The 115,343-nt window shown below is 72.5% G+C and carries 90 protein-coding genes and 5 pseudogenes (1 of these 95 running past the window's edge); 41 read left to right on the forward strand and 54 right to left on the reverse strand.

The features are described 5' to 3' along the window. The 3 genes from ACIHCL_RS22400 to ACIHCL_RS22410 form a co-directional block, all read right to left on the reverse strand. Window positions 1–509 (reverse strand): alpha/beta fold hydrolase (locus ACIHCL_RS22400; RefSeq protein ID WP_399864222.1); only part of this gene is annotated, 509 nt, incomplete at its 3' end. 19 nt (window positions 510–528) lie between these two features. Further along, on the reverse strand, window positions 529–1,779 hold the full coding sequence (locus tag ACIHCL_RS22405; protein ID WP_399864223.1) for a beta-ketoacyl-[acyl-carrier-protein] synthase family protein: 1,251 nt from the start codon (window positions 1,777–1,779) through the stop codon (window positions 529–531). Continuing rightward, window positions 1,776–2,009: an acyl carrier protein gene (locus ACIHCL_RS22410; protein WP_399864225.1), complete on the reverse strand. Its 234-nt coding sequence runs from the start codon at window positions 2,007–2,009 to the stop codon at window positions 1,776–1,778. The genes ACIHCL_RS22405 and ACIHCL_RS22410 overlap by 4 nt, the downstream gene beginning before the upstream one ends. Before the next feature lie 390 nt (window positions 2,010–2,399). On the opposite strand from ACIHCL_RS22410, the gene ACIHCL_RS22415 reads away from it, so the two are divergent. Continuing rightward, window positions 2,400–3,068, forward strand: coding sequence for a nitroreductase family protein (locus ACIHCL_RS22415; protein ID WP_399864403.1), 669 nt, complete (start codon window positions 2,400–2,402; stop codon window positions 3,066–3,068). 738 nt (window positions 3,069–3,806) lie between these two features. Then, on the forward strand, window positions 3,807–5,354 hold the full coding sequence (locus ACIHCL_RS22420) for a peptidoglycan-binding protein (protein WP_399864227.1): 1,548 nt from the start codon (window positions 3,807–3,809) through the stop codon (window positions 5,352–5,354). Between the two features lie 226 nt (window positions 5,355–5,580). Here ACIHCL_RS22420 and ACIHCL_RS22425 read toward each other — a convergent pair whose 3' ends face one another. The 13 genes from ACIHCL_RS22425 to ACIHCL_RS22485 all read right to left on the reverse strand — a co-directional run bounded on the left by ACIHCL_RS22425 (window position 5,581) and on the right by ACIHCL_RS22485 (window position 20,929). Beyond that, complete coding sequence (locus tag ACIHCL_RS22425; protein WP_399864228.1) at window positions 5,581–5,997, reverse strand: nuclear transport factor 2 family protein; 417 nt, start codon at window positions 5,995–5,997, stop codon at window positions 5,581–5,583. Window positions 5,998–6,209: 212 nt separating this feature from the next. Then, complete coding sequence (locus tag ACIHCL_RS22430; RefSeq protein ID WP_399864229.1) at window positions 6,210–6,878, reverse strand: class I SAM-dependent methyltransferase; 669 nt, start codon at window positions 6,876–6,878, stop codon at window positions 6,210–6,212. A 196-nt stretch (window positions 6,879–7,074) separates the two neighbouring features. Next, window positions 7,075–7,821, reverse strand: a complete 747-nt coding sequence (locus ACIHCL_RS22435; RefSeq protein ID WP_399864230.1) for an urease accessory protein UreD — start codon at window positions 7,819–7,821, stop codon at window positions 7,075–7,077. Then, the gene (ureG, locus tag ACIHCL_RS22440; protein ID WP_399864231.1) at window positions 7,818–8,549 is read right to left on the reverse strand and encodes an urease accessory protein UreG; all 732 of its coding nucleotides are present in this window, start codon (window positions 8,547–8,549) and stop codon (window positions 7,818–7,820) included. Before ureG ends, ACIHCL_RS22435 begins: the two co-directional genes overlap by 4 nt. Next, window positions 8,542–9,207, reverse strand: a complete 666-nt coding sequence (locus ACIHCL_RS22445; protein ID WP_399864232.1) for an urease accessory protein UreF — start codon at window positions 9,205–9,207, stop codon at window positions 8,542–8,544. Before ACIHCL_RS22445 ends, ureG begins: the two co-directional genes overlap by 8 nt. Then, entirely contained in the window at window positions 9,207–10,910 is a 1,704-nt protein-coding gene (locus tag ACIHCL_RS22450) for an urease subunit alpha (protein ID WP_399864234.1), read from the reverse strand. Before ACIHCL_RS22450 ends, ACIHCL_RS22445 begins: the two co-directional genes overlap by 1 nt. 1 nt (window position 10,911) lies before the next feature. Further along, window positions 10,912–11,232 carry an urease subunit beta gene (locus ACIHCL_RS22455; RefSeq protein ID WP_399864236.1) on the reverse strand — a complete coding sequence of 107 codons (321 nt, stop codon included), beginning with the start codon at window positions 11,230–11,232 and terminating at the stop codon, window positions 10,912–10,914. After that, window positions 11,229–11,531 carry an urease subunit gamma gene (locus ACIHCL_RS22460; RefSeq protein WP_399864238.1) on the reverse strand — a complete coding sequence of 101 codons (303 nt, stop codon included), beginning with the start codon at window positions 11,529–11,531 and terminating at the stop codon, window positions 11,229–11,231. Before ACIHCL_RS22460 ends, ACIHCL_RS22455 begins: the two co-directional genes overlap by 4 nt. Before the next feature lie 254 nt (window positions 11,532–11,785). Next, complete coding sequence (locus tag ACIHCL_RS22465) at window positions 11,786–15,562, reverse strand: S8 family serine peptidase (protein WP_399864240.1); 3,777 nt, start codon at window positions 15,560–15,562, stop codon at window positions 11,786–11,788. A 139-nt stretch (window positions 15,563–15,701) separates the two neighbouring features. Next, on the reverse strand, window positions 15,702–16,853 hold the full coding sequence (locus ACIHCL_RS22470) for an XdhC family protein (protein ID WP_399864241.1): 1,152 nt from the start codon (window positions 16,851–16,853) through the stop codon (window positions 15,702–15,704). A 223-nt stretch (window positions 16,854–17,076) separates the two neighbouring features. After that, window positions 17,077–19,461, reverse strand: a complete 2,385-nt coding sequence (locus tag ACIHCL_RS22475) for a xanthine dehydrogenase family protein molybdopterin-binding subunit (protein ID WP_399864242.1) — start codon at window positions 19,459–19,461, stop codon at window positions 17,077–17,079. A gap of 2 nt (window positions 19,462–19,463) precedes the next feature. Then, window positions 19,464–20,036: a (2Fe-2S)-binding protein gene (locus ACIHCL_RS22480; protein ID WP_399864243.1), complete on the reverse strand. Its 573-nt coding sequence runs from the start codon at window positions 20,034–20,036 to the stop codon at window positions 19,464–19,466. A 2-nt stretch (window positions 20,037–20,038) separates the two neighbouring features. Next, complete coding sequence (locus ACIHCL_RS22485; RefSeq protein ID WP_399864244.1) at window positions 20,039–20,929, reverse strand: FAD binding domain-containing protein; 891 nt, start codon at window positions 20,927–20,929, stop codon at window positions 20,039–20,041. Window positions 20,930–21,234: 305 nt separating this feature from the next. Here ACIHCL_RS22485 and ACIHCL_RS22490 point away from each other — a divergent pair, with 305 nt between their 5' ends. Next, window positions 21,235–22,938 (forward strand): PucR family transcriptional regulator, encoded by a 1,704-nt coding sequence (locus tag ACIHCL_RS22490; RefSeq protein ID WP_399864245.1) that lies wholly within the window; start codon window positions 21,235–21,237, stop codon window positions 22,936–22,938. A 161-nt stretch (window positions 22,939–23,099) separates the two neighbouring features. Then, complete coding sequence (locus tag ACIHCL_RS22495) at window positions 23,100–23,885, forward strand: hypothetical protein (RefSeq protein ID WP_399864246.1); 786 nt, start codon at window positions 23,100–23,102, stop codon at window positions 23,883–23,885. Window positions 23,886–24,072: 187 nt separating this feature from the next. Here ACIHCL_RS22495 and ACIHCL_RS22500 read toward each other — a convergent pair whose 3' ends face one another. Continuing rightward, the gene (locus tag ACIHCL_RS22500; RefSeq protein ID WP_399864247.1) at window positions 24,073–24,879 is read right to left on the reverse strand and encodes a GntR family transcriptional regulator; all 807 of its coding nucleotides are present in this window, start codon (window positions 24,877–24,879) and stop codon (window positions 24,073–24,075) included. Window positions 24,880–25,026: 147 nt separating this feature from the next. On the opposite strand from ACIHCL_RS22500, the gene ACIHCL_RS22505 reads away from it, so the two are divergent. Further along, window positions 25,027–25,875, forward strand: coding sequence for a (2Fe-2S)-binding protein (locus ACIHCL_RS22505; RefSeq protein WP_399864249.1), 849 nt, complete (start codon window positions 25,027–25,029; stop codon window positions 25,873–25,875). A gap of 191 nt (window positions 25,876–26,066) precedes the next feature. Further along, the gene (locus ACIHCL_RS22510; protein WP_399864250.1) at window positions 26,067–27,125 is read left to right on the forward strand and encodes a DUF2637 domain-containing protein; all 1,059 of its coding nucleotides are present in this window, start codon (window positions 26,067–26,069) and stop codon (window positions 27,123–27,125) included. A 42-nt stretch (window positions 27,126–27,167) separates the two neighbouring features. On the opposite strand, the gene ACIHCL_RS22515 is transcribed toward ACIHCL_RS22510, so the two are convergent. Continuing rightward, window positions 27,168–27,530, reverse strand: a complete 363-nt coding sequence (locus ACIHCL_RS22515) for an ATP-binding protein (protein WP_399864251.1) — start codon at window positions 27,528–27,530, stop codon at window positions 27,168–27,170. A gap of 350 nt (window positions 27,531–27,880) precedes the next feature. Here ACIHCL_RS22515 and ACIHCL_RS22520 point away from each other — a divergent pair, with 350 nt between their 5' ends. Both ACIHCL_RS22520 and ACIHCL_RS22525 read left to right on the forward strand, forming a co-directional pair. Continuing rightward, entirely contained in the window at window positions 27,881–28,273 is a 393-nt protein-coding gene (locus ACIHCL_RS22520) for a ribonuclease domain-containing protein (protein WP_399864253.1), read from the forward strand. A 108-nt stretch (window positions 28,274–28,381) separates the two neighbouring features. Then, window positions 28,382–28,771, forward strand: coding sequence for a barstar family protein (locus ACIHCL_RS22525; RefSeq protein WP_399864255.1), 390 nt, complete (start codon window positions 28,382–28,384; stop codon window positions 28,769–28,771). A 95-nt stretch (window positions 28,772–28,866) separates the two neighbouring features. On the opposite strand, the gene ACIHCL_RS22530 is transcribed toward ACIHCL_RS22525, so the two are convergent. The 5 genes and pseudogenes from ACIHCL_RS22530 to ACIHCL_RS22550 form a co-directional block, all read right to left on the reverse strand. Beyond that, the gene (locus ACIHCL_RS22530; RefSeq protein WP_399864404.1) at window positions 28,867–29,169 is read right to left on the reverse strand and encodes a PPC domain-containing protein; all 303 of its coding nucleotides are present in this window, start codon (window positions 29,167–29,169) and stop codon (window positions 28,867–28,869) included. Between the two features lie 60 nt (window positions 29,170–29,229). Next, window positions 29,230–31,584: pseudogene (locus ACIHCL_RS22535) on the reverse strand (M9 family metallopeptidase); the annotation flags it as partial. Between the two features lie 993 nt (window positions 31,585–32,577). After that, complete coding sequence (locus ACIHCL_RS22540; RefSeq protein WP_399864256.1) at window positions 32,578–34,320, reverse strand: pyruvate dehydrogenase; 1,743 nt, start codon at window positions 34,318–34,320, stop codon at window positions 32,578–32,580. A 66-nt stretch (window positions 34,321–34,386) separates the two neighbouring features. Further along, the gene (locus tag ACIHCL_RS22545; protein ID WP_399864257.1) at window positions 34,387–36,081 is read right to left on the reverse strand and encodes a protein phosphatase 2C domain-containing protein; all 1,695 of its coding nucleotides are present in this window, start codon (window positions 36,079–36,081) and stop codon (window positions 34,387–34,389) included. A gap of 142 nt (window positions 36,082–36,223) precedes the next feature. After that, a complete protein-coding gene (locus tag ACIHCL_RS22550) occupies window positions 36,224–39,982 on the reverse strand; it encodes a S8 family serine peptidase (RefSeq protein ID WP_399864259.1) in 3,759 nt (1,252 codons plus the stop codon). A 211-nt stretch (window positions 39,983–40,193) separates the two neighbouring features. Between ACIHCL_RS22550 and ACIHCL_RS22555 the strand changes: the two genes are divergently transcribed. Both ACIHCL_RS22555 and ACIHCL_RS22560 read left to right on the forward strand, forming a co-directional pair. Then, window positions 40,194–41,183 (forward strand): helix-turn-helix domain-containing protein, encoded by a 990-nt coding sequence (locus tag ACIHCL_RS22555; RefSeq protein WP_399864260.1) that lies wholly within the window; start codon window positions 40,194–40,196, stop codon window positions 41,181–41,183. A 131-nt stretch (window positions 41,184–41,314) separates the two neighbouring features. Then, window positions 41,315–41,795: pseudogene (locus ACIHCL_RS22560) on the forward strand (DUF456 domain-containing protein). A gap of 78 nt (window positions 41,796–41,873) precedes the next feature. Here ACIHCL_RS22560 and ACIHCL_RS22565 read toward each other — a convergent pair. Together ACIHCL_RS22565 and rsgA are read right to left on the reverse strand one after the other, a co-directional pair. After that, the gene (locus ACIHCL_RS22565) at window positions 41,874–43,232 is read right to left on the reverse strand and encodes a DNA-3-methyladenine glycosylase 2 family protein (protein ID WP_399864261.1); all 1,359 of its coding nucleotides are present in this window, start codon (window positions 43,230–43,232) and stop codon (window positions 41,874–41,876) included. 71 nt (window positions 43,233–43,303) lie between these two features. Next, window positions 43,304–44,485, reverse strand: coding sequence for a ribosome small subunit-dependent GTPase A (rsgA, locus tag ACIHCL_RS22570; protein ID WP_399864263.1), 1,182 nt, complete (start codon window positions 44,483–44,485; stop codon window positions 43,304–43,306). A 372-nt stretch (window positions 44,486–44,857) separates the two neighbouring features. Between rsgA and ACIHCL_RS22575 the strand changes: the two genes are divergently transcribed. Continuing rightward, a complete protein-coding gene (locus ACIHCL_RS22575) occupies window positions 44,858–45,358 on the forward strand; it encodes a DUF5949 family protein (protein WP_399864264.1) in 501 nt (166 codons plus the stop codon). Between the two features lie 162 nt (window positions 45,359–45,520). Here the strand turns inward: ACIHCL_RS22575 and ACIHCL_RS22580 are convergent, their stop codons facing one another. From ACIHCL_RS22580 to ACIHCL_RS22600, 5 genes are all read right to left on the reverse strand, one after another. After that, a complete protein-coding gene (locus ACIHCL_RS22580; protein ID WP_399864266.1) occupies window positions 45,521–45,928 on the reverse strand; it encodes a rodlin in 408 nt (135 codons plus the stop codon). Between the two features lie 897 nt (window positions 45,929–46,825). After that, window positions 46,826–47,236 (reverse strand): rodlin, encoded by a 411-nt coding sequence (locus tag ACIHCL_RS22585; RefSeq protein ID WP_399864267.1) that lies wholly within the window; start codon window positions 47,234–47,236, stop codon window positions 46,826–46,828. A gap of 184 nt (window positions 47,237–47,420) precedes the next feature. Continuing rightward, window positions 47,421–47,711, reverse strand: a complete 291-nt coding sequence (locus ACIHCL_RS22590) for a hypothetical protein (protein ID WP_399864268.1) — start codon at window positions 47,709–47,711, stop codon at window positions 47,421–47,423. Between the two features lie 246 nt (window positions 47,712–47,957). Then, the gene (locus ACIHCL_RS22595; RefSeq protein WP_399864269.1) at window positions 47,958–48,191 is read right to left on the reverse strand and encodes a chaplin; all 234 of its coding nucleotides are present in this window, start codon (window positions 48,189–48,191) and stop codon (window positions 47,958–47,960) included. A gap of 328 nt (window positions 48,192–48,519) precedes the next feature. After that, window positions 48,520–48,921: a rodlin gene (locus ACIHCL_RS22600; protein ID WP_399864271.1), complete on the reverse strand. Its 402-nt coding sequence runs from the start codon at window positions 48,919–48,921 to the stop codon at window positions 48,520–48,522. 556 nt (window positions 48,922–49,477) lie between these two features. On the opposite strand from ACIHCL_RS22600, the gene ACIHCL_RS22605 reads away from it, so the two are divergent. Further along, entirely contained in the window at window positions 49,478–50,404 is a 927-nt protein-coding gene (locus ACIHCL_RS22605) for a chaplin family protein (RefSeq protein ID WP_399864272.1), read from the forward strand. Between the two features lie 158 nt (window positions 50,405–50,562). Here ACIHCL_RS22605 and ACIHCL_RS22610 read toward each other — a convergent pair whose 3' ends face one another. Continuing rightward, window positions 50,563–51,792: an acetyl-CoA C-acetyltransferase gene (locus ACIHCL_RS22610; RefSeq protein WP_399864273.1), complete on the reverse strand. Its 1,230-nt coding sequence runs from the start codon at window positions 51,790–51,792 to the stop codon at window positions 50,563–50,565. Window positions 51,793–52,052: 260 nt separating this feature from the next. Here ACIHCL_RS22610 and ACIHCL_RS22615 point away from each other — a divergent pair, with 260 nt between their 5' ends. Both ACIHCL_RS22615 and ACIHCL_RS22620 read left to right on the forward strand, forming a co-directional pair. Beyond that, window positions 52,053–53,621 (forward strand): 3-hydroxyacyl-CoA dehydrogenase, encoded by a 1,569-nt coding sequence (locus ACIHCL_RS22615; RefSeq protein WP_399864274.1) that lies wholly within the window; start codon window positions 52,053–52,055, stop codon window positions 53,619–53,621. Window positions 53,622–53,758: 137 nt separating this feature from the next. After that, window positions 53,759–54,151 (forward strand): VOC family protein, encoded by a 393-nt coding sequence (locus ACIHCL_RS22620; RefSeq protein WP_399864275.1) that lies wholly within the window; start codon window positions 53,759–53,761, stop codon window positions 54,149–54,151. Window positions 54,152–54,177: 26 nt separating this feature from the next. Here ACIHCL_RS22620 and ACIHCL_RS22625 read toward each other — a convergent pair whose 3' ends face one another. After that, a complete protein-coding gene (locus tag ACIHCL_RS22625) occupies window positions 54,178–54,930 on the reverse strand; it encodes a DUF6597 domain-containing transcriptional factor (RefSeq protein WP_399864276.1) in 753 nt (250 codons plus the stop codon). A gap of 122 nt (window positions 54,931–55,052) precedes the next feature. Then, complete coding sequence (locus ACIHCL_RS22630) at window positions 55,053–56,195, reverse strand: YihY/virulence factor BrkB family protein (RefSeq protein WP_399864277.1); 1,143 nt, start codon at window positions 56,193–56,195, stop codon at window positions 55,053–55,055. A gap of 17 nt (window positions 56,196–56,212) precedes the next feature. Between ACIHCL_RS22630 and ACIHCL_RS22635 the strand changes: the two genes are divergently transcribed. The 15 genes and pseudogenes from ACIHCL_RS22635 to ACIHCL_RS22705 form a co-directional block, all read left to right on the forward strand. Continuing rightward, window positions 56,213–57,850: an acyl-CoA dehydrogenase family protein gene (locus ACIHCL_RS22635; protein WP_399864278.1), complete on the forward strand. Its 1,638-nt coding sequence runs from the start codon at window positions 56,213–56,215 to the stop codon at window positions 57,848–57,850. Window positions 57,851–58,161: 311 nt separating this feature from the next. Continuing rightward, window positions 58,162–59,445 carry a GAF domain-containing protein gene (locus tag ACIHCL_RS22640; protein WP_399864279.1) on the forward strand — a complete coding sequence of 428 codons (1,284 nt, stop codon included), beginning with the start codon at window positions 58,162–58,164 and terminating at the stop codon, window positions 59,443–59,445. Window positions 59,446–59,637: 192 nt separating this feature from the next. Next, window positions 59,638–60,246 carry a GNAT family N-acetyltransferase gene (locus ACIHCL_RS22645; RefSeq protein ID WP_399864280.1) on the forward strand — a complete coding sequence of 203 codons (609 nt, stop codon included), beginning with the start codon at window positions 59,638–59,640 and terminating at the stop codon, window positions 60,244–60,246. A gap of 240 nt (window positions 60,247–60,486) precedes the next feature. Further along, window positions 60,487–60,570: a putative leader peptide gene (locus ACIHCL_RS22650; protein ID WP_310739661.1), complete on the forward strand. Its 84-nt coding sequence runs from the start codon at window positions 60,487–60,489 to the stop codon at window positions 60,568–60,570. A 127-nt stretch (window positions 60,571–60,697) separates the two neighbouring features. Then, window positions 60,698–62,395: a nitrite/sulfite reductase gene (locus ACIHCL_RS22655; protein ID WP_399864283.1), complete on the forward strand. Its 1,698-nt coding sequence runs from the start codon at window positions 60,698–60,700 to the stop codon at window positions 62,393–62,395. Further along, the gene (locus tag ACIHCL_RS22660; RefSeq protein WP_399864285.1) at window positions 62,392–62,571 is read left to right on the forward strand and encodes a hypothetical protein; all 180 of its coding nucleotides are present in this window, start codon (window positions 62,392–62,394) and stop codon (window positions 62,569–62,571) included. Before ACIHCL_RS22655 ends, ACIHCL_RS22660 begins: the two co-directional genes overlap by 4 nt. Next, window positions 62,568–63,332 (forward strand): phosphoadenylyl-sulfate reductase, encoded by a 765-nt coding sequence (locus tag ACIHCL_RS22665; protein ID WP_399864286.1) that lies wholly within the window; start codon window positions 62,568–62,570, stop codon window positions 63,330–63,332. The genes ACIHCL_RS22660 and ACIHCL_RS22665 overlap by 4 nt, the downstream gene beginning before the upstream one ends. Continuing rightward, a complete protein-coding gene (gene cysC, locus ACIHCL_RS22670; RefSeq protein WP_399864288.1) occupies window positions 63,332–63,937 on the forward strand; it encodes an adenylyl-sulfate kinase in 606 nt (201 codons plus the stop codon). Before ACIHCL_RS22665 ends, cysC begins: the two co-directional genes overlap by 1 nt. After that, window positions 63,934–64,869 (forward strand): sulfate adenylyltransferase subunit CysD, encoded by a 936-nt coding sequence (gene cysD / locus ACIHCL_RS22675; protein WP_399864289.1) that lies wholly within the window; start codon window positions 63,934–63,936, stop codon window positions 64,867–64,869. The genes cysC and cysD overlap by 4 nt, the downstream gene beginning before the upstream one ends. Before the next feature lies 1 nt (window position 64,870). After that, window positions 64,871–66,217: a sulfate adenylyltransferase subunit 1 gene (locus tag ACIHCL_RS22680; RefSeq protein ID WP_399864290.1), complete on the forward strand. Its 1,347-nt coding sequence runs from the start codon at window positions 64,871–64,873 to the stop codon at window positions 66,215–66,217. Then, window positions 66,217–66,387 carry a hypothetical protein gene (locus tag ACIHCL_RS22685; RefSeq protein WP_399864291.1) on the forward strand — a complete coding sequence of 57 codons (171 nt, stop codon included), beginning with the start codon at window positions 66,217–66,219 and terminating at the stop codon, window positions 66,385–66,387. The genes ACIHCL_RS22680 and ACIHCL_RS22685 overlap by 1 nt, the downstream gene beginning before the upstream one ends. 160 nt (window positions 66,388–66,547) lie before the next feature. Continuing rightward, the gene (locus tag ACIHCL_RS22690) at window positions 66,548–67,663 is read left to right on the forward strand and encodes an aliphatic sulfonate ABC transporter substrate-binding protein (protein WP_399864292.1); all 1,116 of its coding nucleotides are present in this window, start codon (window positions 66,548–66,550) and stop codon (window positions 67,661–67,663) included. Window positions 67,664–67,712: 49 nt separating this feature from the next. Further along, complete coding sequence (locus ACIHCL_RS22695) at window positions 67,713–68,501, forward strand: ABC transporter ATP-binding protein (protein ID WP_399864293.1); 789 nt, start codon at window positions 67,713–67,715, stop codon at window positions 68,499–68,501. After that, entirely contained in the window at window positions 68,488–69,366 is an 879-nt protein-coding gene (locus ACIHCL_RS22700; RefSeq protein WP_399864294.1) for an ABC transporter permease, read from the forward strand. Before ACIHCL_RS22695 ends, ACIHCL_RS22700 begins: the two co-directional genes overlap by 14 nt. 8 nt (window positions 69,367–69,374) lie before the next feature. Next, window positions 69,375–70,118: pseudogene (locus ACIHCL_RS22705) on the forward strand (sirohydrochlorin chelatase); the annotation flags it as partial. A gap of 181 nt (window positions 70,119–70,299) precedes the next feature. On the opposite strand, the pseudogene ACIHCL_RS22710 reads toward ACIHCL_RS22705, so the two are convergent. Continuing rightward, window positions 70,300–70,548: pseudogene (locus ACIHCL_RS22710) on the reverse strand (disulfide bond formation protein DsbA); the annotation flags it as partial. Window positions 70,549–71,710: 1,162 nt separating this feature from the next. Between ACIHCL_RS22710 and ACIHCL_RS22715 the strand changes: the two are divergent. Together ACIHCL_RS22715 and ACIHCL_RS22720 are read left to right on the forward strand one after the other, a co-directional pair. Then, window positions 71,711–72,628, forward strand: coding sequence for an aldo/keto reductase (locus tag ACIHCL_RS22715; RefSeq protein ID WP_399864295.1), 918 nt, complete (start codon window positions 71,711–71,713; stop codon window positions 72,626–72,628). Between the two features lie 136 nt (window positions 72,629–72,764). Continuing rightward, window positions 72,765–73,550 (forward strand): ABC transporter ATP-binding protein, encoded by a 786-nt coding sequence (locus tag ACIHCL_RS22720; protein ID WP_399864406.1) that lies wholly within the window; start codon window positions 72,765–72,767, stop codon window positions 73,548–73,550. A 131-nt stretch (window positions 73,551–73,681) separates the two neighbouring features. Here the strand turns inward: ACIHCL_RS22720 and ACIHCL_RS22725 are convergent, their stop codons facing one another. The 3 genes from ACIHCL_RS22725 to ACIHCL_RS22735 form a co-directional block, all read right to left on the reverse strand. Next, on the reverse strand, window positions 73,682–74,080 hold the full coding sequence (locus tag ACIHCL_RS22725) for a DUF4440 domain-containing protein (protein WP_399864296.1): 399 nt from the start codon (window positions 74,078–74,080) through the stop codon (window positions 73,682–73,684). After that, entirely contained in the window at window positions 74,077–74,652 is a 576-nt protein-coding gene (locus tag ACIHCL_RS22730) for a DUF1697 domain-containing protein (protein WP_399864297.1), read from the reverse strand. Before ACIHCL_RS22730 ends, ACIHCL_RS22725 begins: the two co-directional genes overlap by 4 nt. A 121-nt stretch (window positions 74,653–74,773) precedes the next feature. After that, window positions 74,774–75,976, reverse strand: a complete 1,203-nt coding sequence (locus tag ACIHCL_RS22735) for a S8 family serine peptidase (protein ID WP_399864299.1) — start codon at window positions 75,974–75,976, stop codon at window positions 74,774–74,776. A 526-nt stretch (window positions 75,977–76,502) separates the two neighbouring features. Here ACIHCL_RS22735 and ACIHCL_RS22740 point away from each other — a divergent pair. Beyond that, on the forward strand, window positions 76,503–77,369 hold the full coding sequence (locus ACIHCL_RS22740) for a phosphotransferase (protein WP_399864301.1): 867 nt from the start codon (window positions 76,503–76,505) through the stop codon (window positions 77,367–77,369). A gap of 198 nt (window positions 77,370–77,567) precedes the next feature. Here ACIHCL_RS22740 and ACIHCL_RS22745 read toward each other — a convergent pair whose 3' ends face one another. Next, window positions 77,568–78,290 carry a 3'-5' exonuclease gene (locus ACIHCL_RS22745; protein WP_399864302.1) on the reverse strand — a complete coding sequence of 241 codons (723 nt, stop codon included), beginning with the start codon at window positions 78,288–78,290 and terminating at the stop codon, window positions 77,568–77,570. A 77-nt stretch (window positions 78,291–78,367) separates the two neighbouring features. Beyond that, window positions 78,368–79,600 carry an SAV2148 family HEPN domain-containing protein gene (locus ACIHCL_RS22750; protein WP_399864304.1) on the reverse strand — a complete coding sequence of 411 codons (1,233 nt, stop codon included), beginning with the start codon at window positions 79,598–79,600 and terminating at the stop codon, window positions 78,368–78,370. Between the two features lie 390 nt (window positions 79,601–79,990). Between ACIHCL_RS22750 and glgX the strand changes: the two genes are divergently transcribed. Both glgX and treY read left to right on the forward strand, forming a co-directional pair. Further along, on the forward strand, window positions 79,991–82,189 hold the full coding sequence (gene glgX, locus ACIHCL_RS22755; protein WP_399864305.1) for a glycogen debranching protein GlgX: 2,199 nt from the start codon (window positions 79,991–79,993) through the stop codon (window positions 82,187–82,189). A 282-nt stretch (window positions 82,190–82,471) separates the two neighbouring features. Then, window positions 82,472–84,958: a malto-oligosyltrehalose synthase gene (gene treY / locus ACIHCL_RS22760; protein WP_399864307.1), complete on the forward strand. Its 2,487-nt coding sequence runs from the start codon at window positions 82,472–82,474 to the stop codon at window positions 84,956–84,958. A gap of 266 nt (window positions 84,959–85,224) precedes the next feature. On the opposite strand, the gene ACIHCL_RS22765 is transcribed toward treY, so the two are convergent. Continuing rightward, window positions 85,225–85,794 carry a DUF1707 and FHA domain-containing protein gene (locus ACIHCL_RS22765; protein ID WP_399864308.1) on the reverse strand — a complete coding sequence of 190 codons (570 nt, stop codon included), beginning with the start codon at window positions 85,792–85,794 and terminating at the stop codon, window positions 85,225–85,227. 191 nt (window positions 85,795–85,985) lie between these two features. Between ACIHCL_RS22765 and ACIHCL_RS22770 the strand changes: the two genes are divergently transcribed. After that, window positions 85,986–86,939, forward strand: a complete 954-nt coding sequence (locus tag ACIHCL_RS22770; RefSeq protein ID WP_399864310.1) for a GNAT family N-acetyltransferase — start codon at window positions 85,986–85,988, stop codon at window positions 86,937–86,939. Window positions 86,940–86,990: 51 nt separating this feature from the next. On the opposite strand, the pseudogene ACIHCL_RS22775 reads toward ACIHCL_RS22770, so the two are convergent. Continuing rightward, window positions 86,991–87,261 (reverse strand): annotated as a pseudogene (locus ACIHCL_RS22775) (alpha-L-fucosidase); the annotation flags it as partial. A gap of 139 nt (window positions 87,262–87,400) precedes the next feature. Beyond that, window positions 87,401–88,984 (reverse strand): GH1 family beta-glucosidase, encoded by a 1,584-nt coding sequence (locus tag ACIHCL_RS22780; RefSeq protein WP_399864312.1) that lies wholly within the window; start codon window positions 88,982–88,984, stop codon window positions 87,401–87,403. A gap of 181 nt (window positions 88,985–89,165) precedes the next feature. Between ACIHCL_RS22780 and treZ the strand changes: the two genes are divergently transcribed. After that, window positions 89,166–90,983, forward strand: coding sequence for a malto-oligosyltrehalose trehalohydrolase (gene treZ, locus ACIHCL_RS22785; RefSeq protein WP_399864313.1), 1,818 nt, complete (start codon window positions 89,166–89,168; stop codon window positions 90,981–90,983). Window positions 90,984–91,220: 237 nt separating this feature from the next. Here the strand turns inward: treZ and ACIHCL_RS22790 are convergent, their stop codons facing one another. Further along, a complete protein-coding gene (locus tag ACIHCL_RS22790; RefSeq protein WP_399864314.1) occupies window positions 91,221–92,348 on the reverse strand; it encodes a M24 family metallopeptidase in 1,128 nt (375 codons plus the stop codon). A gap of 267 nt (window positions 92,349–92,615) precedes the next feature. Here ACIHCL_RS22790 and ACIHCL_RS22795 point away from each other — a divergent pair, with 267 nt between their 5' ends. After that, window positions 92,616–93,503 (forward strand): ABC transporter ATP-binding protein, encoded by an 888-nt coding sequence (locus tag ACIHCL_RS22795; protein ID WP_399864315.1) that lies wholly within the window; start codon window positions 92,616–92,618, stop codon window positions 93,501–93,503. Window positions 93,504–93,764: 261 nt separating this feature from the next. On the opposite strand, the gene ACIHCL_RS22800 is transcribed toward ACIHCL_RS22795, so the two are convergent. Together ACIHCL_RS22800 and ACIHCL_RS22805 are read right to left on the reverse strand one after the other, a co-directional pair. Beyond that, window positions 93,765–94,424, reverse strand: coding sequence for a LuxR C-terminal-related transcriptional regulator (locus tag ACIHCL_RS22800; protein ID WP_399864316.1), 660 nt, complete (start codon window positions 94,422–94,424; stop codon window positions 93,765–93,767). Continuing rightward, window positions 94,412–95,641, reverse strand: a complete 1,230-nt coding sequence (locus tag ACIHCL_RS22805) for a sensor histidine kinase (protein WP_399864318.1) — start codon at window positions 95,639–95,641, stop codon at window positions 94,412–94,414. Before ACIHCL_RS22805 ends, ACIHCL_RS22800 begins: the two co-directional genes overlap by 13 nt. 143 nt (window positions 95,642–95,784) lie before the next feature. On the opposite strand from ACIHCL_RS22805, the gene ACIHCL_RS22810 reads away from it, so the two are divergent. Together ACIHCL_RS22810 and ACIHCL_RS22815 are read left to right on the forward strand one after the other, a co-directional pair. Continuing rightward, window positions 95,785–96,522 (forward strand): ABC transporter ATP-binding protein, encoded by a 738-nt coding sequence (locus tag ACIHCL_RS22810; protein ID WP_399864319.1) that lies wholly within the window; start codon window positions 95,785–95,787, stop codon window positions 96,520–96,522. Between the two features lie 140 nt (window positions 96,523–96,662). After that, window positions 96,663–99,296 (forward strand): FtsX-like permease family protein, encoded by a 2,634-nt coding sequence (locus ACIHCL_RS22815; protein WP_399864321.1) that lies wholly within the window; start codon window positions 96,663–96,665, stop codon window positions 99,294–99,296. A gap of 129 nt (window positions 99,297–99,425) precedes the next feature. Here ACIHCL_RS22815 and ACIHCL_RS22820 read toward each other — a convergent pair whose 3' ends face one another. From ACIHCL_RS22820 to ACIHCL_RS22845, 6 genes are all read right to left on the reverse strand, one after another. Continuing rightward, on the reverse strand, window positions 99,426–100,358 hold the full coding sequence (locus tag ACIHCL_RS22820; protein ID WP_399864322.1) for a LysR family transcriptional regulator: 933 nt from the start codon (window positions 100,356–100,358) through the stop codon (window positions 99,426–99,428). 52 nt (window positions 100,359–100,410) lie between these two features. Beyond that, window positions 100,411–101,604 carry a glycine C-acetyltransferase gene (locus ACIHCL_RS22825; RefSeq protein WP_399864324.1) on the reverse strand — a complete coding sequence of 398 codons (1,194 nt, stop codon included), beginning with the start codon at window positions 101,602–101,604 and terminating at the stop codon, window positions 100,411–100,413. Window positions 101,605–101,696: 92 nt separating this feature from the next. Next, entirely contained in the window at window positions 101,697–102,725 is a 1,029-nt protein-coding gene (gene tdh / locus ACIHCL_RS22830) for an L-threonine 3-dehydrogenase (RefSeq protein ID WP_399864325.1), read from the reverse strand. Window positions 102,726–103,055: 330 nt separating this feature from the next. Further along, complete coding sequence (locus ACIHCL_RS22835) at window positions 103,056–105,239, reverse strand: bifunctional serine/threonine-protein kinase/ABC transporter substrate-binding protein (RefSeq protein ID WP_399864326.1); 2,184 nt, start codon at window positions 105,237–105,239, stop codon at window positions 103,056–103,058. A gap of 6 nt (window positions 105,240–105,245) precedes the next feature. Then, a complete protein-coding gene (locus tag ACIHCL_RS22840; protein WP_399864327.1) occupies window positions 105,246–107,435 on the reverse strand; it encodes a bifunctional serine/threonine-protein kinase/ABC transporter substrate-binding protein in 2,190 nt (729 codons plus the stop codon). A gap of 16 nt (window positions 107,436–107,451) precedes the next feature. Next, window positions 107,452–108,249: a hypothetical protein gene (locus tag ACIHCL_RS22845; protein ID WP_399864328.1), complete on the reverse strand. Its 798-nt coding sequence runs from the start codon at window positions 108,247–108,249 to the stop codon at window positions 107,452–107,454. Between the two features lie 448 nt (window positions 108,250–108,697). Here ACIHCL_RS22845 and ACIHCL_RS22850 point away from each other — a divergent pair, with 448 nt between their 5' ends. Further along, window positions 108,698–110,401: a glycosyltransferase family 2 protein gene (locus tag ACIHCL_RS22850; protein WP_399864329.1), complete on the forward strand. Its 1,704-nt coding sequence runs from the start codon at window positions 108,698–108,700 to the stop codon at window positions 110,399–110,401. Between the two features lie 16 nt (window positions 110,402–110,417). Further along, window positions 110,418–113,480, forward strand: coding sequence for an SGNH hydrolase domain-containing protein (locus ACIHCL_RS22855; RefSeq protein ID WP_399864330.1), 3,063 nt, complete (start codon window positions 110,418–110,420; stop codon window positions 113,478–113,480). A 94-nt stretch (window positions 113,481–113,574) separates the two neighbouring features. Here ACIHCL_RS22855 and ACIHCL_RS22860 read toward each other — a convergent pair whose 3' ends face one another. The 3 genes from ACIHCL_RS22860 to ACIHCL_RS22870 form a co-directional block, all read right to left on the reverse strand. After that, window positions 113,575–114,234: a zinc ribbon domain-containing protein gene (locus ACIHCL_RS22860; protein ID WP_399864331.1), complete on the reverse strand. Its 660-nt coding sequence runs from the start codon at window positions 114,232–114,234 to the stop codon at window positions 113,575–113,577. A gap of 543 nt (window positions 114,235–114,777) precedes the next feature. Then, window positions 114,778–115,206, reverse strand: coding sequence for a TIGR03668 family PPOX class F420-dependent oxidoreductase (locus ACIHCL_RS22865; protein ID WP_399864332.1), 429 nt, complete (start codon window positions 115,204–115,206; stop codon window positions 114,778–114,780). Window positions 115,207–115,246: 40 nt separating this feature from the next. Then, on the reverse strand, window positions 115,247–115,343 hold the final stretch of the coding sequence (locus ACIHCL_RS22870; RefSeq protein ID WP_399864333.1) for an LLM class F420-dependent oxidoreductase. It continues 728 nt past the right edge of the window; only the last 97 of its 825 coding nucleotides appear in the window; the start codon falls outside the window, past its right edge; the stop codon is at window positions 115,247–115,249.

Consider the following 115,343-nt stretch of genomic DNA (forward strand, 5'->3'; position numbering starts at 1 on the left):
GGGGGGGGGGGGCCCCCCCCCGGCCGGGGGGGGCGGCCCGGCCCCCCCCCCCGGGGGGGGGGGGGGGCCGCGCCCCGCCCCCCCCCACGGCGCCATTGCGCCCGCTGCCCCTCGCTGATGCGGGCGGGGACCCCGCCGAGGACCAGCCGGGCGATGCGTTCGGGGTGGCGCCTGGCACAGCCGAAGGCGATCAGGGCGCCGTAGGAGAAGCCGAAGAGGTTGACCCGCGCTGCGCCGAGGTCGTCGATGATCCCGGTGACGGCTTCGTACAGGAGCGCCTCGTCCGCCCCGGACGGGAGCGGGTCCGCGCCGCCCATGCCGGGCAGGTCGGCGGTGACGACCGGGGCGAACGGCCCCAGGTGCTCGTCCATCTGTGGCCAGCCGTGCATTCCCTGGAGCGCGCCGCCGAGGACGACGACCGGTTCGGTGCGCGGCGCGGGCTGTGCGAGGACCCGGTAGCCGTAGCGCAGTCCGCGCACCGACAGGGTCCGTATGATCTCCTCGGCCATGGTGGTCCTGGTCTCCGGGTCAGGCTCTGGTGAGGACGAGTGCGGCGTTGTGGCCGCCGAATCCGAGCGAGGTCTTGACGGCTGCGTCGAACGCGCCCGGACGGGCCTCCTTGCGCACCACGTCGAGGGGGATGTCGGGGTCGGGGGCGTCCAGGTTCAGGGTGGGCGGTACGAGCCGGTGCTCCAGGGCCAGCGCGGTCAGCGCGGTCTCGATGCCGCCCGCGGCGCCGAGGGCGTGGCCGGTCATCGCCTTGGTGGAGGTGACCAGGGGATGCTCGCCGAGGACGCGGCGGAGCATGGTCCCCTCGATGAGGTCGTTGGCCACGGTCGAGGTGCCGTGGGCGTTGACGTGGCCGATGTCCCGGGCGGTGACTCCGGCGTCCGCGAGGGCGGTGCGCAGGGCGCGTTCGATGCCCCGGCCCCCGGGGTCGGGGGCGACGGCGGAGTGGGCGTCGCTGGAGGCGCCGTATCCCGCGACGTGCGCGCGGACGGTCGCGCCGCGGGCACGGGCGTGCTCCGGGCGTTCCAGGACGAGGAGTCCGGCGCCCTCGCCGACCACGAAACCGTCGCGGTGGATGTCGAACGGGCGGCACGCCGCCTCGGGCTCGTCGCACCGGGTGGAGACGGCTTTCAGCCGGCAGGCGCTGGCGATCAGCAGCCGGGAGCACACCGATTCGGCACCGCCCGCGACGGCGATGTCGCAGACCCCGGCGCGGAGCATCTGGTGGGCGGTGCCGATGGCGACGGTGCCGGACGAGCAGGCGGTGGAGACGGCCTGGCTCGGGCCGAGGGCACCGAGGTCGGTGGCGACGCTGCTGGCCGCGCCGTTGACGACGGTGAGCGGGGCGAGTTTCGGGGAGACGCGGCGGGCGCCGCGCTCGGCGAGGACGGTGTGCTGCTCGTCGTAGAAAGGGAGGCCGCCGTGCGCGGAGCCGATGACGACGGCGACCCGTGTGCCCTCCCAGTCCGAGGGGTCGAGCCCGGCGTCGGCGACGGCCTCGCGGGCGGCGAGGACGGCCAGTTGCGAGAAGCGGTCCATCAGCCGCGCGGCGGCCGCCCCGAGCCTGGCCGCGGCATCGAGGCCGGTGACGGTGTACATGAAGTCACAGGGCAGTCCGTCGAGTTCGGGTCGCTTCAGGACGGAGGGGACGGCAGTGGCCTCGGTGACGGTGCGCCAGGTGGTCCGGGCGTCCGCTCCCGCGGCGGTGACCAGGCCGATGCCGGTGACGGCGGCCGTGAAGGGGGTGGGGCGACCCGGGCGGGCCGTCATGCCGCGGCCCTGCGGTCCACGGCGGCGACGAGCTGCGCGACGGTGTCGCGCGAGGTCAGGTGCAGATCGTCGAGATCGACGTCCATCCGGTCCTCGATGAGGAGCCGGAGTTCCTCCAGCGCCAGGGAGTCCAGTCTGAGCTGACGCAGCGACACCTCCGGGCGGATGGCTCCGGGGTCGGCCCCGAAGTTGGCGACCAGCAAGGTGTTGATCTGCTCTGTCGTGCTCATGCGGCACTCCTGCGCGTCTCGAACGCGGTGACGTCCTGCCGCGTGAGGGTGAGTGCCGTTCGGGGGACGTCGGCCGGTCAAGAGGAACCCTTTATACGCCTTCGTAAGGATGATTCCGTTCCGCGTTCCCCCGTGCGGAGGACCGTCGTCCACGCGTGCGAATCCGCCGGGCCGCGCAGGGCGTCGCCGTGGCGGGCGCCGGGCCGCGTGGACCAGGGCCGTCCGGCCCCTCCCGCCACCCGGAGGACCACCGTAGACTCCGCGATCACGACGAAAGGCGCGATCATGACAACACACGCGAGTACCCCGCCCGGCGCGGCCCCGGCCACCGACGCGAGCGCGGTGGACGATGCGCCGGAGGGGGCGGGCGGACCGGCGCTCTTCACCACCATGTCCACCATGCGCGCCATGCGCCGCCTCAAGCCGGACCCGGTGCCCGAGGCGACGCTGGAGCGGCTGGTACAGGCCGCGGTCTGGGGACCGAGCGGCGGCAACATGCAGTGCTACGAGTTCGTGGTGGTGACGGACCGTGAGGTGATGGCCCGTCTGGCCCCGCTGTGGAAGCGGTGTGTGGACGCGTACCTGGCGACCACCGGGAAGTACGCGCCGCAAGGCATGGACGAGGCGGCCTACGGGCGGATGGTCGCCGCGATCGAGTACCAGCGCGACCACTTCGCCGACACGCCCGCACTGATCATTCCGTGCTACCGGTTCCCGGAGCCCCGGGTGGACGAGGAGGGGCTGCGGGCGTACGCGCAGGCGCTCGGCCCGGCCGCGACCGAGCGCATGGCGAACACGCAGGACCGGTTCCAGGCGCTCGCCGAGGCGTCCTGTGTCTACCCGGGGGTGCAGAACCTGCTGCTGGCCGCGCGGGCACTGGGGCTCGCGGCGAACATCACCATCTGGCACCTGATGCTGGAAGAGGAGTGGAAGGCGGCGCTGGGCATCCCGGAGGACATGCGCACCTTCGCGGTCGTGCCCGTCGGTCTGCCCCAGGGCCGCTTCGGTCCGGTCCGGCGGCGCCCGGTGGCGGACGTCGTCCACCGCGACCACTGGTAGCGGCGCCCGAACCGGCCCGCCGGCCCCGCCGGGCGCCCGGCGGGGCCGCGCCGCGGGGTGCCCGCCGGCGGTCCGGCGTTCGGACGCGGTCATCAGCACCTCGGCGGCGGGGGTCTCGACCTGCCCGTGGGCAGGCAGGCCGGAGCTTCCGCCGCCGGGCACCGCTCGAACGCGCCCCAGAGCGCCGGACCGGTTCGCCGTGGCGCGGACGGTTCCGGAGGAGCGGAGGGCGGTGGCGGCGGTGGCGGGCCGTGGACGGACACGGTGGCGCCGTGCCCCGTCGGCGGGCGCGAAGGCCGGTGCGGGAAGACCGGCTTCGGCGACGACCCCGGCGCGCTTACGGGGTTCGGGCCGGAGACGGAAGCCGGCCGCGGCGAACGGCGGGACGGCGTCCGCCGCATCGACGGTCCCCGGCGGGGCGCGACGGGCTCGGCGGTCCGGCGCCGGCCGCGGGACGATCGCGGTGAGCCCACCCGGCCGTGCCGGGCGGTACGGAAGGACGGTCGTGTGCCGCGGTCCACCGGGGACGGGCACGGCCCGGCAGGGCGGCCCGTCCCATCGGGACCCGTTCCGGACTCGTCATCAACTCCATTCGGATGAACAAGAATTGACGACACGCGATCGATGATTGTCATGCTCTGAACACACGGCTACGCTGAGCGGCCTCCGGCCCTCGGCCCCTCCGTCTCAAAGCCGCGGCCGCACTTCTCTCCCCCCACGCACAGAGCAGGAGCAGCTATGCCCCGTCGAACGGCCTTCCACACCAGAGCCCGCTCATCCGTCCTGGCGGCGCTCACCGCCACCGTGCTGGCCGCGGTCGGCACCCCGGCCCTCGCCGCGCCCGGCGGCGACCACCCCATGGGCCAGGCGTTCACGCGGGCGGCCGAGAAGTTCGATGTACCGCGCGATCTGCTCACCGCCGTCGGTTACGGCGAGACACGCCTCGACGACCACGCCGGGCACCCCAGCCAGGCTGGCGGATACGGGGTGATGCACCTGGTGAGCAACCCGGTGAACCGCACGCTGGAACGGGCCGCGGCGCTCACGGGCGCGTCCCCGGCCGCCCTGCGCACCAACACCTCGGCGAACGTCCTGGGCGGTGCGGCGGTGCTGCGGGAGTACGCCGACGAGCTCGGCCTCGACGCCCGGGACCGCGACGACATCGACGCCTGGTACCCGGTCGTCGCGCGGTACGGCGGCACGGACGGGCCGACCGCGGCCGTGTACGCCGACGCCGTCTACGAGGTCCTGGCCAACGGCCTCGACACCGTCGTCCCGAGCGGCGAGCGGATCTCGGTGACCGGCCGTCCGGTCGCCCCGCAGAAGGGCCCGCTCGTCTCCGCCGGTACGTGGGCGCAGAGTCCCGACTACCCGTCGGCGCTGTGGTCCCCGGCCCACGCGAACAACTTCGCCACCGGCCGCACCGCGAAGATCAGCAAGGTGGTCGTCCACGTCACGCAGGGCTCCTACGCGGGCTCGATCAGCTGGTTCCGCAACCCGACTTCCTCGGTCAGCGCGCACTACGTGGTGCGCTCCTCCGACGGCGAGATCACCCAGATGGTCCGGGACAGCGACACCGCGTACCACGCGCGCAGCGCCAACTCCTCGACGCTCGGCATCGAACACGAGGGGTTCGTCGACGACCCGACCTGGTTCACGGAGACGATGTACCGGTCGTCCGCCGCGCTGACCAGGCATCTGTGCGACCGGTACGGCATCCCGAAGGACCGGGAGCACATCGTCGGGCACAGCGAGGTCCCCGGGAACGACCACACCGACCCCGGCCGGTACTGGGACTGGGCGCGGTACATGGAACTGGTCGGCGGGGACTCCGGCACCCCGGCCGACGGCCTGAGCTTCACGTCCTACGCCACCCTGCGCAGCGGCTCGACCGGCCCCCAGGTCGCGGCGGCGCAGCGGCTGCTGGGCGAGCAGGGCCATCCCGCGGGGGCGGTGGACGGCTCATTCGGGCCGGTCACGGTCAGCGCGGTCCGGGCGTACCAGACGGCCCGCGGACTGAGCGCCGACGGCGTCGTGGGGGCGAAGACCTGGACCGCGCTGCTGTCGGCCGGTGAGACGCCCACGGTCGAGCAGGGTGCCTCGGGTGACGCGGTGAAGCGGCTCCAGCGCGCGCTGACCGCGGCGATGGGCTCGGCCGTCGTCGTCGACGGGAGCTTCGGCCCCGCGACGGAGACGGCGGTGCGCGCCTACCAGAAGAGCCGGGGCCTGGTGGCCGACGGCTTCGTGGGCCCCGTCACCTGGGCGGCGCTCCAGGCCGGGCGCTGACGGACCCGTGCGGCCGGGGCGGCGCGGTCCGGTGCCGCCCCGGCCGGTTCCCGGCATCGACGAGGCGCCGGAGGAGCTCGCCTCGGGCCGGGCGATCCATCAGGTCGTCGACAGCTCGGGGACGTCTGGACGTCTGGACGCCTGACGCCGTGGCCGACGGCGCTCCCTCCGGTCGTGGAGGCGGCGGCGCCGGTCACGGGGCCGGGTGCGGCGGGTGTGCGAGGGCTCACGTGGACCGCTCGTCCGCCCCCGCGGGCGGGCGCCGCCCCGCGACCTCGCGGCGGCTGATGCGCCATCCGTTCGCGCCGCGCACGACGAGGTCGTCGTACGTCACGCTCCCGCACCTGCCGTCCGCCCTGATCCCGATCCCCTTGGACCGGACCCGCACCCGGTCGCCGTCGATCCCGGTCAGGACGACGTTGGTGACGTGATGGCCGAGCGGGCCGTGGCCCCCCATCGCCCGCGCCGCCTCCCGGACGGCCGCCATCCCGTGCATCGTCCCGTGCCCCATGTCCGTGGCGTCGTAGACCACGTCCGCGGTGAACAGCTCGTCCAATCGGTCGAGTTCACCGTTGTCGACCAGGTGCCCGTGGAGGCCGATCAGTTCCGTGATGGCCATGCGGTCCTCGGCTCCGAGTGTCATCGCCCGCCCTTCCGTCGGCTCGTCCGTACTCACGCAACGCGCCCGTTATACGGGGTGAAAGGCGGGTGCGGGCCGGCGGAAGGGCCCGGGGCACCTCTCCCGCGCGCGGAGTTCATTCCGGTGGAGCAGCCGTCCGCATCGGGCGGGGGAACGGGAGTACGGCACGGCGTCCGAGGCCCGGGGCCGGGCCGGCGCGGTGGGGCCCGCCGCGGTCAGCCCGTCCCGGAACCCTCCCGCCACACCAGCGTGTACCGCCAGAACAGCCTCCGTCTGGCCACCGCGCCGGGCAGCACGTCACCTGCCTCGCGAACGATCTCGCGGAACGTGGTCCCGGCCGGTCGGGTCACGGCGGTCATCGAGACGGGGCGCGGCGCCGCGCGCCCCCTGTTCCGGATCCAGCCCACGGCGGCGTTGAGCGGAACGGACACGAGAGACAACAGGTGGTCGCCCGCGGTCTCCTCGCGGGCGAGGCCGACCACCACCAGGGTTCCGCCGGGTGCCAGACGCTCCCGGAGTCCGGCGAGGGTGTCGGTGAGCGGGAGGTGGTGGAGGACGGCGACACACGTGATCGCGTCGTACGGGCCCGTCGGCATCCCGGCCGGCGCCTCGGCGACCGCGAAGGTCACCGGTGCTTCGGGGCCGGTGAGTCCACGGGCCCGGACGAGGATGTCCGGGTCGGCGTCGATGCCGTGCACCGTCCTCGCCCGGGTCGCCAGGAGCCGGGCCAGGTCGCCGCTGCCGCAGCCGACGTCCAGGGCGCTGCCGCACCGGCGGGGGAGCTGCCGCAGGATCCACCGGTGGAAGTGCGCGTTGTGGTCCCAGGGGTGGGTGGCGTTGAAGCGGTCGAGCGCTTGGATGATCCGGTGCGACAGGGTCGTCATGCCGGGCACCGTACGGGTCCTGCGGCAGCCCGTCGAACCCCCCGCTCCGGCCGGGTGCGGCGCCGGACGGGAACGGCGGGAACGCGTACGGTCGCCCGTCGGGCCACTGCGCCCCCTGCCGCCTCGGCGGTGAAGTCCACCACCGGTTCCTCCCTCGCGCCCGGTGCGGTCATGGCCGCCGGGACGACCGGCGGCGTCAGAGGCGTCGCCAGTCGTCCCAGACGGCCGCAAGTTCGGCCTCGATCGCCGGTGCCACCGTGTCCAGCAGCCGCAGCTGTGCGCCCGGGCCCGCCAGGTCCATGCGGTACGGGTGGGGTGGTCCGCCGGGGCGGGCGCCGAGGGCGGTGACCGAGCCGATGACGCGGTTCGGCCCCAGGACGCCGGGAAGTGCGCGCACCTGACAATCCGTCAGGTCCAGGTCCTCGACCAGCAGCTCCTGTCCGTCGTACGTGACCCGGGTGGTGGCCCGCACGCTGCCGCCGCACTCCCCGGAGCGCCCCAGGACCAGGGTGTCCCGCCACAGCATCCGTGCCCCGGCGGCGAGCGCGACGTCCATGGAGCGTTCCACCCGGGCACCGTCGCCGACCACGAACGGCCGGGCGTCCCAGTGCAGTTCGCCGCCCTGCGCGATGTCCACCCGGGCCCGCCAGCTCGACGAGCCGCCCCGGTGGTGGTACGCGACCAGGCCGGACGGTTCGACCAGTTCCAGGCGGGCGCCGGGACCGACCGAGACGCGCAGTTCCAGGTGGTCGCCCGCGAGCAGGCCGGCCCGGGTGCCGACCAGGGCGATCCGCACCCGGTCGGGGGCCGGCAGCAGGGGGCGCGGGGCGAGGAAGGCGCCGGGGCGCAGTTCGCGTACGACGTGGCGGCCCACACCGTCCCGCTCCACGGCGAGGACGGTGGGGTCGGCCGGTTCGCGGCGGATGGCCGTGCTCGCGGTCACGAGTCGTGGCGGTGGCTGTGGGGTGCCATCGGTCCCGGGTCGGTGGGGACGAGGGTGCCGGCGCGGTGGCGGGCGAGCACCGACCGTACCCAGTCGGCGAGTTCGGCGGTGGACGCGGGATCGTGCCGGGAGAGCGCGAGCACCGGGAGGCCGTCGCGGGCGGCGCGGGCGTCGGCGACCATGGTGTTCACGTCGACCTCGACGTGGGGGGCCAGGTCGGTCTTGTTGACGATCAGGAGGTCCGCGCCGGTGATGCCGGGGCCGCCCTTGCGCGCCACGTCTCCGCCGCCCGCGACGTCGATGCAGAACAGTTGGGCGTCGGCGAGGGCCGGGCTGAAGGTGGCGGTCAGGTTGTCGCCGCCGCTCTCGACGAGCACCAGGTCCAGCGGCCCGTACGCCTCCTCCAGGTCCTCGACGGCGTCGAGGTTGGCGCTGATGTCGTCGCGGATGGCGGTGTGCGGGCAGGCGCCGGTCTCGACGGCACGGATGCGTTCCGTCGGCAGGACGCCGGCCGAGCGCAGGAAGCGGGCGTCCTCGTCGGTGTAGATATCGTTGGTGACGACGGCCATGGAGAGTTCGCCGGCCAGTTCCCGGCAGAGCGTGGCGAGGATCGAGCTCTTTCCGGTGCCGACCGGGCCCGCGACGCCGATCCGCAGGGCGCGCGGGAGGGCGTCGCCCGCGTGGTGCCGGTGGTGTCCGCGCCGGTGGTCGAGGTGCTGGTCAGGCAAGGAAGAGTCTCCGTTCTCGTCGTGCGTGTTCGAGTGCCCACTGTTCGGTGAGCGGGGGCGTACGGGCGGGCAGGTCGGCCGAGTCCCGTACGGCGAGGGCCTCGCGCACCGCGGCCGCGGCGTCGGGTTCGGCGGCGAGGATCCAGGCGACCGTGTCGAGGGGGTCGCCGGGCAGCAGCTTGAGCGCCGCCGAGGTGATGGTCTGGAGTTCGTCGTAGACGACGGCGTGCGCCAGGTCCGTCCCGGTCACCGCCAGGACGGCTCCGAGGGCGCCGAGCGCGACCGGCCGCAGCGGGCGGGGGCAAAGCGCGGACAGGGCGGTGACCGCGGGATGGTCCGGGACCAGCCGCCGGGCCAGGCGGTGCACTCCACGGCCGAGGGTCGCGGACGCCTCGCGCAGCGGTGCGGCGGGGGTGCGGGCGGCCAGGGCCCGCTGTACGGGCCCGTAGTCCACCGGGTCCTGCCCGGCGGCCCGCAGGGCGAGGACGGCGGCAGCCGCCTCGGTGACCGCCGCGGTGCGCAGCCGGGCCCGCAGCAGGGCGGGGACGTCGTCGCGGGTGAGGCCGGAGGCGACGGCCGGTTCCAGTCCGGCGCTGTAGGTGTACGCGCCGACCGGGAGCCGCCCGTCGGCCAGCAGCAGAGGTGCCAGTCCCGCCATCAGAACATGGCGTACCGCTGGGCGAGCGGCAGTTCGGTGGCGGGGGCGGGTTCGACGGGCTCCCCGTCGATCCGGATGGCGAAGGTCTCCGGGTCGACGTCGATCTCCGGGAGCGCCGTGTTGTTCGGCAGGTCCGCCTTGGTGAGGTGGCGGGTGGGCCGTACGGCGACCAGGTCCCGTTCGAGGCCGAGGCGTTCGGCCAGTCCGTCCTCCAGGGCCGCCGGGGCGACGAAGCTCACCGAGAGATGCGGTGCGGCATCGGCGGCGGCGGTGGGGCGCAGCAGCACGGGCTGGGTGGTGGGGATCGCGGCGTTGGCGTCGCCGAGGGGCGCGTACACCACCATGCCGCCCTTGAGCACGGCGGCGGGGCGGATGCCGAAGAAGGCGGGGTCCCAGAGCACCAGGTCGGCGAGCTTGCCGGGTGCCACGGAGCCGACGACGTGGTCGATGCCGTGGGCGACAGCGGGGCAGATGGTGTATTTGGCGACGTAGCGGCGGGCGCGTTCGTTGTCCGCGGGCAGTTCGGTGCCTCGGTCGCCGCGGCGCCGCTTCATGGTGTGGGCGACCTGCCAGGTGCGGCAGATCACTTCTCCGATGCGGCCCATGGCCTGGGCGTCGGAGGAGGTGATGGACAGGGCGCCGATGTCGTGCAGGACGTCCTCGGCGGCGATGGTGGTGGCGCGGATGCGGGACTCGGCGAAGGCGAGGTCCTCGGGGACGCGCGGGTTGAGGTGGTGGCAGACCATCAGCATGTCGAGGTGTTCGGCGACGGTGTTGACGGTGTGCGGGAGCGTCGGGTTGGTGGACGCCGGGAGGATGTGGGGGTGGGAGGCGACGGTGATGATGTCGGGTGCGTGGCCGCCTCCGGCGCCCTCGGCGTGGAAGACGTGGATGCCGCGCCCGGCGATGGCGTCGAGGGTGCCCTCGACGTAGCCGGTCTCGTTGAGGCTGTCGGCGTGCAGGGCGACCTGGAGTCCGTACGTGTCGGCGGCCTTGAGCGCGGCGTCGATGGCGGCGGGGGTGGCGCCCCAGTCCTCGTGGACCTTGTAGCCTCCGGCGCCGCCGAGCGCCGCCTCGCGCAGGCCGTCCTCGCCCACGGTGGAGCCCTTGCCGAAGAGCATGACGTTGAGCGGGACCCGGTCCAGGGAGCGGTGCATCATCGCGAGGTTCCACGCGCCGGGGGTGACGGTGGTGGCCTTGGAGCCCTCGGTGGCGCCGGTGCCGCCGCCGATGACGGTGGTGGTGCCGGTGGCCAGGGCCTCGTGCAGGGCGCCGGGCATCAGGAAGTGGACGTGGGTGTCGACGGCGCCGGCGGTGAGGATGCGGCCCTCGCCGGAGACCACGTCGGTGCCGGGTCCGATCACCAGGTCCGGGTGGACGCCGTCGCTGACGTCCGGGTTGCCGGAGCGTCCGAGGGCGACGATCCGGCCGTCGCGGACGCCGACGTCGGTCTTGACGACGCCCCAGTGGTCGAGGACGACGACATTGGTGATGACGAGGTCGGGGGCGCCGTCGGCGCGAGAGGCGGTGGCCTGGCCCATGGACTCGCGGATGGACTTGCCGCCGCCGAACACGGCCTCGTCGCCGCCGAAACAGCGGTCCTCCTCGATCTCGATCCACAGGTCGGTGTCGGCGAGGCGGACGCGGTCACCGGTGGTGGGCCCGTAGAGCGCGGCGTAGGCGGCTCGGGTCAGTTCTGCCATGTCACATGTCGTCCCTTCGTGCGCTGCGGGTGCCGGGCACGACGAGGCCGGGCACCTCCCGACGACCGCCCAGCTCGACGAGGGAGACCTCGGCTCCCACTCCGGGCTCGAAACGCAGAGAAGTACCGGAGGGAATATCGAGTCGGAATCCCTCGGCCAGGGACCGGTCGAAAGAAAGCGCGGGATTCACGTCGGGGAAATGCAGATGCGAGCCGACCTGAATGGGACGGTCGCCCTCATTCACCACGGTCAGTTTGATATGCGTTCGGGTTTCGTTGATTTTGAGTACGCCGGAACCGGTCCGGATCTCGCCGGGGATCACGGGATCGGCGCGGTGATCGTGACGAGCTTGCGCCCGTCCCGGAAGGTCGCCTCGACCTGGACGTCATGGAGCATCTCGGGGACCCCTTCGAGCACGTCGGCGCGGGTGAGGACGGCGCGGCCCTCGGCCATCAGATCACCGACGAGGGCGCCCTCACGGGCACGTTCGATCGCCCAGCAGGAAAGCAGTGCGACGGCCTCCGGGTAATTGAGCAGCACGCCGCGCTCCTTTCGGTCACGGGCGATCATTCCAGCGACGCTCAGCAGCAATTTCTCCGTGTCGGACGGAGTCAGGAACATGGGAAACCTCCGCGGCGGACAACCCCCGGAATTCCCGGAATCACTTCCACCACGCTCTTCTTATAGGCCCCCAGAGGTCACCGTGGCAACTCGATCCACACCTCGATAAGTCCCTTTCTCTCCTTATCGCCCACCATATACGGGCAAAGCAGACAAATTTTGGCCGTCGAGGGAGCACAAGAGACTGCCCTGCACCCCGGGCACGGGGTGCAGGGCAGCCTCAGAAGCGGGCCTCAAGAGCGGGCCTCAGCAGGTCACTTCAGGCCGAATGCCCGAATGATCTCCTGGTCGACGCCGAGCCCGTCGGGCGCTTCGGCGTGCGCCTTGAGCGAGACGAACGCTCCGGCCTGCTTCGGGGTCTTGAACCGGGCGGTCCAGGAGCCGTCCCCGTCCTCGCGCAGCTCCACCGCGGTCCAGGTCTTCCCGTCGTCGTAGCTGACCGACAGCGATGCCTTCGTCGCCTTCACGGCACCGGCCAGCCACTCCTGCGTGCCGGAGGAGAGCTTGATCTCGGCCCACTGGCCGGCCTTCACCGCACCGGCGAGGTCGGTGTCGATGGCGTAGTCCAGCTGGAGCAGCGGGATGTCGACCTGGAAGGGGCCGTTCTGGTTCAGCTCGCCCGAGACGAAGTTCCACTCGGTGCGGGTGCGGACGGAGGTCTTCCAGGTGTCCGCGTCACGGGTGGAGTCGAGGACGATGCGGTACGGGAGCTTCTCGGGCGAGACGTCCCAGGCGAAGCCGGCCCGGCCCTGGACCTTCTTGATCAGGGTGTCGCCCTGGTAGAAGGCGGTGCTGGTGGTGTCGTACTCGTCCATCGACATGGAGCCCGAGTGCCCGGCGCCCGAGTCCGTCCACGGGGTCAGGTTGAACTGGATGTCGTTGTAGATGGAACGGTGCGGCCCCCAGAATCCGGTGCCCAGCCGCGGGCGGACGATCGGCGCGAACCACTCGGCGGGGTAGGTGCGGCCGGCCGTGTAGTCCATCTTTCCGCCGCGCATCTCCAGCGAGGCTTCCGAGCTGTCGGCGGAGAGGACCGAGTGCTTCTCGTACCAGTACGAGGCGCCCGGGAGCGGGGTGACCCACTCCTCGCGGGCGGCGGGGAACTTCTCGTACTCCTCGAAGCCGATACCGGGTCCGTAATCCGGGATGTCGTAGCGGAATCCGGCGCCGAGCACATCGCGGTGGCCGTAGAAGGTGTTCTCGACCTTCGCCAGGTCGCGCGCCGAGGGGGCGAACTCCAGTGAACGGTCCGGGATCGCGCCGTCGTGGCGGTCGACCAGGTCGTACACGTAGCGGGCGAAGCGGCGCTGGGCCACCGTCAGCTTCTTGCCGCGCCGGGCCGTTTCGATCAACCGCTCACCGGCGAGGCGCTGCACCGAGGCCACCGGGATGGCGGCCTCCTTCCCGTACGGGGCGTAGCTCTCCAGCAGCCGTCCGTCGCCGTCGTGGACCACGAAGAGGGCCTCGGCTCCGGCCGCCACCGCGTTGGCGACCCGGTCGGCGGGGGTGACCGCGTCGCTGCGGCGGATCACCACGGCCTTGCCCTCGGCGTCCAGGCCCTGGTAGTCGGCCGCGGCGCCGTAGCCCGCGAAGACGCCGTTCAGCTTCTTCGTGCCGCTCTCGGCGACGGGAGAGCCGGGCTGCACGGTGACCGGCACATCACCGCCGTCGGCCGCCAGGTCGATCAGTTCCTCGCCCTGCCGCCAGCGGGTCAGGAAGGAGAATCCGCCCCGGGTGACCTTCTCGGTGGGGCTCGCCCACAGCTGGTCGTACATCAGCGGGATCTGGTACGCGTCGCGCTGCACGGTGCCGTTGGGCGCGGTACGTGCCATGTCCAGGCGCATCTGCCGGGTCTCGGTCTGCTTCGGCGTGCGCACGTCGACCTTGCGTGCCTCGGACGCGTCGAGGGTGACGGTGGACGGCTTGTCGAGGGCGATCTCGGGGGCCGCGAGGAAGGCGAGGGCCTTGGAGTCGGCGCGGTCTCCCGCGACATCGGCGAACGTCCATGCGGTGTAGTCGCCCGGCGGGAGCCTCAGGGTGGTCTCACCGGAGACCCGGACCGGCTGCAACTGCGGGTCGCCCAGCGCGCCGATCACCACGATCCCGTCCATCGGCTCGCCGGAGCGGTCCCGCAGCCGGAGCGTCAGATCGTAGAGCTCCCGCTCCTTGTTCAGGGCGAAGCCGGTGTGGGCCACGACGGTGCCCGAAGCGTCCCGGGCGACGACCTGGCCGGAGAACTGGGTGTTGTTGGCGACCTTCGACGGGTCCAGCGAGAGCACGGTCTCGGCGCTGGAGCCGGCGGGGACCGTCAGCCGCTTCGCCGACAGGGTGTAGGCGTCGCCGTCCGTGCCGGTGGACAGGTCGAGCGTGACGTCCTCGGTGCCGGTGTTGCGGTAGGTGATGGTCCGCTTCGCGACCGGGTCGGACGGGGAGTGCGGCCAGTCGTAGGAGGCGACCGGGACGGAGCCGGTGGCCTCGATCGTGGTGTCGAGGGCCGCCTTCACGTCGAGCCGGCCGGTGCCCTGCTGGTACGGGGTGTAGGGCAGTTCCTTGGACGAGCTCATCAGCGCGTCCTTGATCCGCTGACCGGACCAGTCGGGGTGACGCTGCTTCAGGATGGCAGCGGCACCGGCGACGTGCGGGGTCGCCATCGAGGTGCCGGACATCGACCGGTACATCCCGTCGATGCCCGGGACGGACTGGGAGGCGGCGGCGTTGATGCTCACACCCGGGGCGGACAGGTCGGGCTTGAGGCCGTGCGACCGGACCAGCGGGCCCATCGAGGAGAAGTCCGCGCGGTTGTCCTTCTTGTCGACGGCGGCGACGGTGAGCGCCTTCTGGGCCGAACCGGGCGAACCGATCGTGCCCGCCCCGTAGGCGTTGCCCGCCGCGATCACGAACAGCGGACCGCCGTCGGCGGACAGGGCGTCGACGGCCTGGGACATCGGGTCCGTGCCGTCGTCCGGGACGCTGGAGCCGAGGCTCATGGAGACGACGTCGGCGCCTTCGGCCTTCGCCCACTCCATGGCCGCGATGATGCCGGAGTCGTCACCGGTCCCCCCATCGCCGAGCACCTTGCCGATGATCAGGTCCGCGCCCGGGGCGACGCCCTTTTCGGCGCCCTGCGAGGCGGCCCCGGAACCCGCGATGGTCGAGGCGACGTGCGTGCCGTGGCCGTGCTTGTCGTCGACCTCCTCCCCGGGGACGAAGCTCTTCGCGTCGAGGACGCGGTCCTTGACGTCGGGGTGGTCGGCGTCGATGCCGGTGTCCAGGACGGCCACCTTGGTGCCCTTGCCGTCATACCCCTCCGTCCAGGCCCGCGGGGCGCCGACCTGCGGTACGGAGTCCTTGAGCGCGGCCTCCACCCGGCCGTCGAGCCAGAGCTTGCCGATGCCCTTGTCGAGCGAACGGGCCTTGGGCGCACCGGAGATGGCGTTCCAGAACGTGCGGGCGGTGTCCTTGTCGGCCTTCAGCGCGGCGCCGTGGATGCTCTCCAGGGTGCGGGTCTTCTTCGCTCCGCGCGGGGCGGCGGGCAGCGAGCGGCCCTTGCCGGCCGGGTAGGTGGCGATCAGGGGGATGCCGCCCGACCGCTTGTCGTCGTACCCCATCCGGACGAGGGCTGTGACGTTGAACAGCCGGGCGTCCAGCTTCCCGGCCGCGAGCAGGGGCAGCGCCTCGTCGGGCAGGACGTGGAGTTCGTCCCCGGTCTGTTGGACCTGCACCCCTCCGAACGCGCCGTCGGGGCGCTCCACGGTGACGGTGTCCTGGTCGCCCGGCCCGTCCGTGTAGTGCACGACGTCGCCCGTGAGCAGCGTGATGTCGTACTCCTTGGCGGGCGCGGCGGCCTGACGGGCGGTGGGGGCCGGGCCGTCGGGGGCGGCAGCGGTGGCGGCGCCCGCGACGGGGATCAGCGCGCCGCTCACCAGGGCCACCGACGTGGCTATCAGCAGGGCTCTGCGGCCCGCGCGGGCGGGTCTCGTCCCGCGGGTGCGACCGGAGGAACCGGCGTCACATGAGGGTGTGTTGGTCATGCAGCAGATCCAATAGCCGACAGCGCGGATCCGGAACGCCTCGGTCCTGTCGTAAATACGCCGTGGCGGCATTCCGCCCGCGCGATCCCCCCGAACCGTCCGCCATACGGACACCTGTCTCCGGCATACGGAGAATGGTTCAGGCCATGGACGTGACCACCCTTGTCGGCGGTGGGCCCGCCTCGTGGTGGATCGGAATGTGCGCGCCCTTGAGCGGGACGCCGCTGCCGCCGCGCAGCGCGGCCACGATCTCGGCGGCGATCGACAGCGCGGTCTCCTCAGGGCTGCGGGCGCCCAGGTCGAGACCGATCGGCGAGTGCAGCCCGGCCAGTTCCTCGTCCGTGACACCGACTTCGCGCAGCCGCTCGTTGCGCTCCAGGTGGGTACGGCGCGAGCCCATCGCCCCGACGTACGCCACCGGCAGCCGCAGCGCCCGTTCGAGCAGCGGGACGTCGAACTTCGGGTCGTGGGTGAGGACGCACAGGGCAGTGCGCGCGTCGACATCGGTCGTCGCGAGGTAGCGGTGCGGCCAGTCGACGACCAGTTCGTCGGCCTCCGGGAACCGGGCCCGTGTGGTGAACACGGGGCGGGCGTCGCAGACGGTGACGTGGTATCCGAGGAACTTGCCGGCCCGTACCAGCGCCGCGGCGAAGTCGACGGCGCCGAAGACGATCATGCGGGGCGGCGGGACGCTCGATTCGACGAACAGGGTGAGCGGCCGCCCGCAGCGCGCCCCCTCGGCACCGATGGTGAGGGTGCCGGTACGGCCGGCGTCCAGCATCGCCCGGGACTCGGCCGCCGCCGTGCGGTCCAGCTCCGGATGCCCGCCGAGTCCGCCCTCGTACGAACCGTCGGGGCGCACCAGCAGGGGGTGGCCGAGGAGTTCCGCGGGTCCGTCGGCGACCCGGGCCACGGCAGCCGCCTCCCCGCGCGCGGCGGCCGCGAGCGCGGTGGCCAGGACCGCCCGCGCGGGATCGCCGGCCCGGACCGGTGCCACCAGCACGTCGATGGCGCCGCCGCAGGTCAGACCCACCGCGAAGGCGTCGTCGTCGCCGTAGCCGAAGCGTTCGCGGACGGCCGGGCCGCCGTCCAGTGCCCGCTCGCACAGTTCGTACACCGCGCCCTCCACGCACCCGCCGGAGACCGACCCGATCACCGTGCCGTCGCGGTCGACCGCGAGCGCGGCGCCCGGTTGCCGGGGCGCGCTGCCGTCGACCGCGACGACGGTGGCGACGGCGAAGTCGCGTCCCTGCCCGGCCCACCGGCTCAGCTCTTCGGCGATGTCCAGCATGGCGATTCTCCTTGGCTGCGGGTGGGCGGAGGAGCCGCGGGAGTTGGGCCGACGCCCGCGTCGGCGCCGCGGCGGACCGGTGGTGGCGTACGGCCGGCCGGCGCCGGAACGACTCTCCTCCGGGCCGGGCGCGACGTACGGGACGAACACTCCGGTCCGTACCCCGTTCCGGCGCTCCGCTCCCCCGTTCCACCCGGAAACGGGGGAACGGGGGAACGGGGGCTCACATCCCGGTGAGGTGCTCCGGACGCACCGGGGTCCGGTCGAGCGCCAGCCCGGTCGCGTCGCGGATCGCCGCGAGGACGGCCGGGGTCGACGACAGGGTGGGGGCCTCGCCGATGCCGCGCAGCCCGTACGGGGCGTGGTCGTCGGCGAGTTCGAGCACGTCGACCGGGATGGCCGGGGTGTCGAGGATGGTGGGGATCAGATAGTCCGTGAAGGACGGGTTGCGCACCTTCGCGGTCCCGGGGTCGACGACGATCTCCTCCATGACCGCGATGCCCAGGCCCTGGGCGCTGCCGCCCTGGATCTGCCCCTCGACGGACAGCGGGTTGAGCGCCTTGCCGACATCCTGGGCGCAGGCCAGTTCGACGACCTTGACCAGCCCGAGTTCGGTGTCGACCTCGACGACCGCGCGGTGGGCGGCGAAGGAGTACTGGACGTGGCCGTTGCCCTGTCCGGTGCGCACATCGAACGCCTCGGTGGGACGGTGGCGCCATTCCAGCTCGGCCTCGACCGCCTCGTCCTCCAGCACGTCCGCCAGGCCGGCCAGCACCTCGCCGCCGTCGGTGACGACGCTGCCGCCCTCCAGGCGCAGTCCGGCGGTGGTCCAGGCGGGGTGGTACGGCCCGAACCTGCGGCGGCCCAGCTCAAGGACCCTTTCGCGGACGGCCTCGCACGCGTGCTTCACGGCGCCCCCGGTGACGTACGTCTGCCGGGACGCGGACGTGGAACCGGCCGAGCCGACCCGGGTGTCGGCGGGCTGGATGGTGACGCGGCCGACGCCGAGTTCGGTGCGGGCGATCTGGGCGTGCACGGTGACGCCGCCCTGGCCGACCTCCGCCATGGCGGTGTGCACGGTCGCGACGGGTTCGCCGCCGACGACCTCCATGCGCACCCGGGCGGTGGAGTAGTCGTCGAAGCCCTCGGAGAAGCCGACGTTCTTGATGCCGACCGCGTAGCCGATGCCGCGCACGACGGCTTCGCCGTGGGTGGTGTTGGACAGTCCGCCGGGCAGGGCCCGCACATCGGGGGGCTCGCCGGCCGTCTCCCACTGCCGTTCGGGCGGCAGCGGCCTGGCCTTGACCCGGCGCAGCAGTTCGGCGACCGGGGCGGGCGAGTCGACGACCTGCCCGGTCGGCAGGACGCTGCCCTGTTCCATGGCGTTGATCTGCCGGAACTCGACGGGATCCATGCCGAGTTCGGCGGCCAGCTTGTCCATCTGGGCCTCGTAGGCGAAGCACGCCTGTACGGCCCCGAAGCCGCGCATGGCCCCGCAGGGCGGGTTGTTGGTGTAGAGCGCGATCGCCTCGACGTCGACGTCGTCGACGACGTACGGGCCGATGCCGAGCGAGGCGGCGTTGCCGACGACGGCCGGGGAGGAGGAGGCGTAGGCCCCGCCGTCCAGCACGATGCGGCACTTCACATGGGTCAGCCTGCCGTCGCGGGTGGCCCCGTGCTCGTAACGGAGTCTCGCCGGGTGGCGGTGGACGTGGCCGAAGAAGGACTCGAAGCGGTTGTAGACCATCTTGACCGGCCGGCCGGTGCGCAGGGCGAGGAGGCAGGCGTGGATCTGCATCGACAGGTCCTCCCGCCCGCCGAAGGCGCCGCCGACCCCGGCGAGCGTCATGCGGACCTTGTCCTCGGGCAGGCCGAGGACGGGGGCGATCTGGCGCAGGTCGGCATGGAGCCACTGGGTGGCGACGTAGAGGTCGACGCCTCCGTCCTCGGCGGGCACGGCCAGCCCGGACTCGGGCCCGAGGAACGCCTGGTCCTGCATGCCGAAGACGTATTCGCCGCTGACCACGACATCGGCGCGGGCCGCCGCCGCGTCCGCGTCGCCGCGGACGATGGGCTGACGGTGGACGATGTTGGGGTGCGGTACGTGCCCGGCGTGGTGGTCGGTGCGGTGCTCGTGGACGAGGGGGGCGCCGGGGGCCAGTGCGGACGCCTCGTCGGTGACGAGGGGGAGTTCGCGGTAGTCGATCCTGATCCTGGCGGCGGCGCGGCGTGCGGTCTCGGGGTGGTCGGCGGCGACGAGCGCCACGGGTTCGCCGTGGTGGCGGACCTTGCCGTGGGCGAGGGCCGGGGTGTCGCGGATCTCCAGCCCGTAGTGCTTGACGGGGGCGGGCAGGTCGTCGTGGGTGAGTACGGCGTGGACGCCGGGTGTGGCGAGCGCCTCCGAGATGTCGATGGAGACGATCTCGGCGTGTGCGGTCTCGGAGCGCAGGGTGTGGCCCCAGAGCATGTCCTCGTGCCACAGGTCGGAGGAGTACGCGAACTCGCCGGTGACCTTCAGGACGCCGTCGGGGCGCGGGGTGGACTCGCCGATGCCGCCGTTGGCGCCGGTGTGCTGGTCGATGCCGGTGGGACCGCCGGTGACGTGCATGGTCAGTCCGTCCCTTCCGCGCGCGTGGCCGCGAGGCGGACCGCGTCGAGGATCTTCTCGTAGCCGGTGCAGCGGCAGAGGTTTCCGGACAGCGCCTCGCGGATGTCCGCGTCGCACGGTCGCGGGTTGCGTTCGAGCAGTTCGTCGGCGGCGACCAGCAGCCCGGGGGTGCAGAAGCCGCACTGCACGGCCCCGGCGTCGATGAAGGCCCGCTGGATCGGCGCGAGTCCGCCGCCTTCGCGGGGCTCCTGCCCGGCCGGCTCCGGCCGCCGCCGGGCCGGTTCGCCCGCGGTGCCGTCGTCCCCGGCACACGCGCGGGAGCGCCGGGCGGCGAAGGCGGCGAGGCCCTCCACGGTGATGACCTCGCGGCCCTCGGCCTGGCCCGCCGCGACCAGACAGGAACAGACCGGAACCCCGTCCAGCCGGACCGTGCACGATCCGCATTCGCCCTGTTCGCAGGCGTTCTTCGAGCCGGGCAGGCCCATCCGCTCGCGCAGGACGTGGAGGAGGGACTCGCCCTCCCAGACGTCGTCCACCTCGTACCGGCGGCCGTTGACGGTGAGACCGACACGCATGATCAGGCGACTCCTTCGCTGCTGCGTCCGTTGCTCCGGTACGACTCCCAGGTCCAGCCGAGGGTGCGCCGGGCCATGACCCCGACCGCGTGTCTGCGGTAGCGCGCGGTACCGCGCACATCGTCGATCGGGTCGCAGGCCGCGGCGGCGAGGTCGGCGAACCGCCGGACGAGGGACGGGGTCAGGGGCGTGCCGGCGCCCCAGAACCCGCCCTCGTCGAGCGCGGCCTCCAGGAAGGCCTCGGCCTCCTTCGCCCGGACGGGCGTGGGCGCGGCCGAACCGATGCCGGTGCGGACCGTGCGGGTGACCGGGTGCAGGGCCAGTCCGAAGGCGCAGACCGCGATGACCATGGCGTTGCGGGTGCCGGCCTTGGAGTACTGCTGCGGCCCGTCGGCCTTCCTGATGTGCACGGCCCGGATCAGTTCGTCGGGGGCGAGGGCGTTGCGCTTGACCCCGGTGTAGAAGGCGTCGATCGGGATCATCCGGGTCCCGCGCACGGACGCGGCCTCCACCTCGGCGCCCGCGGCGAGCAGCGCCGGGTGGGCGTCCCCGGCGGGCGAGGCGGTGCCCAGGTTGCCGCCGACGCCGCCGCGGTTGCGGATCTGCGGGGAGGCGACGGTGTGCGCGGCGAGCGCCAGGCCCGGCAGTTCGGCGCGCAGGTGCTCCATGATCCGGCTGTAGGGCACGCAGGCGCCGAGCCGTACGCTCTCCTCGCCCACCTCCCACTCGGACAGCTCGCCGACACGGTTCAGGTCCATGAGGTACTCGGGCCGCCGGCGGTCGAAGTTGATCTCGACCATCACGTCGGTGCCGCCCGCGATGGGCACGGCCGCGGGGTGCGCGGCCTTGGCGGCGAGCGCCTCCTCCCAGTCGGCGGGGCGAAGGAAGTCCATGGGCGGCTCTCTCTCCTCGGTCGGGGGCGTCGTTCACCGGGGCCGAGGGCCGACAGCCGCGGGCGGGAGCCGGGTCCGGGGCCGGTGGGCGGCCGGCGGTCCTCGACGGGTCGTCCCTGTGTCGTTATCGCGGCATGGGACCAAGTACACAAGCGGTGCTCCACCCGGTGCAGTCACCGAAACCATGAAGGCATTGGCCGGTCGTTCTCGTCGTCTTGTAGATTCGAACGAATGGCGGGGATCGGTGGTCTCACCGCATCACCCGGTTTCCACCCGCACCAACGAACGAGATCGGCGGCGACGAGATGCGGCTGCGCGCACTGCTGGAGACCGACGCGCTGGGCCTGCGACTGCTCGGCGGCGAGGACGAACTGGACCGGCCCGTACGCGGCGTGATGACCACGGACCTGCGCGATCCCAGCCGGTATCTTTCGGGCGGCGAGCTGGTCCTGACCGGGCTGGCCTGGCGGCGCGACGCGGCGGATTCGGAGCCGTTCGTGCGCATTCTGGCGGAGTCCGGGGTCGCCGGGCTCGCGGCGGGTGAGGCGGAGCTGGGGAACGTGCCCGGCGATCTGGTGGCGGCCTGCTCGCGGCACCGTATGCCGCTCTTCGCCGTTCACGAGACGGTCGCGTTCGCGATGATCACCGAGCACGTGGTGCGCCAGGTGTCCGGCGAGCGCGCGGGCGATCTTGCCGCGGTGGTGGACCGCCATCGCAGGCTGATGACGTCGGGGCCGGCCGGTGGCGGCCCGGACGTGGTGCTCGATCTGCTCGGTTCCGATCTCGACCTGCGGGCCTGGGTGCTCTCCCCCACCGGGCGGCGGATCGCGGGCGCCGGCGCCGCGCCGCTGCCGGCGCCGGTCGGCGCGGCGCTCGCCGGCCGCCATCTGGCCGCCACCCGCGCCGGGCACCGGCCCCCGCACCGGGCCGTGGTCGACGACACCGCCTACGCGCTGCTGCCGATCCGGGGCACCGTACGGGGGGAGGACCCGGCCCCCGGGGACGTGCGCGCGTCGGCGCTGTCGGACTGGCTGCTCGCGGTCGAGGCGGACCCGAGCGACTGGCCGGCGGCCCGGCTGGACCTGCTCCAGGGCGTCACTCAGCTGATCGCGGTCGAACGGGACCGGCGCGACGCGGCCCGTACGGTACGCCGCAGGCTCGCCCAGGAAGTCGTGGAGCTGGTCCAGTCGGGGGCGCCGCCCGCCGAGATCGCCGCCCGGCTGCGGGTCGCCGCCCCGGTGCTGCTGCCGGGGCTGGGGGCGGCACCGCGGTGGCAGGTCGTGGTGGCCTGTGTCGAGTGGGACGGCGCGGAGGGCGAGGCCCCGAAGGGCGGCGGCCCCGCCGTCGCGGGCGGCTCGGTCGCGCAGGCGCTGCTGGAGGAGATCCTGGTGGACCCTGGGGCCACCGGGCCCGACCCCGCCGACCGGATAGCCGTCGCCGACACGGGCGAGGAGGCGGTGGCGCTCGTGCCCCTGCCCGCCGGAGGCGGACCGGAGCCCGCCGACGAGGCCCCCTCGCTGCACGCGGACGTCCTGCTCGCGGCCGTCCGCGAACCGCTCTCCGCGGGCCTGGCCGACGACGGCCGGCTCACCCTGGGGGTCAGCGCGGCCGTGCACTCGCCCGAGGGCCTGCGCGGCGCGCTGGAGGAGGCACGGCACGCGCGCCGGGTGGCGGCGGCCCGCCCCGGCCGGGTCTGTGCCGCCGGGCACCACGAACTGGCCTCGCACGTCCTGCTGCTGCCGTTCGTCCCGGACGACGTGCGCCGCGCGTTCACCGCACGGCTGCTCGACCCCTTGCGCGACTACGACCGGCGCCACCGCGCGGAGTTGATTCCGACCCTGGAGGCGTTCCTGGACTGCGACGGCTCCTGGACCCGCTGCGCGTCCCGGCTCCACCTCCATGTCAACACCCTGCGCTACCGGGTCGGCCGAATCGAGCAGTTGACGGGGCGTGATCTCTCACGTCTGGAGGACAAGCTCGATTTCTTCCTCGCCCTGCGTATGAGCTGATGCCGGTCCCGCCGGACCCCGGCCTCATGCCGCCGTTTGTGAAAAAATTCACCTGACATCGTGACGCCCTCTTGGCCCGGCGTGCCCATCCGTGCTGAGATGCCGCCCAGACTCAACTGCTCGACGGCGCGCTAGGGGAGGGCAATGTGGCGCATTCCGCCATGTCTGGTTCCGGCACCACAGCAGATGACGATCCGCCGCTCCGGACCGCGGTATGGCGCCTGCGGTCCCGAGCCTGCTGGACGGACGCCGCCGCTCTGCTCGAACACGACGCCGCCGCCGACCCGGCCACGGCGCTCCAGCGGACCGCGCTGCTGACCGAGCGCTGCCTGTACACCGGGCAGGGCTGGACCGAGGCCGAGGACGCCCTGCGCACGGCCGAGGCGCTGGCCCACGACGACGCCGAGCGCGGCGCCGCCGCCTGCGAGCGCGGCCACCTGGCATACGCCTCGACGCTCCTGGGGGTACGGGACCGGGCGGACGAGGCCAGTGTCGCCCTGAGCCGGGCCGCGGCGCTCCTCTCGCCGACCGCCCCGGGCCGCCCGCTGCTGGACTTCCGCCGCGGGCTGATCGCGCAGAACATCGCCGACTCCCCCCAGGCGGCGCGCGCCGCGTACCGCAGGGCCCACGCCGGCGCCGCCGCCCAGGGCGACGCGTTACTCCTCTCCTCCACCTGGCGCCATCTCGCGCTGCTCGATCTGCGGGAGGGCGAACGGGCTCAGGCACGGCACGGCTTCGCCGAGTGCCTGCGGCTGAGGGAAGAGCTGGGCTATCTGATCGGTACGGCCCCGGCTCTCATCGCCCTCGCGGACGCCGAACCGGAGCCCGAGACGGCGATCCGGCTGCGGGCCGAGGCGGGCCGGCTCTTCCGGCTGCTCGGGGGCGTACCGACGTGGCTGGCCCCGTACCTTGACCCGCCGTCGCCGAAGACCGCCGAGGCGAACTGAGCCGCGGGCCCGGCGCCCGCGGCGACGGCGCCGGAGCCCCTCCGGTCCGGATCCGGCCGTGCGGGCGCAGGGCCCTGTGGTCCGCGTCCCCGCCGCTCCCGTCGTCCCCGCCTCACGAAGGACCGCGCGCTCAGGTGCGTGACGAAACCCGCCCCGGGCGGGGCGGGGCGGACGGGACCGCACCGGTTCAGCCCGCGGCGCCGGTGAAGTGCTCGCGCGCCAGGGACTGCACGGCGGCGAGGTCCTGGGCGATGAGCGCGTCGAGCAGCGCCGCGTGCTCGGAGGCGTCGGCCAGGAGGGCGGCACGGCCGCCCGCGGACGTGGCCGCGCGCGGCCACTGGGCGCGGCGGTGCAGGTCGTCCGCGACCCTCACCAGTTCTTCGTTGCCGCAGAGCGAGAGCACGGCGCCGTGGAACGCCCGGTCGGCCTCGGCGTAGCCCGCACGGTCCCCCAGCGCGGCCGCGGTCGCGGTGGCCTCGGCGAGCGGGCGCAGGGCGCGCCAGCGGGCGGGCGGGACCGTCCGGGCGAGCCGCAGCATGACGGGGACCTCGATCAGGACCCGTACCTCGGCGAGCTGGGCGAGTTCGCGCGGATCCCGCAGGGACACCCGGAAGCCGCGGTTCGGCACGACCTCGACGGCGCCTTCGACGGCCAGCCGGTGCATCGCCTCGCGCACCGGGGTCGCGGACACCCCGAAGCGCGCGCCGAGGGCCGGGGCGGAGTACACCTCCCCGGGCACCAGCCGGCCGTCGGCCAGGGCGGCCCGCAGGGCGTCCAGGACCTGGCCGCGCACCGAGTGGCGCCGCACCGCGGGGCGCGGGGGCGGGGGTGCGGGTGGCTGGGCGTGGGCCGGCTCGGTATGGGTGTGCTCGCCCCGGACCTGGTCCGGCACGCGTTCGGGGCGCGGCTGCTCGCCCCGCGCCTGTCCGGGTACCCGCACGGAGGCGGGCACGGTCGGTGGTCGCGTCTGCCCACGCGTTCTGCCCTGCTCCACTCGGACCTCCCCGGTCTGCCGTGGGCGCGGCTCGCGTGCGCCATGCCCCCCGGTTGCACGATAGGCGGAGCGGGCCGCAGTTCACACATCGATCAACTCGGGTAAGGTAAGCCTTACCTGCAAGCATCGTGATTTCGGCGGTCCCGCATGACACTTCCCGCCCTGCGTCCCGGCGCCCCCGCGTCCGCCGTCTCGGACGCGTACACGCGCCTGGCCGAGGTCTTCCCCGGGCTGCGCGCGAACGTGCTCCCGGACGGCCAGGAGACGCCCCGGGGCACCGGCTGGGTGCGCGCGGACGAGCTCGCGGAGGGCGGTGACGCGCTCGACGCGTTCCTGGACTGGGACCACGCGCAGATGGTGCGGGACTACGACCGGCGGCCCCGCCCCGACGTGGTCGCCGGCTTCGGCCTGCACCGCTATGCCTGGCCCGCCTGCCTGCTGGTGACGGTGCCGTGGTTCCTGCACCGCCGGGTGCCCCGGATCCCCGTCGAGAGCGTGTCGTTCCAGCGGGAGCTGGGCCGTATGAGCGTCCGGGTGACGGAGTTCGCCTGCCTCCCGGACGATCCGGCGGCCGTGCTGCCGGGTGCCCGGCCGGTCCCCGACGAGGCGGCGCTGCGAGACGCGGTGCTCGCCGCCGTGGCCGAGCACATGGGCCCCGTGCTGGACGGCTTCCAGCCGCGGATGCGGCGCGGCAGACGGGCACTGTGGGGCATGGCGACGGACGAGGTCGTCGAGGGCCTCTGGTACATCGCGCATCTGCTCGGCGAGGAACGGCGGGCGATGGCCGAGCTGGAGGCGCTGCTGCCGGGCAGCGCGAAGCCGTATGTCGGCACGGCGGGCTTCCGCGAACTGGCGGGTCCGAACGGCGAATCGCTCCCCACCCGCGACCGGGTGAGCTGCTGCCTCTTCTACACTCTGCGTCCGGACGACACCTGCGTCACCTGCCCCCGCACCTGTGACGCCGACCGGGTACGGAAACTGACGCCAGGTCACTGATCCACGCCGCTCGAACGGGTAGTACTATTCGAACGCACTTCACAGGCCGCGTACGGATATTCGATCATATCCCGGCTATCCGTATGCGCTGCCGACCCAATGGCGTTCTCTTGTCCCGAAACCCCCTGTGTGTGATGAGGTTTCGGCAATCATGGCGCCCGAAATGCCCTACGTGACGCAAGGGACCGCGCATGAGACTGACCGACATATCGCTGAATTGGCTGCTTCCGGGCGCCGTGCTGCTCCTGGGAGTCCTCGCGGCGGTGGCGGTGGTCGTACGCGGCAAGCGCGCCGCCGACAAGTCCGCTACCGAGGACAGCTGGGAGCGCAGCGAGGAGCGCCGCAGGCGCAAGGAGGCGATGTACGCCATCGCCTCCTACGTCCTGCTCTTCTGCTGTGCGGCGGTCGCAGCCGCGCTCTCCTTCCACGGACTCGTGGGCTTCGGCAGGCAGAACCTCAACCTCTCCGGGGGCTGGGAGTACCTCGTTCCGTTCGGCCTCGACGGGGCCGCGATGTTCTGCTCCGTCCTCGCGGTGCGCGAGGCCAGCCACGGTGACGCGGCGCTCGGTTCGCGGCTGCTCGTGTGGCTGTTCGCCGGCGCCGCCGCCTGGTTCAACTGGGTGCACGCCCCGAGGGGCGTGGACCACGCGGGCGCTCCGCAGTTCTTCGCGGGGATGTCGCTGTCGGCGGCCGTGCTCTTCGACCGCGCGCTGAAGCAGACCCGCCGGGCCGCGCTGCGCGAGCAGGGCCTGGTGCCGCGCCCGCTGCCGCAGATCCGCATCGTGCGGTGGCTGCGTGCTCCCCGCGAGACCTTCGGCGCCTGGTCGCTGATGCTGCTGGAGGGCGTGCGCACCCTGGACGAAGCGGTCGAGGAGGTGCGTGAGGACCGGCGGCAGAAGGACCAGGAGCGGCTCCGCAGGAAGGAACAGGCCAAGCTGGACCGGGCCCACATCAAGGCACTGAACCGGCAGAACCGCGCCTGGAGCCGGATCGGCCGCGGCGGCACCCAGGTGGAGGTCCAGCCGCTCCCTCCTACGGCGGGAGCCGCCCAGTCGACCGCGGAGCCGGTCATACCGGAACAAGGCGAGCTCCCCTTGCGGCCGCGACCATCCCTGCAGGCCGTGACGGGCGCGAGCCGGAGGGCCGGTGACCCGGTCGTCGACCTCACGGCCGAGGACGACACCCAGGCGCTGCCCCGGCTCGACTCCCTGGAGCGCAAGCTGAAGGACCTGGAGCAGCAGTTCGGCTGATCCTCCGCACGAGAGGCCCTGAAGCCCGGTCGGTTCCGGGCCTCAGGGCCTTTCTCCGTTCAGCTCGAACCAGACGACCTTGCCCAGGACTCGCGCGTCGATCCCCCAGGCGTCCGCGAGGCTCCGGACGAGGATCAGCCCCCGGCCGTGCGTACCGTCGTCGGCGTCCGGTACGTACGACAGGGGCGGAAGCGGCCCGAAGTCCCTGACCTCCACGCGGAGTCCGGCGGGGGTCAGACTCGCCGTGACGACCGCTCCGTGTCTCGTGTGGATCAGCGCGTTGGTCACCAGCTCGCTGAGCAGCAGCTCCGCCGCCCCGGTCGGCTCGGCCCGCCATCGGTGGCGCAGCAACTCCCGTAGCGCACGGCGGACGTCACTGACACCCGCCAGGTCGGCGTGCGCCATTCTCCTGCGCATCCGGACCGGCTCGCGCCCCCACGCCTTCCGTGGCGGCCCCACCCCCTCGATCGTGCGACCGGCACCTTCCTGACGCTCCGTCTTCTCCCCCGCGCGCACGGTGGACCGCCCCCTGTTCGTCGTCTCGCCGGGCTCCTTCTCGGAACACGTCCTCGGGGATGCATGCCCCGCGGGCGGGCCGTCACGCTTGCCGGAGCGCCCCTATGTGAATGCGTGCACGAGCGGACCCGTGCCCCGGACACAGAGGCGTCACATTTCCAACCCTGCGGTTAACTTCTACAGAATTCCCATGAGTTGGCGTTGACGAGCCCTCATCTACGCGCGTCATCATGGTGGTCATGAGAATCCCCCCACGGATCACCACGCTCGGCGGCGCCGCAGCCCTCCTGTCCGCCCTCCTCATCGGCGGCTCCGTCACCACGGCCGCCACCGCCGCCTCCGCCTCGGTCGGCAGCATCTGCTACTCGGGCCTGCCCGCCCAGGCACACGACACCCTCGATCTGATCGACGCGGGCGGGCCGTTCCCGTACCGTCAGGACGGTTCCGTCTTCCAGAACCGTGAAGGCGTCCTGCCGAAGCAGCGCACCGGCTACTACCACGAGTACACGGTCATCACTCCCGGCGCTCCGACCCGGGGCGCGCGACGCGTCGTCACCGGCGATCAGGTACGGGAGGGCTACTACACCAGCGACCACTACGCCACCTTCGACCTGATCGACCGCGGCTGCTGAATCCCGGCCCCGAACCGATCCGCGCCGCCACCCCCCACCACCGCCCGCGGCGCGGATCACGGTCCGGCGCGGGCGGCCCAGCCGCCGCCGGGCCTGTAGCCTCCGGCCATGACCGTGACCTATGTGATCGACGGCTCCCGGGTCACCGGCCTGAAGGAGTTCTGGACCGTCATCGGCGAGGCCGTGAACGGTCCCGGCGGATATTTCGGCCGCAACTTCGACGCCCTGGCGGACTGCCTGAGCGGCGGGATGGGCACCCCCGACGACGGCGACTTCGTCTTCGAGTGGCGGGACCACGCGCTCTCCGCACGGGCCCTGGGCCACGAGGAGACGACCCGTCAGCTACGGCGGAGCCTGGAGCGGGCGCATCCCACCAACCGGCCCGCGATGCGGAAGCGGCTCGACGAGGCCCTGGCCGGACGGGGGCCGACGCTCTTCGACCTGATCGTGGAGATCCTGGCGGACGACGCGACGCCCGGCACGCTGCGGCTGTCGTGAGCCCCGGGCCGTGTCCGGCGGACGGGGCCCGGGGGACGGCACCGGCCGGCCGAGCGGAACATCACTCGGCCGGCCGACCGTGGGGGTCGTGAGGATCAGAACTCGGTGGTGACCTCGGCGCCGTCGAACTTCTCGTTGCCGTAGAGGCTGATGAAGTGGTAGCCGGGCGCCGGGTTGTCGACGGTCAGGGTGTGCTCGTTGCCCGCCCCGACGGACTTGTCGGTGTTGACCTTGGTGGTCGCCCATTCCTTCGAGCTGTAGTAGAGGTCGGCGTCACCTGTACCGCCGGACGAAGTGATCTTCAGCTGGGTGGTGCCGGCCGGGATGACGACGGCCAGGTGGGCGTAGTCGCCCTTGACGGCCTTCAGCCCGCTGCGCATGCAGTTCCGGCCCAACATCCGGGTGTCGGCGTCCTTGCACTCGGTGACCTCACCGGGCGAGGTGGTGGACCCGCCGAAGAACTCGGTGGTGACCTTGGCGCCGTCGAACTTCTCGTTGCCGTGGAGGCTGATGAAGTGGTAGCCGGGCGCCGGGTTGTCGACGGTCAGGGTGTGCTCGTTGCCCGCCCCGACGGACTTGTCGGTGTTGACCTTGGTGGTCGCCCATTCCTTCGAGCTGTAGTAGAGGTCGGCGTCACCTGTACCGCCGGACGAAGTGATCTTCAGCTGGGTGGTGCCGGCCGGGATGACGACGGCCAGGTAGGCGTAGTCGCCCTTGTCGGCCTTCAGCCCGCTGCGCATGCAGTTGCGGCCCAGCATCCGGGTGTCGGCGTCCTTGCACTCGGTGACCTCACCGGGCGGGTTGGTGGACCCGCCGCCGCAGGCACCGGCCGCGCAGGCGGTCAGCCAGGTGTTCCAGTCGGCGTCGTAACGGTTGCCTATGGTCGACGTGAGCAGGGTGCGGGCACCGTCCCAGTCGCCCTTGCGGTAAAGGCCGAGCAGGGTGTCGACGTCCGAGCGGTGGGATTCGAGCATGTAACGGACGGCCAGGTAGCCCCAGTTGTACACGCGGGTCTGGTCGGCGTTGTCGTAGGTGGTGTCGAACAGGGTGCCCAGGGTGTAGGTGTGGTTCGCGGCCTGGGCGATGGCGGCCTCATAGGCGAGCTTGCGGTACGAGTAGGAGATGTACTCCGCGAAGCCCTCGACCCACCAGACGGTCGGCGTGGTCATTCCGGCCTCGAAGTCGCCGTACATGTTGTAGCGGCCGTCGAGGTAGTGCGTGTACTCGTGGTTGAGGTTCCAGACCTCGAAGTCCGGGCGGGCCCACTCGGCCTCGTAGGCGATGAACCGGGGCTGGTTGCCCTCGACCGTGGGGTCGCCCTCCAGGTACATGCCGCCGTTGTTGGTGTCGATGCCGAAGATCACTCCGGCGTAGGTCTGGTAGTCGGTGCTGGAGTCGAAGACCACGACCTCGATGGTCTTGTTGTTGTCGTCGGCGACCGGGCCGTTGTCCCGGGCCACCTCGTGGAAGTAGGCGTCCTGGTTGCGCAGGCTGGTGCAGCTGGCCTCAAGTTCCTCCGCGGCCATGTCCTGCGCCCGGATGGTGATGCTGTCACTACAGGTGTGCTTCACCGGCAGGACGGCCTTCTCAAGACGCTCCGCGAGGTCACAGGCGCCGTAGGTCGAGCAGTTGTCCTTGTCGTAGGCGTCGACCATCATGGCCAGGCTGACCCAGAGCGGTGCGGTGGGGCCGTCGAGGGAGCTCTTGCTCATCAGGTCGGCCGCGAGCGGGCTCGCCTTGGCGCGCAGCGAGTCCTCCTTGAGGAAACGGCCGAGCTCGAGTCCCGCGTTGGAGGCCAGGAACGACTGCTTGGTGCCCAGCAGGTCGAGGTGGTTCGCGGCGAAGTCGTGCAGGGAGTTCAGCACACTGGAATCGGCCTCGATGGCGCTGATGAACTCGGGCACCTGGTGACCGCGGAACATGATCGTGTACACGTTGTTCACGGCGTTGAGCATGTACCAGGAGCTGTTGTACGACTCGTCGTAGTCGGCCAGCATCCGCTTGACGATGTTCAGGTAGCGGGCGTTCTCCTCGGCGCTGTCGACGAGCGTGACGGCCTCTGCCAGGGTCTCGCCGTTGCCATCGGTGACATCGAAGGCGTGCGGTGAGGCGAAGAAGGCGTCGAGCCCGCCCTGGATGGCCGTGCGCAGCCTCGGCCCGTAGTCGCCCACGGTGTCAGGGTCGTAGTACTGCACGTAGTAGCCGGCCCGGAGGTAGAGGACCAGTTGGGGCATGCCGGTGCTGCTGTTTCCCGGGTAGGCGGCCGATCCGTCGCGCATCGCGTTGGCGATGGTGACCATCTGCTCCTCGCGGAAGGCCAGATAGCCGTCATTGCCCTTGACCCGGAACAGCGTGTTGACGCAGTCGGTCGTCGACGACTTGACCTGCTCGACCAAGGCGCTTCCGGTGCGGCTGGTGAAGTCGCTGACCTGGCACTCCGCCGCGGTCGTGCCGGACTTTGCGCCACGGGCCCGTGCCGCGGCCTTCATCGACGGTGCGGGATGGCTCGGAGCCATCGCGCGCGGGTCGTCGTAGTCGCGTCGCAGCGCGTCCTTGGACGCGGACAGCGGTGGCCGGTCGGCCGCGTCCCGGGCCTGACGGCCGACATGCGCGGAGTCGACGACGGGCGCGGTCGCCGCCTCGGCGGACGGGCCGCCGAGTTCGGGGAGATCACGGCCGTCGGCCGTGGCCGCCGCCACAGGGCGTTGCTCGGCAGCCTGCGTCGGAGCGGAGAGCATGCCCAGGCCCAGGCATGCTGCCAGGACCGCGGTGGATAGTCCGGTAAGCCTCTTTCGAACCGTTCGGTTCTTCACGTGCCGCCTCCCAGCGGTGGGTCAACCGCGCGACTGCGCGGGTGGGGGGTGATGAGGGAGCGGACCGGGGATGGCATGAGCACGCCCACTCCCCCCTCAGCGCGCTGTACAATGGCACATGTCACATGCTCTTAGGAAGCCCTCTTGCACACATTGCTTTTCAAGGCGGCTCACCGCCCGCTCAGGGGATTTCGTGCGACCATCCCGTACGCACCGGCCGCCACCGGCTCTCTCACCGAGGAACCGCCGTCCGAGCCGGAGCCCGAGCACCGCGTCCTGGACCGGGTCCGGGCTCCGCGTCCCGCCGAGAAGCCGAGGAGCGACGACCGTGCCCCATCCCTCTTTCGCTGCGCCCATCCGGACACCTGGGAGAGGCTGCCGACCGGCTCGCAGCCACCGACCCGGATACTGAGCGGCGCACGCCCTTCCACCGGTGAACTCCTGCTCCCCACCGGCCCGTCGCAGCCCGCACGCACGCCGGCGGCCTCGCCGGAAACGGTGCACGGCGGACTCCGTCTCGCCGATGGGCCCCGGGAGACCGGACGGACTACGTCGACGAGACGCTTTCCCCGTCCCTGCGCGGGATCGGCGTGCGGGTCGGGGACGACCGGGTGATCACGGCCGACGGCGCCCGGCTCCCGCCGCTCGACCCCGCCGCACCACCGACGGGGCCGAGGAATGGACGGCCGACCCGGAGGAACGGGCACTGTGGTCGAGAAGCGATCCGCGGACGGGCTGCGGAGGAATGAAGGCCGATGCCCGGTGTTCAGCTCCCGGCCGCCGCCCGGGACGTCGTCCCGGCGTCCCGGGCGACCGCACCTGCGCCCCGGACGTCGCCGTCGTCGGCCCGGATTGATCTGACAGGTGACCTGTGCGTCAGCATGCGCCTCTCGGCACCCGGTGCGTCACCGGCGAACACGAGATCGAGCAGTCGGACGTGCTCCTGGAAGGATGCGATCCGGACGCTCGGGTCGGCCGAGGGATATGCCACGCTCAGGGACGGGGCATATGGCGCAGGTTGGACCGGGCCATCTGGACCATCCGGCCGACGCCCCCGTCCAGCACGATCTTGCTGGCGGAGAGCGCGAAGCCGGTCACCATCTCGGCGCTGATCTTCGGCGGGATGGAGAGCGCGTTGGGGTCGGTGACGACGTCGACGAGGGCCGGCCCCTTGTGCTTGAAGGCGTCCTTGAGGGCGCTCTCCAACTGCTTCGGCTTCTCCACCCGCACGCCGTACGCCCCGGACGCGCGGGCCACGGCCGCGAAGTCCGGGTTCCTGTTGGCGGTGCCGAACGAGGGAAGACCCGCCACCAGCATCTCCAACTCCACCATGCTCAAAGACGAGTTGTTGAACAGGACCACCTTGACCGGCAGGTCGTACTGCACGAGGGTGAGGAAGTCGCCCATCAGCATGGTGAATCCACCGTCGCCGGACATCGAGACCACCTGCCGGTTCCGGTCGGTGAACTGGGCCCCGATGGCCTGCGGCAACGCGTTGGCCATCGAGCCGTGGCTGAACGAACCGATGACGCGACGTTTGCCGTTGGGTGAGATGTAGCGCGCGGCCCAGACGTTGCACATACCGGTGTCGACGGTGAACACGGCGTCTTCGTCGGCCAGTTCGTCCAGCACCGAGGCGACGTACTCGGGGTGGATCGGGATGTGCTTCTCGACCTTGCGGGTGTACGCCTTGACCACGCCTTCCAGCGCGTCCGCGTGCTTCTTCAGCATCCGGTCGAGGAACCTGCGGTCGGTCTTGGGCTTCACCCGCGGGGTCAGACAGCGCAGGGTCTCGCGCACATCGCCCCAGACCGCCAGATCCAGCTTGGAGCGACGGCCGAGGTGCTCGGGGCGCACATCGACCTGGACGATCTTCACATCGTCGGGGAGGAACGCTTGGTACGGGAAGTCGGTGCCGAGCAGGATGAGGAGGTCGCATTCGTTGGTCGCCTCGTAGGCGGCGCCGTAACCGAGCAGTCCGCTCATCCCGACGTCGTACGGATTGTCGTACTGGATCCACTCCTTGCCGCGCAGCGCGTGTCCGACCGGGGCCTTCACCCGCTCGGCGAACTCCATCACCTCGGCGTGGGCGCCCGCCGTGCCGCTGCCGCAGAACAGCGTCACCCGTCCGGCCTCGTCGACCATCCGGCAGAGCTTCTCGATCTCCTCGTCCCCGGGCCGCACCGTCGGCCGCGAGGTGACCAGGGCGTGTTCCACGGTCTTGTCCGGGGCGGGCTGGGAGGCGACGTCGCCCGGCATGGTGACCACACTGACCCCGCCTCGGCCGATCGCGTGCTGGATGGCCGTCTGGAGCAGCCGCGGCATCTGCCGGGGGTTGGAGATCATCTCGTTGTAGTGGCTGCACTCGCGGAACAGGAGGTCCGGATGGGTCTCCTGGAAGTAGCCGAGCCCGATCTCGGTCGACGGGATGTGCGAGGCCAGGGCGAGAACGGGTGCCATGGAGCGGTGGGCGTCATAGAGGCCGTTGATGAGGTGCAGGTTGCCGGGGCCGCAGGATCCGGCGCAGGCCGCCAGCGAACCGGTGATCTGGGCCTCGGCCCCTGCGGCGAACGCTGCGGTCTCCTCGTGCCTGACCTGGATCCATTCGATCGCCGAGTTGCGGCGGATGGCGTCGACGACCGGGTTGAGGCTGTCGCCGACGACGCCGTACATACGCCTCACGCCCGCCCGGGCGAGGATGTCGACGAACTGCTCCGACACGTTCTGCTTGGCCATGGGTGCGTACCCTTTCCGCGCTTTCGGCCTTCGGGCTCCGCATCCATCAACCCATGGTGTGCGCGGTTACGCCTCCCAGACGGCAGCGCTCGTACGGTCGTCGGAGTAGCCCTTCACCCTGAGCTGGGTGTCCGTGAGGAAGGCGGCGAGCCCGGGGGCCTCACCGCCGCTCCAGCGTCGGGCGAGTTCCCCGGCCAGTGCCGGCTCCCCGCGCAGCGGTGCGGCGAACCCGGGGCTGCACAGCAGCAGCACATCACCTGAGCGGGCTATCGACGCCTGGAAACGGAACGGTTCGGTGGCCGAACGGGCGGCCGTACTCTCCCGGTGGGGAGAGGGGACGCCGGACTCCGCCTCCTCGCCCTCCGCACGGACGGACCCGGCGGGAACGGCCGGTGCCAAGACCTCCGGTTCGATGTTCTGCCAGACGCCGTCGCGCAGGCGGAAGAGGCCGCCGTCACCGGCGCCGAAGAAGATCCTGGTACGGCAGTCGGGGTCGGCGGACAGCAGCAGGCAGCGCAGCCCCGCCGTGTATCTCTCCGGTTCGAGGCCCAGTTCGGCCGCGCGTGCGCGCAGTCGGCCGAATCCGCGATCGGTGAGCCGGTGCAGTCCGGACTTCAGCGCGTCGCGCCGTCCGGCCCTGATGTCCTCGGACAGCCGGAGGTGGCTGCGGCCGATCACTCCACCGATCCACCGGCAGACATCGGCCGCCGCCAGGTGCGCTCGCTCGGAGGTACGGACCCCGGTGGCGACGGCCACCAGGACGAGTGCCTGCCGGTCGGTGCCGAAGCGCGCGGTGAGCAGCGCGTCGCGCCGGTGCTCACCGCGGAACCGCGCGGAGTCCCCGCGCACGGAGGCGGCGCGCAGGGTGTACGTGCCGTACCGGGCCCCGTCGAGCACCGTGTCGGCCGCGACCAGACCGTCCAGCTCCTGGGGGACGGTGGAGGGCAGCGCCGAGGGTTCGGCGTCGTACGTGGGCGGCCGGTCGCCCACATGGCCGCTCACGGGGCGCGGGGCGGCAGCAGCCGACTCGCGCTCGCGCACGTCCTGGCGTGCCCCCGCCCCCGCCCCCGCCCCCGCCTCCGTTTCCTCCGCCCGCGCCTGCGCCGGGACGGTGGTGACCGCGTCCGCGGGCCGGCCGGCGACCGGTCGTCTCGGCAGGGGCGGCAGCGGGGCGGGCCGGTCGTTCGCGTCGGGCGCATCCGCATCGAGCTCCGCGGCGTCGGCGGACGGGGAGGGCGAGGAGGACATCGGTGGCTCCGCGCCCGCCGCCGGAGCCGCGATGGACGGTGCGGCGGGGACCGTCGCAGGATCGGCGGACTCCGGAGCCTCGGGGCCGGCCGTCCGCTCGGCGCCGGTTGCCGGACCGCCGGGCGACGGCGGCGCGGAAGCCGTCGGCGGATCGGCGGGCGACGGCGGCGCGGTGGATGCGGTGGGTGCGGTGAAGGTACGGGGATCCGGCGGCCCCGCCGACGCGGACCCCGGGGTCGGCGCGTTCCCCTCGGGCGGCTCCCAGGGAGCCCGCGTCCGTATCGCCCGGAGCGGCGCCGGAGCGGACGGGGCCGCCTCGTCGCTCCCCTCGTCGCTCCCCTCGTGCTCCACCCCGCCGACCGCCTTCGCCGCCGAGTCGAAGCGCTCGTCGAGACTGTCGCCCGCACCGCCCCCGGCGTGCGCGCCGCTCGTCGCGGTGTCCCCGGCGTCCTCGTCGTACAGCCTGCCCCACCAGTCGTCCTGGTCGGCGGGCCGTTCCCCCTGCTGGCTCATGCCCTTGATTGTCCACCGCACGGGACGCCCGGGAACGGCTCATCACAAAAACAGCGCATCCGGGGACTGGGCCATGAAAAAGGCCCGCCGGACGGCCCCACCCCCCACGGGAAAGCCGCCCGGCGGACCGGTCAGGACGTGATCAACGCACGGCGTAGGCGTCGGTCACGGTCTGGACGACGGAGTTGCCGTTGGCGTCCGTCAGTTCGGTCTTCAGCGTGACCGGCTTGCCGGCCGCGCCCGCGTGGTCCACGGTCGCGGTCCAGTGGTCGCCGCGCTGTGTGGTGGTGCCTTCGGTCCAGGTCGCACCGCCGTCGTACGAGTACGAGACCTTGGCGGCGACCAGCTTGCCGGGCGTGTAGCCCGCGTGACCGGTGACGCTCAGTCCGATCGTCTGGCCGTCCTTCGCCGGCAGGGTCTTGAGCCCGTCCGTGTCCAGGTCGTAGCCCGGGAAGAGCAGCGGAATGCCCTGGGAGTAGGCGTTCTCGTCCCGGTGCGAGCGGAACGACCAGACCGTCCGGACGTTGGTGGACCGCTTCCACGAGTCGGCGGGCTGCCCGAACTTCGTGGTCTCCATGGCGAGTTCGTACGCGGCGTCCTCGGCCGGGACGGTGAACACCCCGGACGGCCAGGAGGACTGGCCGATCACCTTGCCACCGCTGCTGAGCTTCATGCCTCCGATGTCGCCGAAGGAACCCTGGAGGCCCATGTGCTCGGTGTCGCCCCAGAAAGCGGGGGCCACGCCGATCAGGTTGTCCTGCCGCTCCGCGGCCAGCTGGAGCTTGCCGTCGGCGTCGCGCGGCGCGGTCGGGGCCAGGATGCCCCGGTACCAGTTCTCCGTGCGCTTCGAGCCCTCGGTGTAGGTGCGGTCCTGGTCGACCATGGCCTCGCCCCAGGGGAAGCTGGAGGAGAGGTAGCGCGTCCAGGCGGTGTCACCCGCCGAGTAGTACTCGGTGCGCTTGCCGGGGACGGCGACGGAGTCGGTGATGGCGGAGAACATCCCGCCGTGCGGACGGCCCATGATCATCGTGTCGGTGTAGTCCGCCGCGACGCCCATCGCCTCGTAGTTCGCGGTGACCGTGCCGAGCTTCTTGTCCCGGACCTGGTAGGTGCGGTCGGAGTTGACCGGGCCGGTCTCGGGGAAGGCGAGATTGTAGACGAACGGGCTGACGGCGTTGGCCTTCCAGCGCAGCGTCACCGGGCCCTCGGCCAAGGCGGACTTCAGCGCGACGGCCTCGTCCGTCTCGATGCCGAGCGTCGGCAGCGGTGCCTGGCCGAAGCCGGCCGACGGCTGCCAGGGGCCCGCGGCCCGCCGGTGGACCACGATGGCCTTCGCGCCCGCGGCCTTCGCGGCGCGCGCCTGGCCGTGCACGAACTCGTCGTCGACCTCGATCAGCGCGATCTTCCCGTCGACTCCCGCGGCCTTCAGCTCCTCGGGGGTGCCCTTTCCGGCGTCGACGAGCGCGGCCTCGCCCGTTCCGTCGAGGTTGCTGGAGCCGGTGCTCGCCACCCTCGGGTGCAGTGCGGCGCCGCCGACGACCGACAGCTCCTCGATCTGCGGGGCGTACGCGCGCCAGAAGCTGGCGAACTCGAAGTCGCCGTCACGCGCCTTGCCCTGCACGTCCACCAGGTAGTTGTCGACGATGCGGGCACCCGTGATGGAGCCGGCGTGCAGCCAGGTGTTGTCCCACGAGCGGCCGAACGCGAGGGTCGTGGAGCGGCTCTCGGAGGCGCGGTCCGCGGTCTTCACCTGGAGCCGGTGGGCCTTGCGGGCGTCCAGCACCAGGGTGGTGTCCTTGGTGACGTCGAGCTGCGGCCGGGCGAGGTAGCCGACGGACTCGGCCATGCGGCCCGTGGCGTCCGCGGCGTCCGGTGTGATGACGAAGCCGGAGACGAAGTACGCGCCGGGGCGCACCCGGTAGACCTGGTCGGCGGCGCCGTCGTTGAAGCGGCGCTCACCGCTGGCGGTGTCGGTGCCGATGACGTCCAGCGAGGAGGAGCCCGCGGCGGGCTTGCCGGTGCGGTCGATCATCTTGATGCGCAGGGTGACGGTCTCCGGCTCGACGTACAGGGAGAACGGGGTGGAGACCTGCACACCGTCGGGTCCGGTGGCCAGGACCCGCCCGGTGACGTCGCCGTACTGCGCGGCCTTCAGCTTCGCGGTCGGGTTGATGCGCAGCGGGACCTTCACGGTGGTGCCGGCCGGGACGGTGACGGTCTTCGCGTCGAGCCCGGCGACCGGGGTGCGGACCTCGGAGCCGTCGTTGCCGGTGACGCCCTGGACCTTCAGCGACAGCTTCACCGGCCTGGTGCCGGAGTTGGTGTAGGGAAGGTCGACGGTGGAGCCGTGGCTCTTGTCCTGCGGCCAGTTGAAGGTGCCGGCCTGGACGGCGGGGGCGCCGACGATGGTGGTGTCGATGGCGGCCTTCACGTCGAGACGGCCGGCGCCGGTCTCACGCACGTCGCCGGGGATGTCGCTCTTCGCGGAGGACACCAGGGCGGCCTTGATCTGCTGGGCGGTCCAGTCCGGGTGGCGCTGCTTCACGATCGCGGCGGCGCCCGCCACATGCGGGGTGGCCATCGAGGTGCCGGACATCGACTGGTAGGCGTAGACGCCCCGGCCGCCCGCCGCAGCGGCGGAGATGCCGACGCCGGGGGCGGCGATCTCCGGCTTGAGGGTGTGCACGCCGGTCACGGGTCCGCGGCTGGAGAACTGCGCGGTGGAGTCGTCGCGGTCGACGGCGCCGACGGTCAGCACGCTCGGGGCGCAGCCGGGCGAGGAGACGGTGTTGTGCGTCGGGCCGGAGTTGCCCGCCGCGATGACGAACAGCGTGTCCTTGCTCTGGGCGAGCTTCTCGGCGGCGACGCTCATCGGGTCGGTGCAGTCGGTCGGCTCCGGGCTGCCGAGGCTCATGGAGACGACGTCGGCCTTCTGGTCGACGGCCCACTGCATGCCGGCGATGATCCAGGATTCGGCGCCGGAGCCGCCGTCGTTGAGGACCTTGCCGTTGAGCAGTTCGGTCTCGGGGGCGACGCCCTTCTTCCGGCCGTCGCTCGCGGCACCGGAGCCACCGACGGTGGAGATGGTGTGGGTGCCGTGGCCCTGCCGGTCACCGGCACCGCTGGAGTCGGTGAAGTTCTCCGAGGCGGCGATCCGGCCCTTGAGGTCGGGGTGTTCCGCGTCGGCGCCGGTGTCGAGGACGGCGACCCTGGTGCCCTTGCCGGTGTATCCGGCGGCCCAGGCGAGGTCGGCGCCGACCTGCTTGGCGGACCGGTCGAGGGTGGCCTGGACCTTGCGGTCGAGCCAGAGCTTCTTCAGGCCGGAGGCGGAGCGGGAGCGGGAGTTGGTGACGTCCGCCCAGAAGTCGGCGGCCTTCGCCTTGTCCGCCTTGAGCACGACGCCGTCGATGGCGTCCAGCGCGAGACCGCGCTTCGCGCCGCGCGGGGTGGCGGGCGCGGTGCGGGCCGCGGCCTCGCCGTAGACGGCGATCAGCGGCAGCGCGGTGGAGTGCGCGTCGTCGTAGCCCTGCCGGATGAGTCCGGTGACGTTGAAGAGTTCCTGGTCGACCTTGCCCGCGGCCAGCGCCCGGGTGGCGGTGTCGGGGTAGACGTAGAGGTCCTTGCCGGACTGCCTGGTCTGCAGAAGGGGCATGGAGCCGTCTTCGCGGGGCAGTGCGGTGACCGACGCGGCCCCCGAACCGTCCGTGCGCACCAGGACCTTGTCACCGGTGATCAGGGTGATGGTGACCGGCCTGTCCGCCTTGGCGGCGGCCGTGCTGCCGGTCAGTGGCCTCTTCGCGGTCGCTTCGTCCTGCGGCGCAGCCGCAGACGGTGCGATCGCGGTGACGGCCAGGACGGCGGCGGTGGCCGCCCCCAGCGCCGTACGCGATATCGGACGCATCGCTCTCCCAAAGTGAAACCGGGTTACCTCTGAACAAACAGCGGTATTCCGGAAGTTGTCGGTACTGCGGTGGCGCCACATTGGCAGAGCGACGAGCGATAAAGGGATGATGTGCCCGGCGGGTTTACGCCGTGGCCGCTTTCCGCCACGGGCGGATATCCGAGGACAGCGACGACGTGCGGAATCAATGCGTCCGGGAGGGGACCGAGGAATGCTGGGAGCCATAGGTCTCAACGAGATACAGGAGTCGGCCTACCGTGCCCTCGTGGCGGTGGGCGCCACGGAGGTCTCCGATCTCGCCCACCGGCTGGCGCTCCCCGAGCCGGTCACCGAACGGGCCCTGCGCCGGCTGGAACAGCACGGTCTGGCCGCCCAGTCCTCGTCCCGCGTCGACCGCTGGGTGGCGGCGCCGCCCGCGGTGGCCCTGGGGGCGCTGCTGACCCAACAGCGTCACGAACTGGAGCAGGCGGAGTTGGCGGCCGTGCTGCTCGCCGAGGAGTACCGGGCGGAGGCCACCGATTCGGCCGTGCACGACCTGGTCGAGGTGGTGACGGGCGCGAGCGCGGTGGCGCACCGCTTCCACCAACTCCAGTTGGGGGCGACGAGCGAGGTGTGCGCCCTGGTCACCGGGAAGCCGATCGCGGTGAGCGGGATGGAGAACGAGGCCGAGGAGCGGGCTGCCGCGCGCGGGGTGTCGTACCGGGTCGTGGTGGAGCGCGAGGTGCTCTCGTTGCCGTCCGGGATCCTGGAGTTGTCGGCGGCGCTGAGCCGTCACGAGCAGTGCCGGGTCGTCGACCGGGTCCCCACCAAACTGGTCGTGGCCGACGCGACCCTGGCGATGGTGCCGCTGACCGACCGGGCCGCGGAGCCCGCGGCCCTGGTCGTCCACGGCTCCGGACTGCTGGAGTCGCTGATGGGGCTGTTCGAGGCGGTGTGGCGGGACGCGATGCCGCTCCGGCTCGGCGGGAACGACCGGCTGGAGGAGGAGTCCAGCGGGCCGAACGCCATGGACCTGGAGATCCTTTCGCTGCTGCTGGCCGGGCTGACGGACGCCAGCGTGGCGAAGCAACTGGATCTGGGGCTGCGGACCGTGCAGCGTCGGGTAAAGGGCCTCATGGAGCTGACGGGGGTGTCGACCCGGCTCCAGCTGGGCTGGCACGCGTACGAGCGGGGCTGGGTGGCCCGGGAGCCGCGGTCCTGACCGTCACCCCACGGGCAGGCCCCGTCGGCGGGCGGGACACACGCACCGCTCGGTCCGGGCGCGACGGATCGCCCGGCCGCGCGCGCAAGTGTGGACGGGCGGGAGCGCCCGGACTCCGTCACGCGGGTCGGATGGGTGTGTGGCAGCTCCTCGCCGTCGGCCTGGTCATGCTCCTGGGCCTGGTCGGCGTGCTGGTGCCGGGGGTGCCCGGACAGGCGATCGTCTGGGCCGCGCTGCTGTGGTGGGCACTGACCGACCGGACACCGGCGGCCTGGGCCGTCCTCACGGGCGCCACCGCGCTACTGCTGGTGAACCTGGCGCTGAGGCCGCTGCTGCCACGCCGCCCGCACGAGTCGGGCGCACCCCGCAGGACGCTGCTGCTCGGCGGCATCGGCGTGATCGCGGGTTTCTTCGTCGTGCCGGTCCTGGGCGCGATCACCGGCTATGTGGGAACCGTCTATCTGGTGGAACGGCTGCGCCTCGGAAGCCGCGGCGCGGGATGGGCGTCGGTCCGCTCGGTGATGCGGACCACGGGCCTTTCCGTACTCGTCGAACTTCCTCGCGTGCCTGCTGGTCACGGGTGCCTGGATCGGCGTGCTCGTCCGGGGCTGAGCCCACCGCCGCGCCCCTCCCGCGCCCACCGCCGCGCCCCTCCCGCGCTCACCGCCGGGACGCGCCCGGCCCCGGCGCTCAGCCGTCACCGAGGAGCGCCAGGCGACGCGCCCCGTACGAACGCCAGGGGCGCCACCCCTCCGCGCCGGGACCGCCGTACGGATCCACGTCGGGGTCGCCCAGTGCCCGCATCCTGATGAGCGCCGCGGTCCCCGGGTCGACCCCCGGCAGCCGCAGCAGCGCCCGCTCGGCCTCCTCGCGGTCCGTCCCGGCGTCGAGGCGTACGTCCCCGTCGGCGAGCGCGGCGGCCAGCGCCCGCAGCGCCGGGTCGTCCGCTGCGGCCAGCGCACCCGGCTCGGGGAAGACATGGGTGAGCCCGCCGGAGGGAACGTCGAGCACCTTGCCGTACGTCCCGACGAGCCGCTCGGCCACCGACGTGCCCACCAATGCCCGGACGGCGAACTCCTCCGGGTCCGCGGCCCCCGGCGATCGCAGCCCCGGACGCCCGGCGATCTGCGGTGCGAGCCGCGGGTCGACGGCGAGCCGCTCGTCGACGGCGTACGGATCGGCGTCCAGGTCGAAGAGCCGTCGCAGCCGCTGCACCGCCGTCGTCAGATCCCGCGGGTCGGTGAGCTGGATCCGTGCGTCCAGCCAGGCCCCCGCGGACCTCTCGTCGACGGCGGCGACGGCCGTGCCGTGGGGCAGCCGCAGGGTGCGCCGGTAGGTCCGGGCACCGGGCTCCCCGACGACCTCCTCGATCCGGGCGACCGCCTCGGCGGCCAGCAGGTCGAAAACCTCGCGGGTCGCGTACGGCCCCCGGTGTGCGAGCCGCAACGGAATGCCGGTGGTGCGCGCCGACCGGTCCGCCGCACCGGGCCCCGCCCCGGCATCGGCACGCAGCGCGCTCGGCGTGCGGGCGTAGATCCGCCGGATCGTGTCGTTGAACTGGCGGACGCTGGCGAAGCCGGACGCGAAGGCGACCTCCGTCACGGACAGCCCGGTCGTCTGGAGCAGCACCCGCGCGGTATGGGCGCGCTGGGCGCGGGCGAGCGCGACGGGCCCGGCACCCAACTCCGCGTTGAGCTGCCGCTGGACCTGCCTCGCGCTGTAGCCGAGCCGCCGCGCCAGCCCCGACACGCCCTCCCGGTCGACGACGCCGTCCCCGATCATCCGCATGGCGCGTCCGACGGCATCGGCCCGTGCGTTCCACTCCGCGGAGCCGGGCACGGCGTCGGGGCGGCAGCGCCGGCAGGCCCGGAAACCGTGGCCCTGGGCGGCGGCAGCGGTGGGGAAGAAACGGACGTTCTCCCGCTTGGGCGTGACGGCGGGGCAGCTCGGCCGGCAGTAGATGCCGGTCGTCTCGACGGCGAAGAAGAACTCCCCGTCGAACCGGGCATCGCGGCTGCTCACCGCCTCGTACCTGGTCGTTTCGTCCATCACACCGTCCAGTGTGCGGCACCTCACGGCGCCGCACCGGCGGTTTTCGGACGTCGGCCGGATGCTGTGGACTACCGCCTTCCGCCTCGCTTCGCCTGCATGGCCGCCCTCCCTTCGGCCCCTCTGCGCTTCCATTCGCGCAGCATCTCGTTCCGCACGCGGGCATCGCTCTTGGCGACGATCCGCTGGTTCTCGCGGAGCAGCTTGCGGAAGCTGTCGAGGCGCCGCTGGGACAGTGAGCCGTCCTCGATCGCGGCAAGCACCGCGCAACCGGGCTCGGCCCGGTGGGCGCAGTCGTGGAACCGGCACCGCACGGCGAGTTCCTCGATCTCCGAGAAGACCTGACCGACACCGGTCTCCGCGTCCCAGAGCCCGACCCCGCGCAGTCCGGGGGTGTCGATGATCACTCCGCCGGACGGCAGCACCAGCAGATTGCGGGTCGTGGTGGTGTGGCGGCCCTTGCCGTCCACCTCGCGCGCGGCCTGGACCTCCATCACGTCGCGGCCGAGCAGGGTGTTGGCGAGGGTCGACTTGCCCGCGCCGGAGATCCCGAGCAGCACGCTCGTGCCGCCCGTGACGATCGCGGAGAACACGTCCAGCCCCTCCCCGGTCGTGGAGCTGACGGGAAGCACCTGCACACCGGGCGCGATCGTCTCGATGTCCTGGACGAGGTGCGACAGCGTCGTGGCGTCGGGCACCAGGTCCGCCTTGGTCAGCAACACGATCGGTTCGGCCGTCGCGTCCATGGCGCCCGCGCCGTCGCGCAGCAGCGCGTCGCCACCGGTGCTGGACATGGCGAGCGCGAGAAAGCGCTCCACCCGCCCCAGATCGAGGTCCGTGGCGAGCGAGACACAGATGGCGATGTGGTCGACGTTGGTGGCGAGCACCTGGCCCTCGGAGCGGTGCGACGTGGTCGAGCGGACGAAGGCCGTACGCCGCGGCAGCAGCGCCCGTACGAACCGCGGCTCCCCGTCGGGGTCGACGGCGGCCCAGTCGCCGGTGCAGACGATGCGCATGGGATCACGCGGGACGACGAACGCGGTGTCGGCCCTGGACGTGCCCTGTGGGGTGACGACGTCGCACTGCCCGCGGTCGACGCGCACCACACGCCCGGGGAGCAGCCCCTGTGCGGCGTACGGGGCGAAAGCGGCGGCCCAGCCGTCGTCCCACCCGTACGGGGAGAGCGGATGCGCGGCGGACCCGCCCTGGAGGGAAGAGGAGAGGGAAGAAGATCCGGAAGACGGGAAAGACAAGGGAAACCCTTCGAAGGGTGGCCCCGGCAACGCGCTCACGGGCGCGTGGAGTTGTTGCGAAGAGGTCAGCCGGCGGCCACGGGGGTGGGAACGATGCTTCTGCGCTGGGCGGCGGCGCCCATCTCTGCGACAGTCATCAATGTCCTCACCTCCTGGCTCACTCACGGGACCGGCACCGGCGGCAGTGCACCGCCGGGCGATGCCGCACACGATAGCCCGCGGCCATGAGGCGCCGTCAACACGTTTTCCATCGGCCCGGCCCGCCGGGCATGGTTCAGGTCCGAGGTCACTCATCAGAGATATCACTCAATATCCCTCGATCAGGTGACACACAGGCACATCGACCGCTCTTCGGCCGTTATGGTGCCGAGCATGACCTCACCCCAGACGGCCACCGGCACGTTCACACAAGCCCAGTTGGGCACGATCTCACTGATCGGATGGAGCGGCGAACACCCCGACGGAGGCCCCGACGCCGCCTTCCTGCTCGTCTACTCACTCGGCGACGGCTCGGACGGCCCGGCCACCGGTGAGGCCGCCATGCGCGCGTCCTTGGAGCGCAGCGGGCTTCCGGTGGGCACCGGCCCGGTGTACGCCGCCGAGGCTCCGGGACTCCCGGTGAAGTTCCTCGTCCAGGCCGGTCAGGCGGTCTTGACACTCCCTCACTTCACCGCCCAGTACCCTGCACCGGCCGAGTGGCTGACGGCGGCCGAGCTGCGCGGCGAGGTGAACGTCATGTTCGCCACCCGCCCGTGGCCGCAGGGCGCGCCGGGCCGGCCGGTCGACGAGGACCTGCTGCGGTCGTTCGCGGGTGATCCGAACGTCATCATGACCTCGGCCCACTGCGTCCTCCCGGTACGGAGCCTCGGCTGAACCACCTCCGCTCGTGACGATGCCCACCGCCCCCGTGGAGCGGTGGGCATCGTCATGAGCGGAGCCCGGGGCACGGCCCCCGGCCCCGCGCCCGCGACACCGGGCACCGGATGCGAGCGACCAAGGGCACCTTCCCACGACCGCCCGCACCCGCATGCGGCGTCAGTTGTTGGCGACGCCGTTTCCGGAGAGCACCGGAATGCCGCTGAGGATGTGCGACAGCGGCTCGTCACCCTTGGCCTGGGTGGAGCTGTCGGCGCACTGCTGGTTCTGCGGCGAGGACAGCACGTTGACGTCCTGGGCCGTGACCGGGATCAGGCCGATCAACGAACCGGCGTTGGCATTCACCGGCACACCGAGGCAGAGCTTGTTCAGCGAGCCCTGGATGAGCTGTGTCTGCGGGCTGCCGTCGCCGAGGGTCACGGCGTTACCGAACGCGTCCGTGGCGTCGTTGCCGTTGACCGACGTGGTGCCCTCGTCGTTGCCGACCGCCATCGCCGCGGGGGCGGCGGCTGCGGACAGGCCCATCAGGGACACGGCCACGGCCGCGCCGGCCATCATCTTCTTCATCACGCTTCACCTTTCGGAGCGTTCCGTTGTGGAACGTACTGATCAACCCACTGGGGGAGCGACAGTTTCGCAAAACCACCCAAATGGGTTCGATCCTGCGTGAGTTCGACACTCACCACTCACCCGTCGGCGGTTCCTCCGGAGTACGGGCGGCGGGAACGCGACCCCCCGCGCGGGGGCGCGCCCGCCACCCTGGCGGCGTCGGGTCCGAACCGCCACGGGCCGCCCGCCATTCGGCGAGCAGCCGGTCGTAGATGGGTGTGGCGTCCTGCGCGTGCCGCCGGCCGCCGTGGGGGCGTTGGTTGTCGTACTGATCCATGCCGGGTCCCTACCCGATACGCCGGACGACGTCCGCCGCTGCTACGGCAAACGGACCAGTCCACCCGCCCGTCCGGAGGGCAGCGCCGTCCGGACACACGCCACGGGGCCGACGCTTCCGGCCCGCCGAAGAACGGCTGCGGCCTGGACGCGTCGGCCCCACGGGTTTCGCGCACTACGGGCAGGCGGGCTCGAAGCCGCACATGCGCCGAGCCGTACGCACACGAGGCGTTCGGGAGCGGCGTCGGACGGCCGGAGCCTTGCGGTTCCAGGGTCTGACGGTCCTGGCACCGTTTCCGGCACTGATGCCGTGACCGACCATGTCCGCGACGTGCGGACATGGTCGGAAGGGGTTCCTCCAGTATGGGGAGGGTACTGGTGCCGCTCCCGGCAACGTTTGCCGGTCACGGCACCAGTAGTGCCGCGGCAGGCAACGTGTGCCCGTCAAGGTGCGCGTCCGGTGCGTGCTCTCGGTGTGCCGGCCGGAAACCCTCGTACTGGACGTACTCGGGTTTTCGGCCGGTGCGGCGAGAGGGCGTGCCGGACGTCGCGACGGGGCGAACGTTGCCTGATGCGGCACTAGTTGTTGCCGGCGCCGTTGCCGGAGAGGATCGGGATGTTGCTCAGCAGGTGCGACAGCGCCTCGTCGCCCTTGGCCTGCGTCGAGTTCTCCGTGCACTGCTGGTTCTGCGGCGAGGACAGGACGTTGATGTCCTGGACCGAGACCGGGACGACGCCGAGGAGCGAACCGACGTTGGCCTTGGCCGGCAGGGCGACGCAGGGCTTGTTGAGCGAGCCCTGGATGAGCGCGAACTGCGGGCTCCAGTCGCCGTGGGTGGCGGAGTTGCCGTACGACTGGACGGCTTCGTTGCCGTTGACCGAGGTCGTGCCGTTGTCGTTCCCGACAGCCATGGCCTGCGGGGCCATCGCGGCGGAGACACCCACGATGGAAGCGGCGACGGCCGCCGAAGCCATCATCTTCTTAATCATGAAAAAGCCCTTCTGATTCTTCTGTTGCTCGCCTGTCCGGAGCATTCTGATCAACTCACGGTGACGCAAATGGTTGTGGCGATTCACTCGAACGGAGCTTCTCCGTGAGTTTGTTCGCCGTATCTGCGGGCATCGGAGGAAAAGGAATCCGCGCCTGCGCGGAAATACGGCCCGGCGCGCCGGATCAGCCACCGACCGGAAGGCCCCCGAGCATCGGGGCCGCACCCTTGGCCGCACCGGTGGCCTGGTCGGCCAGCTTGGTGACGGTGCCGTGCTTGTGCATCGATTCCGCGGCGCCCCCCACCGTGTCGACAACCGGGTCGACGGCCTGCGGCGCGCTGGCCACGACCTGGTTGATGCCGCCGTTCAGGCTGAGGTTGGGGGCCGTGGCACCGGTGGCGGCGAACGCGGGAGCAGCCGTCCCCAGAGCAACCACGGAACCGGCTACGAACGCAGCGGACTTCGCGTACTTCACTTTCGGATTCCCTTCTGCAGCGGCGTCCTCCCGGTCGCGCACCCGCGCCCGTACCAGCCTCTTTGACTGTGTGACTTCACCGCTCCCCCTGGGTAACGAGGTGCCTCCGACGGGGCAACTGGAAAGGGCCGGATTTCTCGGCAGCGCCCATCGGCCACCGTAAAAACCCAGGAGAAGGCCCCGGAACGCGAACGAACGCGTTCCGAGGCCTTTTCGTCACGGGCATTCCACCCGGCCGACGGGAGGTCAGGAGTTGATGCAGGTGCTGCCGAAGGCGGGGTTGATCACACCGATCACGTTGACGGTGCTGCCGCAGACGCTGAGCGGGATGTGGATCGGGGCCTGGACGAGGTTCCCGGACGCCACCCCCTGGGAGAAGGCGGCTTCGCCCGACGCGCCGGAGTCGGCGAAGGCGGGAGCCGCGGCACCCACGGCCATCAGGGTTCCGGCGGCGACGGCGGCAACCTTGGCGTACTTCACTTGTGTCCCTTTCTTTGGCGGAGTTCGGAGCGGCACGTCTTTCGCACCGCACGAGTACCGTTCTGATCACTCGTAACTCCGCCGCTGCGATTCGTAACGATGAAGAACCGCAGGCGAAACCCTTCAGATGGAAGAATCCTGGAATTCGCCCGCACGAATGAAAACCGGCGTGCCGTCACACACTCGACGACGCGGACGGGGGCCGTCGAGCCGTTGTGTACGCCGACGCCGGAACGGCCCGGTGAGGTGGATTGAACGGGCAGCAGCGGGCCCGGACCGCGCGGAGGAGGACGCCGACGGTCCGGGCCAGTCACTGCGGTCGGCCGGATCAGCTGTTGCCGACGCCGTTTCCGGAGAGCACCGGGATGTTGCTCAGGATGTGCGACAGCGGCTCGTCGCCCTTGGCCTGGGTGGAGTTCTCGGTGCACTGCTGGTTCTGCGGCGAGGACAGCACGTTGACGTCCTGGGCCGTGACCGGGATCAGGCCGATCAGCGAGCCGAGGTTGGCCTTGAGCGGCAGGCCGACACACGGCTTGTTCAGGCTGCCCTGGACCAGGTCGAACTGCGGGCTGCCAACGCCGTGGGTCACGGCGTTGCCGAACGACTGCGAGGCTCCGTTGCCGTTGACCGAGGTCGTACCGCCGTCGTCACCGACCGCCATGGCCTGCGCCGCGCCCAGACCGAGGATGGAGGCGGCCACGGCGCCCGTGGCCAGAACCTTCTTGATCACGATTAACCCTTCTTGTGCCGGATGCCCCGTACCGGAGCTTCCTGACCAACTCGCGAACCCGCCATTGGTTCTCTCCGATTCTCCCTATTCACCCGAACGCCGAAGGCGCACGGACAGCAGTACGAAAGTACGCAAGGAGTACCGCAGAAGCCCCCTCTCGACCCTCCCCTTTCCCTCGGCGACTCAACTCCCCTTTTCCAAATCCCGGTTGAGCGAACGTGGCGGGCGCACTCCCGTCAGGGCAGGCAGGTGTACATGTAATCCGTTCGAGTGGTCACAAAAATTCCACGAAATACGAGTTTCCTCGACAATTCGTCCTCGTTATGGGTGTCACCAGGCGTGCGGCCCTGGCGTGTGCCCAGCAGGAGGTGGATTCATCGCGTGAAGAACCGTGCAGAACCCCGCGACGCGTTCTCCCCGCTCCGCCATGGCCACCGCCGAAAGGCCCGCACATCGAGGGCGTCCGGGGTGTCCTCCCCGACGATTGGCCGCACCGCCTGATGAACGAGCCGCGAGCCCCCGCGCTCGCGCGACGTGTCCTAAGAAAGGGCAATCAATGCGAAAAGCCTTGAGTAAGAGCGTGCTCGTGATGGCGGCGGCGTCAGGCATCCTGGCCGCCACCGGCGGGTACGCGTTCGCGGATGCCTCCGCCGAGGGTTCCGCTGACGGTTCGCCGGGCGTGGGCTCGGGCAACACCGTGCAGGTGCCGGTGCATGTTCCCGTCAACGTGTGCGGCAACACCGCCAATGTGATCGGTCTGCTGAACCCGGCGTTCGGCAACGAGTGCGGGAACGAAGGCGGCCAGGCGAGCGGCACGAGCGGCCAGGGAAGCAGCACGGACAGCCAGGGGGCGAGCGCCGAGGGCCTCGCGGCCGGCTCCGCGGGCGTGCTCTCCGGCAACCTCGTCCAGGTACCGGTGGACGTTCCGGTCAACGCGTGCGGGAACACCGTCGATGTCGTCGGCGCGCTCAACCCCGCGCTCGGCAACGCATGCGGGAACGCGTCGGGAAGCGCGACGCCGCCCCCGGTCGAACCCCCGGTCAACCCGCCGGTCGACCCGCCGGTTGACCCGCCGGTCGAGCCCCCGGTCAACCCGCCGGTTGACCCGCCGGTCGAGCCCCCGGTCAACCCGCCGGTCGACCCGCCGGTCGAGCCCCCGGTCGACCCGCCGGCCGACGATGAATGCCCCCCGGGGCACCACCACAAGCCGCACAAGCCCGGCCACCACAAGCCTCACTGGCACCACAACAAGCCCGGCCACCACAAGCCTCACTGGCACCACGACCAGCCCGACCACCACAAGCCTCACTGGCACCACGACCAGCCCGACCACCACAAGCCGCCGCACTGGCACCACAACAAGCCCCCGCAGCTGGCGCACACCGGTTCTGACACCAACCTGGGTCTGGCCGGCGGTGCGAGCGCCGCGATGGTGCTCGGCGGTGCCCTGCTGGTACGTCGCACCCGTGCCTCCAAGGGCTGACGCACCCGCCCGATAGCCGACAGGCAGGAATCAGAGGGGTCCGTCGACGCAGCAGGGCTGTGGCGGCGGACCCTTTCCGTACCAGGGCGGGCGAGCCGGGCCATGGGCGCACTCCGTTCGTGCGGGCGCCTGCAGCGCCGACGGGTCGCCCCGGCGCTTCAGGCGCCGATGCGCTCGAAGACCGCGGCCAGGCCCTGCCCGCCGCCGATGCACATAGTCTCCAGTCCGTAGCGGGCACCACAGCGGTGGAGTTGGCGGGCCAGGGTGGCGAGGATGCGGGCACCGGTCGCGCCGACCGGGTGACCGAGCGAGATGCCCGAGCCGTTGACGTTGATCCGCTGTTCGTGATCGGTCTCGCCGAGCCCCAGTTCACGGGTACAGGCCAGCACCTGGGCGGCGAACGCCTCGTTGATCTCGATCAGGTCGAGGTCGTCGAGCGTCAGTCCGGCACGGGCGAGGGCCTTCGTGGTCGCCGGTACGGGGCCGAGGCCCATGGTCGCGGCCGGTACCCCGGCGCGGGCGAAGGAGACGAGGCGGACCAGCGGGGTGAGGCCGAGCCGTTCGGCGGTGGCGGCGCTGGTCACCAGGCAGGCGGCGGCAGCGTCGTTCTGGCCGCTGGCATTGCCCGCGGTGACGGTCGCCTCGGGATCGGACGCGGCCATGACCGGGCGTAACGCGGCGAGTTGTTCGGCGGTGGTGTCGGGACGCGGGTGCTCGTCGGAGGTGATGACCGTCTCGCCCTTGCGGGTGCGTACGGTGACGGGGACGGTCTCGGCGTCGTACCTCCCCTCCGCCGCCGCCCGGGCGGCGCGGCGCTGCGAGCGCAGGGCCAGGGCGTCCTGGTCGGCGCGGCCGATGGTGTACGCCCGGCGCAGGTTCTCGGCGGTCTCGATCATGCCGCCCGGAACGGGGTGGTGGACGCCGCCCGCGGTGACCCTGCCCCGGGCCAGCGCGTCGTGGAGCTGGAGGCCCGGGCCCCTGATGCCCCAGCGCCCCTCGTGCGTGTAGTACGGCGCGGCGCTCATCACGTCGACCCCGCCCGCGATGACCACCTCGCTGAAGCCGGCCCGGATCTGCATCGCCGCGTCCAGGACGGCCTGGAGCCCGGAGCCGCAGCGGCGGTCGGTCTGGGTGCCGGTGACGGTCTCGGGCAGTCCTGCGTCGAGCGCGGCGACCCGGCCGATGGCGGGGGCCTCGGCGGACGGATAGGCGTGCCCGAGGATCACCTCGTCGACCGCCTCGGGGTCGATCCCGGTGCGGGCGACGACCTCCGCGATGACGCATGCGGCGAGGGCCGCCGGGGTCTGCCGGGCGAACACTCCCCCGAAGCGGCCGATGGGGGTGCGCAGCGGTTCGCAGATGACGACGTCGGACTGCTGGTCGGGCACGGCATGGCCTTTCGGTGTGGCGGACGTGCGGGCCGGAGCGGTCGGGGCGCCCTCCTCGGCTGCCGGGTCCCTCGGTCCCGGATCACTGAACGGTGGTCCGGACGCGACTGTAATTTCGAGGGCAACGGCGATCAATAGCGCATGGTCCGGTGGAGGGGCGGGGCGCTGTCACCGGGTGCCCGGGGCCGGACCCGTGCCGGACACGTGTCTATCTTCGCTGGGTCGGATCACTTGTCACACCCGAGAGGACCTCAACCGCCATGCGTATCAGGATCGTCGGTGCCGGGGCCATGGGCCGCGGCATCGCCCAGTGGGCGGCGACCGCCGGACACACCGTCGAGTTGTGCGACGCACGTGCAGAAGCAGTGACGGCCGCCGTGGACTTCGTACGTTCCATGCTCGAACGGGCCGTGCAGAAGGGCCGGTTGTCCACCGGGGAGTGTGCGGCGGCCCTGGACCGGCTGGTCCCGTTGGACGACCCGTGGGCGGCGGGACCGGACGTCGGGCTGGTCGTCGAGGCCGTCCGGGAGGACCTCGGCACCAAGACGGAGGTCCTCGGCCGTCTTGAGGAGGTGCTGCCGGCGACCGCCGTCTTCACGACCAACACCTCGTCCCTGTCGGTCACCCGTATCGCCGCCACGCTGAAGGACCCGTCCCGGCTGGCCGGGCTGCACTTCTTCAATCCGGTGCCGCTGATGCGGATCGTCGAGGTCGTGCCGGGCGCGGCCACCCGGCCGGAGATCCCGCCCGCCCTCACCGCGTTCGTCGAGGGCTGCGGGCACCGTGCCGTCACCGTCGCCGACACCCCCGGCTTCCTCGTCAATCACGCCGGGCGCGGTCTGGTGACGGAGGCCCTCGCGCTGTTGGAGGAGTCGGTCGCGGATCCCGCCGGCATCGACCGGATCGCCCGTGACGTGCTCGGCCTGCGGATGGGCCCCTTCGAGTTGATGGACCTCACCGGTCTGGATGTGACGGCCGCGGTGATCGACTCGATCTGGGAAGGCTTCCGGTACGCGGACCGGCTCCGCCCCTCGTACCTCACCCCGAACCGGGTGGCCGCGGGGCTGCACGGCCGCAAGACCGGGAGCGGCTGGTTCGCGTACGGCCCCGACGCGCCCGCCCCGGCCCCGGAACCCCCGGTCACGGGGAGCGCGGACCGTCCCGTGTTCGTCCACGCCACCGGCTCCCAGGACGGCGACGCGGTGGCGCTGCGCGAGGCCCTGACCGCCGCGGGCGCCGTCGTCGAGACGGGCGCGCGGCCGACGTCCGGGGCGGTCGTGCTGGTTCCGGTGTGGGGCACGACGGTGGCCTCGGTCGTCGCCGAGCACGGTCTGCCCGCGGCGCGCGCCTTCGGCGTCGACCCACTGCCCGCGGCCGGCCGGCGGAGGGTGCTGGCCGTGACCCCGGCGGCGGATCCGGCCGCCGCCCGCGACGCCCGCGCGGTGCTGGCCCGGGCGGCCGACGGCGACGGCCCGTACCCGGTATCGGTGGTACGGGACACCGCAGGCTCGGTGGCGCAGCGGCTGCTGGCGTCGATCGTGTCGGTGGCGTCCTCGATCGCGGAACGCTCCATCGCCTCCCCCGCCGACATCGATCTGGCCGTCACGGCCGGTCTCGGCTACCCCGTCGGCCCGCTGGCCTGGGGCGACCGGATCGGCGCCGTCCGGATGCTGGAGCTGCACCGGGCGCTGCACCGTACGACGGGCGACCCCCGCCACCGGCCGAGCCGCTGGGTGACGGAGCGCGCTCAGCTCGGTCTGGCGCTCACGGAGCCGGGGACCTCGCCCGCCGACTGTGTGGACGGCGCGGGCGGCACAAACGCCCCGTAGCCGCACGCGGTGGGGCGGGGGCGACCGCTGCCGGGTCCGGTCGCCCCCGCCGTAGCGGCCCGGCAGGTTTCCCCCGGGGTCGGGCCGTGTCCGTTTCGTACAAGACCCGCCGCGGCACCCGGCCTACGGTCGGGGACATGACTCCACGTATGGACGCGATCGGCATCATCACCGCGGACCTGGCCGCTTCGCTCGCCTTCTACCGCCGGCTGGGGCTCGACATCCCCGCCGACGCGGATGGCTCACCCCATGTCGAAGTGGTGCTCCCGGGCGGGCAACGCCTGCTGTGGGACACCGAGGACGTCATCCGGTCGTTCGATCCGGAGTGGACGTCACCGCGCGGCGGGGAACGCCTCGGGCTCGCCTTTCGCTGTGACGGCGCGGCGGAGGTGGACACGGTGTACGAGGACCTGACGGGTGCCGGGTACCGGGGGCATCTGAAGCCGTGGGACGCGGTGTGGGGGCAGCGGTACGCGATGGTCCTCGACCCGGACGGCTGCGCGGTGTCGCTGTTCGCCGACCGCGGCTGAGGCCGTGGGGCGGGGCGCCGGTCCCGTCAGGGGCCGGCGAGGTGGGCGGTCAGGGTCGTGCCGGTCAGGTCGCGCATCTCCCGCGCGAGGTGGGCCTGGTCGGTACAGCCCGCCATGACCGCCGCCTCGGCGTAGGGGATCCCGGAGCGGGCGAGGTCGAGTGCGCGCCGCAGCCGCAGGATCCGGGCGAGCGTCTTGGGCCCGTAGCCGAAGGCCGCGAGTGAACGGCGGTGCAGTCGGCGGGCGCCGAGCCCGACGGCCCTGGCCGTTTCGGCGACGGACCGGCCGGCATCAAGGTGCGCCACGACGGACCGCAGGAGGGCGTCCGGGGGCGCGGTGCCGGCGGCTCGGCGCAGCGCGATCGCCTCCAGGGCCGCGGCGGGCTCGGCTGCCTCGGCCACGCGTTCGGTGAGCGTGCGGACCAGCGCGCCCGGCCACAGGTCGGCGAGGCCGACCCGGCGGTCGCGCAGCTCGTGCGCCGGTACTCCGAGGAGTGCGGGAGCCGTGCCGGGCGCGAAGCGGATCCCCGCGTACCGTCCACCTGCCACGACATCCGGGACGTGGGCGCGGGTGTCGGGACCGGCGACCAGGAGCCGGCCGTCGATCCAGAGCAGGTCCATGCATCCGTCGGGCAGCACCGGAGGAGCCGGGCCGTCCGGTACGCGCAGGGTCCACAGGGTGGCGCCGTCGAACCGCGATGCGCGTTCCCCGTACGAGGCCCTCTCCCGGCGCGGCGCTCGCTCCCCGTGTGCAAGCCGCTGCTTGTCGCCGTCGTCCATGTGTCACACGCTCGTCTCGTCGTCGGACGCGACCGGCGGGCCGGAAGCGATTCGTCCGGTGCGGTCGGCGGGCCGTCCGGCCGTCTCAGTCCTCGGACGGACCATTCGGCTCGCCCGGCTCCTTAGTCCTTGCCCGGATCCTTGTCGCGGCCCGTCTGCAGCCGGGACTTCACGTCCTCCGGCGGCAGGAACCGCGACCAGCGTTCCGGGAACTCGGACGGCATGTAGGCGCAGTCGTCGTCCTCGCCGTCCTCCCCTTCGTCCCCGCGGCTCTCCGCCCGCGCCCGCGCGACCAGTTCCGCGGCCTCTGCCGCCCGCACCCGGTCGTTCGCCGCGCGGGCCGCGGCCGTCGCCAGGGAGGGCCACACCCGGTCGATGGCGGCGTTGACCGCCGCCCCCACCAGTACCGCGAACGCGGAGACGCCGATCCACAGCAGAACCGCGATGGGCGCCGCCAGCGACCCGTAGATCGTGGGCCCCTCGACCGTGCTGGTCAGGTAGATCCGCAGCAGGAAGCTGCCGAGCACCCACATCACGAACGCAACCAGCGCGCCCGGCACGTCCTCGATCCACGGCGAACGGACCGGCACGGACACGTGGTAGAGCGTCGTCAGGAAGGCGATCGACAGCAGGACCACCAGGGGCCAGTAGAGGATGCTTATGAGCTCGGTGCCCCACGGCACCAGCTCCACGACCCGGTCCGGACCGACCACGAGCAGCGGCAGCACGACGGCGCCGAGCAGCAGCGCGATCACATAGAGCAGAAAGGCGAGCAGCCGGGTCTTGACGATGCCGCGCTGGCCGTCGAGGCCGTACATCACCGTGATCGTGTCGATGAAGACGTTGACCGCGCGGGAACCCGACCAGAGCGCGATCGCGAAGCCGATCGAGATGACGTCGGGCCGGGCTCCGGTGGTGACGTCCGCCAGCAGCGGCTTGGCGAAGTCGTTCACACCTCGCTCGCTGAGCACGGTGTGCGCGGCGTTGAGGATGTTGCGTTCGAGCGAGGCGACGGTGGTGGTGTCGGTCCACGCGTCGACGTAGCCGAGCAGACCGATCAGGCCCAGGAGCAGCGGGGGCAGGGACAGCAGGGTGAAGAACGCCGCCTCGGCGGCGAGTCCCAGAATGCGGTACTCCATGCACGAGTTGACGGTGTCCTTGAGCAAGTGCCAGGCCAGCTTCCGCTTGGACACGTTGCTGTAGAGGGCTCGGACCCGGTGGAGCCGCCCCGCCGGCCGTTCGGGTGTTTCGTTTGCTGCCTGCACCTCTTTACCGTAGCGGCATGGCACCCACCACCCACACCGTGACCAACCAGGTACCGCCGCTGGTCGGCTACGACGTTTTCGCGGCGGATCTCGCGCTCACCGAGGCGGTGAACCGTCATCTGCCCTCCGAGTTGTCGGCCGAGGTGCGGACGGAACTGGGCGAACTGGGCCGGGCCGCGGGTTCCGCCCAGGCGCAGGCGTGGGGGGCTCAGGCGAACGGGAATCCGCCGGTGCTGCGCTCCCACGACCGGTACGGGAACCGCGTCGATGAGGTGGAGTTCCATCCGTCCTGGCACCGGCTGCTGGGGCACGCGGTCGGCGCCGGCCTCACCGATGCGTGGGGCAGGCCCGCCGGTCACGTGCGGCGGACGGCGGGATTCCTGGTGTGGACGCAGGCCGAGGCGGGGCAGGGCTGCCCCCTGTCGATGACGCACGCGGCGGTACCCGCGCTCCGCACCGATCCGGCGCTGGCCGCCGAGTGGGAGCCGCTGCTGACCTCGACGGCGTACGAGGAGGGGCTGCGCCCGCCCGGGCGGAAGGCCGGGGTGCTCTTCGGGATGGGCATGACCGAGAAGCAGGGCGGCACGGACGTGCAGGCCAACACGACCCGGGCCGAACCCCTGTCCGAGCCGGGCGCGTATCTGCTCACCGGGCACAAGTGGTTCTGCTCGGCCCCGATGTCCGACGCCTTCCTGGTACTGGCGCAGGCGCCGGGCGGGCTGACGTGCTTCCTGCTGCCCAGGGTGCTGCCCGACGGTGGCCGCAACCCGTTCGCGATCCAGCGGTTGAAGGACAAGCTGGGCAACCGTTCGAACGCATCGGCCGAGGTCGAGTTCGACGGGACGTGGGCACGCCGGGTCGGTGAGGAGGGGCGCGGGGTGCACACCATCATGGGGATGGTGGCGGCGACCCGGCTGGACTGCGTGACGGGTTCGGCGGCACTGATGCGGCAGGCGGTGGCACAGGCGGTCCACCACTGCGCGCACCGCAGCGTGTTCGGCGGGCCGCTGATCGGCAAACCGCTGATGCGCAACGTGCTGGCCGATCTGGCGCTGGAGTCGGAGGCGGCGACGGTGTTGGCCATGCGGCTGGCCGCCGCGTACGACGCGGACACCGAGAGTGAGCGGGCGTTCCTGCGGATCGCCGTGCCCGCGGCGAAGTACTGGGTGACGAAGAGGTGCACGCCGATGGTGGCCGAGGCACTGGAGTGCCTGGGCGGCAACGGCTACGTGGAGGAGTCCGGGATGCCCCGGCTGCTGCGGGAGGCGCCGCTCAACTCGATCTGGGAGGGCTCGGGGAACGTCCAGGCGCTCGACGTGCTGCGTGCGCTGCGGCGCGAGCCGTCGGCGCTGAACGCCTTCCTGCAGGAGATCGGCCGGGCGCGCGGCGCCGATCACCGGCTCGACCGGGCCATCAAGGACGTGCTGACGGAACTGGCCGACCTGGAGGGGATCGAGGCGCGGGCCCGTCGGCTGGCCGGGCGGATGGCGGCGGTGCTCCAGGGTTCGCTGCTGGTGCGGTGGGCGCCGCCGGAGGTGGCCGACGCGTACTGCGCGTCACGGCTGGGCGGGGACGGGGGCGCGGTGTTCGGGACGCTGCCGCACAGCCTCGATCTGGCGTCGGTGGTGGAACGGGCCCGGCCGGTCGAACGGTAGGCGGGCGAACACGGGTGCGGCGTGGTCGTCCGTACGCGTGAAGGTCGTTCGTGCGCATGTTGACGGGTGCGGCGCGGGCGCAGCGACGGGGGGTGGTGCTGCGCCGACACGGCACCACCCCCCACACTGTGCACACCGACCGGCGGTGCATAGGCCCCGCCACACGGTGTTCCGCCACTCTCGTACGGAACCGCGCCTCCTCGCCAGAGTTGCAAAGGGTTGCAACCATTGTGTGGAGTGCACGTTATCGGGCCCCTGTGCGGGGCAGGATGGGCCCGCGGGCCGTCGGACCGGCCCTGGCATCTGGGGGAATGAGAGTGAAGACAAGTGCCGCCGAGGCGACGCCTCCGGCCGTCCCGCAGCCGTCCCGGCCCCAGCGCCGGGCCCCGCGTTCCGGGGCGGCCGGGTCCGGGGACGTCCACCCCTCGCCCGCGGTCCGCGCCGAGATCGGCGCCTCGTGGGACCGGGTGCTGCGCAGCGGCCTCGATCCGGAGCAGTCCACCGAGAGCGTGCTGCTGGAGATGGACGAGGTCGAGCGCAGGCGGCGGGCGTCGGCACTGAACGAGGTCATGCCGCTGCTGAGCGAGAATCTGGTGTCGTTCGCGGACACCGCCCAGCAGATCGTGGTGGTCACCGACGTGGAGGGCCGGGTGCTGTGGCGTCGGGGCAATACGGGGGTGCTGCGCCGGGCGGACGACATCTGGCTGGCGGAGGGCGCCACCTGGGCGGAGGAGAGCGCGGGGACGAACGCGATCGGTACGGCGCTGGTCTCGCGCGCGCCGGTCCAGGTCCATTCCTCGGAGCACTTCATGCGGCGCCTGCACAACTGGACGTGCGCCGCGGCCCCGGTCCGTGATCCGCGGGACGGCCGGCTGATGGGGATCGTCGACATGAGCGGTCCGGTGTCCACCTTCCATCCGACCTCGCTGGCCCTGGTCGGCTCGGTGGCCAGGCTGGCCGAGAGCGAGCTCAGGCACCGGCACCTGCGGGCGATCGACCGGCTGCGCTCGGTGGCGGCTCCCCTGCTGTGCCGGCTGGGCGGCCGTGCCGTGGCGGTGGACACCCACGGCTGGCTGGCGGCGGTGACCGGGATGCCGCCGGTGGAACGGGTGCCGCTGCCCAAGTCGATGCGGTCGGGCCCGGTCTGGCTGCCGTCGCTCGGCATGTGCGAGGTGGAGCCGCTGCCCGGGGGCTGGCTGGTGCGGGTTACGGAGGGGCCGGGGGACGGGCCGCGCCGGCGGGTGGTGCTGGACCTGAGCAGACCGCACGGGCTCTCGGTGAGTGTGGTGAGCGCGGTGGACACGTGGACGCAGCGACTCTCGCCGCGCCACGCGGAGTTGCTGTACGCGCTCGCGCTGCGCCGCGAGGGGCGTACGGCGTCCGAGCTGGCGGAGGACGTCTTCGGCGACGCGACGCGGACGGTGACCGTGCGGGCGGAGATCTCCCGGATCCGCCGCCACCTCGCGCAGGTCCTGGCGCACCGCCCGTACCGCTTCGACGAGGGGGTCGAGGTGGAGGTGGTCCATCCGGAGCAGCTCGCCGATCTGCTGCCGCGTTCGACGGCGCCGGTGGTGGTCAGGGCCCGTACGGCCTGAGCGGGGCGGGACCGGCTCGGCCCCCGGCCGTACGCCCCGGCGGGACCGGACCGGGGCCGGGGGCGGAACGGAACCGACCCCGGACGCGGGTGTGTGGCCCGGCGGGTGGGGGCCGGCTCGGTCCCCGCCGTACGGCCGGGAGGACGGGGACCGGCTTGGGCGCGGGTCGTCCGGCGTGGTTCCCTGACAGCCATGAACAACCCCCCGCGCCCCGCCGCCTCCGACCTCTCCCCCGGCACCGCCGAGGTGACCATCTGGTCCTTGGAGCAGACCTCTCCCGACGACCTGCGCCCCGCCGCGCTGCCCGAGGGTGATGTGCGGATCGTACGGTCCGAGGTGCCGCTGCCCGAGTTCAGCCGGTTCCTGTACACGGCGGTCGGCGGCGACATCCGGTGGACGGACCGGCTGCCGATGACGTACGCGCAGTGGCGGGAGGTCCTGGAGCGTCCCGGGGCGGAGACATGGGTGGCCTATGTGAACGGCACCCCCGCCGGGTACGTCGAACTGGACCCGCAGGACGACGGCGTGGTCGAGATCATGTACTTCGGACTGATACCCGCCTTCCGGGGGCGCGGGATCGGTGGTCATCTCCTCTCGTACGGGGTCGCCCGCGCCTGGGACCTGGCGGAGCGCCGGCCGGAGCGGACTTCGACCAAGCGGGTATGGCTGCACACGTGCTCCGAGGACGGTCCGCACGCGATGGACAACTACCTGCGTCGGGGCTTCCGGCTCTTCGACACGAAGGTGGAGTTGGAGCCCGTCGTGGAGACCCCCGGCCCCTGGCCGGGCGCGGAGCGGTGACGCGGGGGAGACGGCGCCCGGGCCGGGCGGGCGGGGCGCCGGCGGAGCGCTCGTACGGATGAGATGTGGTGCGGGGGCGACGGCCCGGCCGACACGGGTGGGGCGATGGGGGCCATCTCGGCCACAACACCGCACACGCACGAAGTGACGAGAGACACACCGTCTCGCATCACGAGACTTTCTCGTCCGCATCATGGATGGTAGTGGACTGGCCCGAGAAACGCGTGCCAGGCTTCCACCATGCCCGGAACTGGAATCGCCTTGGTGAGTCGACGCCACGTCGACCTCGGCCGCATGTCCAGCGCCATCTGTCCGGCGAGCTGAGAGTCCCAGCACCGCCGCGTTCTCCCCTCGCTTTTCTTTTTCTCTGCCATTCCCCGCGCACCGTCGCGCCTCGACGCGAGTGTGCGGTTCAGAGCCGCCCTCCTGCAGTCCCGAAGGACGTACTGTCATGGCCGCCATCCCGGATCAGTCCACGCCCACCACGCCCCGGCGCAAGGCCGGACGCCACCGTGGCGAGGGCCAGTGGGCCATGGGACACCACACTCCGCTCAACGGCAACGAGCAGTTCAAGAAGGAAGACGACGGTCTCAATGTGCGGACACGCATTGAGACGGTCTACGCCAAGCACGGATTCGACTCGATCGACCCCAACGACCTGCGCGGGCGCATGCGTTGGTGGGGTCTCTACACCCAGCGCAAGCCCGGGATCGACGGCGGCAAGACCGCGGTCCTGGCACCGGAGGAGCTGGACGACCGCTACTTCATGCTGCGGGTCCGGATCGACGGCGGCCGGCTGACCACCGCGCAGCTTCGGGCGATCGGCGAGGTCTCGCAGGAATACGCCCGGGGCACCGCGGACATCACCGACCGGCAGAACATCCAACTGCACTGGATCCGCATCGAGGACGTCCCGGCGATCTGGGAGAAGCTGGAGGCCGTCGGGCTCTCCACCACCGAGGCGTGCGGCGACTGCCCGCGCGTGATCATCGGCTCCCCCGTGGCCGGCATCGCCGAGGACGAGATCATCGACGGCACCCCGGCGGTCGACGAGATCCACACCCGGTACATCGGCAACAAGGAATTCTCCAACCTGCCACGCAAGTTCAAGACCGCGATCTCCGGATCACCGGTGCAGGACGTGGTGCACGAGATCAACGACATCGCGTTCGTCGGCGTGGTCCACCCCGAGCACGGCCCCGGGTTCGACGTGTGGGTCGGCGGCGGGCTCTCCACCAACCCGCGGCTCGCCGAACGGCTGGGCGCCTGGGTGCCGCTCGACGAGGTCCCCGACGTCTGGGCCGGGGTCGTTGGAATCTTCCGCGACTACGGCTACCGCCGGCTGCGCAACCGAGCACGGCTGAAGTTCCTGATGGCCGACTGGGGGCCCGCGAAGTTCCGCCAGGTGCTGGAGGACGAGTACCTCGAGCGCCCGCTGATCGACGGGCCCGCGCCCGAGCAGCCCAGCAGCCGCTGGCGCGACCACATCGGCGTGCACCGGCAGCAGGACGGTCGCTTCTACGTCGGCTTCGCCCCCCGGGTCGGCCGCGTGGACGGCGCCACCCTGGCGAAGATCGCCGACCTGGCCGCCGCGCACGGCTCGGACCGGCTGAACACCACCGTCGAGCAGAAGATGCTCATCCTCGACGTGGCCGAGGACCAGGTGGACTCGCTGGTCGACGGACTGGAGGCGCTCGGTTTCCAGGTGAAGCCGTCGCCGTTCCGGCGCGGCACGATGGCCTGCACCGGCATCGAGTTCTGCAAGCTGGCGATCGTCGAGACGAAGGCGCGCGGCGCCTCGCTGATCGACGAACTGGAGCGCCGGCTCCCGGACTTCACCGAACCGCTCACCATCAACATCAACGGCTGCCCCAACGCCTGTGCCCGCATACAGACCGCGGACATCGGCCTCAAGGGCCAGTTGGTGCTGGACGACGACGGCAACCAGGTGGAGGGCTACCAGGTCCACCTCGGCGGAGCACTCGGCCTGGAGGCCGGTTTCGGCCGCAAGGTCCGCGGCCTGAAGGTCACTTCGACGGAACTGCCCGACTATGTCGAGCGTGTACTCGTCCGCTTCCAGGAGGAGCGCGAGGAGGGCGAGCGGTTCGCCTCCTGGGCGGCGCGGGCCAGTGCGGAGTCGCTGTCATGAGCGGGCGTGCCGCGCCGTTCCACTGCCCGTACTGCGGCGACGAGGACCTGCGTCCGCACGAGACCGGGCACGGCGCATGGGAATGCGCCTCCTGCAACCGCGCGTTCCAGCTCAGGTTCCTGGGCCTGCTGACCCGGGGCCTTCAGCGCAACGACGTTGAGAGAGACGGAATATGACGGGCATTCAGCGGCACCTGGGCCTCCGGTCCGCAGCTCTCCCCGAGGCCGGGGACGTCGAGAGCGAAGACACCGGGACCGGAGACCTCCGGGGTCTGGCCGAGCGGGCGGGCCGGGACCTGGAGGACGCCTCGGCCCCGGAGATCCTGAAGTGGGCCGTCGACACCTTCGGCGAGAGGTTCTGCGTCACCTCCTCGATGGAGGACGCCGTCGTCGCCCACCTGGCCTCGCGCGTCCGCCCCGGCGTCGACGTGGTGTTCCTCGACACGGGCTACCACTTCCCCGAGACGATCGGCACCCGCGACGCGGTCGAGGCGGTGATGGACGTCAACGTCATCACACTCAGCCCTCGCCTGACCGTGGCCGAACAGGACGCCGCGTACGGACCGGGACTGCACGACCGCGACCCCGACCTGTGCTGCCGGCTGCGGAAGGTCCAGCCCCTCGAGGAGGGGCTGACCGGCTACACGGCCTGGGCGACCGGCCTGCGCCGCGACGAGTCCCCCACCCGGGCGAACACCCCGGTGGTCGGCTGGGACGCCAAGCGGCGCAAGATCAAGGTCTCCCCGATCGCCCGCTGGACGCAGGCCGACGTGGAGGCGTACGTGGCGAAGCACGGCGTCCTCACCAACCCGCTGCTGATGGACGGCTATGCCTCCGTCGGCTGCGCGCCCTGCACCCGCCGGGTATCGGCGGGCGAGGACGCCCGCGCCGGACGCTGGGCGGGCCGGGGCAAGACCGAGTGCGGGCTGCACGGCTGATGACGGACGTGGAACACCCCGCTGTGGGACGACTGACGACGACTGATCGGGAGACTTCGATGAGCGTGACGGAGACGGGAGCCACCATCTGGCTCACCGGTCTGCCGAGCGCCGGCAAGACCACCCTCGCGTACGAGCTCGCCGGGCGGCTGCGCGGCGAGGGCCACCGCGTGGAGGTCCTCGACGGCGACGAGATCCGGGAGTTCCTCTCCGCGGGCCTCGGCTTCTCCCGCGAGGACCGCGACACCAACGTGCAGCGGATCGGCTTCGTCGCGGAGCTGCTGGCGGCCAACGGCGTGAAGGTGCTGGTCCCGGTCATCGCACCGTACGCGGACAGCCGGGACGCGGTGCGCAGGCGGCACCAGGCCGAGGGCACCCCGTATCTGGAGGTGCATGTCGCGACCCCGGTCGAGGTGTGCTCGGTCCGCGATGTGAAGGGGCTCTACGCCAAGCAGGCGGCGGGCGAGCTCAGCGGGCTCACCGGCGTCGACGACCCGTACGAGGAGCCCGAGTCGCCGGATCTGCGGATCGAGTCGCACCGGCAGACCGTCCAGGAGTCCGCGGCGGAGCTGTACTCGCTGCTGAACGAGAGAGGTGCGGCATGACGACCGTCGCGAACGTGTCGGAGGGCACCGACAGCCCGTACGCGCTCAGCCACCTGGACGCCCTGGAGTCGGAGGCGGTGCACATCTTCCGCGAGGTGGCGGGGGAGTTCGAGCGTCCGGTGATCCTGTTCTCCGGCGGCAAGGACTCCATCGTGATGCTGCACCTGGCGCTCAAGGCGTTCACGCCCGCGCCGGTGCCGTTCGCGCTGCTGCACGTCGACACCGGCCACAACTTCCCCGAGGTGCTGGCGTACCGCGACCGCACCGTGGCGCGGCACGGGCTGCGGCTGCACGTCGCCTCGGTCCAGGAGTACATCGACGCCGGGAAGCTCCGCGAGCGCCCGGACGGCACCCGCAACCCGCTGCAGACGGTGCCACTGACCGATGCCATCCAGGCGAGCCGTTTCGACGCGGTCTTCGGCGGCGGGCGGCGCGACGAGGAGAAGGCGCGCGCCAAGGAGCGGGTGTTCTCGCTGCGGGACGAGTTCTCCCAGTGGGACCCGCGCCGTCAGCGCCCCGAGCTGTGGCAGCTGTACAACGGGCGGCACGCCCCCGGCGAGCACGTCCGGGTCTTCCCGCTGTCCAACTGGACCGAGCTGGACGTGTGGCAGTACATCGCCCGGGAAGGGATCGAGCTGCCGGAGATCTACTTCGCCCATGAGCGCGAGGTCTTCAGCCGTTCCGGGATGTGGCTGACCGCGGGCGACTGGGGCGGCCCGAAGGAGAGCGAGCGGGTCGAGAGGCGGCAGGTCCGCTACCGCACGGTCGGCGACATGTCGTGCACCGGCGCGGTGGACTCCGACGCCACCACACTCGACGCGGTGATCGCCGAGATCGCCGCCTCCCGGCTCACCGAACGGGGCGCGACGCGCGCCGACGACAAGCTGTCCGAGGCCGCGATGGAAGACCGCAAGCGCGAGGGGTACTTCTGAGATGACCGCATCCACCCGGAACACAGAGCAGTTGTCGGCCACCACCCTGCTGCGGTTCGCCACCGCCGGGTCCGTGGACGACGGCAAGTCCACCCTCGTGGGGCGGCTGCTGCACGACTCCAAGTCGGTCCTCGCCGACCAGCTGGAGGCCGTCGAGCACGCCTCCCGCAATCGCGGCCAACGGGCACCCGACCTGGCGCTGCTGACCGACGGCCTGCGGGCCGAGCGCGAGCAGGGCATCACCATCGACGTGGCGTACCGCTACTTCGCCACGCCGCGCCGCCGGTTCATCCTGGCCGACACCCCGGGGCATGTGCAGTACACCCGGAACATGGTGACGGGCGCGTCGACGGCCGAGCTCGCCGTCGTCCTGGTCGACGCCCGCAACGGCGTCGTCGAGCAGACCCGTCGGCATGCCGCGGTCGCCGCGCTGCTGCGGGTGCCGCACGTGGTGCTGGCCGTCAACAAGATGGACCTGGTCGACTACGCGGAGCCGGTGTTCGCCGCGATCGCCGAGGAGTTCACCGCGTACGCGGCGTCGCTGGGCGTCCCCGAGGTCACCGCGATCCCGATCTCCGCACTGGCCGGCGACAACGTGGTGGAACCGTCCGCGCACATGGACTGGTACGGCGGGCCGACCGTGCTGGAGCACCTGGAGACGGTGCCGGTCAGCCATGACCTCGCCGCCTGCCACGCCCGTTTCCCGGTGCAGTACGTCATCCGGCCACAGACCGCCGAGCACCCCGACTACCGGGGCTACGCGGGTCAGATAGCGGCGGGGGCGTTCCGGGTCGGCGAGGCCGTGACCGTGCTGCCCTCGGGCCGTACGTCGACCATCAGCGCGATCGACGCGCTCGGCGAGAGCGTGGACATCGCCTGGGCCCCGCAGTCCGTGACGCTGCGGCTGGCCGACGACATCGACATCTCGCGCGGCGATCTGATCACGCCGAGCACCGACGTTCCCGCGGTTGCCCAGGACGTCGAGGCGACCGTCTGCCATGTCGCCGACCAGCCGCTCACCGTCGGCCACCGGGTCCTGCTCAAGCACACCACCCGCACCGTGAAGGCGATCGTCAAGGACATCCCCTCGCGTCTGACCCTGGACGACCTCTCCCAGCACCCGGCACCCGGCCGGCTCGTCGCCAACGACATCGGCCGGGTCGTGATCCGCACGGCGGAGCCGCTCGCGCTCGACGACTACGCGGACTCCCGGCGCACCGGCTCCTTCCTGCTGATCGACCCGGCGGACGGCACGACGCTCACGGCCGGGATGGCGGGCACCTCGTTCGCCGCGGCGTCCGGCGCCGAGGCCGAGGAAGCCGCCGACGACGCGGAGTGGGATTTCTGATGGGCATCGGTACCCGCTCCGCGACCGCGGAGGTCCGCGCCGTGTTCGCGGACGCCTACGCCACGTTCGCGAAGGAGGGCGGCCGAGTCGGCAGCGGCGCACTCGGCAGCGGTCAGGGCGGTGTCGCGCGATGTGCGCGCCACGAGCGGTGTGCGCGACGCGCCCGATGACGTGCGCACCCCGGCCGCGCGCCCGCGCGCGGCGCTCGCCGCGACCGCACCAACTGCACCGCGCCCCTGGCCGGTTCAGACGAAGACCCGCCGACTCCCGGCCGCGTCCCCGTGGATCACGAGGGACGTGAGCGCCGGGCCAACGAGAGGAACGCCTCCCGTGCCTGCCCTCCGTCCCACCGCACGCCGCCGACTGGCCGCCGTCGCCGCGCTGCCGCTGCTCGCCGCCGCGGTCACCGCCTGCGGCTACGGCTCCGCGGCGAAGGACGACGACGCGAAGAAGCCGGGCGTCGCCGCCGGCGCGAAGAAGCTGTCCGCGGACACCGTGCGGATCGGCTACTTCCCCAACCTCACACACGCCACCGCGCTCGTCGGCGACCAGGAGGGGCTGTTCCAGAAGGAGCTGGGCGGCACCCTGCTCAGGACCTCGCAGTTCAACGCGGGCCCGTCCGAGATCGAGGCACTGAACGCCGACTCCATCGACATCGGCTTCATCGGCCCCTCGCCGTCCATCAACGGCTACACCAAGTCCAAGGGCAGGAGCCTGCGGATCATCGGCGGTTCGGCCTCGGGCGGGGTGAAGCTGGTCGTCGACCCGAAGAAGATCAAGACCCTGGACGACCTCAAGGGCAAGAAGATCGCCACCCCGCAGCTCGGCAACACCCAGGACGTGGCCTTCCTCAACTGGATCTCCGAGAAGGGCTGGAAGGTCGACGCGCAGAGCGGCAAGGGCAACGTGTCCGTGGTCCGCACGGACAACAAGGTGGCCCCGGACGCCTTCAGGTCCGGTTCCATCGACGGCGCCTGGGTCCCCGAGCCCACCGCGTCCAAGCTGGTCGCCGAGGGCGCGAAGGAACTCCTCGACGAGTCGTCGCTGTGGCCGGACAACAAGTTCGTGATCACCAACATCATCGTGTCGCAGAAGTTCCTGAGCCGGCACCCGGACGTCGTCGAGGCGGTGCTGCGCGGTTCGGTGAGGACCAACGAGTGGATCAACGCCGACCCGGACCGGGCGAAGGCGTCCGCCAACGCCGCGCTGAAGAAGCTGACCGGCAAGCCGCTGCCCGCCGAGATCCTCGACCCGGCGTGGGAGTCCATCCAGATCACCGACGACCCGCTGGCCGCCACCCTCGACGCGCAGGCCGAGCACGCGGTCGAGGCCGGGCTGCTGGAGAAGCCCGACCTGAACGGCATCTACGACCTGAAGCCGCTGAACAAGGTCCTGAAGGCCACCGGCAGGCCCGCGGTCGCCGACGCCGGCCTCGGCGTCAAGTAGCCCCGTCCGACCCCGAACCCAGGATCCACTCCCCCAGGAAGTGACGACCATGGCGACCACGCTCACCAGGCCCGAGGACCGTACCGCGGTCGGGCACGCCGCCCGTATCTCGCACGTCTCCAAGTCCTTCGGCGGACCGGAGGGGCCGCAGCTCGTCCTGGACGACATCTCGCTCGATGTCGCACCGGGCGAGTTCGTCACCCTCCTGGGGGCGTCCGGCTGCGGAAAATCGACGCTGCTCAACCTGGTGGCCGGGCTCGACCGCCCGACGACCGGGACCATCGAGACCCCCGGCGGGCGGCCGGCCCTGATGTTCCAGGAGCACGCCCTGTTCCCGTGGCTGACCGCGGGCCGGAACGTCGAACTCGCGCTGCGGCTGCGCGGCGTGCCCAGGTCGGAGCGCCGCGCGGAGGCGGAACGGCTGCTCGGCCTCGTCCGGCTCGGCGGCGCGTACGAGAAGCGCGTGCACGAACTCTCCGGCGGCATGAGGCAGCGCGTGGCGATGGCCCGTTCCCTCGCCCAGGACAGCCGACTGCTGCTGATGGACGAGCCGTTCGCCGCGCTGGACGCCATCACCCGGGACGTACTGCACGACGAGCTGACCCGGATCTGGCAGGAGACGAACATCTCGGTCCTCTTCGTCACGCACAACGTGCGCGAGGCGGTCCGGCTCGCGCAGCGGGTCGTCCTGCTCTCGTCCCGCCCCGGCCGGGTCGCCCGCGAGTGGACCGTCGGGATCGAGCAGCCGCGGCGGATCGAGGACAACGCGGTCGCGGAACTGTCCGTCGAGATCACCGAACAACTGCGTGGGGAGATCCGCCGCCATGGCCAGCACTGACACCAAGCCCGACGATCTGGCGGGCCTGGAGGCCGGACTCGACGCCCTGGACACCGTGCAGGCACGCCGCACACCCGTCCGTGAGGTGCTGCTGCGCAAGGTGCTGCCGCCGCTGTTCGCGGTGGCCCTGGTGCTCATCGTCTGGCAGCTCCTCGTCCGGGCCCAGGTCACCGAAGACTACAAGCTGCCCTCACCGGCCGCGGTGTGGCGGAGCGTCACGGACATGTGGCTCCAGGGAACGCTCCTGGACGTCATCTGGACCAGCGTCTCGCGCGGTCTGCTCGGCTTCCTGCTGGCCGTGGCGATCGGCACCCCGCTGGGCCTGCTGGTGGCCCGGGTGAAGCCGGTACGGGCGGCGATCGGCCCGATCCTGTCCGGGCTGCAGTCCCTGCCGTCGGTCGCCTGGGTGGCCCCCGCGGTGATCTGGCTCGGGCTGAACGACCGGATGATGTACACGGTGATCCTGCTCGGCGCGGTGCCCTCGGTGGCCAACGGTCTGGTGTCCGGCGTCGACCAGGTGCCGCCGCTGTTCCTGCGGGCCGGCCGCACCCTCGGCGCGACCGGGCTGCGCGGGACCTGGCACATCGTGCTGCCCGCCGCGCTGCCGGGCTATCTGGCCGGCCTCAAACAGGGCTGGGCGTTCTCCTGGCGCTCGCTGATGGCCGCCGAGATCATCGCCTCCTCCCCCGATCTCGGCCTGGGGCTGGGACAGTTGCTGGAGAACGGCCGCAACAACGCGGACATGCCCGGCATCTTCCTCGCCATCATCCTGATCCTGTTCGTCGGCATCGCGATCGACCTGCTGATCTTCAGTCCGCTGGAGCGGTGGGTGCTGCGCAGCCGCGGTCTCCTCGTCAAGAACTGAGCCACGCCATGTCCGCCCCGGTCCTTCTCGTCATCGCCCACGGAAGCCGCGACCCGCGGCACGCGGCGACCGTGCACGCGCTCACCGCGCGGGTGCGGTCGCTGCGTCCCAGGCTGCGCGTGGAGACGGGCTTCCTGGACTTCAACGCCCCTTCCGTGCCGCGGGTGCTGGAGCGGCTGGCGGCACAGGGCGCCGACGAGGCCGTCGACGTCATCGCGCTGCCGCTGCTGCTGACCCGGGCCTTCCACGCCAAGTCCGACATCCCCACGGTGCTGCACGAGGCGCGGACCCGGTTGCCCCGGCTGCGCATCCGCCAGGCCGAGGTGCTCGGCCCGTCACCGCTGCTGAACGCGGCCCTGGAACGAAGGTTGCGCGAAGCCGGGGTGCGCCCCGGCGACCGGGCCTCGACGGGGCTCGTCCTGGCCTCGGCGGGCTCCACGGACCCGGAGGCGATCGCAGTGATCGCTGAAATCGCGCGGGAGCTGCGGCACACCGGTTGGTGCGCCGTGCGGCCTGCGTTCGCCTCCGCCTCTCTCCCCCGCACCGAGGAAGCGGTGCGGACCCTGCGGGCCGAGGGGGTGCGGCGGGTGGCGGTGGCCCCGTACGTCATCGCCCCCGGCCGGCTCCCCGACCGCATCGCGGCGGGCGCCGCCGGCGCCGACGCGCTGGCCGATGTGCTGGGCCCGGCACCGGAGTTGGCACGTCTGCTCCTGCGACGGTACGACGAGGCCGGTATCCCGGTCGCCCCGTCCGCCCCGGTCGCCCCGGTCGCCCCGTCCGCTTCGACCGCACGGGGCGCGGTCCCCGTCGCGCGGACGGCGGGGTTCGCGGGGACGGTCCCGCTCAGCGCGTAGACGGGCGTTCGCGGTCCACGGGAGCGGCGGTGTCCGTCCGGCCCGTTTCACCGGGCCCGCGGTCTCCGGGTGGGCGGTGTCAGCCCACGTCCAGGGCGCCGGCGCGGGTCCGCTTGAGCTCGAAGAAGTCGGGGTTCGCGGCGAGCGCCCGGAAGCTGTCGAACAGCCGTCCCGCCTCTTCCCCACGGGGGATGGCCCGCAGCACCGGCCCGAACCACACGGCCCCGTCGACATGGATCGTGGGCGTGCCCACGTACGACTCCGCCTCCGGCTCCCTGCCCGCGTCGTGGCTGCGCCGCAGGGCGTCGTCGTGGGCGTCCGTGTGCGCGGGCAGCGGTCTCCACGGTCAACGCGTTGGCCTGCTGCTCAGCCCAGGCGGCACGCTCCAGCTCGATCAGCTCGCGATTCAGTTCGACACCCATAGTCCGAATCGTACGACTATGCACCACTCCCTCCCCCGTACCATCGCCGGTGTCGGGCCGCTGCCGGGCACGCGTCGGCCGGAGGCCCCGTGGGCGGAGGTACCGGTCAGGACCCGGTCACGCGCCTGCCCCGCCACCGCCCGCCCTTGTTCGCCCGTCCGAATCCGGGGACGACGGCGGCCGGGCAGCGGAGGCGCCGCCCACGCGCCGTGCATGCGAGGCGCGCTCCGCCCCTTCGGGGAACGCACGCTCATGGTCGGCCGGTCCGGTCATCAGTCACGGATGGGGCCGCCGGGGGTCGGGACTGACGGTATGTCAACAGCACGCGGAACAGGTTTCACGCGACCGCGAATTATGCCGACCGTCGGGATATCGAGGGACGTTCATGCGCATCACCGCACCGCGCGTATCCGGGCTGGGTGTTGCCGCAACTCCAACAGGTCCACCAGCCACCGACGTTCCGGCTCATCTGCTTGCCGCATCTGGAACACTGCACAGCGCCTCCCGCTGTCTCGCTGAGTGGTTGCCCGATCCCGGCCGTTCGTTCCCTGACGGAAGCGGCGGCCGGGGCCGGGGCATCGGGTGTGGCAGAGGCACCCGCGACGCAGGCGTTCCCTCACGTTACCGACCCGACGACGACCCGCCCTCCGGCACAGCCACGGTGCGTCCCGGCCCGCGCGAGGTCTGCGACCGTACGGACTCCGGCATCCGGTACGCACCACGGACGGGATCGGTGCGCTCCGCGCCCCCGGCCTCGCACCGGTCGCCCGGGCAACGCGGTCGCACCTCCGGCGGGTCCGCGGTCCCGGCCGGGCCACCTCGGCATTCCCACGGACGACGCGCGTCCGGTCGGCGTGGTCGCCCGACACGTCATCCGGATCGGCGAGTCGGGGCGGTCTCCGATCGGCGACGTCCGGCCGGCCGAAGCACGACCGGGGAACTCGTGGGCGTCATTCAGATGTGCCGGTGCGCCCGGTCAACCGACCGACCTGGTGGATCACCGCATGGACGCCGCCCCGTCCGCCGACGACCACCTCGGACAACGCCCCGCGGCACTAGCGTTGCCGTATGTCCACCACATCACGCCCCCTCGGTTCCGCCACGCCGCGTCCCGTCGTGTCCGCCGCATCACGCCCCCTCGACGAGGTGTTCCCGCTCGGTGGCGAGCTGCCCGTGCGGCGTCTCGGTTACGGCACCGCCCAGCTGACCGGCCCCGGCTACTGGGGGCCGCGCGGAGAGCGGCGGGACGCGGTGGCGGTGCTGCGGGCGGCCGTCGACCAAGGCGTCACGCTCGTCGACACCGCCGACAACTACGGCCCCGCTCTGGCCGAGGAACTGGTCGCCGAGGCCCTGCACCCGTACGCGGACGATCTGGTGATCGCGACCAAGGGCGGTGTGGTGCGGACCAGTGATCACGCCTGGCACATCGACGGACGGCCCGAGCGGCTGCGCGCGATGTGCGAAGCGAGTCTCCGACGGTTGCGGACCGACCGGATCGATCTGTACCAGCTGCACCGACTGGACCCCGAGGTGCCCCTGGCCGACCAACTGGGCACGCTGGACGAGCTGAGGCGGGAGGGTAAAATCCGCTGCATCGGTCTGGACACCATCACCGCCGACCAGCTTGAGCAGGCACTCTCCCTGACCGGGATCGCCTCGGTGCAGAACCGGTTCAATCTCATCGACCGTTCCTCGGACGCGGTGCTGAGCATGTGCGAAGCCCGCGGTCTGGCCTTTCTGCCCTGGTTCCCGCTGGCCGACGGCGCGCTGGCCGGTGAGGCCGCCGCTTCGCTCGACGGGATCGCCGCCCGGCACGGCGCCACCCGTGGGCAGATCGCCCTCGCCTGGCTGCTGCACCGCTCCCCCGTCCTGTGCCCCACCCCCGGCACCGGTTCGCCCGACCATCTCACGGAGAACCTGCGGGCCCGGGAGATCCGGCTGTCCACCGAGGACATGAGCTTCCTGGAGGGGCTCGCACCCGCCTGAAGGAACCGCCCGTACGAAGGAGTGCCCGCACGTGACCCTGCGCACCACCGCCCCCATCGCCCCCTCCGACCGCGCGGACGCCGCCGTTCCCGGTCCCGCCCCGGCCTCGGCCCCCGGTTCCGGTGCGGACGCCCCCGTGCTCCGGGCCGACGCCGTCTCGTTGGTGCGGGACGGCAACGTCCTGCTCGACTCGGTCTCCGTGACCGTGCGCAGCGGTGAGCACTGGGCCCTGCTCGGAGCCAACGGCGCCGGGAAGAGCACACTGCTCAGTCTGCTCGGCGCGGTCAACCACCCCACCAGGGGGACGGTCGAGGTGCTCGGGCGCGCCCTGGGGCGGGTCGATCTGCGGGAGCTGCGGGCGATGCTCGGGCATGTCGATCCGCGGCATCCGCTGCGCTCCCCGCTGTCGGTGCGCGAGGTGGTGCTGACCGGTCTGACCAACTCGGTCGAGCCGGTTCCGCGCTGGTCCCCGACCGGGGAGCAGCGGGACCGGGCCGAGTCACTGCTGGAGACCCTCGGTATGGGCGGGAAGACGACGTCGCGCTGGCCGGCGCTCTCCCAGGGCGAGCGAGGCCGTACGCTCATCGCCCGGGCGCTGATGCCCGAGCCGCGGCTGCTGCTCCTCGACGAGCCGGCCACGGGCCTGGATCTCGCGGCCCGCGAGCAGTTGCTGGACAGCCTGGACGCGCTGCGCGAGGAGCATCGGGAGCTGGCGACCGTCCTGGTCACGCACCATCTGGAGGAGCTTCCGGCGTCCACCACGCATGCGATGCTGCTGCGGGACGGACGCTGTGTGGCATCGGGCCCCGCGGACGAGGTGCTGACCACCGACCGGGTGAGCGACTGCTTCGGGCACCCGGTGCGGATCTCCCGTACGGACGGCCGGTGGTCGGCACGAGCCGGCCGGGCCGCACGTCGCTGAACGGGGGCGCGCGCCCGCGGCCCTCGGCCTAGCCTCCTGGACGGGCCGCCATGTCCGCGGCCGGCCGGCCGCTCACCGGCCTGCTCACCGCGGCGCGGACGTGCGGCCCCGTCCCGTGCCGTCCGGCGGGCTCAGCCGTCGGCGTGGCGGGGGATGTCCGCGGCGGTGGCGGCGAACGGTGTGGCCTGGTGGAAGTAGAGCGCCCAGCCCGTTCCGGTGAACAGCCACAGTGAGCTGCGGTGGGCGAGGTGTCCCTTGCGTTCGGTGTCGTAGGTGAGGTGGACCAGTCCGCCGTCCAGCTGGACCCCGCGCATCCGGGACGCGGTGAGGGGACCGGGGCGCGGGGCGTCCTGTCCCGTGAGCGAGGCGATTATCGCGTTGCGGTTCCAGATCCGGCCGGTGGAGTCGATCTCTCGGTACTCCGGGTGCAGCAGCTGGGCGAGGATGCCGGCGGAGGCTCGTACGACCGGGTCGAGGAGACGCAGTTCGCCCTCCACCGCCGCGGCCACGCCGGGGGTCGGTTCGGTCATGCGTCGGCTCCGTGGTCCGCGGGCCGCGCGGGTGCCGTCATCTCGACCAGCTTGAGCACGGTGTTCCAGTTGCGGGAGGTGGCGATGACGCCCGGGGCGAGGGAGGGGCGGGACAGCGCGTCGGCGAGCCTGGACCGGCCCAGTCCGTCGGGGGTGTAGAGGTACAGCGCGCGGTCCCCGAGCCGGAACTCCTCGGGGAGGTGGTCCGCGGCCTCGATCCGGTCGAAGCGCTCCGCGTCGACGGGCTGCCCGAAGTAGGTGACGTGCAGCTGCCTGCCTTCGAGTTCGGCGGCCGGGAACGGGCAGGCGGCGGCGACCGCCGCGAGGTACGCGCCGTCGCGGACCAGGCAGGGCACGGAGAACCCGAACCGCTTGTCGATGGCCCGTTCCAGTTCGGCGGCGAGCCGCTCCTCGTCGTCCGAAGGGCTGCTGAAGACGGCGTTGCCGCTCTGCAGATAGGTACGGACGTCCCCGTGGCCCAGTTCGGTGAGCAGCGTGCGGAGCGCGGCCATCGGGACTCTCCGGTGGCCGCTCACATTGATCCCGCGCAACAGCGCCGCGTACATCGCCATGAGCACACCATAGGACGACGCGTCGGCGCGGGGCGGCCGCCGCGCCCCGTGGGGGAGGGCGCGGTGGCCGCGGGTCCTGGCCGTGGCCGGTGTCCGGACACCGGTCACGGCCAGGGGGTGACTACTCGACGATCTTCAGCAGCCTGTTGGGCGTGCCCGTGGTGGCGTTGGAGATCGCGTCGGGGGTGGCACCCTCGGTCAGTGCCGTGGCGACCTCGTCCGGAGTGGCGTCCGGGTTTCCGGAGAGGTAGATGGCGGCGGCGCCGACGACGTGCGGGGTCGCCATGGAGGTGCCGGAGATGGTGTTGGAGCCGTCGTCGCTGTCGTTCCAGGCCGAGGTGATGTCCGAGCCCGGTGCGTAGATGTCCACGATCGAGCCGTAGTTGGAGAAGTACGACTGCGCGTCGTCGACCGTGGACGAAGCGACGGTGATCGCCTCGGGGACGCGCGCCGGGGAGGTCCGGCTCGCGTCGGTCGACTCGTTACCGGCGGCCACCGCGAAGGTGACCCCGGAGGCGATGGCCTTCTGGACCGCGGCGTCGAGGGCCTCGTCGGCGCCGCCGCCCAGGCTCATGTTGGCGACGGAGGGGCCCTCGTGGTTCGCGGTGACCCAGTCGATACCGGCGACGACCTGCTCGGTGGTGCCCGAGCCGGAGTCGTCGAGGACCCGGACGGCCACGATCTTCGCCTTCTTGGCGACACCGTAGGTCGCTCCGGCGATGGTGCCGGCCACGTGTGTGCCGTGGCCGTTGCCGTCGTCCGCGCTGTCGTCGTCGTCCACCGCGTCGTAGCCGGAGGTGGCGCGGCCCTCGAACTCCTCGTGCGTGGTGCGGACACCGGTGTCGATGACGTACGCGGTGACGCCCTCGCCCGCACTGTCCGGGTAGGTGTACGCGTTGTCGCCGGCCGTCTCGGTCTGGTCGATCCGGTCGAGCCCCCAGGACGGCGGGTTCTGCTGGGTGGTGCTGATGTGGAACTTCTTGTTCTGGACCACCTTGGAGACGGCCGGGTCGGCAGCGAGGCGCTTGGCCTCGGTGAGCGAGAGGCCGCTGGCGGAGAAGCCGTTGACGGCGGACTTGAAGTTCCGGTCGAGCTTGCCGCCGTACTTCTTGGCGAGCTTCGACTTGTCGGCCTTGTGGTCCAGCATCACGATGTAGCTGCCCTTGACGGCGTTCGCCGCGTCGGCACCGTAGACGACGCCCATCTTGGGAGCGGACGCGGCTCCGGCGGCGGGCGTGTTCAGCAGGGTCACTCCGGCGGCAGCGGCCACCGCGGTTATCGCCGCGGTGAGCTTGATCCGGCGTGCGCGCTTGTGAATAGCCATGAAGAGGGGTCTCCTCGTCATTCTTTGTGGGGGGATTGACCCCCGGCCGGAAGATCTCCGGGGGTTGGCTCGAAACCCTCGCCGATTGACGCGCTCAGATCAAGACCTTCTCAGGGCTGTGACTTACTCAACAAAGTTCTGTAATAGGAATTCGGCCAGGCACGCTCAAGTCGGTCGTAGATGCCGCAAGATGGACCACTTCGCCCGGACCCGACCGCTCGTCAGGGCGACCGTCGCGCTTCGCACACGGGAAGGCCCACATGGCCGCAGCGCGCACGCCGCCGAGGACTCGGCTTGATTACGCCCCCGACCGCCGGCCCCGGGGCGAGGGCCTGGGATCCCCTTCACGGGCCGGGGCGCGACGCGCGACGGCGTGCCGACCCGACGGCCTGCGTGGCGTGTGCCACCGTATGCCGACCCGTCGGCCTCCGAATCCCACCGTTCCGGCCGCCCAGGTGCTCCTTGTCACCGTGCCGACGGGCCGCCGTTCGTCACCCGGGACGACGCGGGTGAGAAAATCGGCCCCATGAACGAAAGACGTGCGCGTGAGGTGCTGGACGCCGCCGGACTGGCCGGTGGCGCGGAGCTGCTCGCGCTGGGCGAGAACGCGGTGTTCGCCGTCGGCGATCTGGTGATCAAGATCGGCCGGGACGCCGTGCGCAGCCCGGAACTGAGGGAACGGGCCGAGCGCGAGGTAGCGGTGGCGCGGTGGCTGGCCGCCGCCGGCGTCCCGGCCGTGCGGGCGGCGGAGCCCGGGGTGCGGCTGGTGGAGGGCCACCCGGTGACGTTCTGGCACCGGTTGCCGCAGGCGGTACGCCCCGCCGAGCCGCGCGATCTGGCGGGGCTGCTGACGCTGGTCCACGCCCTGCCCGTCCCGGACGGTTTCACCCTTCCGCTCCGGGACCTGCTGGGTGGCGTCGAGCGCTGGCTACGGCTCGCGGGCGAGGCGATCGACCCGGCCGACGCCGATTATCTGCGTGAGCGCCGCGACGGTTTCGCCGCAGCGGCGGCGAACCTGGTTCCGCATCTGTCGCCCGGTCCGATCCATGGCGACGCTCTCCCCCGCAACGTTCACGTCGGCCCGGACGGGCCGGTGCTGGTGGACCTGGAGACCTTCTCGGCGGATCTGCGGGAGCACGATCTGGTGGTGCTCGCGCTGTCACGCGACCGGTACGGCTTGGCCCCCGAGGCGTACGACGCCTTCACCGCCGTGTACGGCTGGGACGTCCGCGCATGGGACGGCTGCGCGGTACTGCGCGGTGCCCGGGAGACCGCGAGCTGCGCATGGGTGTCCCAGCACGCGCCGAACAACCCGAAGGCGCTCGTGGAGTTCCGCCGCAGGGTGGCGTCGCTGCGCGACGGCGACACCGCCGTGCGGTGGTACCCGTTCTGAGGCGGCATCCGTCCGGACCCCGTCCCGCGTGGCCCTCGGCGCACCGCCGATCGCCGCACGGCTCCCGACGGTACAAGGCGCCCATGCACCGCGGTGGAACCTGGGCCGCCCGGGCTTCCCAACCGGGCGAGGGACGTCCTCCGATACGCCGACCGGCCGCCCTCCGGTCGCCGACGGGCCGGGACGCGATGCGCTTCCTCAGCCGCCCACCCGGGCCGGCTCCCGCAGCGGCCAGTGGCCGTCGACCACCGCGTCCGCAGTCCCCTTACGGCGCAGGAAGTCCTGGAAGTCGGCCGCCCAGCGCGCGTACCAATCCACTTGGCGCTCGTGCAGTTCGGCGGCGGCCATCCCGGCCACCGAGCCGTGCCGCTCGGCTATCGCGTACGCCACCCTGACCGCGGCCAGGGCGTCCGCCGCCGCGTCATGGGCGCCGCCGTGCACCACCCCGTACTCGACGCACACCGCCTCAAGGGTCCGCTTCCCCTTGCGGTAGCGGTCGACGGCCCGGTCGATGGTGTACGGGTCGATGACCGGTCCGATCCCGGCGCCGTCGAGCCGGTCGCTCAGCGACGGCAGCTCGTGCCGGTGCAGTTCGGCCGTGAGCAGCGTCAGGTCGAAGGCGGCGTTGTACGCGACGACCGGCACGCCCCGGCACCAGTAGTCGGTGAGCGTGTCGGCGATCTCGTCGGCCACCTCGCGGACCGGCCGTCCCTCGGCCGCCGCCCGTTCACTGCTGATGCCGTGGATCGCCGACGCCTGCGCCGGGATCCGGATGCCCGGGTCCGCCAGCCAGGTGCGCTGCCGCACCGGCTCTCCGCCTTCGACGCCCACGACCGCGGCCGTCACGATCCGGGCCTCCAGCGGGTCCGTGCCCGTCGTCTCCAGGTCGAAACCGACCAGTGCCTCCCGGTGCCAGCTCATCGGGGTACCTCCTTCGTGATCCTCCCCCATGTGACGACCACCCTCGCACGCACCACTGACAACCGGTTCACGCCCCCTCAGGAGACGGGCCGGGAGTCCGTCCACACGGACTCGAACTCCTCCCGGTATGTCTCGAACAGCCCGTGCTCGCTGTCCTGCCCGGACCGGACCACCGTGCGCCCGCCGCCGCGCAGCACCAGCACGGGCGACTCCATGCCGCGTGCGCGCCGCAGGTACGACTGGACGACCCCGACCGCGTCGGTGCCGTCGCCGTCCACCAGGTAGGCCGTGAAACGCGGTGTCTCGTCGAAGACATGGATCTCGAACGCGCCCGGGTCGCGGAGTTTGGAACGGACCCGGCGCATGTGGAGGATGTTCATCTCCACCGACCGGCTGAGTTCGCCCTTCTTGAGCCCGAGCTCCCGCTCCCGCCGTTTGACTGCGCTGCTCGCCGGGTTGATGAACAGCAGGCGGATCCGGCAGCCGGATTCGGCCAGCCGGACCAGTCTGCGTCCGGAGAAGTTCTGCACCAGAAGATTGAGTCCGATGCCGATCGCGTCGAGCCGGCGCGAGCCGCCGAACAGGTCCTCGGCGGGCAGCTGGCGCTGGAGCCGCACCCGGTCGGGGTGGATCGAGACCACGTCCGCGTACCGGTCGCCGACCAGTTCCTCGACGGCGTCGACCGGGAGCCGGTCGGCCGACGGAACCGAGGCGCCGCCGCCCAGGATCTCCAGGAGCCGGGCGGAGGCGCGTTCGGCCTGGGCGAGGACCGCCTCGTTCAGCGCGCGGTTGCGGGAGACCACATTGCGGGCGACCTCCAGCTCGTCGAGCGCCAGCTCCACCTCGCGGCGGTCGTCGAAATAGGGCTCGAAGCAGGGCCAGTGCTGCACCAGCAACTCACGCAACTGGGGCAGCGTGAGGAAGCTGAGCACGTTGTCGTCGGCCGGATCGAGCAGATAGCCCTTGCGCCGGGAGACCTCGCGCACCGCGACGGCCCGCTGCACCCACTCCTGCCCGGCGGGGCCCGCGGCGGCCACCACCCACTCCTCGCCGTGGACCGGTTCGTAGATGGGCCGGAGCACCGCGGCGACCACGGCCCTCAGCCGCTGCTCCACGAGATTCAGCCAGATGTAGGCGCGGCCGGCCCGCTGGGCCCGGGTGCGCACCTCGCTCCAGGCGTCCGTCCCCCAGTCCAGTTCCGCGCCGATCTCCACGGGCCGGACCAGCGAGACCGCCCCTGGTGGGGCATCGGTGTATTCCCCCTCGTGACCCGTGTCACCCGGGGGCAGCTCGAATCCTTCCGAGCTCACCCGCGCACCGCCTTCCACTCCCCCACCAACGATCAAGGAAGGGTACTCCGCGAGTGGGATCCGGTGCAGCCGGATGCACAGGCTGCTTTCATCAACTCCCCGTTTCCACCGGCGCGTTCCCGGGGGCGGGATCTTCCGTAGTGAGCGGATTCATAGCGATTGAACCCCCGCCCGAGGCTTCGTTCCGGGCCCGGAGCGGCTTCGGAGCACCGGACTCCGGTCCCAGGGGCGACACGGAGCGGACCGATGTTGACCGGACCGCGCGACGTCCTAGGAAGCCGCCGCCCTTTCAGGGAAGATTCAAGGAAGATACCGGATATTCAAGAGAGAACATACCTAAACGGTCCATAAGTACCAGGCACCCGGATCAGAAGTGGAAGAGTCGAAGCTATGCAGGTCTGGCCGGGACAGGCGTATCCCCTCGGAGCCACGTACGACGGCGCCGGGACCAACTTCGCGGTCTTCTCGGAGGCCGCCCACCGAATCGAGTTGTGCCTGCTGCACGACGACGGTTCCGAGACGGCGGTGGAGCTCCGGGAGACCGACGCCTTCGTCCGCCATGCCTATCTGCCGGGAGTGATGCCCGGTCAGCGGTACGGCTTCCGGGTGCACGGTCCGTACGAACCCGAGCACGGCGTCCGCTGCAATTCGGCGAAGCTGCTGCTCGACCCGTACGCCAGGGCCGTGGCCGGGCAGATCCGCTGGGGCGAGGCGGTGTACGGCTACCCGTTCGGCCGGCCCGACGCGCGCAACGACCTCGACTCGGCGCCGCACACCATGACCTCGGTCGTGGTGAACCCGTACTTCGACTGGGGCGACGACCGCAGGCCCCGTACCGACTACCACCGCACGGTGATCTACGAGGCCCATGTGAAGGGCCTGACGATGCTCCACCCGGGGCTCCCGAAGGAACTGCGCGGGACGTACGCGGGCCTGGCCCACCCGGAGGTGATCGCCCATCTGACCGAACTGGGTGTCACCGCAATCGAGCTGATGCCCGTTCACCAGTTCGTCCAGGACCATCGGCTGGCGGACGCGGGGCTGGCCAATTACTGGGGCTACAACACGATCGGGTTCTTCGCCCCCCACAACGCGTACGCGTCCTGGGGCGACCGCGGCGAGCAGGTGCTGGAGTTCAAGCAGGCGGTGAGGGCGCTGCACCAGGCGGGCATCGAGGTGATCCTCGACGTGGTCTACAACCACACCGCGGAGGGCAACCACCTGGGCCCCACGCTCTCCTTCCGGGGGTTGGACAATGCCTCGTACTACCGGCTCGCCGACGACCAGCGGTACTACATGGACACCACGGGGACGGGGAACTCCCTGCTGATGCGGTCGCCGCACGTGCTCCAGCTGATCATGGACTCGCTGCGGTACTGGGTCACGGAGATGCACGTGGACGGCTTCCGCTTCGATCTGGCCGCCACGCTGGCCCGGCAGTTCCATGAGGTGGACCGGCTGTCGTCGTTCTTCGATCTGGTGCAGCAGGACCCGGTGGTCAGCCAGGTGAAGCTGATCGCCGAGCCGTGGGACGTGGGCGAGGGCGGCTACCAGGTGGGGAACTTCCCGCCGCTGTGGACCGAGTGGAACGGCAAGTACCGGGACACCGTGCGGGACCTGTGGCGGGGCGAGCCCAGGACGCTCGCCGAATTCGCCGGGCGCCTGACGGGCTCGTCCGATCTGTACCAGGACGACGGGCGGCGACCGCTCGCCTCGATCAACTTCGTCACCTGCCACGACGGGTTCACACTGCACGATCTGGTCTCGTACAACGACAAGCACAACGAGGCGAACGGCGAGGGCAACCGGGACGGCGAGAACTACAACCGCTCCTGGAACTGCGGTGTGGAGGGCGAGACGGAGGAACCGGGGGTCCTGGAGCTGCGGACGCGGCAGATGCGGAACTTCATCGCCACGCTGATGCTGTCCCAGGGCGTGCCGATGCTGAGCCACGGCGACGAGTTCGGGCGCACCCAGCGCGGCAACAACAACGCGTACTGCCAGGACAACGAGGTGTCGTGGGTGCACTGGCCGGACCCGGCCGACGCCGCGCGGAGCGGCCCGCAGGGGGGCGAGGAGGACGGCGGGGCCGTGGAGGGGAGTGCGGACGGGAGCGCCGAGGGCGGACCGGGCAGCAGCCTGCTGGAGTTCACCCGGGCGATGGTCTGGCTCCGCCGCGACCATCCGGTCTTCCGGCGTCGCCGGTTCTTCCACGGACGCGCGGTCGAGGGCACGCACGACGAGCTGTCGGACATCGCGTGGTTCACGCCCGGGGGCCGGGAGATGACCCAGCGGGACTGGCAGGCGGCGCACACGAAGGCGCTGACGGTCTTTCTCAACGGCCACGCGATCTCGGAACCGGGGCCGCGCGGCGAACGCATCTCCGACGACTCGTTCCTGCTGATGTTCAACGCGAGCGCGGAGACGCTGGAGTTCCGCGTGCCGGTGGACCACGGCCGGCAGTGGGTGGTGGTCGTCGACACGGCCGATTCGGCGGGGGTCCTGCTGGGCGGCGGGCCGAAGGTGTCGGCGGGCGAACGGGTGACACTGGTCGGACGGAGCATGGCGGTGCTCCAGCGCCCGGCGTAGGCATCCCGCCCGGCCGCCGCGCGCACCGAGTGGCGCGGGGGCCGCGTCCGCCCGGCACGGGCCCGGGACGCCCGGCGCACCCGCCGGGCGCCGCGGAGGGTGCGGGTTTCGACCGTACGCGGACGGCGCGGGCGCGCAGTGCCGGCGCACGACGCACGCGGGCCGCGCGGGCGCCCGGTACGCTCACGCCCGGCGCGCCGTGGACGGGCCGCGACACCGCCGGTCGGGCCCATTACGGCGTTCCCTGACACGCGGGCGCGCGGGCCGGGTACGTAACGGCGCATGACGCCCACCGCCACCTACCGGCTCCAGCTCCAGCCCGACTTCCCGTTCTCGGCCGCCGAGGACGCCGTGCCGTACCTCGCGGCGCTCGGCGTCTCGCATCTGCATCTCTCCCCGGTGCTGGAGGCCGTGCCGGGTTCCCGGCACGGCTACGACGTGGTCGACCACGGGCGGGTGCGCGCCGAACTCGGCGGCGAGGAGGGGTTGCGGAAGCTGGCCCGTACGGCCCGGGAGCGCGGTCTCGGCCTGGTCGTGGACATCGTGCCGAACCACATGGCGGCCGTCCCGCGCCTCAACCGCCCGCTGTGGGAGGTACTGCGCGAGGGCGCCGGGTCGCCGTACGCGCGCTGGTTCGACATCGACTGGGAGGCCGGCGGCGGCAAGGTGCTGCTGCCGGTGCTCGGCGGGCGGATCGGCGGCGAACTGGATGCCTTCCGGGTCGACGGGGAGGTGCTGCGCCACGGCGAACAGGAGTTCCCGCTCCGGGCGGGCACCGCGCGTCTGCCGCTGCCCGAGCTGCTGGACGCCCAGCACTACCGGCTCTGCTGGTGGCGGCTGGCCCGTACCGAACTGAACTACCGCCGGTTCTTCACCATCTCCGGCCTCATCGGGGTGCGGGTGGAGAACCCGGAGGTCTTCGACGCCACCCACGGCAAGATCCTCGAACTGGTCCGGGACGGGGTGATCGACGGGCTGCGCGTCGACCACCCCGACGGACTCGCCGATCCGGGGGCCTATCTGGATCGGCTCTCTACCGCGACCGGTGGGCGGTGGACGGTCGTGGAGAAGATCCTCACCGGGAACGAGCAGCTGCCCGGTGACTGGCCCGTCGCGGGCACGACCGGATACGACGCGCTGCACCGGATCGACGGCCTCTTCGTCGACCCGATGGGAGCCGCGGAGCTGATCGGGCGCTACCGGGAGTACGCGGGGCCGGCGACGGACCTCGGCGGATCGTGGAAGGCGACCGTCCGGCGCTCCGCGTACCAGGTGGTGACGCATGAGCTGGCCACCGAGACCACGCTGCTGACCCGGCTCGCCGCGCGGGTCTGCGCCGAGGATCCGGCGCTGCGCGACCACGCGCCGTGGGCCCTGCACGACGCCATCCGCGAGCTGCTGGTCCGCATGCCGGTCTACCGCCCGTACGCGACGGCGGGCGCTCCCTGCCAGGAGTCGCCCCCGGAGACGGTCTGCGGAACTCCTCCGGAGACGGCCCCCGCGCCGGTTTTCGGAGCGACGCCGGAGACGGCCCCCGCCGCGGTCCCGGAAACGCTGCCGGACACGGTGGTGCGCGACGCGAAGGCGGCGTTCGCCGTGGCGGAAGAGGCGTCGGCGGTGGACGTGGTGCGGGATCTGGCGCTGGGGCGGCTGGGCAAAGGGCCCGACCGGGCCGCGTTCTGCGCCCGGTTCGCGCAGACCGCGTCGGCGTTGCGCGCCAAGTCGGTCGAGGACACGGCTTTCTACCGGTACGTCCCGCTGATCTCGGCGAACGAGGTGGGCGGCGATCCGGGGCGGCCGGCCGTGACGCCCGAGGAGTTCCACGCGTTCTGCGCCCGGCTGACCCGCGATCGTCCCGCCACGGGCACGGCGCTGACCACGCACGACACCAAGCGGAGCGCCGATGTGCGGGCCCGGATCGCGGTGCTGACGGAGTGCCCGGAACAGTGGTCCTGGCTGCTGGTGGAGCTGGCGCGGATCACTCCGGCCACCGCTCCCGACGCACAGTTCGCCTGGCAGGCGTGGCAGACGGCCGTCGGGTGCGCGCGGCTGCCGGCCGGGGAGATGGCGGGCCGGCTGGAACCGGCGCTGCTGAAGGCGGTGCGCGAGGCGGAGCTGTCCACGAGCTGGACCGAGCGCGATCCTGGGTACGAGCGGGCGGTGACGGACTTCGTGGCGGCGGGACCGGCCGCGGACGGCGGGCCGGTGCGCGAGGCGCTGGACCGGTTCACGGCCACGCTCGACCCGTATGTGCGGGCCAATGTGCTCGGCGCGGCACTGGTACAGCTGACGATGCCGGGGGTGCCGGACCTGTACCAGGGCACGGAGCGGGAGTACGTGGCGCTGGTCGACCCGGACAACCGGCGGCCCTTCCGCCTCCCGCCCGAGGGCGGCCCCTGCGGTGAGAAGAGGGATCTCACCTCTGCGGTGCTGCGGCTGCGGCGCGAGCGGCCCGAGGTGTTCGGTCAGGCCGACTCGTACGCCCCGTTGAGCGCGCGCGGTCCGGCCGCAGCGCACTGCCTGGCGTTCTGTCGCTCGGGCGAGGTGGTCACGGCGGTGACCAGGCTGTCGCTGCGGCTGGCGGAGTCGGGCGGCTGGCACGGTACGGAGCTGGTGCTGCCGGACGAAGGGCCGTGGACCGATCTGCTGGCGCCCGGCCGGAAGTTCGCCGGGGCCTCGGTCGACGTGGCCGAGTTGTTCGCGGAACGGCCGGTGGCGCTGCTGGGCCGGGCCGGTCGGAGCGCGGGGGGATCCACGGACCACGGGTGACGTGGCCCGGCCGGAGCGGGCGGCCCCGGCCGGCCGAGGAGCTGCCGTGGAGGGCATGTCTCGTCCGGGAGGGGCGCCCGCCGCGGCCGGACCAGCCATCGGCCGCTTCGGGGAGCTGGACCGGGCCGCCCCGCTCCGTCCACCGAAGCCGTCACCGGGACCGTGCCGGTGGGCCACGGCCGGTGGGTACCCGCGGACGCCCGCGGGGTTCGCTCCGCCGACGCGTGCCGCCACCGTGCGGGCCGCCGGACTCCGCCGTCGTCGGGTCAGGCGGGAGGGTCGGGGACGGGCGCGGTGAGCCGGAAGCTCATTCCGCCGAAGCTCACCTGGTCCCCCTCGCGGACCGGGACCGTGCCGACGACCCGCTGACCGTTGACGCAGGTGCCGTTGGTCGAGCCGAGGTCGCGGAGCAGCCAGCGGCCGTCCCGCGCGATGAGTTCGGCGTGGAGCCGGGAGACGGATTCGTGGTTGAGCCGCAGTCCGTTGCCCGGATCGCGGCCTATCAGCAGCGGGTACGGGCTGGGGACGGGAAGCAGGAGCTGCGGCAGCCGCTCGGTCCGCCAGACCCGGCGCACCCGGCCGGGGAAGCCGGACACCCCGCCCACGGCCCTGAGCAGCCGCCGCGACCAGCGCCCTTCACCCGCCTCCAAGTCGGCGGTGAGGACGGACAGTTCCTCCGGACTCCGGGCGACGAGGGCCAGTTCCATGCGGCGCAGAAAGGTGTCGTGCGACAGCTTGCCCTGTGCGGCGCCGTCTCTGAGTACGCCGATCACACGGTCGCGCTGGGCGTCCGACGGCCGCGCGGGATACGTGTGGGACTCGAAGGAGGACGTCACGGAGCCAATTGTCGGCCGGACCGCCCCGGAGTGTCCAGAAGAGCCCCGGCCCGCACCGAGGCACACCCTCCGTCCGGACCGCGTCCCCGCCGCGAAATCCGGGAGCGCGCCGGGGAAGCGGTTGCTACTCTCTCCCGCCGCGTGCCGCCCGTGATCCCCGAGCGGCCTTCCACACCCGTCGAGGAGACCCCGTGCCCCCCGCGTCACAGGAGCTGACCGTCCGCCCGCTCACCGGCCCGCACGAACTCGGGCTCTTCCTCCGCCTGTCCTACCTCCTCGACCACGAACTCGCCGAGGACCTGGAGAGCGGGCGCCGCCGCCCGGAATGGATGTGGGTGGCGCTGCGCGGCGACCGTGTGGTGGCCCGGATCGCCTGGTGGAGCCGGGACGGGGACACCCCCCTGCTCCTCGACGTCTTCGACCTGGACGACACCCTGCCCGGGCCCGAACGCGAGGAAGCCGGCCTGCGGCTGCTGGAGACGGCGACCGCGGCGGTCGTACCGGCCGGGGCGCCGCGCCCCGAGTACGGTCGCTACGTACCGCCGGACTGGCGCGAGGACCCGGCCGCCCGCGAGAGCGTCGAGGCGCGGATCCGGGTGATGGAGCGCTCCGGGGCGCGGATGCTGGTGGAACGGCTGCGCCTGGAGTGGCGCGCCGGTACGCCGGTGCCTCCGGACGGCGGACGGCTCCGGTTCCGCCCGGTGGAGGGGCGGGAGGATCTGCTCGCGCTGATGACGCCGGTGATGGAGGGAACGCTGGACGCCCACGGCCGGGCCGATCTGGCGTCCGGGCTCAGCGCCCGCGAGGCGGCGGAGAAGCACTACGACGAGGAACTGGGCGGGTACACCTCACCGCGCGAGTGGTGGCGTGCCGCCGAACTCCCGGGCGGTGAACCGGTCGGGTTCGTGATCCCGGCGCGCAACGCCTACAACCCGATCATCGCCTACATCGGCGTCCTGCCCGCCCGGCGCGGCCACGGGTACGTGGACGACATCCTCGCCGAGGGGACCAGGGTGCTGGCCGCACAGGGCGGGGTGGACCGGATCCGGGCCTCGACCGACCTGGGCAACGCCCCGATGGCCGCGTCCTTCGCACGCCTCGGATATGTGGACTTCGGCCGGTCCTTCGACATGGTCTGGGACTGACCGGCGCGTTCCGCCAGCCAGAGGAGGCGACGATCCCCGCCGAACAGCGCCTCCGTCCAGCGCGTCGTTGAAGTCGCCGCCGCAGGCGGTGTACGGGCGGGTGCCGTAGGTGGCCCGGTGGTGGGCCCGGACCGGGCTGCCGGGAAAGCGGAGGGCGTGTTTCGTACCACTCGGCGTACGCCGTCCAGGCGAGCGGGGCACGGCGACCCGCCTCCGGGAGTTCGTCCGCGGGGACGTACGGCGGGGCCCAGCCCGGCATGGAAGCCGGCGTCCAGTGCACGAAGACCCCCGGTCGGGCCCGGGACCACCGAGAAGCAACCATGGCGCGAAGTATCGATCGCGCACGGGGCCCTTCGTAAGGTCCGGGCCGTGGTCGAGGACCGGTGCACGACCGGGGCCGCCGTCCGCGAGTGGACAGCTCGGCGTTCGGGCGTCTCCGGCCGCAGTCCGGCGTGTACGGGTCAGGCGTTCCCGGCCGCGGGGTGCCTGTTCTTCTGGGCATGGATCAGGTCGCGGTACCAGGCGTAGGAGTCCTTGGGGGTGCGGCGCAGTGTCTCGTAGTCGATGTGCACGAGGCCGAAGCGCTTGCTCGCCCCCTCGATCCACTCGACGTTGTCGGTGAGCGACCAGGTGAAGTAGCCGCGGACGTCGACGCCCGCGTCGATCGCCGTGCGCAGGGCCTTCAGATGCCCTTCGAGGTAGGCGATCCGGCGGGTGTCGCGGGCGGGCTCGTCGACGGCGCAGCCGTTCTCGGTGATGTAGAGCGGCGGGAGGCGGTCGCCGAAGCGGGCGCGGAGCTGGACGAGGGTTTCGCGCAGCCCGTCGGGGACGACGGGCCAGCCGAAGTCGGTCTTCTCGTATCCCTCTATCTCCCGGATGCCGAAGGGGAGTTCGTCGGGCATCTCGAAGCCGGAGAAGGAGTCGAGGGCCTGCCCGTCGGGGGCGCCGACGAGGGTGGGGTTGTAGTAGTTGACGCCGTACCAGTCGAGCGGGGCACAGATGGTCGTCAGGTCGTCCGCGACCGGGCCGGGCATCAGCGCCGCGAAGTTCTGGTCGGGGTAGCGGCCGGTGAGGATGGGATCGGCGAAGAGCCAGTTGCTGATCGTGTCGTACAGCTCCGCCCCGAAGCGGTCCTCGTCGCGGTCGCCCGCGGTCCAGACGGGGGTGTGCGAGACGGCGACGCCGATGTTGTCGGCGCCCGCCCCGCGCAGTGCCCGCACGGCCAGTCCGTGGGCGAGGAGTTGGTGGTGGGCGGCGGGCAGGGCGTCGAAGAGGAGGGTGTGACCGGGTGCGTGCTGGCCGAGGGCGTAGCCGAGCAGGGTCACCTCGGCCGGTTCGTTGATGGTGATCCACATCGGTACGCGGTCGGCGAGGCGTTCGGCGACGATGCCCGCGTACTCCGCGAAGCGGTAGGCCGTGTCCCGGTTGAGCCAGCCGCCCGCCCGGTCCAGGGGCAGCGGCGTGTCCCAGTGGTAGAGGGTGGGGGCCGGGGTGATGCCGTGGGCGCACAGCTCGTCGACGAGCCGGTCATAGAAGTCGAGTCCCTGCGGGTTGACGGCGCCGCTGCCGCCGGGGACCACGCGCGGCCAGCTGATGGAGAACCGGAAGGCGTCGGCGCCGAGCCCGGCCAGGAGGGCGACGTCCTCGCGGTAGTGCTGGTGGAAGCCCGTGGCGCGGGTGGTGTCGGTGCCGTCCTTGATGCGTCCGGGCTGCGCGGCGAAGGCGTCCCAGCCGGAGGGCCCCTTGCCGTCGGTGTCGGTCGCGCCTTCGGTCTGGAACGCGGAGGCGGAGGCCCCCCAGAGGAAGCCGGGCGGGAACGCGGGCACGGCCGCGGCGGTCTCGGACACGGCGGCCTCGGCCGGCTCGGAACCGGCCGGTGCGGGACCGGCCGTGGGTCTTGTCGTCGTGGATCCGGCCGTCTTGGAAGCGTCCGACGCGGGCTTCTCCGCCACCGGCGCGTTCGCGCCGGGCCCGGGGGCGTCCGGCCCCGGCGTGCTCGGCATCGACGCGTTCGGCATCGACGCGTTCGACCGCGGCACATTCATCTCGGCCTCCACAGCCGTAAGAGGGAGTGCGTTTTGATGCGTATTGAGCGAAAGCAGGTAGGGCAATGATCAGAGCCAGACCTTAATCGCCAGTAACGGGCTCGATCCAGTGTCGTGAGTCGGCCGTCGCGGCTGCTGCCGACGATGGGGCACGGGGGATCGAGAAGACGAGGAGCGTTGCATGCTGTTCGAGGTGTGGGCACCGGATGCGAACTCGGCCGCATTGTGGCTGGCAGGTGCGAGGCGGGCCATGGCGCGCGACGGCGAGCGGGCCGGCTGGTGGACGGTGGAGGCGGAGGCATCGGACGGGGACCGGTACGGATTCGTCCTGGACGCGGACGGGGGCGAGGGCGGGGGCAAGGGCGGGCGCAGGCGCGCGGACGGGACGGACGGGGGGCGCGTACTGCCCGATCCACGTTCACGCCGTCAGCCGGACGGACCGGACGGCGCGAGCGCCGTCGTCGACCACTCGGCGTACGCCTGGCGCAACGCATGGCCGGGGCGGGGGCTGCCCGGCGCCGTCCTGTACGAGCTGCACATCGGCACCTTCACACCGGAGGGCACTTTCGACGCCGCCGCGGCCCGGCTGGGCCATCTCACCGCGCTGGGCGTCACCCATGTGTCGCTGATGCCGGTGTGCCCCTTCCCCGGCACCCGCGGCTGGGGATACGACGGGGTGGCACCCTGGGCCGTGCACGAACCCTACGGCGGCCCGGTGGGTCTGAAGCGGTTCGTCGACACCGCGCACGGCCTCGGCCTCGCGGTGATCCTGGACGTCGTGCACAACCATCTCGGCCCGTCGGGCAACCACCTCCCGGCCTTCGGCCCGTACTTCACCGACACCCACCACACTCCGTGGGGCTCGGCGGTCAACCTCGACGCGCCCGGCTCGGACGAGGTCCGGGCGTATCTACTGGGCAGCGCGCTCGCCTGGCTGCGGGACTACCGTTGCGACGGGCTTCGGCTGGACGCGGTGCACGCCCTGGCCGACTCCCGGGCGCTGACCTTCCTGGAGGAGCTGTCCGCGGCGACCGACGCGCTCTCGGCCGAACAGGGCCGTCCACTCGCGCTGATCGCCGAGTCCGATCGCTGCGACCCCCGGACGATCACACCGCGCGAGGCAGGCGGCATCGGATTGCACGCCCAGTGGAACGACGACTTCCACCACTCCCTGCACACCGCGCTGACCGGAGAGTCCCAGGGCTACTACGCGGACTTCGCCGCCGCCCCGCTGGCCGCCGTCGCCAAAACGGTGACCAGCGGGTTCTTCCACAACGGTACGTACTCCGCCTTCCGCGGCCGCACCCACGGGCGACCGGTCGACATCGCCCGCACCCCGGCACACCGCTTCGTCGGCTACGCCCAGACCCACGACCAGATCGGCAACCGGGCGCGGGGGGACCGGCTCGCGGCCACCCTCTCCCCCGGCCTGCTGGCCTGTGCCGCCGCCCTCGTGCTGACCGGGCCCTTCACCCCGATGCTGTTCATGGGCGAGGAATGGGGCGCCCGCACCCCCTGGCAATACTTCACCGATCACACGGATCCGGCGCTCGCCGAGGCGGTCCGCACCGGCCGGCGGCGCGAGTTCGCGACGCACGGCTGGGCCGCGGACGAGGTACCGGACCCGCAGGACCCGGCCACCCGTGACCGCTCCTGTCTGGACTGGAGCGAGCCGGAGCGGGAGCCGCACGCCCGCCTGCTCGCCTGGTACCGGCGGCTGATCGCGCTGCGCCGCACATTGCCCGACCTCTCCGACCCGGACCTGGCGTCGGTGCGCACGGCCTTCGACGAACACGCGCGCTGGCTCGCCTACCGGCGGGGCGATCTGCGGATCGCGGTCAACCTGGACGGAAGGCCGGCCGAGATCCCGCTGGGCGGCGGGCGGCGCGGCGGTGGCGGCGGTCGGGTGGTGGCCGCGTGGGAGCCCGTCGAGGCACCGGGCGGCGGTGGGCTGCTGCACCTGCCGCCGGAGTCGTGCGTACTGCTGGCCGACGACTGAGGCCGGGCCGAACTCCGGCGGATTCGTCCGACTCCCCCGCATCGACGCGCACTTCCGTGTGTCCCGTGTGAATCGCACCACCGCGAACCGGCTCCTGTCGGGAACGGCGGGCAGGGACCGCACGCGGTCGCTGGGCGGGTACCGGTGGCCATGGGCACGCACCGGTGGTCATGGGGCGTGCCCCGCGCCGGGCGCACGCTTCGGCGACCGTGTGCGCGCCCGCTCGCCGCCGCCCGGCTACTCGACGATCGCCAGTTCGCGCGACGTGGCGTTGAGGCGTCGCCCGCCGTCCTCGGTCACGGTCACGATGTCCTCGATCCGGACGCCGAACCTGCCCGGCAGGTAGATGCCCGGCTCCACGGAGAAGCACATCCCGGGCACCAGCGGCAGCTCCTCGCCCTCGATCATGTACGGCGGCTCGTGGGTGGTAACGCCGATGCCGTGGCCGGTGCGGTGGATGAAGCGCTCGCCGTAGCCGGCCTCGGCGATGACAGCACGGGCCGCCCGGTCGACCTCCTGGCAGGCGATCCCCGGCCGGACGGCGGCGCAGCCCGCCTCCTGCGCCTGCCGCACGATGTCGTGGACCCGCCGCTCCTCGGCGGTGGGTTCGCCGACATGGACGGTGCGGGAGGTGTCGGAGCCGTAGCCGTGCTTGAGTCCGCCGAAGTCGAGCACCACCATGTCGCCCGGCTCGATGGTGCGATCGCCCGCCTCGTGGTGCGGGTTGGCGCCGTTCGGGCCGGAACCGACGACGGTGAAGTCGACCTGGGAGTGCCCGAACCGCTTGAGCAGATCGGCGAGTTCGGCGGCGATGTCGGTTTCTGCGCGCCCCGAGAACCGCACCTTGAGGATCTCCTCGTACACGGCGTCGGCGGCGGCTCCGGCAGCCGCGAGCCGCTCCAGTTCGCGGGCGTCCTTGACCGCGCGGAGCATCGGCAGGGCCTCGGTGAGGGAGACGTACGACGTGTCCGGGAGGGCGCCCTGGAGCCCCAGCAGATGCATGGCCCAGGTGTTGTCGCTGATCCCGTACTTCCCCCGGTCCCGAAGGAGCGGGGCGGCGACGGCGTACGGGTCCTTGCCGTCGGTCCAGTCCCGCAGGGTCAGGGCCGGCCCGCCCACGGCCTCCGCCGCGTCCGGGGCCTCCAGCGTCGGGACGACGAGGACGGGATCCTGACCGGGCGTGAGGACGAGGAGGGTGAGGCGTTCGGTGTTCACGGGCTGGTAGCCGGTGAGGTGGACGAGGTCGGGGCCGGGGGCGACCAGTACCCCCGCGAGCCCCGCCCCGGCGGCGGCGTCGGCCGCGCGCGCCATCCGGGCCCGGTAGTCGTCGGCGGTGAACGGTACGGGTCGGCTCGGACCGGACATAAGGGCCTCCTGACGAGCGGGAAGGTCACGACGGGACATGACGGCATCCTGCCCGCACCCACCCGGTCGGCGCGAGCGGCACCCCGGGGTGGCGGAGACGGGGGCCGGGTACGGGGCGGGCCAACGGGGGTTCGGCGGACGGCCGGAACAGGGGCGCGAAAGCCTCCCGGAGCACCGAACAGGCAGTTAGGCTAGGCTTACCTATGCTGATGGTGCGGGAGGGCGGCCTCCACAGCCGGTTCGGCCCGGACAGCCCCGAGGAAAGGCATGACCGGCATGACAGACGCCACCACGACGACGGCCCCGCCCCGCAGTGCCTCCGGCACGGGCCGCACGGTGCCCGGCGTGGACCTGACGATCGAGGCGCTCACGGCCGGCTATCCCGGCCACACCGCCGTCGCCGGAGTCGACCTGGCCGTGCCCGCCGGGCGGGTCGTCGCCATCGTTGGTCCCAACGGCTGTGGAAAATCCACCCTGTTGCGGTCCATCGCCCGCCTCCACCGCCCGGAGTCGGGCACCGTCCGGGCGGGCGGCGCCGACATCTGGCAACTGAGCCAGCGCGCCGCCGCCCACCGCATCGCCCTGCTGCCGCAGTCCCCGCAGGCCCCCGAGGCGGTGACCGTCGCCGGTCTCGTGCGGTACGGGCGCCATCCCCACCAGGGCCTGTTCCGGCAGTGGTCGCGCGAGGACGAACACGCCGTGCGCGAGGCCCTGTCCGCCACCGGCACCGCCGGATTGGCCGACCGCCGTCTCGACCAGTTGTCCGGCGGCCAGCGCCAGCGCTGCTGGCTCGCGATGGTGCTCGCCCAGCAGACGCCGATCGTGCTGCTCGACGAACCGACCAGCGCCCTCGATCTGGGCCATGCGGTCGAGGTCCTGGAACTGGTCAGGGAGGTGGCCGCGGCGGGCCGCACCGTCGTGATGGTGCTGCACGACCTGGCGGGCGCCGCCCGGTACGCCGACATCCTCGTGGCCATGAACCGGGGCCGGATCGTCGCCCGGGGTGCCGCCCGCGACGTGGTGGACGCCGCGCTGGTCCGGGAGTTGTACGGCGTCGACGCGGACATCCTGGACGCGCCCGGGGACGGCGCCCCCGTCGTGGTGCCCGCGGCGCGCGCACCCCGCGAGCGGCCGACCGCGACCGTCGGCCGGTAGCGAGCCGGGACGCGCTCGGGCACCGGGCCGAGGCGGAGGGGCCTGCCCGCCCGCGCCGGCACGCACGGGCCGGTCCGCCACGGCCGAGGCGGACCGGCCGGCAACCGCCGGTGCGGTGACCGGAAGGCGCACGGGAGCCGGGCGGCGACGGCCGGGACCGCCGGGCACACGGCACGGCCCCCGGGCGCGGAAGGCGCGCAGGAGCCAGGCGCGACGGCCGGGACCGCCCGGCACACGGCACGGCCCCCGGGCGCGGCGGGGTCAGCGCGTGCCGCTGCCCTCCAGGTACGCCAGCACCGCGAGGACACGGCGATGCACCGTTCCGTCGTCCGCCTCCAGGCCGAGCTTCAGGAAGATCGACCCGATGTGCTTGCTCACGGCCCGTTCGGTCACCACGAGCTCTTCGGCGATGGTTCCGTTGGCCTTGCCCTGGGCCATCAGTTCCAGGACCTGGCGCTCGCGCGGGGTGAGGTTCCGCAGGGGCTCGGCCGACGACTTGCGGGTCAGCAGCTGGGTCACGACCTCGGGGTCGAGTGCCGTACCGCCGCCCGCGACCCGTTCGAGGGCCTGGAGGAACTGGTCGACGCGGCCCACCCGGTCCTTCAGCAGATAGCCGACGCCCTGGGCTCCGCGGGCGAGCAGCTCGGCGGCGTAGGTCTCCTCGACGTACTGCGACAGGACCAGGATCGGCAGCTCGGGCAGCCGCTCGCGGGCGGCGAGCGCGGCCCGCAGGCCCTCGTCGCGGAAGCTCGGCGGCAGCCGCACGTCCAGCACGGCCGCGTCCGGGCGATGCTCCAACAGGGCGGGCAGTACCTCGGGGCCGGTCGCCGCGGCCGCCACCACCTCGTGGCCCGAGCTGGTGAGCAACAGGATCAGGCCCTCCCGCAGCAGCGCGTTGTCCTCCGCGATCACGATCCGCACGGCAGCTCCACTTCGATTTCCGTCGGCCCCCCGATGGGGCTGCTGATGCGGGTGGTGCCGTCGAGGGCGGCGATGCGCCGTCGGATGCCGACCAGCCCGCTGCCGGCGCCTTCGTCCGCGCCGCCGCGTCCATCGTCGCCGACGGCCACCCGCAGGACTCCGGGGGCCCGTTCGATCCGTACCGTCGCGACCGTCGCACCGCTGTGCTTGCCGATGTTGGTGAGCGCTTCGGCGACCACGAAGTACGCGGCCGCCTCGATCGCGGCCGGAAGCCGTCGTCCGTCGTCCACGCCGTCCACGTCCGTGTTGACGAGCACACCGACGTCGGCGGCCAACGCCCTCACCGCGCCGGCGAGTCCGCGGTCCGTCAGCACCGGGGGATGGATGCCGCGCACCACGTGCCGCAGCTCCGCCAGGGCAGCCTCCGCGCCATCCTGGGCCTCGTCGAGGCGTTGGCGCGCGGCTGCCGGGTCGCGGTCCAGGAGCTGCTTGGCGAGACCGATCCGCATCGACAGGGCGACGATCCTGGCCTGGGCGCCGTCGTGGAGGTCCCGTTCGATGCGGCGCAGTTCGGCGCCGTGCGCCTCGATGGCCCCGGCCCGGCTCTCGGTCAGCTGATCGATCCGACCGGCGAGGACGGCGGACGGCGAGGGGGCGAGCAGGGACCTCGACCAGCTCGCCGACAGATCGGCCAGGACACCGTGCCAGCGCAGCGCCCACCCCTGCCGCTCCGGTGGCGGCGTGCCGTACTCGTCGGCCCTCCGCCGGTCCAGAAGGTGCTGGACCGGCAGCACGACCGCGTCGACGAGGAGCCCGGTCGGCCACAGCACCAACGCGAGGTAACCGAAGACGTTCCCCACGAGCGCGTGGACCGGCAACCAGCGCACCGCGCGCCAGACCATCGGATCGGTGAGGACGCGCCGCACCCGTTCGGAGAGTTCGCCGCCGTCCGGGGCCGGCCAGGGCGCGGGCGTGTAGGGGACGCCGAGCCGCTCGGCGGCCCTGCGGCGCTCGAACTCCACCAGCAGGCGCAGCGGCTTCACGGCCTCGGGCAGCGCGGGCAGCCCGATGAGCACCGCCGCGAAGAGCAGGACCGACACCACCAGGAAGGTGCTCGTGTAGCAGACCAGCGCGGTCCCGACCCCGAGGAACAGGTAGCGCGAGGCGTCCTGGGAACGCCGGACGGCGACCGTCAGCGGGGCGGGGGCGGTGCTCATGCCGCACCACGTTACGGTGCGGCGCCCGGCCTCGCGGTGTCGGTCTCCCCCCGCTTCCTGGTGTAGCGGGCTGAACCCCGGTCCGGGTGTGCGCTCCCTCGCCCCGCACTCCCCGGCCTCCTAGCGTTTGTGCAGGTCAGCCGATGGATGGAAGAGGAACGGTGAGATCGAGGGTGGACACGGTCACAGAGGTGCGGGCGACCGCGCTGAGCCTGGAGTCGGTGACCCGGCGCCATGGGCGGGGCGGCGGGCGGGGGACGCTCGCGCTCGACGCGGTGAGCTGCATGGTCCCGGCCGGGAGCTTCACCGCGGTGGTGGGGCCCTCGGGGTCGGGGAAGAGCACGTTCCTGCGGTGCGCGGCGGGACTGGACCGCCCGACCTCGGGGACGGTACGGGTCGGGGGAACCGATCTGGGCAAGCTGTCCGAGGCCGCGCTGACCCGGCTGCGCCGGGACCGGATCGGCTTCGTCTTCCAGTCGCACGCGCTGAACCTGGTGCCGTCGCTGAGCATCGAGGAGAACGTGGTGCTGCCGCTGGTGCTGGCGGGCGCCGATCCGGTGGACGAGCGGGTACTGGCGCGCGGGCGCGCGCTGCTGGACCGGGTCGGGCTGACGGGCGTCGGCGCTCGCGGCCCGGCGGCGCTCTCCGGCGGTCAGCAGCAGCGGGTCGCGGTGGCACGGGCGCTGGTGACCGTCCCGGACGTGGTCTTCGCGGACGAGCCGACGGCGTCGCTGGACCCGGAGTCGGCGGAGCTGGTGCTCGGGCTGCTGCGGAACGCGGTCCGGGCCGACGGCCGCACGGTCGTCATGGTCACCCACGACCCTGCGGCGGCACGGTGGGCGGACACCGTCCTGACGATGGACGGCGGGCGGCTGCGATGAGCACCCACCCACGGAGGGGCACGGGCGGGGGCACGGGGGCGAGCGCTGCTGCGGGCACGGCACCCCGCGGCGCCGGGACCGGTTCCGGGAACGTGGCCGGGGGCGGATCCGGAAGCCAGGGGTGTTCCGGGGGCGGGAACATGCGGACCGGGGACGCCTGCGGAAGGGGCCGCGGGCGCCCGGGGAGTGCGGAGGCACGGGCCGGGGCGCGGCGGGCCTCGGCGTTCCTCGCCCGCCGTTCGCTGCGGGCCCACCGCCGGGCCTGGGCCACGGTGTTCGTGGCGGTGGCCGCCGCCGCCGCGCTGGTCGGCGCGTTCGCCCTCGTCCTCGGCTCGCTGCTGTCGGCCCGGCCGCCGGTGGCACGCCACGCCGGGGCCGATGCGGTGGTGGTGGCCGACCAGCGGGTGACGTACACGGCGAAGCCCTGGGGCAGCGAGCCGACAACCGCCGAGACATATCTCCCCGAACGGGTCCGCCTCGACCGTTCGGTGGTGGCGAGGGCGGCTGCGGCCAAGGGCGTCGCGAAGGCCGTCGCGGACGATGCGGTACCGGTGACCGTGGCGGTGGGAACCGGTGGCGGCGGGGCGCGGGGCACGGTGTCGGCCGTCGGCCGGTCCTGGGAGTCCGCCGCGCTCACCCCGTACCGGCTGACCGCCGGTCACGCGCCGGGCGCCCCGGACGAGATGGTCGTCGACCGCGCCCTGGCCACCGCGACCGGCAGCGGACCCGGTACCCGGCTGACGGTGCAGGCCGGCGGGGCGCCCCGGCCGTACACGGTCAGTGGTGTCGCCGAGCCCGTGCGCCGGGGCGGGGGCTCCCTCGTCGTCTTCTTCACCGAGCGGCGGCTCACCGCGTTGGCCGGGCATCCCGGCACGGTCGACGCCGTCGGTGTCATCGCCGAGCGCGGGGTACCGGCCGAGGCGCTGCGCGCGTCGCTGGGTGCCGCGCTGCCCGATCGCGCGTACGGCGACCGCGCCGTCCGGGTCCTCACGGGCCCGGAGCGCGGGCAGGCCGAGCACGTCGACGCGCTCGGTCTGCGCGGGGAGCTGCTGCCACTGCTCGCCTCCCTCAGCGCGACGGTCCTCATGGTGGCGCTGTTGGTGATCGCCACCACGATCTCCCAGGCGGTCCATCAGCGGTGCGGTGAACTGGCGCTGCTGCGCGCGGTCGGGGCGACACCCCGTCAGCTGCGGTCGGCGGTCGGGCGCGAGGTGACCCGGGTGGCCGGTGCCGCGTCGGTGCTGGGCGGGCTCGGAGCCATACCGCTGGGGCTGTTTCTGCGGTCCCTGCTGACCACGGACGGGCTGCCGCTTCCCGTGCCGGTGTGGCTGCCGTTCGCGGCGGGCGCCGCGGTGGTGGCTCTCATCACGCTCCCGGCCCGGCCGGTGGCGGTGCTCGCGGCCGGGCCCATCACCCGGTTGCGGCCCGCAGCGGCGCTGGGCGCCGCCGGGGCGCCCGAGCCGGGCGAGCCGGGCCGGGTGCGTACGGTCGCCGGTACCGTGCTGGCGCTCGCGGGGGTCGGGGCGGCCGGTACGGCGACAGCGCAGAGCGGGCAGGCCGCCGCGGTCGCCGCGTCGGGCGCCGCGACCTCGTTGATCATCGCGGTGGCCCTGCTGGGTCCGTGGATCGCCCGGGTGGCGTTGCGGGTGCTCGGCGGCCCGGTACGGCGGCTGGGCGGCGCCTCCGGCTTCCTGGCCGCCAGGTCGGCGGCGGCGCACCATCGGCGCCTCGGCGCGGCGATCACCCCGGTCGTCCTCGTCGTCGCGTTCGTCTGCGTGCAGTTGTCGGCGGGCTCGACGCTGGAGCGGGCCGCCGACCGGCAGGCCGCCGCCGCGCTCCGGGCGGACCTGGTGGTGACCGGGCCGGCCGGCGGGCTGCCGGACGATGCCGCACGTGCGGTGCGCGAGGCCCCCGGTGTGACGGCGGCGACTGGTGTGCTCCGCTCCACGGTCGTCCTCGCCCGCCGCGAGCTGGGCCATCCCGAGCTGGTCCGGTTCCCGGTCCTGGGGGTGACGGCCGGCCAGTTGCCCGGCACCCTCGATCCGCGCGTCACCTCCGGCGACCTCGCGGACCTCACCGGCCGGGGCACGGTCGCGCTCGGCCGGGACCGCGCCGCCGATCTGGACGTCGGCACCGGGGACTCGGTGGCGCTTCGTCTGGGGGACGGCACGGAGGTACGGCTCCGCGTGGTGGCGCTCTACGAACGGGCCCTGGGGCTCGGTGAGTTCCTGCTGCCTCGCGAGGCCCTGGTCGGTCATGTCCAAGCGCCGCGCGACCAGCGGATCCTGGTCCGCACGGCGGACGGCGGTGCCGCCTCGACCGCCGCGGTACGACGCGCGCTGGCCCCGTACACGGGGGTGCGGGTCCGTGCCGCGACGGCGGACGACGTGCGGATCGCCCCGTCCACGTCGGGCCGGGACGACGCCCTGGTGGTGATCGGGGTCGGCGTCGTCGGCGGCTTCGCCCTGCTCGCGGTGGTCAGCACCCTGTCCCTGATCACGGCGGGCCGCGCCGCGGAGCTGCGGCTGCTGCGGACGGTCGGTGCGGGGAGCCGTCAGGTGCGGCGGACCCTGGTGCTGGAGACGGGCCTGGTGACGGTGGCCGGTCTGGCGATCGGCACGCTGGTCGCGGCGGTGCCGCTGGTGCCGTTCGCGCTGTCGACGGCCGGTTCCCCGCCCTATCTGTCCCCGGTGCGGTACGGGGTGCTGGCGCTGGCCGTACTGGTGGCGGCCGGCCTGGGAACGATGCGCCGGGGCTCGTCGGGCGGGCGCTGACCGCTCCCCGCGCCTGCCGGCTCGTCCGGAGCCGGGCCGGCAGGCGCGGCTCGGCACGGTTCCGGTCCATGGCTCACCGCGATGCCGCGGAAATCGCCGGCCGTCTCCCGGAGCCGTGCGACGGGTCCGTCACGACGGGCCGATCGGGGGCAGGGACGCCTCCCGTGCCGCCGCGGCGGCCAGCGCGTCGAGCACCGGTGCGATCAGCGGGTGCCCCTCCGCCCCGTGCCGGACCGCCGCGAAGACCCGGCGGGTCGGTGCGCTGCCCCGCACGGGCCGTACCACCACGCCCGTCAGTTCCATCCCCCGCAGTGCCGAGCGGGGTACCAGCGCCACGCCCGCCCCAGCCCCGGCCAGTGCGACGACCGCGCGGAAGTCGTCCGAGGAGTGCTCCATCCTCGGCTGGTATCCCGCGAACTCGCAGGACAGGACCACCACGTCATGGCACGGGTTGCCGGGGTACGGACCGATCCACCGGTCCTTCTCCAGGTCGGCGATCGCCACCGCGTCCCGGTCGGCCAGCCGGTGTGCCACCGGCAGCACCGCGTCGAAGGGCTCCGAGTAGAGCGGCACCCGGGTCAGTCTGCGGTCGTCCTGGCTCGGTGCGCCCCGGTACTCGACGGCGACCGCCACATCGACCTGCCGGTCCAGCACCATCGGCACGCTCGCGTCGCCCTCGGCGTCCTGAACGCGGACCCGGATACCGGGTGCGGTGCGGGCCAGTCCCGCGATCGCGGGGGCGAGGACCAGGCCGATGCCGGTGGCGAACGCGGCGACCGTGACCGTACCGGCTTCCCCCGCGCTGTACGCGGCCAGTTGCGCCTCGGCCCGCTCCAACTGGGCCAGCACCGCGTTGGCGTGAGTCAGCAGGATCTCCCCGGCCGGGGTGAGCCGGGCACCGCGCGCGTTGCGTTCGACGAGGCGGTGCCCGGTCTCCTGCTCCAGCGCTGCCAGCTGCTGGGAGACCGCGGAGGGCGTGAGATACAGCGCGGCTGCTGCGGCGGTCACCGTGCGGTGGTCGGCCACCGCACGGAGAACGCGCAGCCGCCGTGTATCGATCATGTTCCCCATTGTCCCAGGTCACGCAGGAGGTCCTGACCCCGGGAAGCGGGTACTACTCCCCCAGTTCGGCCCGAGCGTCGACGAACGCGTCCACGGCGCGGTTCACGTCCTCGGTGGAGTGCGCGGCGGAGAGCTGGACCCGGATGCGGGCGGCGTCTTGCGGGACGACCGGGTACGAGAACCCGATGACGTACACACCGCGCTCCAGGAGCAGTTCGGCCATTCGGCCCGCCTTGGCCGCGTCCCCGATCATGACGGGGGCGATGGCGTGGTCGCCGGGCAGGACGTCGAAGCCTTCCTCGGTCATCCGGGTACGGAAGAGCTTGGTGTTGGCGTCGAGCCGTTCGCGCAGGTCGCCGGCGCTCTCCAACAGGTCGAGGACCTTGAGCGAGGCCGCCGCGATGACCGGGGCGAGGGAGTTGGAGAAGAGGTACGGGCGGGAGCGCTGACGCAGCAGGGCGACGATCTCGGCGCGGGCCGCGACATAGCCGCCGGACGCACCGCCCAGGGCCTTGCCCAGGGTGCCGGTGATGATGTCGACGCGATCCATCACGTCGTGGAGTTCGGGCGTGCCCCGGCCGCCGGGGCCGACGAAGCCGACGGCGTGCGAGTCGTCGACCATGACCATGGCGTCGTGGCGCTCGGCGAGGTCGCAGATCTCGCGCAGCGGGGCGACGTACCCGTCCATGGAGAAGACGCCGTCGGTGACGATGAGCCGGCGCCGGGCCCCGGACGCCTCCTTGAGCTGGGTCTCCAGGTCGGCCATGTCGCGGTTGGCGTAGCGGAACCGCTTGGCCTTGGAGAGGCGGGTGCCGTCGATGATGGAGGCGTGGTTGAGGGCGTCGGAGATGACCGCGTCCTCCGGGCCGAGGAGGGTCTCGAAGACTCCGCCGTTGGCGTCGAAGCAGGAGGAGTAGAGGATCGTGTCCTCCTGGCCGAGGAACGCCGAGAGCCGGCGCTCCAGCTCCTTGTGGACCTCCTGGGTGCCGCAGATGAAGCGGACCGAGGCCATGCCGTAGCCCCAGCGGTCCAGGGCCTGGTGGGCGGCGGCGATCACGTCGGGGTGGTCGGCGAGGCCGAGGTAGTTGTTGGCGCAGAAGTTGAGCACCTCTCCGGGGCGGCCGCCCGCGGTGACGGCGACGCTGGCGGACTGCGGGGTGCCGATCACGCGCTCGGGCTTGTGCAGCCCGGCGGCCTGGATCTCGTCGAGGGTGGTGCGCAGGTCGTCGCGTACGGAGTCGAACATGAGGGGTGTCTCCCAGCTGGTTGCGAGGGCTCGCCGTGTACGGGCGTGGGTGTCGGGCGTCGGTCGGTGGCTTCGAGGGCGGCGGGAGGGGGTCAGGACGTCCAGTCGAGGATGACCTTGCCGCCGCGGCCGCTCGCCGCGTCGTCGAAGGCCGCCTCGAAGTCCCGGTAGCCGTACCGGCCGGTGATCACGGGGGCGAGGTCGAGGCCGCCCTCCAGCAGCACGGACATGGCGTACCAGGTCTCGTACATCTCGCGGCCGTAGATGCCCTTGACGGTGATCATGGAGGTGACGATCCGGGCCCAGTCGACCGGGAACTCCTCGGACGGCAGTCCGAGCATGGCGATCCGGCCGCCGTGCGTCATGTTCGCGATCATGTCGCGCATCGCCTCGGGCCGGCCGGACATCTCCAGGCCGATGTCGAAGCCTTCGCGCAGGCCGAGCCGTCGCTGCCCGTCCGCGATGGTCTCCTCGGCGACGTTCAGGGCGAGGCTGACGCCGACCTTCCGCGCCAGCTCCAGACGGGCCTCGCTGACGTCGGTGATGACGACGTTGCGGGCGCCCGCGTGCTGGGCGACGGCGGCGGCCATGATGCCGATCGGCCCGGCGCCCGTGATCAGCACGTCCTCGCCGACCAGCGGGAACGACAGCGCGGTGTGCACGGCGTTGCCGAACGGGTCGAAGATCGCGGCCACGTCCAGGTCGACGGGGGCCCGGTGCACCCACACGTTGGACGCGGGCAGCGCGACGTACTCCGCGAACGCCCCGTCCCGGCCGACGCCGAGCCCGAGGGTGGAGCGGCACAGGTGACGGCGTCCGGCCAGGCAGTTGCGGCACTTCCCGCACACCAGGTGGCCCTCGCCGCTGACCAGGTCGCCGGCCTTGATGTCGACGACGTCGGCACCCGTCTCGGCGACCTCGCCGACGAACTCGTGGCCGAGGACGAGCGGGGTGCGGACGGCCTGCTGGGCCCAGCCGTCGTAGTTGCGGATGTGCAGGTCGGTGCCGCAGATGCCGGTGCGGAGCACCTTGATCAGGACGTCCGAGGGGCCGATCTCCGGTTCCGGCACGTCCATCAGCCAGAGTCCCGGCTCGGCCTTCTGCTTCACGAGTGCCTTCACGGCGGTGGCTCCCTGCGCTGTACGGCGTCGAGTTCCCCGGGCCGGCGCACTCGTGGGGGAATCCGCGGGCCCGGGGACGTGGATGAGGGACGGGATGGCAGCCCACTGATCGGCTGCCGCGCACCATCCTGCGCCGTCCCCGGGAAAATCTGCCGCACCCCGCGCCCGGGGTCCATCGAGGATTTCTTAAGCGCGTCCGCAGTTCCGCTTCATGCCCGCTCCCGCGGTCGGGAACGGAGCCGTCCGCTCCCCGCGGCCGGGTGCGCCCGGCGGTCCGCCGTCCCCGGCCCGTGCGCCTCTTATGCCCTCGTACGTACGCCCGCGTACGCCTCACACGTCCTCGTACGGCCCGAGGAATCGTGCCTGTCCGCCCTCGATCCGGTAGAGGAACATCCCCGTCTCGTACTCCACCTCACGGTTGGAGCGGAAGGACAGCGTCCGGGTGATGCCCGGATGGCGGGTGAGGAACAGCCGCTGTACGACGCCGCCGCGTTCCGCGTCCTCCGCGCTCGTGGACCGGACCGCTTGGGCGATCAGCCCCACCGCGTCGTACGCCTCGGCGGCCCAGCGGGGCGGGGCGGTCCCGAACCGTTTCCGGTACGCGGCGGTGAACGCCTTCGCGGCGGGGAGCCCGGGCGGGTCGGTGTACGCCTCCGCGAACACCCACCCCTCGGCCGCCCTGCCCGCGTCCCGGCGGAAGGCGGGCGCCAGGACCGGTCCGACGGACATGCCGGTCCCGGTGAATCCGGCGTCGGCCAGGGCGAGGGCGCAGCGGGCCCCCCGAACGGGCGAGGACCCGGCGTAGACGACGGCGTCCGCTCCCGCCGCGACCGCTGCCCGGACGGCCGGGGCGAAGGAGGCGGAGTCCCCCGCGACCGGGCGCACGGTCACCTCGGTCTCCCGGAACCGGGTGTCCTGGAAGCGGTTCGCGATCGACCAGCCGGCCTGTGGGTCGGCCCGGTCCTCGACGACGACCACCCGTTTCATCGAGCGGACGATGACGTAGCGGGTCAGGGCGTTCGCCAGAAAGGAGTCGAAGTGCCGTGTCACGCACAGGGTCTTGGTGCCCGACGATTCCGCGGTGGTGGACCCTGCCGCGACGACGACCTGGGCGAGGCGTGCCTTCTCGTAGCGGCTGACGACGGCGTTCTCGGCGATGTTCCCGGTGGGGCCGATGACCGCGAGCACCTTCGGATCGGCTGCCAGCCGGTCGGCGACGCGAAGCGCTCGGGTCGCGTCCCCGCCGTCGTCCTCGGTGCGCAGGGAGAGCCGGAATCCGGCGGCGGCGGCGCGGGAGTTGTGGTCGGCGACGGCGATCCGGATGCCGCGCTCGTGCGCCAGGCCGACCGCTCTGCCCGGGCCGGTCAGGTCCGCGTGCAGGCCGACCGTGTACGTGGGGAGTGCGCGGGTGGTGGTTTCCTCGTCCCGTTGTCGGCCCATCATCCGGACCGCGGTTCCGCCGCCCGCCAGGAGGAGGGCGGTGGCGGCCGTGGCGGTGAGGACGCGTCGCCGCGTGGGGCGTGGCGGATCCGGATCGGGGTCCGCCACGACCGTGGGCGGTTCGGGGGTGGGAAGGGCGAGGGCCGCGGTCGCGCGTTCGGCGATCAGGGCGGACAGCCCGGCCGGCGCCCAGGAACGCGCGGCCGTGTGCAAGTCATCGGCGGCTCGGGGGGCAGCGGCGTCACCGGTGGGAACGGTGGGAGCGTTGTGGTCCGTCGCGGCGGTGAGCTGGTGCTCCACCTGGCGTGCCGTGGGCCGGTCCGCCGGGTTCTTGGCCAGACAGCTCTCGACGAGGGGCAGCAGTCCGGGCGGCAGACCGTTCAGGTCCGGTCGCTCGTGCACCGTACGGAACAGCGCCCCCGCGGCGCTGCCCTGCCCGAACGGCCGGCGCCCCGTCGCCGCGTACACGAGGACGCAGCCCAGCGCGAAGATGTCGCAGGCCGGGCCGAGCGGCCCCGCCGAAGCCTGTTCGGGGGCGAGGTAGCCGGGCGTGCCGATGACGGCGTCGGTCGCGGTGAGGGCGGTGGCACCCTCGTGGCGTGCGATGCCGAAGTCGATGAGCCTGGGTCCGTCGAGTGCGAGGAGCACATTGCCGGGCTTGACGTCGCGATGGATGAGCCCGGCGTCGTGCACCGCCGCGAGTGCGTCGGCGAGCCGGGCGCCGAGCAGGCGGACGGTCGTGTCCGGCAGCGGGCCCTCGGCGGCGACGACCTCGGCCAGTGAGGGGCCCGGTACGAACGCGGTGGCCAGCCAGGGCTCACGGGCCTCGGGGTCCGCTCCCGTCACCGGCACCACCCACGGTCCGGTGACCCTCCGGGCGGCCTCGGTCTCGCGCCGGAACCTGGCGCGGAAGCCGGGGTCGGCGGCGTGTTCGGCCCGGATCACCTTCACGGCGACGAGCGCCCCACCGGGCGAACGGGCCAGGTAGACCACCCCCATGCCACCCGCACCGAGCCGCGCCAGGGGGCGGTGCCCGCCGATGGTGCGGGGGTCTTCCGGGGTGAGGGGCCGCATATCGGCTCAGGCCCCGCTCCCCGGCGCCCGGCCGAGATAGTGGTAGCCGCCGTTCCGCACCGTGTAGAGGAAGGCGTCCGAGCCCTTGAGACGGTGGTCCTCGTCGAAGGCGTAGGTCCGGGAGATCCCTTTGTATGTGGACGCGGCGATCCTCGCCACGAGTGCGGCCCGCGCGGGACGCCGGGCCTCCCCGGCCTGCCGGGTGGGACCGGCGGTGGCGGCAGGGGCGACGACGGCGGTGAGGGCGGTGAGGGCGGCGATGACGAGCCCGGCCGCGTCGTACGCCTCGGCGGCCCAGTGGGCCGGGGCGGCCCCGAAGCGTTTCCGGTGCGTGGCGGCGAACTCCTTGGCCTCGGGGGCCGTCGCGTCGATGCAGGGGGCGGTGAACTCCCAGGATTCGACGGCGTCCCCACCGTCCTTCAGGAATGCGGCGTTCATGGCCGTGTGCATGGCCATCCGCGGCCCCTTGAAGGAGGTGGCGGCGAGGGCGCGCGCCATGCGGGCGGCTCCGGCCGCGTCCCCCGCGTAGAAGAAGGCGTCACTGGCGTGCGCGAGCATGTCCGCGACGACGGGCGTGAAGTCCCGTGTTCCGGACGGCACCACTCTCGGATACGCCGTCCCGGTGGTGAGCACACCGGCGTTCATGTGGGTGGCGTAGCCCACCTGATGGGCGGACTGGCCGCCGGACCGGTCGAGCAGCACCCCGAGCCGTTCGACATCGGGCCGGAGCAGCAGCCGTCTGATGATCGGCACGGCCAGCGCGGCATCGAACGGGGCGGCCTGGAAGAAGGACTTCTGGGACCTGGCGACGTAGGCGAGCAGCAGCGACGAAACGGTGATGACCGGCAGCATCGCCTCGTCGTACACGCCGAGGACGGCGTCGGTGGCGGAGTCGCCGGTCGGACCGATGACGGCGAGCACATCGCGGTCACGGGCGAACCGCTCGGCGACCCGCACGGCCCGGCTCGCCTCCCCTCGGTCGTCGAGCACCTTCACCCGAAGCGTGAACGGTTCGTTCCCAAGGGAGTTGAACCGCTCCACGGCAAGGCGCACGCCTCGCTCCTGCGCGCGCCCGTCGGCGCTCCTGGGACCGGACAGATCCGCCTGTACGCCGATGGTCCAGGCCGGAACGCCCGTGCCAGCCGCACCGGAATCGTGCGAGCCGCCGCCCAGCCGCCCCCGGACGGCGAACGCGGCGCCACCCGCCGCGACCAAGGCTCCGGCGCCCGCCAGCAGGAGAAGCCCCCGTCGTCCCGGTGCGGGTGCGGCCGTCGTGGGTTCCTCGGAGACCGTGGCGTCGATGTCGGGCAGTGCGAGCATCGCGGCGGACCGGGCGGCGATCAGCCGTACGACGTCCTCGGGCAGCCAGTCGATGGAGCCGTCGGGCGCGTCCTCGACGATCAGCTCGTCGAGCCGGGCGGCATCGGGCCGCGCCGCGGGCTCCTTGGACAGCAACACACCCAGCAGTGCGCGCAGTTCCTGGTCGTCGATCCCGCCGAGGTCGGGTTCGTCGTGGACGGTGCGGTAGAGCAGGGCCTCGACGGCGCCGCTGCCGAACGGGGGCCGCCCGGTCGCCGCGTACGCCAGGAGGCACCCCAGCGAGAACACGTCGCTCGCGGGTCCGGGGGCCGTGCCGCCCCCGGTGGCCTGCTCCGGGGCGAGGAAGCCGGGGGTGCCCACCACCAGGTCCGTCGCGGTCAGCGCCGTGGCGTCGACGCCACGCGCGATACCGAAGTCGATCAGGCGCGGCCCGTCGGCCGTCAGCAGGACGTTGCCCGGTTTGACATCGCGGTGGACGAGTCCGGCCGTGTGCACGGAGGCCAGCGCGCGGGAGAGCAGCCGCCCGAGTACCCGGACGCTCCGCGCGGGCAGTGGTCCGCACCGGGCGACCGCCTCCGACAATGCGAGGCCCGCCACGAACTCCGTGGCCAGCCAGGGACGTTCGCCTTCGGCGTCGGCATCGGTGACCGCCGCCACCCAGGGGCTGTCCACCCGGCGGGCGGCCTCCGCCTCGCGGCGGAAGCGGGCCCGGAAGTCGTCGTCCTGGGCGTACTCGGGCAGGATCACCTTGATCGCGGCGAGCGCCCCGGAGTCCGCGCGGCCGAGGTAGACCACCCCCATCCCACCCGCGCCGAGCCGTCCCAGCAGCCGGTGCCCGCCGATCCGTGACGGGTCCGAGGCCGTCAACGCGTCCATCAGTCGCCTGCCCTCCTCAACCCTGCTTCTCCACGGCGGATTCAAGCCGCAGTTCCATGGCGGCCTGGGCCGGGGTCGTGAAGTCGCCGATGTCGCCCGCGGACCACCCCTTGGCCCCCTTGCCCGTCACGGCCACGGTGAACTGCAGACTCTGCGACTGGTGCCACAGATACGGATGGGGGCCGCCGAACGCGGTGCTCCGGTACTCGCCGTACTCCATCAGCGAGTCCTCGGCGTTGTTCTGGTTCGACTCCCCCCGCATCAACGAGCCGGAAACCATGGAACCGATGAGTTCGCCCGGCCGCAGTTGCTGTGTCGGACAGCGCATCGTCTCCTCCATGGACTCGGCCATCTCCCACCGCGCGTCCTCTCGTGTGCGGTGCACGGTCACGACCGCGGCGAGCCGCAACGGCCCCTTCCCCCCGGCGGCGGGCACTTCGAAGGAGCGGGTGAGGGTGGCGAGGACGCTGGGCGCCGGCTTCTCCTGGCGCCAGACGCAGTCGGCCCCGAGCACGGGCCAGGCGTCGGGCCCAGAGTCGTAGGGGCTGCGCCGCACGACCCCGGGCCCGAAGCTCTCGGGGTCCGCGATGACACGACGGATGAGGTCGAGGGCGGCGCCACGCGTGGTCGGCAGCCGGGCCGGGTCCGCGTCGATCGTTCCGCCGCCCTCCGCGTCGGCGGGCGGGGGCGTGCCGACGTCACCGTACGGACGGGTGCTCGTCGCCGTCGGGTGCGGGCTTGCCGCACCACCGGAGCACGCCACCAGCCCGACCATCAGCAGCAGGGCCGCCGCCGGGACTCCGCGCCCGCGCATCGACCCGGTCCATGACACGATCGGCCACCCCGTCTCCACGACCGCCACCCCGACTTCGCGTCGATGGTACGGCCCCACATGCACAGCGGCGGGCGCGTTCTGGGATTGTTTCCGTTTCAAGACCATTCATGAGAAGGGCAGTTGAGGGGAAGCCCCCTCAGCGGGCCACGGGAAGCGGACCGGGCGGGCCGGAACCGGCGAACGCGGCAAGGCGGGGCACGAAGGGCCGGGTCGGGGCATCCGCCCAGGAGTTGGACGACTGTTCACCCCGGCGAGACCTGGTGATTCCCGCGCGACACGGGCACAAAGGATCGAATAGGTCTGGACCAGTCGCGGACGGCGCCCCGGGGCGCCCCATTCAACACCCCTTCGACTGATGGTCTACACCTTTGACGGTAAAGTGCGGTTCCGACGCCGTCACCTGTACATGCACAGCCATGAGGGACTTATGACGACCTATCACTTACCTCGGCCTCCCTCCGACACCGAGCTCTACTGGTACTTCGGCCCACAACGCCGCTGGGTGCTCCTCGCCACCTCGTTCGCCTTCGTGCTCACCGCTGCGGCCATGCTCACGTTCTCCCTGCGCGCCCCGGCCCTGTGGGCGTTTCTCGCGGTGCTCGCCCTGAACCTCGTCGCGCTCGCGCTCTCCTCGGTCAACGGTCTGCGCCGGCGCAGACTGACCAGGAGTTCGCACGAGGTGCTCGTCCGGGCCTGGCATCCCTGCCGACTCCCCTCCATCGACCTGTACTTGCCCACCTGCGGAGAACCGCTCGACGTACTCGACAACGCCTACCGCGCGGTGGCCGCGGTCGACTGGCCCGGCGCCCTGACCGTGTGGGTGCTGGACGACGCCGACCGCGCCGAGGTCGGCGAACTGGCCGCCGCGTACGGCTACCGCTACGTCGTCCGCCCCGACCGGGGACACCTCAAGAAGGCCGGCAACCTCAACCACGCGCTCACCCTGAGCGGCGCGGAGTACATCGCCATCCTGGACGCCGACTTCGCACCCCGGCCCGACTTCCTGCGCCATCTGGTGCCGTACTTCGCCGATCCGGGCGTGGGCATCGTGCAGAGCCCGCAGTGCTTCGACACCGACGCGTCGATGAGCTGGATGGAGCGCGCCGCCGGATCGGCCCAGGAGTGGTTCTTCCGATGGATCCAGCCGTCGCGGGACGCCAGTGACGCGGCCATCTGCTGCGGCAGCAACGCCGTCTACCGGCGCAGTGCCATCGACGCGGCGGGCGGCTTCGCCCGGCTGGACCACAGCGAGGACCTGTACACCGGGCTCGCGCTGCACGCGCACGGATTCCGCACGCAGTACGTGCCGGTGCTGGTGGCGAAGGGCACCTCACCGGACAATCCCGCCTCGTTCATCAACCAGCAGTACCGCTGGGCGATGGGCAATCTGCATCTGCTGAGCACCCCGGTCCTCGCGCGCATACGCGCGCCCTGGCGGATGCGGCTGTGCTTCTACGAGGGCATCGTCGGCTACCTGACGACGGCGGTGAACACCTTCGCCGCTCCGCTCCCGCCGTTGGTGATGCTGTTCCGGTACCCGGACGACATCCGGCCCTGGCACGTGCTGCCGCTGCTGGCCCCGCTCTGGCTGTGGCACGTGCTGCTGCCGCGCATCAGCCGGACCCGCTGGCGGGTGGAGGTGATCCGCGCCAACGTCCTCACCAGCGTCGCCGCCGGGGCCGCGTTCCTGCACACCCTGCGCGGACGCAGCGCGGCGTGGGTGCCCACCGGGGCCTCGGCCGGGCCGAAAGGGACGATGGCCCGCCGGGTCGTGGCCGTCTCGCTCGCCTGGCTCTGCTGCTCCACGGGCGCGGCCGGCGCCGGTCTCGCCCTCGCCGTGGCACGCAACGGCTGGGCCCCCAACTGGGGCCTGGCGCTGTACCTGCTGGTGCAGTGCCAGATCAACCTCCCGCTGATCAAGGCCCTGTCGGCCGAGCTGCGCCGCCGCCCGGGAAGGACCGCCGGATCCCCGCCGGTCCCGCACCCGGCGCCTCGCGCCCGTGCCCCGCGCCCCGCACGTCCCGTGCTCCCCAGACGCTGGCCCGAGGCGCTGGCCGCGACCTCGACCCTGCTGCTCGTCGCCCTGCTCGCGTCCGGCTGGGTCGACCCGATGCTCCCCTGGCTGAGTTGAAAGGCCCGTCACACCGATGTCCACCCTCGTGGCTCCCGGCGGCGTCCGCCGCGGGAGCACCGCACCGCCCGGACCACCGTCGGACGGCTCCGGCCCCCCGGGCCCGCACGTTCCCCAGCACGATGGATCCCGCCCGGACGCTCCTCCGGGCGGCTTCCGCCCCGACATCGAGGGCCTGCGCGCCGTCGCGGTGCTCGGCGTCCTCCTCTTCCACGCCGCCGTGCCCGGCCTGGCCGGCGGATTCGTCGGCGTCGACGTCTTCTTCGTCATCTCCGGATATCTGATCACCGGGCTCCTGCTCCGCGAGGCCGTCACCACCGGGCGCGTCCGGCTGGGCGAGTTCTTCTCCCGCCGGGCCCGCCGGCTGCTCCCGTCCGCCGCGGTGGTCCTCGGCGCGGTGGCGCTCGCCGGTGCCTGGCTCACCGTTCCGCTGCGCCGCACGGACCTGGAGCACGAGGTCGTGGCGGCGGCGCTCTCCCTCGCCAACTGGCGTTTCGTGCAGCAGCAGACCGATTACCTCGCCGCCGGGCAGGACCAGAGCCCGCTGCTGCACTTCTGGTCGTTGGCGGTGGAGGAGCAGTTCTATCTCGTCTGGGCGCCGTTGTTCGCCGTGTGCGTGTATGCCGCCGCGAAGGCGGTACGCGGGGGCCGGGCCGTACGGCCCCTGGTGACGGCCGTGACCATACTGCTCACGCTCGTCTCCCTCGCCCTTTCCCTCCACTGGACGGACGACTCCGCGCCGATGGCGTACCTCGGAACGCCGTCGCGCGTCTGGCAGTTCGGGGTCGGGGCGCTGCTGGCGCTGCTGCCGTGGCATCTGCTGCGCGGTCCGCGACCGCTGCGTCTGCTGAGCGGCTGGGGCGGGGCGGCGGCCCTGCTGTGGTGCATGGCGGCGTACGACGCGTCGACGCCGTACCCCGGTTGCGCGGCGCTCGTCCCGACGCTCGCGACGGCGCTGATCATCCTGGCCGGCACACCCGGCCGTCGGGCCGGTACGGCCGGCCCCGGCACCCCGACCGCGGACGCAGCCGGTGCCCAGGACGCCTTCGGGGTCGGCAGGTTGCTGTCGGGCCGCGCGCCCCGGGCGCTCGGGCGGCTCTCGTACACCCTCTACCTGTGGCACTGGCCCGTGCTCGTACTCGCCGAGGAGCGCCTCGGAACGCTGAGCTGGCCGGCCAAGGCAGCACTGACCGCGGCATCCGCGGTGCCCGCGCTGGCCACCATGCGCTGGGTCGAGCGTCCGCTGCGCCGCAACAGGACGGTGACCGAACTCCCCCGGCGCGGGCTGTCGGTGGGCGTCGCCGCCGTCGTCATCCCGGTGGTCATGGCCCTGGTGGCGGGCAGTACGACGCTGCGCCTGCTCGGCCCGGCCACCCCGGTGGACGTCAAGGGTCTGCCGCCGGGCGCGGCCGACGGGCCGCACCTGCTGGCGCGCGGCGGTACGCCGCTCCGGGACGGCCCCGTGGTGCCCAGCCCCGTCCAGGCGCGCAAGGACTTCCCGCCGGACGGGGACTGCGAGGTGCCGCCGGAGGCGACGAGCAGTCCGCCCTGCCTGTTCGGAGCGGTGGACAGTCCGGACCGGATCGTGCTGCTGGGCGACTCGCATGCCGGGCAGTGGTTCTCCCCGATGCTCGCCCTGGCGGCCGAACGCGGCTGGGCGCTCCAGGAGTTGGTCAAACAGGGCTGCCCCCTTCCGGAACTGGACGTCGTCAACCCCCAGCTGGGTCGCGCGTACCACGAGTGCGACACCTGGCGGGCGGACGCCCTGGCCCGGCTGCGGCAGGGGCCGAAGCCCCGCCTGATCGTGATCGCCTCCCTCAATCGCTACACCGACGACGAGCGACTGCTGTCCCGCGCATGGGAGAAGACGCTGAGGAAGCTGCGCGCGACCGGTGCTCCGATCGTGTACGTGGAGGACACCCCGGTCCCCGGCACGGACATTCCCGCATGCGTGTCCGGCCACCCCGCGGACCCGGCGGTCTGCGCGTTCGACCGGGACTCCGCGTGGTGGCCCGACCCGCTGGCGCGACGCATCGCAAAGGGGCGGGCTCCGGAGGTGCGGGCGATCTCGGTGAACCCGGTCCTGTGCCCGGAGAAGGGCGCGGCCTGCCCCGCCGTACGGGACCGGATCCTGCTGTACCGGGACGACGCGCATCTGACCAATGTCGCCGCAGTGGTCCTGACCCCCCGGCTCGGGCGCCTGCTCACGGACTCCGGGGCCCTGCCCGCCGCGCCCGACCCCGGGCCGGCCGGCTGGCGACCGGTCATGCACGACGACTTCGACGGCCCCGCGGGCAGCCGCCCGTCCGCCGAGAACTGGACGTACGACATCGGGACCTGCTACCCGGGCTGCCCCGCACCGCAGTGGGGAACCGGGGAGGTCGAGATCATGACCGACTCGACCGACAACGTCCGCCTGGACGGCAAGGGCTCGCTGGAGATCGTCCCGACGCTCAAGGACGGCCGGTGGTACTCGGGCCGGATCGAGTCCCGGCGGGCGGACTTCGCCGCGCCGCCCGGCGGCGCGCTGCGGATCAAGGCGTCGATCGCGCTGCCGGACGTCACGGGCCCCTCGGCGGCCGGGTACTGGCCCGCCTTCTGGACCCTGGGCGGGAAGCTCCGCGACGGGTACACCGGATGGCCCGGCGTCGGCGAGCTCGACATCATGGAGTCCGTCAACGGCCGCGACGCCGTGTCCGGCACCATGCACTGCGGCGTCCTCGACGGCGGCCCCTGCAAGGAGCCGGTGGGCCTCACCTCGAAGCCGCAGCCGTGCCCCGGCTGCCGCACCGCGTTCCACACGTACGCGGTCGAGGTCGACCGGTCGGCACCGGGTGCCGAGGAGGTGCGCTGGTACCTCGACGGGCGCGTGTACCACCGGATCGCGAAGGACCGGATGGACGGCCGGACCTGGGACCGTGCCGTCCACCAGGGAATGTTCCTGATCCTGAACGTGGCCGTGGGCGGGATGCTCCCGTCCGTCGACGGCGCCACGGTCGGCCCGGACACCGAACCGGGTCACCCCATGCGCGTCGGCCACGTCACGGTGTCGGTACGGGAGGGGGCGGCCCGGCCCTGACCGCTGGCGGGCCAGGCGCCGGTCCCTGCCGCTGCCTGGCCCACCAGGGGGCGCCGCACGCTCTCGACCGTGCGGCGCCGCCGCGCGTGGACCGCTACTGCCTCGAACCGCATCCCGGACAGAACGCCGCCCCCTGCGGAACGGACGCGCTGCACGACGCGCACTGCGGACTCTGGGCGAGGCGGTGACCGCATCCGGGACAGAACGCTCCGCCCCGGGTCTCGGTCCGGCACTGCGGACAGACCAGCTGTCGGGCGGTGTTCACGTCATAGCTCTGCCCGGCGGTCTGCCCCGCGGTGTAGGCGCGGTCGGAGACGGAGTCGTTGAGCCCACGTCGACGGGCGGCTTCCGCCTCGGCGGCGGTGTCGGGGGCGCACTGGAGGCAGAGGCCCTGCTCGGCGTTCCAGCACCGTCCGCAGTCGTACGAGGTGCAGCGCGGGCAGCGGTTGAAGTGTCCGCGCGCGTTGTCGATCGCGCGCTGGAACGCGGCGTCCCGCGCGCCGCCCCAGGTGGCGCCGGCCAGCCCGTCGGCGGCGTTGTTGATCGTGTTGGCGCTGCCGCCCAGCAGGCCCCAGGCGGCGTTGACGCCCTTGCCTATCCAACCCGCCGCCTGGCCCGATCTGAAAGGCTCGAACGGCGAGCGCCATGTGTCGGAACAGCGCTGGCAGCGGAACTCGAACTGGAAGCCCGCGCCGGTGCCGTGCTGCTCCGACAGGTCGCTGTAGTTGTTGCTGAAGTAGATTTCGTCGGCCACGTCTGAACCTCTGCGCCCTCGTGTTGTTCGGTGAGTCGTCCTCGGAGGCCATGATGGCAACCGTCGACGGCCGGGGTGCACCCGGAGGGTCATGGTTTGGTAATGACCTACCGGACATTCGGCGTGTCAGATGCCTCCGTCGCGCTTGACTTCGACGTGGTGGCCCCGGCTTCGGCGTACTGATGGTCCGACAGCACCCTCGCCCGACGCGGAACAGATACCGCAGAATCACGTGCAGCAGCAGATGCACCAGCGCAACCACCGGGGAACTCCCCATGAGAGCGCCACCGCGGTCCGCGGTCCGCGTTCCGACGTCGTCCTCCACCTCTTCCGACGCCTGCGGCGAGTGACCGCGCACCTGCCGACGCCACCGCGGACACACCGAGCTCAAAGACCGGGCACCCGCCCGCCGCACACCTGACCTCCCAGGGTCATACAGCAAGGCTCCTGGCCGGGCCACGCCCCCGCACGTGACGGGGCCGACGGCGCCTGTCGGCGTCGGCCGCCGCCCGGCGGCGGAGACGGCGGCCCCTCTGTCTCCCGTCACGCGGCGCGCCAGCCGCTCCAGCGCCGGACCGTGACCACGACGACGGGGCCCTCGGGCGGCCGGTCGGCATACGGCGGATACTTCGCCACGAGGGGGCCGATGCTCCGGTCCGCCTCGGCGGACCGGTCCGGCGGCGGGAGCACGCGGGCCTCGCCATCGGCCCGGACCCACCACAGCCGGTCCCAGTCGTCCTCGTAGTGGTCGGCGAGCAGACAGACGGACGGGTTGGCCTCGATGTTCACCAGGCGCTTCAACCGTGTCGTCCGCTTCGGCTTGTGGTCCACGGCCAGCACCACCGCGTCGCCGTCCAGGGCGAACACCACCGGTACCAGATGCGGGCGGGCCGCCGTGTCCACCGTCGCCAGGCGAGCGACCAGGGCCCCGGCGAACAGTTCCCGCGCCTCGACGCTCGTCAGAGCGGGCATCGCATCCCTCCCAGCGCTCGCGGCACGCGGATCCGGTGCCTCAGCGGTACCGCGCGGCGAGCCCGGCCAGCCGGTCGAGGTGCTCCAGGGTCTCCCGTTCGGGCATCGTCGGCACATAGAACAGCAGCCGCTCGACC

It is taken from the genome of Streptomyces sp. NPDC052042, from assembly GCF_044548345.1.
Lineage (GTDB): Bacteria > Actinomycetota > Actinomycetes > Streptomycetales > Streptomycetaceae > Streptomyces.

Bases quoted from the DNA above. Each gene is read 5' to 3' on its own strand.
- ACIHCL_RS22495 (WP_399864246.1), top strand. From the start codon at position 23,100: ATGTCTGGTTCCGGCACCACAGCAGATGACGATCCGCCGCTCCGGACC.
- ACIHCL_RS22660 (WP_399864285.1), top strand. From the start codon at position 62,392: ATGAGCGGGCGTGCCGCGCCGTTCCACTGCCCGTACTGCGGCGACGAG.
- ACIHCL_RS22410 (WP_399864225.1), bottom strand. From the start codon at position 2,009: ATGAGCACGACAGAGCAGATCAACACCTTGCTGGTCGCCAACTTCGGG.
- ACIHCL_RS22835 (WP_399864326.1), bottom strand. From the start codon at position 105,239: ATGCGGCCCCTCACCCCGGAAGACCCCCGCACCATCGGCGGGCACCGC.
- ACIHCL_RS22565 (WP_399864261.1), bottom strand. From the start codon at position 43,232: ATGGACGAAACGACCAGGTACGAGGCGGTGAGCAGCCGCGATGCCCGG.
- ACIHCL_RS22480 (WP_399864243.1), bottom strand. From the start codon at position 20,036: ATGCGTGTCGGTCTCACCGTCAACGGCCGCCGGTACGAGGTGGACGAC.
- ACIHCL_RS22680 (WP_399864290.1), top strand. From the start codon at position 64,871: ATGACCGCATCCACCCGGAACACAGAGCAGTTGTCGGCCACCACCCTG.
- ACIHCL_RS22730 (WP_399864297.1), bottom strand. From the start codon at position 74,652: ATGGCGATGTACGCGGCGCTGTTGCGCGGGATCAATGTGAGCGGCCAC.
- ACIHCL_RS22425 (WP_399864228.1), bottom strand. From the start codon at position 5,997: ATGACACTCGGAGCCGAGGACCGCATGGCCATCACGGAACTGATCGGC.
- ACIHCL_RS22605 (WP_399864272.1), top strand. From the start codon at position 49,478: ATGCGAAAAGCCTTGAGTAAGAGCGTGCTCGTGATGGCGGCGGCGTCA.
- ACIHCL_RS22850 (WP_399864329.1), top strand. From the start codon at position 108,698: ATGACGACCTATCACTTACCTCGGCCTCCCTCCGACACCGAGCTCTAC.
- ACIHCL_RS22795 (WP_399864315.1), top strand. From the start codon at position 92,616: ATGACCGGCATGACAGACGCCACCACGACGACGGCCCCGCCCCGCAGT.
- ACIHCL_RS22640 (WP_399864279.1), top strand. From the start codon at position 58,162: ATGAGAGTGAAGACAAGTGCCGCCGAGGCGACGCCTCCGGCCGTCCCG.
- ACIHCL_RS22485 (WP_399864244.1), bottom strand. From the start codon at position 20,929: ATGGACTTCCTTCGCCCCGCCGACTGGGAGGAGGCGCTCGCCGCCAAG.
- ACIHCL_RS22695 (WP_399864293.1), top strand. From the start codon at position 67,713: ATGGCGACCACGCTCACCAGGCCCGAGGACCGTACCGCGGTCGGGCAC.
- ACIHCL_RS22615 (WP_399864274.1), top strand. From the start codon at position 52,053: ATGCGTATCAGGATCGTCGGTGCCGGGGCCATGGGCCGCGGCATCGCC.
- ACIHCL_RS22815 (WP_399864321.1), top strand. From the start codon at position 96,663: ATGCGGACCGGGGACGCCTGCGGAAGGGGCCGCGGGCGCCCGGGGAGT.
- ACIHCL_RS22700 (WP_399864294.1), top strand. From the start codon at position 68,488: ATGGCCAGCACTGACACCAAGCCCGACGATCTGGCGGGCCTGGAGGCC.
- ACIHCL_RS22545 (WP_399864257.1), bottom strand. From the start codon at position 36,081: ATGAGCCAGCAGGGGGAACGGCCCGCCGACCAGGACGACTGGTGGGGC.
- cysD (WP_399864289.1), top strand. From the start codon at position 63,934: ATGACGACCGTCGCGAACGTGTCGGAGGGCACCGACAGCCCGTACGCG.
- ACIHCL_RS22460 (WP_399864238.1), bottom strand. From the start codon at position 11,531: ATGTTCCTGACTCCGTCCGACACGGAGAAATTGCTGCTGAGCGTCGCT.
- ACIHCL_RS22415 (WP_399864403.1), top strand. From the start codon at position 2,400: ATGTCCACCATGCGCGCCATGCGCCGCCTCAAGCCGGACCCGGTGCCC.
- ACIHCL_RS22510 (WP_399864250.1), top strand. From the start codon at position 26,067: ATGAGACTGACCGACATATCGCTGAATTGGCTGCTTCCGGGCGCCGTG.
- ACIHCL_RS22685 (WP_399864291.1), top strand. From the start codon at position 66,217: ATGGGCATCGGTACCCGCTCCGCGACCGCGGAGGTCCGCGCCGTGTTC.
- treZ (WP_399864313.1), top strand. From the start codon at position 89,166: ATGCTGTTCGAGGTGTGGGCACCGGATGCGAACTCGGCCGCATTGTGG.
- ACIHCL_RS22580 (WP_399864266.1), bottom strand. From the start codon at position 45,928: ATGAAGAAGATGATGGCCGGCGCGGCCGTGGCCGTGTCCCTGATGGGC.
- ACIHCL_RS22470 (WP_399864241.1), bottom strand. From the start codon at position 16,853: ATGCTGGACATCGCCGAAGAGCTGAGCCGGTGGGCCGGGCAGGGACGC.
- ACIHCL_RS22655 (WP_399864283.1), top strand. From the start codon at position 60,698: ATGGCCGCCATCCCGGATCAGTCCACGCCCACCACGCCCCGGCGCAAG.
- ACIHCL_RS22475 (WP_399864242.1), bottom strand. From the start codon at position 19,461: ATGCACGTCACCGGCGGTCCCACCGGCATCGACCAGCACACCGGCGCC.
- ACIHCL_RS22490 (WP_399864245.1), top strand. From the start codon at position 21,235: ATGCGGCTGCGCGCACTGCTGGAGACCGACGCGCTGGGCCTGCGACTG.
- ACIHCL_RS22550 (WP_399864259.1), bottom strand. From the start codon at position 39,982: ATGCGTCCGATATCGCGTACGGCGCTGGGGGCGGCCACCGCCGCCGTC.
- ACIHCL_RS22620 (WP_399864275.1), top strand. From the start codon at position 53,759: ATGACTCCACGTATGGACGCGATCGGCATCATCACCGCGGACCTGGCC.
- ACIHCL_RS22820 (WP_399864322.1), bottom strand. From the start codon at position 100,358: ATGATCGATACACGGCGGCTGCGCGTTCTCCGTGCGGTGGCCGACCAC.
- ACIHCL_RS22740 (WP_399864301.1), top strand. From the start codon at position 76,503: ATGAACGAAAGACGTGCGCGTGAGGTGCTGGACGCCGCCGGACTGGCC.
- ACIHCL_RS22715 (WP_399864295.1), top strand. From the start codon at position 71,711: ATGTCCACCACATCACGCCCCCTCGGTTCCGCCACGCCGCGTCCCGTC.
- ACIHCL_RS22450 (WP_399864234.1), bottom strand. From the start codon at position 10,910: ATGGCAGAACTGACCCGAGCCGCCTACGCCGCGCTCTACGGGCCCACC.
- ACIHCL_RS22520 (WP_399864253.1), top strand. From the start codon at position 27,881: ATGAGAATCCCCCCACGGATCACCACGCTCGGCGGCGCCGCAGCCCTC.
- ACIHCL_RS22635 (WP_399864278.1), top strand. From the start codon at position 56,213: ATGGCACCCACCACCCACACCGTGACCAACCAGGTACCGCCGCTGGTC.
- ACIHCL_RS22585 (WP_399864267.1), bottom strand. From the start codon at position 47,236: ATGATTAAGAAGATGATGGCTTCGGCGGCCGTCGCCGCTTCCATCGTG.
- ACIHCL_RS22745 (WP_399864302.1), bottom strand. From the start codon at position 78,290: ATGAGCTGGCACCGGGAGGCACTGGTCGGTTTCGACCTGGAGACGACG.
- ACIHCL_RS22645 (WP_399864280.1), top strand. From the start codon at position 59,638: ATGAACAACCCCCCGCGCCCCGCCGCCTCCGACCTCTCCCCCGGCACC.
- ACIHCL_RS22525 (WP_399864255.1), top strand. From the start codon at position 28,382: ATGACCGTGACCTATGTGATCGACGGCTCCCGGGTCACCGGCCTGAAG.
- ACIHCL_RS22825 (WP_399864324.1), bottom strand. From the start codon at position 101,604: ATGTTCGACTCCGTACGCGACGACCTGCGCACCACCCTCGACGAGATC.
- ACIHCL_RS22540 (WP_399864256.1), bottom strand. From the start codon at position 34,320: ATGGCCAAGCAGAACGTGTCGGAGCAGTTCGTCGACATCCTCGCCCGG.
- ACIHCL_RS22650 (WP_310739661.1), top strand. From the start codon at position 60,487: ATGCCCGGAACTGGAATCGCCTTGGTGAGTCGACGCCACGTCGACCTC.
- ACIHCL_RS22555 (WP_399864260.1), top strand. From the start codon at position 40,194: ATGCTGGGAGCCATAGGTCTCAACGAGATACAGGAGTCGGCCTACCGT.
- ACIHCL_RS22790 (WP_399864314.1), bottom strand. From the start codon at position 92,348: ATGTCCGGTCCGAGCCGACCCGTACCGTTCACCGCCGACGACTACCGG.
- ACIHCL_RS22420 (WP_399864227.1), top strand. From the start codon at position 3,807: ATGCCCCGTCGAACGGCCTTCCACACCAGAGCCCGCTCATCCGTCCTG.
- cysC (WP_399864288.1), top strand. From the start codon at position 63,332: ATGACGGACGTGGAACACCCCGCTGTGGGACGACTGACGACGACTGAT.
- ACIHCL_RS22735 (WP_399864299.1), bottom strand. From the start codon at position 75,976: ATGGCTATTCACAAGCGCGCACGCCGGATCAAGCTCACCGCGGCGATA.
- treY (WP_399864307.1), top strand. From the start codon at position 82,472: ATGACGCCCACCGCCACCTACCGGCTCCAGCTCCAGCCCGACTTCCCG.
- ACIHCL_RS22725 (WP_399864296.1), bottom strand. From the start codon at position 74,080: ATGACCGAACCGACCCCCGGCGTGGCCGCGGCGGTGGAGGGCGAACTG.
- ACIHCL_RS22575 (WP_399864264.1), top strand. From the start codon at position 44,858: ATGACCTCACCCCAGACGGCCACCGGCACGTTCACACAAGCCCAGTTG.
- ACIHCL_RS22865 (WP_399864332.1), bottom strand. From the start codon at position 115,206: ATGCCCGCTCTGACGAGCGTCGAGGCGCGGGAACTGTTCGCCGGGGCC.
- ACIHCL_RS22405 (WP_399864223.1), bottom strand. From the start codon at position 1,779: ATGACGGCCCGCCCGGGTCGCCCCACCCCCTTCACGGCCGCCGTCACC.
- ACIHCL_RS22445 (WP_399864232.1), bottom strand. From the start codon at position 9,207: ATGGCGGGACTGGCACCTCTGCTGCTGGCCGACGGGCGGCTCCCGGTC.
- ACIHCL_RS22625 (WP_399864276.1), bottom strand. From the start codon at position 54,930: ATGGACGACGGCGACAAGCAGCGGCTTGCACACGGGGAGCGAGCGCCG.
- ACIHCL_RS22780 (WP_399864312.1), bottom strand. From the start codon at position 88,984: ATGAATGTGCCGCGGTCGAACGCGTCGATGCCGAACGCGTCGATGCCG.
- ACIHCL_RS22845 (WP_399864328.1), bottom strand. From the start codon at position 108,249: ATGCGCGGGCGCGGAGTCCCGGCGGCGGCCCTGCTGCTGATGGTCGGG.
- ACIHCL_RS22465 (WP_399864240.1), bottom strand. From the start codon at position 15,562: ATGACCAACACACCCTCATGTGACGCCGGTTCCTCCGGTCGCACCCGC.
- ACIHCL_RS22810 (WP_399864319.1), top strand. From the start codon at position 95,785: ATGGATGGAAGAGGAACGGTGAGATCGAGGGTGGACACGGTCACAGAG.
- ACIHCL_RS22805 (WP_399864318.1), bottom strand. From the start codon at position 95,641: ATGAGCACCGCCCCCGCCCCGCTGACGGTCGCCGTCCGGCGTTCCCAG.
- ACIHCL_RS22665 (WP_399864286.1), top strand. From the start codon at position 62,568: ATGACGGGCATTCAGCGGCACCTGGGCCTCCGGTCCGCAGCTCTCCCC.
- ACIHCL_RS22430 (WP_399864229.1), bottom strand. From the start codon at position 6,878: ATGACGACCCTGTCGCACCGGATCATCCAAGCGCTCGACCGCTTCAAC.
- ACIHCL_RS22530 (WP_399864404.1), bottom strand. From the start codon at position 29,169: ATGTTGGGCCGGAACTGCATGCGCAGCGGGCTGAAGGCCGTCAAGGGC.
- ACIHCL_RS22840 (WP_399864327.1), bottom strand. From the start codon at position 107,435: ATGGACGCGTTGACGGCCTCGGACCCGTCACGGATCGGCGGGCACCGG.
- ACIHCL_RS22515 (WP_399864251.1), bottom strand. From the start codon at position 27,530: ATGGCGCACGCCGACCTGGCGGGTGTCAGTGACGTCCGCCGTGCGCTA.
- ACIHCL_RS22505 (WP_399864249.1), top strand. From the start codon at position 25,027: ATGACACTTCCCGCCCTGCGTCCCGGCGCCCCCGCGTCCGCCGTCTCG.
- ACIHCL_RS22855 (WP_399864330.1), top strand. From the start codon at position 110,418: ATGTCCACCCTCGTGGCTCCCGGCGGCGTCCGCCGCGGGAGCACCGCA.
- glgX (WP_399864305.1), top strand. From the start codon at position 79,991: ATGCAGGTCTGGCCGGGACAGGCGTATCCCCTCGGAGCCACGTACGAC.